The sequence below is a fragment of the Enterobacter sp. DC4 genome (genome assembly GCF_000568095.1).
GTDB classification, from domain to species: domain Bacteria; phylum Pseudomonadota; class Gammaproteobacteria; order Enterobacterales; family Enterobacteriaceae; genus Enterobacter; species Enterobacter pseudoroggenkampii.
This window is the reverse complement of record NZ_AZUB01000001.1, coordinates 228,916-344,258: the sequence shown is the minus strand read 5'-3', so window position 1 is coordinate 344,258 and position 115,343 is coordinate 228,916. Positions and strand designations below refer to the sequence as shown.

Genomic DNA, 115,343 nt, shown 5'->3' with positions numbered 1-115,343 from the left:
CTGTACGGGAACGGTTTGCACTGGAACAGTTTACCGTGGTTGTTCACGATATCACCTGCCTTGTACTTGCTGTTCGCGCTCCACACGGCGTAAGAGCCGGAAGTGCCTTCGTCCTGAGACGGTGCCGCTTTCGCCTTCACGTTCAGAAGGTAAGAGGTGGTGCTGCTCAGTTCGCCATCGCTAACGGTCAGACTCACTTCAATCTGCTGTGCCGTGGCGGATTCTGGCGCCCTGAAGGTCACAACCGCTTTGTCCTGACCGGTCACGGTCTGACCATCCTGTGAACGCCAGGTGTAGGTCAGCTTGTTACCGTCGGCGTCTGTGGAGCCTTCCGCGCTCAGAGAGACCTGCGCACCGGCTTCAACGGCGCCAATTGGACCCGCAATATGCGCGACCGGGGCGTGGTTCACCGCCACCGGCTCAGCCGGGGTTTCATCCGGCGTCGGCGCTGGCGCTGGAGCCGGCGTTTCATCTTCTATCGGCGCTGGCGTTACCGGGGTTTCGTCCGGGGTGGTGGCAGAGCCATCGTCATTCACGATGTTGACGTTAAAGAACTTCTGCACGCACTTGCTGTAGTCACCCTCTTTAAAGGCGCTGAACGGCGTCTGGTAGCCCACCAGCTGGCAGGAGTAGGTCTGGCCGGTTGGGGTATCCGCGCTCCATCCCCAGTCCTGTTCCCAGTAAATCTTCAGGGCACCGGCACCGCCTTCATCGAACTGCTTCATGTTAGCGCAACCCAGCACTTCGTTCGTCGGAACGGGCACTTTCAGATAGTTCGCGAACTCTTTGTAGTACTTGATACGGTTTTGCGACTGGGCAATTTCAGTCGGGCCGCCGCACTCTACGCCGCCGTTGATGATCTGGGTGGTCACGCCGAAGCCAGGGACCAGACCGTTGGCTTTATCGTGAGCGTTCGGCTGCCAGGTGCCGTCGATAACCTGCAGCATGCTTGGTTTTGGCGGCTGCGGGTAGGCGAAGAAGAAGATCGCGCTCGCCAGGTTCAGCCAGGTGTCCGCCACCAGCTCAGGTTTATCGAGCAGGGTACGCACGTCGCCGTACATCGCCTCAGAGAACGGACCGTAGTTGTAGTTGTAGGACAACTGCTTCGCACCGCGACCGAAGTAGCTCAGGAAGTCGCCGTCTTTATCTTTCCCGCATGGCCAGGTCTGCCCCTGCCAGACGTCAGGGTTACATTCGCCGTTATAACCGCCCTTCTGGCCTTCGCTCCAGCCCATTTCACGCACGTGAACCAGCGCCTGACGCCATTCGGCCTCAGGACGCCAGCTCTCGTGGCCGCCGGTTTCCTGGGCAAAGTGGGCAAACATGGTAGCCAGCTCTTTACGGCAGATGGCATCGCTGTCGCGACCGTCATTGTAGGTCTTACAGAGCGCCGGGAATTTACCTACCGCCTTCAGGAAGTTGCTGTAGGTGTACGCCTGCGCGCGCAGTGGGAAGAGATATTCCCAGTCGCTGGCCTTCACGATCCCTTCCACGCGCTTCACGTTTTCAGGGTTCGCCGCGCGGCCTGGCTCAATCATTTCTACCTGAGCGTTGTCCAGCGTCTGGATGGTCTCTTTCACCGAGGCCATCAGCGGGAAGCTGGTCAGTTCTTTTTCCTTCTTCGCCAGATCGCTGGCTTTCATGGTGTACGGCTCACTGGGGGTCGCTTGCAGCGAGGCAGCCTGCGCCATAAACGGGGCGACGCATGCGCCGGCAACGAGTACACTCAGTAACGTCCTTTTGTTCATTTCAGTATTCCTGTTAATAGAAGTTAAATTATAAAATCCCGGCTTATGTATTAATCCGTTAATAAATAAACCACAGACAGCTGTTTTCACTTTTCGAAGAACACCCTCGGGAATTCTTCAAAAATAAAAAACCTTAATAACGTGCCGCTAATTTCAGTTGCTGATATTTCGCCCAGACTTTATGGGCATATTTCATGCGTTGCGGATAATTCTCTTTTTTTAACCCGGCGTTATACGCGCCTACCGCCTCCCAGTTATAGCCATAAACCTTAATCATCCCGGACAGGATGGAAGCGCCGACCATGATGGAGGTACAGGGCTCGGTCATCAGCCGGTATTCATCGATCCCCCTGCTCTCAAGCTGCGCAAAATGGGAGCTGTTAATTTGCATTAGCCCAACATCACGGGTGCCGTCATGGTTTTGACCAACCGCGTACGGGTTCATGCCGGATTCAACGTTGGCGATGGCATATAATAAGTACGGATCGACATGATAATAATGCGCCGCTTTATCCCAACAGTTTGCCAGCGCGCTTTGGCTTATTATCAATAACAACAACATTGCCTTTTTCATGTTTACCTGCTGTAAGCGTCTGTGATTTCTCCTTAGCAACATCCTGTAAAATGAATTTTGAATCACTCACCCCCCCAAAAGGGGGGTGAGTGATTACTGGGCTATATTATTTGCAGTCTGTTGATGGGCCTTCTTTCACCCATACATCGCTCTTAGCCGGGTTATCACCGCGGGTCCACCATTTGGCACGGTAAACGTTGCCCTGGTAGGTTGTGGTTTCGCCGCCGTTGTAGACCAGGTCAGAACGCCAGTTCATCTTCACATTGCTGACCAGCTCCCAGGCATCCACACCGAAGCCAGGCTGGTTGCCCTGGGTCCAGTACTTCGCTTTCCACACCAGATGGTCGAAGCTTACGGTATCGCCATTGTTGTAAATTTTGCTGGCATCCCACGCGGCATATTTGCTGGCGTTAGCATCGACAGGCGCGTCGCAGCTACCGTTTGCAGTGCCTTCATCAGATGGCGGAGTCACCTCATCAGACGGAGGGGTAACCTCGTCAGCAGGTGGGGTCACGTCATCAGCCGGCGGCGTAACCTCAGCCGGTTTCGGATTCACGGTAACCTGCACGTTAGACTGCACGCTGGTTTTACCATCACCGACAACGACGCTCAGCGTGTAAGTAGACGTTGAAGTCACCTCTGGCGCAGTGATGGTCACGTTCGCGCTATCGGTTCCGGTTGCGTGCATATCCGCCGGAATGCTCCAGGCGTAGGTCAGCGCGTCGCCGTCAGGATCCGCCGCCTGCGCATGCAGAGCATAGGTTTCTCCCGCCTGCAGCGTTACCGCTTCCATCTGATTGACTACCGGCGCCTGGTTCGCTTTTGGCGCTTTGTTCACGACCTGCACATCAATTGCGTTGCTCAGGCCTTTCGCATCCGTTACCGTCAGGCGGAACGCCAGGGTCTGGTCGCTGGTCACGGCCGCAACGTTGAAGGTCGCTTTGGCTTTGGTGCTGTTGGTGAGGGTCACCGATGGACCAGAAATCTGGGTCCACTTGTAGGTGATAGCATCGCCATCCGGGTCGGTAGAGGCAGAGCCATCCAGCGTAACGGTTGCCGGGCCTGAGACGTTCTGATCGGAAGATGACGCGATTGGCGCATGGTTAGTTACCACCGGATCAACCGGGGTAGCGCTGCCCAGCAGGCTTTCGTTCATCGCGTTCAGGATATCGCCGTTGTCAGCATCAATAGACCAGGAGAACAGACCACCCAGTTTGTTGGCCAGGACGTATTTGCCTTTCGCGGCCGCGGAGCGGGCATCTTCATAGGAGATCAGATCGCCCGTTGATTTGTTGAAGACGTAAGGCGCTTCTGCAGTCGCGTCGTAGCCATACTCCCAACCTGGCTTGCCTTTGTACTCATTTACGATCTGGCGATAGTCGACAACACCCGGTTCCCAGGTGCCTTTCACCATACCGGTTGCAGTACCGGTGAATGGATTATCGCCGGTGTAGCCGTGCACACCGGTCCAGCCACGGCCATACATACCTGTACCCACGACGATCTTACCTGGCTGTACACCCTGCTGAAGCAGCGCATTCACGCCGTTTTCGGTGGTGTAGTTGGTATCTGGTCGCCATGACGGTGCACGCAGTGCGGCCTGGTGGCCCAGGTCGGTGTTGCTCCAGCCGCCGTAGAAGTCATAGCTCATCAGGAAGATGTGATCGAGATACTGCTGAGCGGTGGTGTAATCCACATCCTCAACTTTATCTTTACCGGCGCCAATGGCGCTGGTCAGCTCGTAGGAACGGCCCGTTTCGCTTGACAGTTCATTGAGCATCGCACGGAGATCGTGCATCAGCGCAGTGTAGGTCGCTTTATCCTGCTGCGGATTACCGAGGTTTTCATTCACACCGCCGCCGCCAGGGAATTCCCAGTCGATATCCACACCGTCAAAGAACTTCCAGGTTTGCAGGAAATCTTTTACAGACGATACAAAGCGAGCGCGGATCGCAGGATCGCCCATGTGGAAGAACGGATCGGACAAGGTCCAGCCACCGATGGATGGCAGGACTTTCAGGCCAGGATGCGCTTTTTTCAGCGCCATCAGCTGGCCGAAGTTCCCTTTGTAGGGGTCATCCCATCCAGACACGCCAGCCTGCGGTTTTTGCAGGGCTGCCCACGGATCGTGGATAGCCACGGTATAGTCCGGGCGGCCCGCACAATCACGCTGCAATACGGCGAAGCTGTTACCACCTTCAACGGTTTTCAGACCATCGTTGATGCCATCGCCACCGCAGATTGGAATAAAGCCGTACAGGATGTGGTTCAGGTTAGCGGCAGGGATTTTATCAACCGGGAAGTTACGGCCGTATACGCCCCACTCAGGGAAATAGGCCCCGACGACCTTATCGGTATGCTCAGAGAAGGTTTTATTGTTCTCTTTCATGGTTGTATTCAGCGGCAGCAGATGGCTGCCGTCGGTGTCCGCCACAATAATCAGCTTGCTGGCACTTTTGGTACAGCCGCTGGCGTTACACAACTCAACCTGTTCCTGGTAACGGCCACCTTTTTTCACTTTAAACGTCGCGGAGCCGGAAGCGCTACCGGCCCCGGTCCAGACAGGGGTGCCATCAAGCAGAACTTTTGCAGACGTTGGCGCAGCGCCACTCCAGACATTCCACTCAACTTTCACATCCACGCCATCTTTATGCACTTTGACAAGGCTGTTGTAGTCCTGAGCCGCCTGGTCTACCTCTGCCAGCGCAAATTTATCATTGCCGCTGCTGATAGTCGGTGTACCCGGTGCTGCTGCAAATGCGGAGCCGGATGCCGCCGCAATGAAGAGCGCCAGATATTTAGGCTTCATAAATTTCATTTTTATTTCCTGATAAATTTATTCGTGACGTTAATAATCCATGTCTTCCTTGAGAGCATGGAGTCTATTTGCATAATGCGTATTTAACTGACCTTACAACCGTGACAAGAAAATATTTTTCTGCGTTGTATTCCTCCATAAAAAGATACAAGCCAAAATTCCGTATAGCTTATATCCCTTACGATACACTGAGCGCAAAGAGACGTCCTGCTCTTACACCGTCGAAAAAATTGACAAAAAAACTTGACCGAAATATTTAAAATATGAAAGCAAACTGCTGCCCAATAAACACCACTATTCCAGCAAATGAGAGATAGGGTCCGAAAGCAATAATGAGGTTATTTTTATTTAAGATATTCAGGATGAAATAACCGACGATACCGCTTAAGGCGGCGACTAATACCAGCGTGGGTAACGCCTGCCAGCCGCACCAGGCCCCCAAAGCCGCCTGCAGTTTAAAATCGCCATAACCCAGCCCTTCCCGCCCGGTACAAAGCCGAAATGCCCAGTAGAGCAGCCAAAGAGAGAGATAACCTGCCACGGCGCCAAAAATCGCATCGCGTAGCGGCATCGTATGGTCAAACGTATGGAGCAACAGGCCAGCCCACAGGAGAGGCTGCGTCAGGCAATCCGGCAGCAGCTGATGCCGCCAGTCGATCAAGGCCAGAGGCAACAAGAACGCCGCCAGTGCCCACAGGGAGAACAAGGCCTGTACGTTTGGCATACACCAGGCGGTGACGCCAAAAAACAGCGCGGAAAAAAGTTCGATTAAAAATATCCTTAATGGGATACCCACGCCGCAGCGGCTACAACGTCCACGCAGGAGAAGCCAGCTGACCAGCGGAATATTCTCCCAGGTGGCCAGGGTGTGCTGACACGCCGGGCAGTGCGACTCCGGAAAGAGCAAATTGCCGCCCCCCTCTTCCCCCATCACCATGGCCGGTACGCGCTCGGCGACGACGCCAAGAAAGCTCCCCACAATGCCGCCCAGAATCGCACTCATCACCGGGAACCCCACCGGGTAAACCTCCCGCATCAGCGCGAAGGTGTTCATGCGGTTTTACTCCAGGTAAGCTGCACCTCGGCCTTCACGTCGCTGAGGCGATCGACCGGGGTGAGGTTCATTTTTTGCAGCCTGACGCCGGAGGTCTGGTTAATTTCCCGCAGCCAGTTCTTTAATTCGTAGACGTTTACGCGATTCACGACGAACGATAAGGTTTGTCCATCCTGACGCACATCCGTCAGGGGAAGATTAATTTCCTGTGCGCTACTCTCCACCACCGTGCGCGGATTATCCGTTTTGACCAACTGAACCTGGAGATGGTTTTTATCTATTTCACTGCGCATCCAGTTCAGCGTCTCTTTTTGTCTGCTCAGCGTGGCTTTACTGTTCAGAATCATATTATCCAGCGGGATCATGCCTGCGTAATAAACGGCCGCCCCCGCCAGGGCAACGGCACATATTTTTATAATGACTTTTTCCCTGGTGCTGTAATTCTGATAACGAGACTTAAGCTGCGCGATTCGCTCTTTCATTTATATTTCCCTGCGATCATGGCGGTATAAGGTGCAGCGGTAGAAACAGGCTGCAGGGTAAAATCAAAAATTTCCCCCGCCTGATCAACAAACGTCTGCAACGCGGTTTGGTTTTGCGCACTGACGCTCAGCGTCAGCGTGTTCTGTTGGGCGTCGTATTCCAGCAGATCGATTTCCATCGCCGGCACGGCCTGCCTGGCTTTCTCCAGCGCTTCAAGCTGCAAAAATACCCCTTTGGTCTGCTTTTTCATGTTTTGACCAAAGTGGTATTTGATGTTGGTCTGCTGGCGCATACTCGGAAAATGGTGCTGATAAACCTGAGCGATCTCCTGCTGTATAGCATTCTCCTGCTGCACCAGCATCCAGGCCATGGCGACGCGCGGGCCGAGCAACAGGCCGAGAGACAGCAGACCCGCTGCGGCCATCGCCGCTTTGATGCCTTTCTGGGCTTTACCCGAGCCAGCTTTCGCGCTGAATTCACCGTGCATAATATTCACGCGGCAGGTTTGCCACTGCGGCTGGATCAGTACCAGCGGATGCTGCCAGGGCTGCAGGAGGTCAACGTCAACTCCTTCAGGCTGCGCGCCGTAGCAGCACACCTCGCCCTCGCCCGCTTTTTGCATCAGCAGCGGCAGCAGGCTGGCCTCCATCTCCCCGGCGGTGTGGGGGGATAAACGCAGCCAGTAGCTTTCATCCTGCTTAACCAGCGTGCTTCCTCCCTCTGCTACCGGCAGCAGCCAGGCATCCGGCAACGCCTGGATCACCTTCATTCCGGCGGCCTGAAAACGGGTTAACCATCCGCGCAGCAGGTCGGCATCAATCGCCACCGCATCGACCTCGGCGCCCTTTTTGTTGAGCACCGTCCAGTGAAGATTATCCACGTCACCAATCAGCGTCTCTTCCGCCATCCACGAGAATGCCGTCGCCTGCGAGGCAACTTTTTTCGGCAGCGTAAAGTGGCGGAAGATCATGTTGCTGGCAGGCAGCAGTAGGCAAACGCGTGCCGCCAGAGGATGGTTAATCAGCGCATCCAGGCTCTCCAGCGTCTCAACCTGCTGGCAACCGGAGACACACCACATTATTTTCCCGCCCTCGCGGCTGTCGGGACGAACAAAAAGGACCTGTTTCATAGCGTTCTACTTTTCTTATTCAATCATTCGGTAACGGCGCTGCCACGTCACGATCTCACCGGCTTCGTTATTCACCTGAAGCTGGCTCACCACGCGAAGCGTTAATTCATCGGTATTGCCGGTATAATTGACGCGGAAATACCGGCTGTTAATGGAGAGATAGTCGGCCACCTGCGGAAGGTCGTCTTTTAACTGGGGGAAGGCCTGCTCCAGCGCTTTGCTGAAGGTTTCCATACTTTCCCAGCCGGTTTCAGGACGCGATTCAATCAGGCGAACGGCGTCATCTTCATTGAGTTTTCCCGGGAACACCGCGGCCAGTAAGGCGGCCTGCTCCGGTTTCAGGGTATTCACATCCACCTTGCTGGCGGCGTCCGGCAGCGCGCACAGCAGCTTGCTCACCTTCGGATAAGCGGCCGCCGGGAACGCGGGCAGCAGCGTGATCTCCGCAATGGTGCGCATCATCTGGTTCGCCGGTTGGCGAGCGGGCACCACGCCAGCCCAGGCATCGGTCTCTGCACCCTCTTTGGCCGTCGTCGTGTCGCCATCGAGATAGTCCACCAGCTGCAGATACACCTCTTCCGCATTGGTCTGGCTCAGGCCGCTCTGCGTCAGAAGCTGTTCAACAATCTGTTCTCTGCGGGGCTTTTCCGGCATCGCCGGGGCGTTTTGCCCCTGCGCAACTTTCTCGACCGCCAGCAGGTTGTTGACGTTAAAGCAGTCCTGCGCGTCTTCCACCTGGCCGACCACCGTGTAGTCTTCGCCCCGGGTTTCCAGCGGCTGATGCCAGTCGCCGTCGGGGGAGAGCGCTTTGCTTTCCCCGCTGGCGTCGGCCTGCAGCCGGTCCTTCGCCACCTTTTCCTGGGCCTGCATCGCCCAGCGCAGCTGCTGCTGGCTTACCTGGTAATGCGTTTTTTGCAGGTTGCGGCAGAACTGCTGGCTGATTTTGGCAGCCAGCGCCGACATCATCACCAGCAGGATCAGCACCACCAGCAGAGCTACGCCTTTCTGTTTACGCAATGCACTCATGATTTTGCTTCCGGTGGCGGTACGGGGGCGTTTTCAGGTGCAGCCGCTTCAGGCAGATCGCCCGGCGTCGTAAAGACCCAGCGCCAGGTATCGCCATTTTCCATGGTCAACGTCAGCTCCACGCCGTCCGGCAGATGCGACGGATCGCTCCAGCTTTTCTGCCAGCCCTGACGGTAAAAGCGCCACTCCAGCGATTTCACGTCGCTGACAATCGGCACCTCGTCGGGTTTCGCGTCCGCCGGGCCGTCAATCACCGGCCAGACGTCGCGATACAGACGCCCTTGTTCCAGCCGCCAGCGCACGCGCTCCAGCTGGACCGTGCCGCTCACGCCGTTCAGCGTGGTCAGCTCAAGCGCATCGTCCACCTGACGGAACAGATCCGGCTCGTTGCGCGGCGCGCGCGCCTGCAGCTGGTAGAAATCACGTTCCATCAGGTTCCATGCGCGCTGCAGCTGATTGAGCTTCGCCGCGCTGGCGTCGGTGGCCGAACTGGTGCGCATCGCCCCGTCCAGAATTTGCCAGGCCAGGGTGCTGATCACCGCAAAGATGGTCAGGGCAATCATGATCTCCAGCAGGGTAAAACCGCGCTGGCGTCGGGTTCTCTTCACTGGCTCTCTCCTGGCCCAACGATCTGCAGCGAAATAACCGGCTGGCTGTCGTCGCCTTCGGCATACACGCGAATCGCGTTAGCCCAGCCCTTGTCGGCGGTTTTGACCCGCTGCTTGCGCCAGTTCCAGCCGCGCCCGCCCATGATTTCCGTTCCCTGCTCCTCAGCATCCGGGAAGTCGGTTTTTGCGAGCTGCGCTTCCGCCAGCTGGTTCTCGGCCACCCAACTGGCCTGCAGCGTGTCGGCCAGCCCGTGGGTAAAACGCACGTTCAGGGAGACCGAGTTCATCAGCGCCAGCGCGGCGGTGGAGAAGATGACCAGCGCGACCATCACCTCCAGCAGCGTCATCCCGTTCTGCTTAACCTTGCCTTTAGTCATCGTTCTCTACCGATACCGGGGCCGCGCCCTGCGACACCACGCGGAAATGGTGCTGTTTGTTGTAGCTTTGCAGCGTCAGCGTAAAGCGGCCAATCTCGCCGTCCGGCAGAAAGAGGATCTGGGGATCGGCCTCGACGGTGGCCGCCAGGCGCTGGGGCGACAGCGATACATGCATCTCCTGCGGAAAATCGCCTTTGGTGGTAATTCGTCCGGCAGATAAAGGCACCCAGTGACGCACGCCATTTTTATCGTCTAGCGTGACCAGCTGATATTTATCGGTGGTGATTACCAGCCCGACGATATTTCCGTCCATCACCGCGCGGTCTGAACCATAATCAACGAGGGCTTTTAATTGCTGGCCAAATATATCCGCACCGCTGCGTGAGGGTATTGTTGATACCACCATCATGGCGCAACTGGCAAATATCACCAGCGCCAGAATAATTTCCAGCAACGTAAAGCCGCGTTGATTTTTCATTATTTCTCTTTCTTATCCAGAGACCAGTTCGTAATATCATCGGCGGTATTGGCTTCGCCGTCTGGACCGGCAGAAAGACGTCTACGGCGCCGTGCTCGCCCGGGCTGACGAGCAGATAATCGTTGCCCCACGGGTCCTGCGGCAGGCGGCGAATATAGCCGTCAGCGCGGTAGCCGTTCGGGATGGGCGCGATTTCAGGCTTGGTCACCAGCGCCTGCAGGCCCTGCTCGGTCGTCGGGTAGCGGTGGTTATCGAGCTTATACATATCCAGCGAGCCTTCGAGCGCGACAATATCGCTGGTCGCTTTTTGCGTATCCGCTTTTTCTTTATTGCCCATTAAGTTTGGTACCACCATACTCGCTAAAACGCCGAGAATAACGATCACCACCATTAATTCGAGCAAGGTGAAGCCCGCCTGGCGAGCCAGGTTTTTACGGTTTATAGCCATGATTTAACCTACCATATTATTAAGTTGCAGAAGCGGCTGTAATATTGACAGCACGATAAATAAAACAATCGTCGCCATGGAGACCACCAGCGCCGGTTCAAATACCGACAGCGTTAACGTAATTCGATGCTGTAATGCCGACTCCTGGTTTTCCGCCGCGCGGTCCATTAAATTGCCGAGCTCCCCGCTCTCTTCGCCGGAGGCAATCATGTACAGCATGGTCGGCGGGAATAATTTCGCCTGTTCAAGCGCGGCATATAAAGATGCCCCCTGGCGCACGGTATCGGCGGCCTGCTCCAGCACCTGCCGGGCGTAGAGGTTTTCGATACCGTCCATCGCGATATACATCCCTTCAAGCAGCGGCACGCTGCTGGCCTGCAGAATACTCAGGGTTCGGATATAGCGGGCGCTGTTGATGGCGCAGACCAGCTTTTTAATCGGCGAGCCGTTCACCAGCCAGCTGTGCCAGCGAAAGCGGTTTTTGGCATTTCTGAGCCAGGTCTTAAAGCCGATAAACCCACCGGCCAGGATCCCGACAATATAGATGCCGTACGCCTGCAGGAAATCGCTCACCGCGATCAGCGTGCGGGTGGTGATCGGCAGCTGCTGCTTCATGTGGGTGAACTGCTCGATCACCTGCGGGACCACCGCCACCAGCAGAATGCTGATCACAGCGATGGCTACCACCGTCAGGGTAATCGGGTAGACCATCGCCTGCGTCAGCTTGCTTTTCATCTTCTGACGCTGCTCGTTGTACTCCGCCAGCTTCTCCAGCACGTCGCCCAGGTGACCGGTCTTTTCACCGGCCATCACCAGGGTGCAGTAGAGCTTGTCGAAGGTGCGCGGGAACTGGCTGAAGGCGTCAAACAGCGTGTGCCCTTCCACCACCTTTTCGCGGATCTCCACCACCATCGCCGCCAGCTTTTTGTCTTCCGTCTGCTTCGAGATGGCTTTCAGCGCGCTTTCCAGCGGCAACGCGGCGTTGACCAGCGTGGAGAGCTGGCGGGTAAACATCGACAGCACCGGCGTGGAGAGCTTAGCCCCGGTCTTTGCTTTCCCGGACACCGCCGCCTCGCGGGTTTCGGTGATGCTGACGGGCATCAGCTTTTGTTCGCGAAGCCACTGGCGAACCTGCTTTTGCCCCTCGGCCTGCAGCGTACCGCGCCGGGTTTTGCCCGCCGCATCCGTCGCCGTCCAGGCGTAGAAGGCCATTATTCATCCCCCCCGCGCTCGGCGGTGACGCGCATCACCTCTTCCAGAGAGGTGATGCCGCTAATCACCTTCAGCAGCCCGTTTTCGCGCAGGCTATAGGCCTGCTTAAACAGCTGCGTTTCGATGGACATTTCGTCCTTATCTTCATGGATGGCGCGGCGCATGGTGCTGTCCACCACCAGAAATTCATGAATACCGGCACGACCCTGATAGCCGCTCTGGCGGCAGTGTTCACACCCCACCGCGCGGTAAATCGCTTTCGGCGGCGTATCCATGAAGCTGAACAGCGCCTTTTCATTGTCATCCAGCGGACTGGTGGTACGGCAGTGGCTACACAGCCGACGCACCAGACGCTGGGCAATGACACCGAGCAACGATGAACCGATTAAAAACGACTCCAGCCCCATATCCCGCAGGCGGGTAATCGCCCCGGCGGCGCTGTTGGTGTGCAGCGTAGACATGACCAGGTGACCGGTAAGCGAGGCCTGTACCGCAATTTGCGCGGTTTCGCCGTCGCGAATTTCCCCGATCATCACCACGTCCGGGTCCTGACGCAGAATGGCGCGCAGCCCGCGGGCAAAGGTCATGTCCACGCGCGGGTTAACCTGCGTCTGCCCCACCCCTTCCAGCTCGTATTCAATCGGGTCTTCAACGGTCAGGATGTTGCGCTCATGACCGTTCAACGCCGAGAGAATAGCGTACAGGGTGGTACTTTTACCGGAACCTGTCGGCCCGGTGACCAGGATAATGCCGTGCGGGCGGTCAATCAGCCCTTTTAACTTCTCCAGCTCTTCATCAATCAGGCCCAGCTTGTTGATGTCGGGCTTCAGGTTGCTTTTATCGAGCAGTCGCATGACTACGCGCTCGCCGTACTGGGACGGAATGGTCGAGACGCGCACGTCGATGGCCTTGCGGCCGATGCGCAGAGAGATACGGCCATCCTGCGGCAGGCGCTTCTCGGCGATGTCGAGTTTTGACATAACCTTGATGCGCGACACCAGCAGCGGTGCCAGCTTACGCGCCGGCTGCAGCACCGGGCGCAGCACGCCGTCAACGCGGAAGCGAATGCTCAGCGTGCGCTCGAAGGTTTCGATATGAATATCCGACGCACCGTCCTTCACCGCCTCGCCGAGAATGGCGTTGATCAGGCGGATCACCGGCGAGTTCTCGTCGTTATCAAGCAGGTCTTCGTTATCCGGGATCTCCTCGGTTAACGCCATCAGGTCGATATCCGCGTCCATATCATCCACCAACTGCTGCGAAACGCCGCTGCTCTGCTGCCAGATTTTGGCCAGCAGCTCGTCAAAGGCTTCAGATGTCAGGGTCACCGGGACGAACGCGCGTCCCAGCACCCGGCGCACCTCCAGGAGTGCTAACGCCGGGGTGTTATCACGGATATAGACGTCGTTGTTGTAAAACAGAACGCCGTTATCTTTTGCGTAGCTGCTGCTACACAGGGTTTTAGTCAGTTCGTCCACGGTGCCCTCGCCGCCTTAGTGTTTAAACGGATTGCGCGGTGTGCTGGCGCTGGTTTTTACCGGCGCGGCGCTGGCGTCGACGGGAAACGCGGGCAGTACCGCGTTATCCGTTGGTTCGATAATGCCGAGTTTTTTCTCTTCCACGCGCTGCTGCTGGCGGGCGCGGATCTGGTCATATTTCTCTTTCGACGCCGCGCTGTAGTTGTCGTCGTCGCGCAGCACGGTGGTATGGATAAACACCATCAGATTGCGTTTCGACGTATCCTGCGAGGTATAGCGGAACAGCTGGCCGACCAGCGGGATATCGCCCAGCAGCGGCACTTTGGAGACCGACTGTTTGGTGACGTTCTCCATCAGGCCGCCGAGCACCACCGTCTGGCCGCTGTGCACCATCACTTCGTTGTTGATGGTACGGGTGTTGAAGGTTGGGCCGAGGCTGGCGTCCTCCGTCGCGCTGTTGTCAACGCTGGAGACTTCCTGCTCAATCTTCAGGTGGATCATGTCGCCATCGTTGATTTGCGGCACAATTTTCAGCTTGGTCCCGACCGTCTTGCGCTCAACGGAGTTAAAGACGTTGTCGCCACTGGTGGTCTGGGAGCCGGAGAGCACCGGCACGTCCTGACCGACGTTGAACGACGCCTCTTTGTTATCCAGCGTGACCACGCTTGGCGTGGAGAGAATATCGTTTTTGCCGTCGGTGGAGAGCGCGGTCATCAGCGCGCCGAAATCGCCGTTAAAGAAGCCGGTCGCAAGGCCGGTGAAGCTCGCCCCCTTCATGGTGCCGTTTTTAATCTGGCTGATTGGCAGGCCGGTGGAGCCGAACTGCACGCCGCCGTGCTTGCTGGTCCACTGCACGCCGAGATCCAGGCCGTTACCGTCCTGCACTTCAGCAATGATCGCTTCCACCAGCACCTGTGGACGACGGATGTCGAGCTTGTCTATCACCTTCTCAAGGGAGTTCATCACGTTAGGCTGGGCGGTGATCACCAGCGAGTTGGTGGCCTCGTCGGCGGTAATGTTCAGATCGCTGGACGCGGTGGCGGTTTTCGCCTTCGGCGTACTGGCCTTGTCCTTCAGCTGTTCACCTATCCCGGTCAGAACCGGAACCACCTTCGTGGCGCTGGCATATTTGAGGTAGAAGACGCGGGTATTCCCCTCGTTGTTCTGCTCGCGGTCCAGCTGATGGATCAGAGAGCGGGTACGCATGCGCGCATCTTCCGAGCCGCTGATCACCAGGCTGTTGGTTTCGTCATCCGCCACCACTTTTGTGGCCAGCTGCGGCGCGTTCTGCCCCTTCTGCTCTTCGTTGTTGAGGTTGTTCAACATGTCGGAGAGCTCTTTGGCGGAGGCAAAGCGCAGCGGCACAATCTCGCGGCGCTGAATACCGTCTTTGTCCACGCGCTGAACCAGATCCACCAGGCGGTTCACCACCGAGGCTTTACCGGTCAACAGCAGCACGTTGGACGGCTCAAAGTGCACCACGTTGCCGATGCCGGTGGCATCGTTGAGCTGGCGCAGCAGCGGGGCAAGTTCACGTACCGGCACATTTTCCATGCGCACGACGCGGGTGATGATCTCATCACCTTTACCCGGGTTTTTGCTGTCTGCCAGCGGCGCGCCGGCGGTACGGGCCACGCTGGAACGCACTACTTTAATCATGCCGTTGTCCATCGGGATCACCGACAGGCCGTACAGATCCAGCACGCTCAGGAAGAACTGGTAATACTCATCTTCCGTCAGCACGTTGTAGGTTCGCACCGACACCGAGCCCTGCACGGACGGATCGACGAGTATGGTTTTATTCAGATTGCGGCCTACCGTATCGATAAACTCGCGGATATCGGTATTTTTAAAGCTCGCGCTAAAGTTGGCTGCAAGCAGCGAACTTGAATATAACGACAATGCGGTCAGCGCCACGCACGCCCAGGGAAATTTCTTCATGTCTGTACACTTGTTAATTGTTTAGAACATTAACCCGAATATTTTCAAGGTGAGCGTGACGTCTGACGACGACCTCCGCCTCTTTCATTTTCGACCAGTTGGCAATAATACTTTTTGCCTTTGCTTCATCGGTCATATCGACAGAATTCACTTTTACCGCCACATCACCTTTTACCAGCCCTGAATGGCTGTAGAAGGAAGAGGCATTCCTTGGATTAATGTTGTAGCCTTCCAGCTGGCCTTTTTCGATTAACGGCTTTAACACCAGATAATCATTCAGATGCACACTTTCCGCGCCTGCATCTTTCGTCGATTTGCTTACCGGGCCGCTGTCAACGCCGCCCTTAAAATAATCAGGTTTATTTAATGCCAGTACCTGCGTAGCACCTTCGTAATTAACCACCACATTGTCTTTGTTAATTTCCTGAATATAGGCATCGTTAAAACCGGTCAGCGGCTCGCCTTCACGGTAGCTCTTCTGACCACCCGGCGTTTTGATCACGGCGAAAGAAAGCCAGGCGTCATCGCTGCGCACAATACCTTCGATCTCCGCTGCCAGCGGGACTTTCACGGCGGCTGGCAGGTTGTCCTGACGCACGGCCGCCGTGAAAAGGGTGAATGTCTTTTTATCACGACGCGTTTTCAGCGACTGCGCATCAGCGTTAGCCAACTTATTCGTAACTTTTTTATAATCTTTAAACGTCAGATACCCTTGCTGGCCGCAAAAAATTAACAGCACAAACATAATGCAAGGCGTTACCCACCGTGACAGAAATGAGAACCTCATTTTTCATCTGGCCTTTAGCAAAGCGAAAATAAGCAGCGTCGCGCTGCGCCAATATGTGAGTAAAGCGTAATTTCCCGCTGTAAAAACGACCACTCACTTTGCCGCTAACTTTCATACAGAAAAATATTGACCGCATAAAATCCAGATGTTAGGCCTCACCGGCAGGATATTTTTACCCTGTGCGCAAATTGACCACCCTATAGCGTTGCTTTACTTTCTCGTCCTGTTGCTATTCCTAATCAGAGACGGTAAGTCGTTATGTATCAAAGCCACTTTAATTTTAAAAATCCGCCCTTTCGGAAAATAACCGGGTTATCCGGGGATTTTCTGGTGCCTTATCATCAGGACGTGTTCAACCTGCTGAAAGAGAAAACCCAACAGGCGGGGATTATTGGGCTCTTTGCTGACGATGCCCCGCTGCTGGGCCAGTTCAGCGACGCCCTGAAATCCGCTAATCCTGGCGTTTTTGCCATCAACGCGTTTCCAAAACTGAGTGCCAGTAGCCTGCTGTATAAACTCAACCCGGGAACGAAAGAGAGCAAAAACCGGCTTCAGGCGGTGGATACCATCCTGCACCAGTGGCAAGGGGGAAAAACCAGGACGAAAGTGCTGGTGATTAGCCACACCGAAGCCATGAAGGACACCTGTCAGGAGGTGCTGGCTATGCTGCTGACGCGCGCCCAGGAGCTGGGGTTTTGCCTCTCCATCGTGCTGATGGGCGCAGCGGGTCAGGAAGCCGTCCTGATGCAGCAGCCCGAGCTGCGTGAATATGCGCATACCCGTCACAGCCTGCGTCCTCTTACCTGTCGGGAATCTCTCCGCTACGTTGAGGCGCAGTGTGAAGAGCACGGGTGCGAGAGCTCACCGTTAACCCCGGCGCGCGTGCGCAAGATGCATATGCTGACCAGGGGGAATATCAGCAAGCTGAACGAGCTGGCCCACCTGTCGATGCTCGCCGCCTGGACCGAGCGTGCGGATCAGGTCAGCGCGCGTCATTTACGTCTGGCCTCCGGCGAGACGCTGCCTGCGAAAAAACACGGTAAGCGCCTGGCTACCGTCGGTTTATTCGCATCCGTGCTGTTTGCCGCCTGCGGCTGGTATTTGACCTCCTCGATCGGTGCAAAACTTCCGGTTCAGCTCCCGGTGCCTGCTAGCTGGAAACAGCAGACGCCACATGTTCAGGCCCCGGTGGTGCCGGTTATCGACAATGAAATGGTCAATCAGCCGGATGCCATGCATCAGCTCTATCTGATGTGGGGATATGACGCCTCAGCGGACGATGCCCTGTGTCAAAACGCCGCGAAGGTGAACCTGATGTGCAGGCAGGGTAACGCCTCACCGGACGCGCTGGCTCAGGAAGGGTATCCGTGGGTAAGTGAACTGAAAACCGGCAACCACCTCAATTATGCCGTGGTCGCCCGCGTCGGGGATAACTCACTCGATCTGCTGATGAACAACCGTACCTGGCAGGTAAGCCGCAGCTGGTTTAACCAGCATGCCACCGGCAACTTTACCCAATTGCACCGCCTGACGCCGGAAGGTAAAGACGTCATCAGCGCCGCCAGCGATGCGAAGGACATGGGTTGGCTTGACCAGCAGCTGAGCGTAGCCCTTAACCAGCCGGAAACTCATTCCCGGACCTGGACAACGGAGATGATGAAACGCACCCGCGAGTTCCAGCAAAAAATGCATCTGCATGTGGATGGCATTCCAGGGGAAGATACATTGATGCAGTTAATGCGTGAAACCCATTCCACGCCGAGCGTGCTGATCCAGACCACCCCGAAAATGCAGGAGAAGAAAGCCTGATGTCTACCCTCTGTCTTGCGGCCCAGCGCAGCTACGCTACCGGGGAGGCGGTCTGGTTTTCGTATCGCCTCCCCAGCCTGAGAAAAATCGTCGGCAACGCCTTTTTATGGATGTTGGGTCTGTGCGCCATGTTGACGGCGGGCGTGTACGCGCATACTTACTGGAATCTGCGTCATCCTGCGCCGGAACCGGTAACAAAAGCGAGCGTCGCGAAACCTGAAACGCAGCTTTCTGATATGCACTACGTGTATGTGAGCAAGCCGTTCCCGCATCCGCATCCGAAACCCGCACCGGTGCAAGCAGACATCCCTGCCATGCAGGATCTGCCGATTAACAGCGACGATGCCGACTGGCAGCAAGCGCCCGACGGTGCGGAACCGCACGATACGTCGCGGGATACGTTACCCGGCACCGAAGCGCATGATGTCGCGCCCGCCAGTACAGGCAGTGAGGATGCTTCTTTAACCGAGTTGTTTAAGCAGGCGTTAAAAGAACAGGAGCAAGATTATTCTCAAGGCAAAATTCCCGCGCCACCGGTGGATGAAACGCAGGATAATTCGCAGACGAGAGTGCAACATAACGTGGGATCCCGATCTCCTTTGAGTGAAAAAGGAGATCGGCTGGAATAGTTAGTATTTTTCAGGCAATGTGGTCAGATTAAGGAGTCGACCTTTTTCCACCACAATATATTGACCTTTTTTGAGATCAGAGAGGATTTTAATAATGGTACTGCGCGCCAGATTGGTATACTCCTGAATGTAATCATAAATATTAATATCACGCTGATGATGAACAATCAGCTCATTAATCTCGTATAAAAACTCGCGCACTACAGAATAAGCGCTGCGGGCAACCAGCACATCGTCACGTTTGCTCAGCATGCAGATGTACCAGGCCAGCACTTTGGTGAGTTCAGGCCATAAATTGTTATCGGTCATCAGCTGCGCGAAGACCTCTTTTTTGATTGAGCGCACCACAGTGTTAGCGCGAATGAGGCCGTACATATGGGTTGCGTTATAGTACATCGACGAGAGGCCAAAAATGCACTGGCCCGTTACCGTGAACATACACAGTTCGTCGGATTCGCGTCGGAATTCAACTTCACCGCTGACGATAATATGAATATATTGTGAATCGGACGTGGAGAGTTTCTGCCATTTCTTTAAGATCTTCTCTTCAAAACCTGATGTAGCAGAAATAATGGCTTCCATTTCATATTGCGGACGTAATTTTTTTGCATAGATGCTTAACATTGTTATACCCGATTTAAGATGTGAAATTTAAAAATGCAGGCATAGGGCAAAAAAGCCTTAAGCCCTGAATATGTTCCTGTGAAATTCTCAATGAGAGAAATAAAGAATAAATGCGATATATTTATTTGCTACATTAATTAGCAAGCTATGTGTCTATCTTAAATCCGGATAATTTTAAGTCAATTAACTAAAAATGAATTGAGTTTGTACTTAAGATTAATCTGAAGAAAATCAGAATGCGTTAAGGCATTCGGGGTAGTCCGAAGGATTACCCCTGCCCGTACTGCTCCAGAAGCGCTTCGGCAATGGCCATCGTTTCGACGTCCGCAATACCGTTCCACAGGTCAGGCCGGAAATGCATCTGGAACGCCGTGATGATGCGCTTTTGCTGCGCAGGGGTGCTGTCAACCGGCACCTCATAGCCATACCGCGCGAGGAGATCGAGTAATGCCCCGGTCTCCACCTGCTGATAGCGCGGACGCCCGTTAATATAGAACGCGACGCGCGCCGGATCGGGCCATGCGCCAATGCCCTGCTGAGCAAGCTGTCGCCACGGGAACAGCGGGCCAGGATCGTCTTTGCGCTGCGGCGCGATGTCCGAATGGGCCACCACGTTTTCAGGTTTGATGTTGTAGCGGGTAATAATATCTTTGGCGAGTGGCACCAGCGCCGCAATTTGCGCAGGCTCAAACGGGGTAAAGCGCTTAACGCCCGACGTTTTTTGCCAGCCGCGGTTCTCCAGCTCAATGCCGACAGACGTATCATTGATGCGGTTTGTGCCGCGCCAGAAGCTAATGCCCGCATGCCAGGCCAGTTCGCTCTCGGGCACCAGTTGCCAGATGCGCGGCTTACCGTCCGGTGCCGGGGGTTTAGCCGGGATCAAATAGTGAGAGCTGACGTTCTTATCCGTCAGCGTGGCCAGCGAGCTGTCAAAATCATCCGCGGTGTAGTGGATAACCAGCACCTTGATGCGCGGGTAAGCCGCCTGAGCCTGATGACGCGTATCCAGCTCGTAGGCACCTTTATCGATGATTCCCTTTTCCGCGGCACACCCTGCCAGCAGCAGCGCCAGCAGGATTGTGGCAAACGAACGCCTCATCGGAGGGTTTTCACCGCCGTACCGCTCACGCTCACCATCAGCATGCTGGCATCTTTCCCGACCGTTTCGTAGTCGATATCAATCCCGACGACCGCATCCGCGCCGAGGGCTTCCGCCTGCTCGCCAAGCTCTTTAAAGGCGATTTCGCGCGCTTTGCGCAGCTCTTTTTCGTATGCACCCGAGCGGCCACCCACGATATCGCGGATACCGGCAAAAAAGTCACGGAAGATATTGGCGCCGAGAATCGCTTCGCCGGTGACCACGCCGCAGTACTCGGTAATTGTCTGCCCTTCCAGGGTTGGCGTTGTTGAAAACTGCATGGTTTCTCTCCTTCTTTAGCGTTCAATGCCTTAGGCACAGCATTATCGGTTCGTTACGCTATGATTGAAAGGATAGTTAATAAATAAGGAAATCAACATGCGCTATTCTGCTTTAACACTTTTAGTGCCCTGCGCGCTGGTGCTCAGCGCCTGTACCACCACGGTCACGCCAGCCTTTAAGGATATCGGTACCCGCAGCGGCCCCTGCATAGAGGGCGGCCCGGACACCGTGGCGCAGCAGTTCTATGATTATCGCATTCAGCACCGCAGCAATGACCTCACCGGCCTGCGCCCGTATCTGAGCGATGGCCTGGCAAAACTGCTTAACGATGCCACCCGCGATCCACAGCATAACGCCCTGCTGAAATCCGATCCGTTCTCCAGCCGCACCACGCTACCGGACAGCGCCGAAGTGGCGAGCGCGTCAACCATCCCGAATACGGACGCCCGTAATATTCCGCTGCGCGTGAAGCTGACGCAGGGAACCCAAACCTGGCAGGATGAAGTGCTGATGATCCGTGAAGGTCAATGCTGGGCAGTGGACGACGTACGCTACGTGGGCGGCAGCGTTCATGCCCCGGCAGGCACGCTTCGCCAGTCGATTGAGAATCGCTAAATCCGCCGATATCCCCTGGTAACCCCCGTAAAATGTGCGGCATTTCTTGCGGAATGCCGACATTTATACTCGCCGACCTTGCCGTTCGCTATTTTGTGCTATGTTTAAGAGGAAATACGGGTTATATTTAACTTTTAACGCAGAAATATTGCATAACTATTCTGTCAACGGTACTATCTGCGGCCTCAATTGCTATAGATTGCCTGGATGAGTAAAGACTGCCCCGATGAGTATTAAACTAAACGGCATTAACTGCTTCTACGGCGCACACCAGGCGCTGTTTGACATCACGCTGAACTGCCCGGAAGGCGAAACGCTGGTTTTGCTTGGCCCAAGCGGTGCAGGCAAAAGCTCCCTTCTGCGTGTCCTTAATCTGCTTGAAATGCCCCGTTCAGGTACGCTGGCGATTGCCGGTAACCATTTTGATTTCGCGAAGACGCCGTCTGATAAAGCGATTCGTGAGCTGCGTCAAAACGTCGGCATGGTCTTCCAGCAATACAATCTATGGCCGCACCTGACCGTCCTGCAAAACCTGATTGAAGCCCCGTGCCGCGTGCTGGGGTTAAGCAAGGATCAGGCCATTGCGCGTGCCGAAAAGCTGCTGGACCGCCTGCGTCTTAAGCCCTATAGCGACCGCTATCCGCTGCATCTTTCTGGTGGTCAGCAGCAGCGTGTGGCCATTGCCCGTGCGCTGATGATGGAGCCTGCGGTGCTGCTGTTTGATGAACCCACCGCGGCGCTGGATCCGGAAATCACCGCCCAGATCGTGAGCATTATTCGCGAGCTGGCGGAAACCAACATTACGCAGGTCATCGTCACCCACGAAGTGGAAGTGGCGCGTAAAACCGCCAGCCGTGTGGTCTACATGGAAAACGGCTATATCGTTGAGCAAGGTGATGCGAGCTGCTTCGCGAACCCGCAAACCGATGCCTTCAAAAACTATTTATCTCATTGATTGTGTCAGGGGAAATATAATGAAAAAAGTATTACTTGCCGTGCTGCTTGCTGGCGTTACCCTTTCCGCTACCGCAGCCCAGACCATTCGTTTTGCCACGGAAGCCTCTTACCCTCCGTTTGAGTCCATCGACGCGGACAACAAAATTGTGGGCTTCGACGTGGACCTGGCTAACGCCCTGTGTAAAGAGATCGATGCGACCTGTACCTTCAGCAACCAGGCGTTTGACAGCCTGATCCCAAGCCTGAAGTTCCGCCGTATCGACGCCGTGATGGCCGGTATGGATATCACCCCGGAGCGTGAAAAGCAGGTGCTGTTCACCACCCCTTACTACGACAACTCCGCCCTGTTCATTGGTCAGAAAGGTAAATTCACCTCTGTCGATCAGCTGAAAGGCAAAAAAGTCGGCGTGCAGAACGGCACCACGCACCAGAAATTCATTACGGATAAGCATCCGGAAATCACCACCGTTCCGTATGACAGCTACCAGAACGCGAAGCTGGATCTGCAAAATGGCCGTATCGACGGCGTTTTCGGTGATACCGCGGTCGTGACCGAGTGGCTGAAAGCCAACGACAAGCTGGCGCCAGTGGGCGACAAAGTGACCGATAAGGATTACTTCGGTACCGGTCTGGGGATTGCCGTTCGTCAGGGCAACACTGAGCTGCAGCAGAAATTCAACGCTGCGCTGGAAAAAGTGAAGAAAGACGGCACCTACGAAACCATCTACAAAAAATGGTTCCAGAAGTAATTCCTGATGAATGAAATTTTTCCTTTAGCAAGCGCCGCCGGGATGACCGTCGGCCTTGCCGTTTGCGCACTGATTATCGGCCTCGTGCTGGCGATGTTCTTTGCGGTGTGGGAATCCGCGAAATGGTTCCCCGTCGCCTGGACAGGCTCCGCGCTGGTCACCGTGCTGCGTGGGCTACCGGAAATTCTGGTGGTCCTGTTTATCTATTTCGGTTCCTCACAGCTGCTGCTCACGTTGTCGGACGGCTTCACCCTTAATCTCGGCTTTGCGCAGATCCCGGTGCAGATGCAGATCGAAAACTTCGACGTCAGCCCGTTCCTGTGCGGCGTGATTGCCCTTTCACTGCTCTATTCCGCGTACGCGTCGCAAACCCTGCGCGGTGCGCTGAAAGCCGTGCCGCAGGGACAATGGGAGTCGGGTCAGGCGTTAGGGTTGTCGAAATCCGCCATCTTTTTCCGTCTGGTGATGCCGCAAATGTGGCGTCATGCCCTGCCGGGGCTCGGCAACCAGTGGCTGGTGCTGCTGAAAGATACCGCGCTGGTAAGCCTGATAAGCGTTAACGATTTGATGCTGCAAACCAAAAGCATCGCCACCCGTACCCAGGAGCCGTTTACCTGGTACATTGTGGCGGCAGCGATCTACCTGGTGATCACGTTGCTGAGTCAGTACATCCTCAAGCGTATTGACCTGCGTGCGACGCGCTTTGAACGGAGACCAGGCTGATGCTTGAATACTTCCCCGAGTTGATGAAAGGGCTGCACACCAGCCTGACGCTGACCGTGGCGTCCATTATCGTGGCGCTGGTCCTGGCCCTTATCTTCACCATCATCCTGACGCTGAAAACGCCGGTGCTGGTGTGGATTGTGCGCGGTTACATCACCCTGTTCACCGGTACGCCGCTACTGGTGCAGATCTTCCTGATTTACTACGGCCCGGGCCAGTTCCCGTCGCTGCAGGACTATCCGGTTATCTGGCATCTGCTCTCTGAGCCGTGGCTGTGTGCCCTGATTGCCCTTTCGCTGAACAGCGCGGCCTATACCACCCAGCTGTTCTACGGGGCGATCCGCGCCATTCCGGAAGGCCAGTGGCAGTCCTGCGGGGCGCTGGGCATGAGCAAGAAAGACACGCTGGCAATCCTGCTGCCGTACGCCTTTAAGCGCGCCCTCTCCTCCTATTCCAACGAAGTGGTGCTGGTGTTCAAAAGTACCTCGCTGGCCTACACCATCACCCTGATGGAAGTGATGGGTCACGGACAGCTGCTGTATGGACGCACCTATGACGTAATGGTGTTCGGCGCGGCGGGCGTGGTGTACCTGGTGGTGAACGGTCTGCTGACGCTGATGATGCGCCTGATCGAGCGTAAAGCGTTAGCGTTTGAGCGCAGAAATTAACCACGCGAATGCATAAAACGGTATTCATAAAGCGGGTAACCTGATGGGTTATCCGCTTTTTTTTGCGATAAAAATAATACTTAATCATTTTTATTGCATATAAATTCATTAACTGGCATTGTACATCCAGGCCGCAGACACGGCGCATCAATAAGACAGACGGGAGCATTACAATGAAAAAGTTAGTTCTGGCCGCATTACTCGCCACCTTCGCCGCTGGCGCATCCGCTGCGGATAAAATCAATTTCGGCGTCTCCGCCACCTATCCGCCGTTTGAATCGCTGGATGCCAGCAACCAGATCGTTGGTTTCGATATCGACCTGGCGAAAGCGCTGTGCAAACAAATGCAGGCCGACTGCACCTTTACCAACCATGCTTTCGACAGCCTGATCCCGTCGCTGAAGTTCAAAAAATACGATGCGGTGATCTCCGGGATGGACATCACGCCTGAGCGCAGCAAGCAGGTCGCGTTCACCGACCCGTACTACGCCAACTCGGCGGTGGTGATTGCGAAGAAAGGCGCTTATACCTCTTTCGATCAGCTGAAAGGCAAACGCATCGGGATGGAAAACGGCACCACGCATCAGAAATACCTGCAGGACAAACATCCGGAAGTGAAAACCGTGGCCTATGACAGCTACCAGAACGCGATTATCGACCTGAAAAATGGCCGTATCGACGGCGTCTTCGGCGACACCGCCGTGGTGAACGAATGGCTGAAAACCAACCCGCAGCTGGGCACCGCAACGGAAAAAGTGACCGATCCACAGTACTTCGGTACGGGCCTCGGCATCGCGGTACGTCCGGATAACAAAGCCCTGCTGGAAAAACTGAACGGCGCGCTGAAAGCGATTAAAGCGGACGGTACGTACCAGAAAATCAGCGAGCAGTGGTTCCCGCAGTAACCTTTTTTGCCGGGTGACCTGGCCTACGGGGGTGGTAGTCTGTAGGCCGGGTAAGGCGAAGCCGCCACCCGGCAATTTCTCAAAGCGGCACAAAGAACCTGAACCGTGCCCCGCTCACCGACTCCATCAGCCTGATCCCACCGCCGTGCAGCTCCAGCATCCGTTTCACGATTAACAGCCCCAACCCGCCGCGATTCTCCCGCGAGGCCTGGGTATTGAGCGCCGACGGCCGCTGGAACAGATCGTCGCGCAGCGAGGCATCCACGCCCGTTCCGTTGTCAGCCACTTCGACCTGCAGCCGTTCATTCTCCTGCCAGACCGCCAGACGAATTTCCCCGCCAGCTGGCGTATGGCGCATCGCGTTATCGAGCAGGTTGGTCACCACGCGTTCGATCATCGACACATCGGCGTTTATCAGCGGCAGCGGCCCCGGCACGTCAATATGCAGATTGACCTCTCGCGTGCGGGCGGTGAGCTCAAACTTCTGCGCCACGTCGGAAATCAGCTCTCCCATCGCGAACCGCTCGCGCTGGGGTTTAATACCGCCGTGTTCAAGGCGCGCCAGCTCAAACAGCTGCTGCGAAAGATGCCGGACTTTTTGCCCCTGACGCAGCGCGGTGGCGAGATACTGCTGGTGCTCCTGCGGTGTCAGAGTGGCGGATTTGAGCGACAGGGTTTCGAGATAGCCCAGCAGCGAGGTGAGCGGCGTGCGGAGATCGTGCGAAATATTGGCGATAAACTCCCGGCGCTGGCGATCGCTGTCGGCCAGCTGGTCCCACTGGCGGGTGATTTTGCGCGCCAGCTCGATAAAGCTGTTGCGTAGGATTGCCACTTCATCTTTTGCCGCCGCGTCTGGCGTCTGTGCCGCCAGCAGCCTGATTGCGCTCATGCTGTCCTGCTCCAGCCCAGCCACTTCCACCGTCAGCTGTTTGACCGGACGCGTAACCCAGTACCAGACAAGCAACCCTGCCAGCAGCCCAAACAGCGCGACCCACAGCAGTGACCACAGGACGGTACTCCACAGCGCCTTGTGCCAGGCCATTTCTGCCAGGGCGTTTGACTCCTCGCCCTGCAAGATAATGTACAGATAGCCTTTCAGCTCGCCGTCCTGCCGCAGCGGCGTGGCGCTAAAGACTTTTTGATTTTGACTGCGCGGATCGTCGCCCAGTACCGGCATGGCAGTGCCGCTCAGGAAGCTCTGCACCGGCGCCAGGTCGATTTTTTGCCGCTGAATATGGCCCGGCGGGGCAGCGTCGGCGAGGATATCGCCGTCCGGGGAGACAACGTAGAGCTCAACGCTCGGATTAAAGGTCATCAGCCGGCCAAACAGCGGTTTCAGCGCGCTGCGGTCGACCCGGCCCTGCGCGTCCAGAATCGGTTCGCGCTGGACGATCTGCTGCGCCAGCCCACCCGACAAACGCTGCACCATCGCGTTACCGTACTGCATGCTGCTGTAGAGCTGTACCGCGCAGGCGACGGTGGCGCAGAGCATCATCAACAGGATGAAGAGCAGCGTCAGGCGCTGGCTCAGGCTAAAGCGACGCATCATTCTGCGGCTCCGCAAATTTGTAGCCCTTGCCCCAGACGGTGCGAATGATCTCCGGCTCGGCGGCGTCCTTCTCAATCTTGATGCGCAGGCGGTTGATATGGGTGTTAACGGTGTGTTCGTAGCCCTCGTGCTGGTAGCCCCAGACCTGCTCCAGCAGCGCCAGACGGGAAAACACCTCGCCGGGATGACGGGCAAAGAAGTACAGCAGCTCGAACTCGCGCGGGGTGAGGTCCACCACCTGGCCGTGAAGCAGCACGCTGCGCGCCAGCGGATCGATGGTCAGTCCGTGGGCCTGAATGTGTCCGTCAGTTTGCGCCTGCCCCATCGCCTGCTGACGACGAAACAGCGCTTTGATGCGCGCAATCAGCTCCTGCACGGAGAACGGCTTAGCCAGATAGTCGTCGGCGCCGGTTTCCAGCCCGGTGATGCGGTCAGTTTCGCTGCTGCGGGCGCTGATGATGATCACCGGCAGGTAGCGCGTCATCTGACGGATGCGGCGGCAAATCTCCAGACCGTCAACGTTGGGAAGCATCAGGTCGAGGATCACCGCATCCCACGGCTGTTTTTCAAGACGCTGCAGGGCGTTGCCCCCGTCGGGCTCGTGGGTGATGGCGTAGCCTTCGTCTTCTAAATTGAGTTGCAGAAGCGCCGCGATATCGTGGTCGTCTTCCACCAGCAGGATCTGCTTCATGGGTAAGCCTTCAATCATTTCTTATGACGTAAGCTTACCTGATTTCGAGCGGGGGAAGAGTTCACATTTTGTTGAAGATTGTGCGGGGTTCATGCCGGGTGGCGGCTACGCCTTACCCGGCCTACGGGTTAACAACGTCAACACTTCATAATGCGCGGTATGCGGGAACATATCGAAAAGCTGAACGCGTTCAACGCGGTAGCCCGGCAGTTGAGCGATGTCTTTCGCCATAGTCTGTGCGTTGCAGCTGGAATAGATGATGTACTCCGGCGCCATCTGGCTCAGGTAGTCGCACAGCGCATTGCCGATGCCGCGGCGCGGCGGGTTGACCAGCACCAGCTCAGGCACGTTGCCCTGGCCGGTCGCGAACTGCGTGGAGTCCAGCGCCTGGAAGCGCAGGTTCGTTAACCCCAGTTCGGCGGCGGACTGTTTCGCGCAGGCAATCGCTTCGGCAGAGATCTCAATCCCGGTGAGCTGCATCTCCGGCGTCGCGCAGTGCAGGCCAAACCCGCCCACGCCGCAGAACAGATCCCACATGTGGTGAACGTTCAACGCACGAACCCAGTCGCGGGCGGTGGCGTACAGGCTGCTTGCCACGGTCGGGTTCGTCTGGAAGAAGCTTTGAGGGCGGATCCACAGCGGCACGCCGTTGAAGCTCTCCGCCAGCGCGTGCTGGTCGGTGAAGAAAATCTCTTTCTCCCCTTCCATGATCGCCATATGCACCGGCTGAATATTCGCCGTAATGACCTTTAGCTGCGGGAGCTGCGCCTGCAGCCACGGCAGCGCCGCGCGCAGCTGCGCCAGCTTGGTTTCAGAGCGCAGCACAAAGCGCAGCATCATGCCGCCGTCGATCTGGCTTTCGGTCAGCAGAAGGTACTTCAGCTCGCCGCGCTTGCGGGCCACGCTGTAGGGCGTTAACCCTGCCCGCGCGATAAACGGCTTAAGCGCCGCAAAGACCGGCTCAAAGGAGGCGGGATACAGCGGGCAGTCGGTTAAGTCTTCCGGCGTGCCGTCGCGGTGCAGCATCCCCAGCAGCGGTTTTTCAACGCTGCCGCTGACCACCATTTTGGCTTTATTACGGAAACCCTGCTCCGGGCCGCTGACGGGTGCGCACCATTCGCCCACCGCGTGCGCTGCCAGCAGCTGTTGCAGGTCGGCCATTTTGGCGGTGAGTTGTTGAGAGACCGGCTGTTCTATCCACTGACAGGAGCGGCAGCGTCCGGCGTCATAGAGTGCGCACTGCATATGAAAACCTTAAGAATCACGAGGGCTGCGATTATACACATTATTGCAGGCGGAAGAACCGCCGACTGGAAGCCGGAACGAAGAGTAGAAAGAGCACCAGCATGTCCGGCAGTTTTTGCATAAACAGCGCGCGCAGGATCTCGCGTTTGGATTCACCGGCAATGCTGAACAGCTCCGGGTAGCCATACCCCAGCGAGGCGGCCCACAGATAGCTCGCCGCGGTAATCTGCGTCAGCAGATAGACCCAGCGCGCCCAGTTGCGCCCTTTGACCAGCGAAAACGCGCAGTAGATCTCGATAAACACCAGCACCAGGCTGCTCAAAAAGACCAGCGTCAGATTCCACGTCTGCACGCTGCGGTGAATGAATTCACCGATGCCGCGCACACCCAGGGTATTCAGAATCATCAGCACGTCCAGGCAGCGGATCATAATAATGGCGAGCGCCGCCACCTGAACCAGTGCAGGTACGTTAGGACGCGCGTGCGTAATACGTGATTTTTTTAATAATCCCAATGTTTTACTTCCCTGAAAAACAGTGCCGCGTCATGCGCGGCACATCACAGGAAATTTTAAATCCTTCAGCCGCGTCTTGCACGCTGGATATCGCGCACGCGCTGTTTTTCCGCGCGCGCCATCAAATACCAGGCGATAAATCCGACAATTCCGACCACGCCGAGGATGATAGAGGCCAGGGCGTTGATCTCCGGGTTGACCCCCATACGCACGCTGGAGAAGACCAGCATCGGCAGCGTCGTCGCGCCCGGGCCGGAGACAAAGCTGGCGATAACCAGATCGTCCAGCGACAGCGTAAACGCCAGCAGCCAGCCGGAGATCACCGCCGGCATAATCATCGGCAGGGTGATGATGAAAAAGACCTTCAGCGGCGTCGCGCCAAGATCCATCGCCGCCTCTTCAATGGAGCGATCCAGCTCGCGCAGGCGCGAGGAGATCACCACCGCCACGTAGGCCGTACAGAAGGTGACATGCGCCAGCCAGATGGTGAGCATACCGCGATCCGCCGGCCAGCCGATGGCGTGCGCCAGGGCCACGAACAGCAGCAGCAGCGCGAGACCGGTGATCACGTCCGGCATGACCAGCGGCGCGGTGATCATAAAGGCGAAGCCGTTCGAGCCGCGAAAACGCCCGAAGCGCACCATCACCAGCGCGGCGATCGTGCCCAGCACCGAGGCCATTGTCGCTGCCAGCGCCGCAATGGTCAGGCTCAACCCCACCGCGCTCATCATCGCATCATCGTGGAACAGCTCGCTGTACCAGCGCGTCGACCAGCCTGCCCAGACCGTCACCAGTTTGGAGCTGTTAAACGAGTAGATCACCAGCATCAGCATCGGCGCATACAGGAAGGTAAAGCCGATGACCAGGATCGCAATTCGCCACGGGGAGCGCACTACCGGTAAGTTGTTCATCCGTGGTCTCCCATCTGTTTCTGCTGATGCTTGTGGAACCACATGATCGGCACGATCAGCAGCAGTAACATCACAATCGCTACCGCCGAGGCCACCGGCCAGTCGCGGTTATTGAAGAACTCCTGCCACAGCACGCGGCCAATCATGATGCTGTCAGGCCCGCCGAGCAGTTCCGGGATCACAAACTCCCCTACCGCCGGGATAAAGACCAGCATTGACCCGGCGATAATGCCGCCTTTGGTCAGCGGGACAATGACGCTGAAGAAGGTTTTTAACGGACGGGCGCCGAGATCGAGCGATGCTTCCACCAGCGAGTAGTCAATACGCGTCAGCGCCGTGTAGATCGGCAGCACCATAAACGGCAGGTAGGCGTACACAATGCCGATATAGACCGCGAGGTTGGTGTGCAGGATGGTCAGCGGCTGATCGATAACCCCCAGCCACATGAGAAAGTTATTCAGCACGCCGTTGTTTTTCAGGATCCCCATCCAGGCGTAAACGCGGATCAGGAACGAGGTCCACGACGGCAGGATCACCAGCAGCAGCAGGATGTTACGCGTCGACGGCTTGCTGTGCGCCACCGCCCACGCCAGCGGGTAGCCCATCACCAGACAGCAGAGCGTCGAGATCGCCGCCACCTGCAGCGACTGCAGATAGGCTTCGAAATAGAGCGGGTCGTCGGTGAGCTGCAGGAAGTTGCCGAGATTAAGCGTCAGCGTCAGCTGCCCGTCGGCCCAGTCCAGCAGGTTGGTATAGGGCGGTATCGCCCGCGCCATTTCCGCCAGGCTTATCTTGAAAACAATCAGGAAAGGCAGCAGGAACAGCAGGATCAGCCACACGTACGGCATGGCGATCACCAGCTTGCGGCCGTGTTTCATCTGCATGCGCGTCAGTAAACCGGCAATGGTGCCCGGCTTTTCTACGCGGGCTGGAGGTTCAAGTGTGCTCATGATCGCTCCTTATACCGTCAGCACGACGCAACTGTCAGCGTCCCAGCACAGGCGCACTTCGTCGCCCCAGGTCGGCTGCCCCTTGCGATAGCGATGTTCGTTCTGCAGCTGCGCGCTGAGCATCTGCCCACTTTTCAGGCGCACGTGGTAGATGGACAGATCGCCCAGATAGGCAATGTGCACCACTTCACCCACGGCAAAGTTATAGCCATCGGCGGGCGGATCCTCACAGAGCATGATTTTCTCCGGACGCAGCGCGACGTAGACCGGCACGTTATCCACCACCGAGTTATCAGGATCGACCTTAAGCGGATGCTGCAGCCCCGGCGATTCGATAACCAGGCCATCCTCCTGACGATCTTTCAGCAACCCTTCGAAGACGTTAACCGAGCCAATGAACTCCGCGCTGTAGCGGGTGGTCGGATGCTCATAAATCTCTTCCGGCTCGCCAATCTGCACGAACTTGCCGCGGTTCATGATCGCGATACGTCCAGCCATGGTCATGGCTTCTTCCTGGTCGTGGGTCACCATCACGCAGGTCACCCCCACGCGCTCGAGGATATCGACCACTTCGAGCTGCATACGGTCGCGCAGTTTTTTATCCAGCGCGCCCATCGGTTCATCGAGCAGCAGCAGTTTCGGGCGTTTTGCCAGGCTGCGGGCCAGGGCCACGCGCTGGCGCTGGCCGCCGGAGAGCTGGTGCGGCTTACGCTTCGCGAACTCCTGCATGTGCACCAGGCTCAGCATCTCGGCCACGCGCGCGGTAATTTCCGCTTTCGGCAGTTTGTCCTGCTTCAGGCCAAAGGCGATGTTCTGCTCCACCGTCATGTGCGGGAACAGCGCGTAAGACTGGAACATCATGTTGATCGGGCGCTGATACGGCGGCACGCTGGAGAGATCCACGCCATCAAGCATGATCTGCCCGGCAGTGGGCTGTTCAAAACCGGCCAGCATACGCAGCAGGGTCGATTTACCGCAGCCAGAGGCCCCCAGAAGGGCAAAAATTTCGCCTTTATAGATCGTCAGGCTGACGTCGTCCACGGCATGCTGGCCATCGAAAGATTTGGTGAGGTTACGTATTTCAAGCAGCGGGGTCAGCGCTTTACGGACTTTCGCCTGCGGGCGGGGGATCGCGTCATTCACGGGGTGTTCTCCGGTAGAGATCAAATCATGGTGCAGGCGCACCAGAACGGTGCGCCTGTTGCCGGGCGCGCTAACGCGTGCCCGGCCTGTGACTCACGGTAACTTATTTACCGCTTTTCACCTTGGTCCACGCGCGGGTACGCACGCGGTCGATTTTTGGATCCTGTACTTTCAGGGTGAAGAGCTTGGCGAACACATCCGCTGGCGGATAGATAGCCGGGTTATTGCGGATTTCTTCGCTCACCAGCGGCACGGAGGCCTTGTTACCGTTCGCGTAGTAAACGTGGTCGCTGATGTGGGCGATCACGTCAGGACGCATCAGGTAGTTGAGGAACTGATACGCTTCGTCTTTGTTTTTAGCGTCAGTCGGCATCGCGAAGACGTCAAAGAAGGCCAGCGCCCCCTCCTTCGGAATGAAGTAAGAGACGTTCACGCCGTTTTTCGCCTCTTTCGCGCGGTTAGCCGCCTGCCATACGTCCCCTGCCCAGCCGATCGCGACGCAGATGTCGCCGTTTGCCAGGTCGTTAATGTACTGGGACGAGTGGAAGTAACGAATGTTTGGACGCAGCTTCAGCAGCAGATCGGTCGCCGGACCGGTGTAATCATCGGCTTTACTGCTGTTCGGGTCTTTGCCCAGGTAGTTCAGCACGGTGGCGAAAATCTCTTCCGGCGCATCGAGGAAGGAGACGCCGCAGCTTTTCAGCTTCTCAAGGTTTTCCGGCTTCAGCACCACGTCCCAGCTGTCCAGCTTCACGTCCGGGCCCAGCACCGCTTTGACTTTATCAACGTTGTAGCCGATACCGGTAGTCGCCCACAGGTAAGGCATGGCGTATTTGTTGTCCGGGTCATGCTTAGCCACCAGCTTCAGCACTTCCGGATCGAGGTTTTTCCAGTTCGGTAACTTGCTCTTGTCCAGCGGCTGGAAGACGCCTGCCGTCAGCTGACGCTCCAGGAAGCTTGCGGAAGGCACCACGAGGTCAAACCCGGTGCTGCCCGCCATCAGTTTTCCTTCCAGCACTTCGTTGGAATCGAACACGTCATAGACCACTTTAATGCCGGTCTCTTTTTCAAAATTTGCCACCGTGTCCGGCGCAATATAGTCAGACCAGTTATAAACGTGCAGCGTTTTTTGTTCCGCAGCGAGCGTGCCGGCAGAGACGGCCATCAGAGCACCCGCAACCAGACCCGATAACCATTTTTTATTCAAGGCGATCATAGTGTTATTCCTTCTGAAAGCTCGTTAACAAACGAACTAAAACTGTGCAATCTGAAGATATGCAATAATCATGCATAGTTTGTCGCTCTGCTCAAAATAAAAAGAAACCTCTTTACCCGGCAGTTTCCGCTCGCTTTTTTAAGCATCGCAAGAATAACTGTAGCCCGTGTCCCCGGCTATAGCCCAGACGAAAAAACGCCTTTTATCAATTTTTTATGCAGGTTATGTCTACGTGATAAGCCGAAACGGCCTTCAGGGAGGTGAATAATTCTTTAAAGAAAGGTTAAAAGCAGCAGAAAAAATGGCCTTCTGCAGCCGCCATGGCAGCGACTGCGCAAAAGTCAGACAGGCTTAGTGAAGAAAATTGGGAGATGCATCATTATTCTCTGCATCATCTTCCGCGCTATACAGCAGATGGTGTGCATTGGCTTCCATCATCACCATCGAAATTTGCTCTTCGCTCAAGCGCATAAACCAGGCGAACTGCTTGAACGACAGCCCTGCCCCGGAGAATAAAGACTGGCAAACGACCAGTTTTGGCAGATTATCATCCTGTATGTCGAGAAATGCCTTCACCGTCAAAGAACTGGCATTGATGGCCGACAGGTCGGAGGCCAGCGCCAGCAGCGCGGACGGCTTCACTTCGGCCAGCGCGGAGAAAAGGATCACGTCGTTAATGAGATCGATTTTGGCATCGAAAATGCCGTCGAAATTCTGCATATGAGGCAGATGCAGCGCCTGGCAGGAATCGCATTCGAAGAACGTAATTCCGGCATCATCAAGCCATTGACGTAACGTATCCAGTGTAGGTACGACCTGTAAATCCATCGCGATGCAGCCTCTTTAATAAAAACTTCGCATAGGGTACTCAAAAAGCGCGCGGTAATCCATTTAACCACCCGTTTTCAGACAGTAACCCGGCGTGGCATGACGCTCGATCCATGAGATCATTTTACCCGCAATATCGACACCTGTGGTTTTTTCCACGCCTTCCAGCCCCGGCGAGGCGTTCACCTCCATCACCAGTGGCCCCCGCGTCGCCCGCAGCAGGTCTACACCCGCCACATCCAGCCCCAGGGTTTGCGCCGCTTTCACCGCAATTTCCCGCTCGCGGTCGCTGATATCGGCTACACGTGCGACGCCGCCGCGGTGAAGATTAGAGCGGAAATCGCCCTCTTTCGCCTGACGCTCAATGGCCGCTACCACCTCGTTTCCCACGACGAAGCAGCGGATGTCGCGCCCTTTGGCCTCTTCAATATACTCCTGCACCAGAATATGGGCATTCAGCCCGCGGAAGGCGTCAATCACGCTCTCCGCTGCCTGACGCGTCTCCGCCAGCACCACGCCAATGCCCTGAGTGCCTTCCACCAGCTTGATCACCAAAGGGGCGCCGCCCACCATGTCGATCAGATCGCTGGTGTCGTCCGGTGAATGGGCAATCCCCGTGACGGGGAGATCGATCCCCTGACGAGCAAGGAGCTGCAGCGAGCGCAGCTTGTCGCGGGCGCGGGAAATAGCAACGGATTCGTTGAGCGGATAGCTGCCCAGCATCTCGAACTGGCGCAGCGCGGCGGTGCCGTAGTAGGTAATCTGGGAGCCGATGCGGGGGATGACCGCATCAAAATGCGGCAGCTTGCGGCCTTTGTTGTGAATCGACGAGGCGGCCGGGTCGATGTTCATGTAGCAGGACATCGGGTCGAGGATCTCAACCTGATGCCCGCGTTTCGCCGCCGCTTCTCTCAGGCGCTTACATGAATAGAGCGTTCCATCCCGGGACAATATGGCAATTTTCACCCTGCACCTCTCTGAAGACATGGAAAAAGCCTGCGTATCATATACGCAGGCAGGCACAGGATAAATGGACTATCGCGTCGCCCAGCCCTGTTTGTGCAGATAATCAAGAATAAACGGGCGATTTTCTTTAATGATGGTACGACGAATATGGTCGGTCCAGGTATCACGACGGTTATTGCTGCCGCGCGTCATGTAGTAGTTCGCCAGCTCTTCATCGTATTGATTCAGGACATCCTGATCGACCGGCTGGTAGTGGTTTTCATGCACCAGCATCGCCGCAGGAATGCGCGGCTTCAGATCCGGGTTATCCGCCGGCCAGCCGAGGCACAGGCCAAACAGCGGCAGCACGTGTTTTGGCAGCTTCAGCAGCTCGGTCACGCTTTCGATGTTATTACGCAGGCCGCCGATGTAGACACCGCCTAACCCCATCGACTCCGCCGCCGTGAAGGCGTTTTGCGCCATCAGCGCGGTATCCACCACGCCCAGCAGCAGCTGTTCGGCCAGCCCCAGCTCGGCCTCAGGGCAGATCTGCAGATGACGGTTAAAGTCGGCGCAGAACACCCAGAACTCCGCTGCCTGCGCCACATGCTTCTGCCCGCCGGTCAGCGTCACCAGTTGCTCACGCATGGCCGGGTCGGTGATGCGGATAATGGAGGTGCACTGCAGGAAGCTCGAGCTCGAGGTCGCCCTGGCGCTGTCGATGATCGCGTTACGCTGCGCCTCGGTAATCGGCTCATCGGTGAAGTGGCGAATGGAACGGTGGGAACGGAGCAGGTCAATCGTGGGTGTCATCTTGTCTCTCTTTGTCGTGCTTAATACGTATTGCAGCCAGTATAGGCAATGATCTGCGCGATGTAATTGGCGAAACATAGCCTGACTGTATCAAAGCGACAGGCGAAACCTTCTTTAATGGCGGCAGGTTATCGGGCACTATATGTCCTATTCGCCGTCAGGCTTGTTTTTTGAGGAGAGAGAAATGTTTGCAGTAATTTTTGGTCGTCCAGGGTGCCCTTACTGTGTGCGCGCGAAAGAGCTGGCTGAGAAACTGACCGAAGAGCGCGATGACTTCAACTTCCGCTACGTGGATATCCACGCGGAAGGCATCACCAAAGCGGATCTCGAAAAAACCGTCGGCAAGCCGGTTGAAACCGTACCGCAGATCTTCCTCGATCAGAAACACATCGGCGGCTGCACTGACTTTGAAGCTTACGCCAAAGAGCATCTGGGCCTGTTTGCTGCCCAGTAATGAAATGAAAGGACGCCCTCACCGAGAGGGCGTTTTTATTTGTGGTGTCGTCGGTGCTGAAGCAGACTGCGCACAAATAAGTAGCAAAGCGCGCCAAGGGCGCACCAGAATACGGCGCTCATCAGCCATGCCAGCTCCTGCCAGAAACTCCGCGTTGATATATAGAGCAAGCGCATCAGCAGCAAACAGAGCGGCGCGGCCAGCATGGCGCCCAGCAGCGGCTTCACCACCTCCCCTTTACGGGAGAGAAAACTGGCAGCAGCCCCCGGCAGCGTAAAAAAGAGCAGCCCCAGCTCCGGATGACCCGACGCCCTGAATGCACCTTTCACGTTAAAAGCAAGCGACATGCATACGACCGTGAACAGCAAAAAGCAGCTGATCACCCCCGCCCAGTTTCGTTTAATGTTCAAACTATCCTCCTGACTTATCTCTATCAAATACACTTTCGTCGGGTAGACGCCCAGTCAGATAAAGCAATGCGGCAATCCTTGCCAAAGTACGCACAGGGTGATGCGATAATCAGTAGCTGTCAGTAGCTAATGCGATTAAACTACACGCCAGCTAATGTTTTAGGGAATAAAGCAGGAAACAGGGAGCGTTAACGCCTTTCCCTGACCCAGAAAACAGTAGCCCAAAAAGTCCTTTCATTCAACAACTTACTGGTAAACAAGAAGTTAGCCTCCGTGAATATAAACGTCGCAGACTTGTTAAATGGGAATTACATCCTGTTATTATTTGTGGTACTGGCGCTGGGCCTTTGCCTGGGTAAATTGCGCCTGGGTTCAGTTCAACTTGGTAATTCCATTGGCGTTTTAGTCGTCTCCTTATTATTAGGCCAGCAGCACTTCAGCATTAACACGGACGCGCTCAACTTAGGTTTTATGCTGTTTATTTTTTGTGTTGGCGTGGAAGCGGGACCGAACTTTTTTTCAATTTTCTTCCGCGACGGCAAAAATTATCTGATGCTGGCGCTGGTGATGGTCGGCAGCGCGCTGCTGATCGCGTTAGGGCTGGGTAAACTGTTTGGCTGGGATATCGGATTAACGGCCGGTATGCTGGCAGGCTCCATGACCTCCACCCCTGTACTGGTGGGTGCCGGTGATACCCTGCGCCATTCCGGCATGGCCGGCGCACAGCTTTCTACCGCCCTCGACCACCTGAGCCTGGGCTATGCCCTGACCTATCTGATTGGTCTGGTGAGCCTGATCGTTGGCGCACGCTACCTGCCAAAACTGCAGCATCAGGATCTGCAGACCAGCGCCCAGCAAATCGCCCGCGAACGCGGTCTGGATACCGATTCCAAACGTAAAGTCTATCTCCCGGTGATCCGCGCCTATCGCGTCGGGCCAGAGCTGGTGGCATGGGCTGACGGCAAAAATCTGCGCGAGCTGGGGATTTACCGCCAGACGGGCTGCTACATCGAACGTATCCGCCGCAACGGCATTCTGGCGAACCCGGACGGCGACGCGGTGCTGCAGATGGGTGACGACATCGCGCTGGTGGGTTACCCGGACGCCCACGCCCGTCTCGACCCGAGCTTCCGTAACGGTAAAGAGGTGTTCGACCGCGACCTGCTCGACATGCGTATCGTCACCGAAGAGATCGTGGTGAAAAACCATAACGCCGTTGGCCGCCGCCTGGCGCAGCTGAAGCTGACCGACCACGGCTGCTTCCTCAACCGCGTGATCCGCAGCCAGATTGAGATGCCTATCGACGACAACGTGGTGCTCAACAAAGGCGACGTGCTGCAGGTCAGCGGCGACGCCCGCCGCGTGAAAACCGTGGCCGACCGCATCGGCTTTATCTCGATTCACAGCCAGGTCACCGACCTGCTGGCCTTCTGCGCCTTCTTTATCGTTGGCCTGATGATCGGGATGATCACCTTCCAGTTCAGCAACTTTAGTTTCGGCATCGGTAACGCTGCCGGTCTGCTGTTCGCCGGGATCATGCTGGGCTTCCTGCGAGCCAACCACCCGACCTTCGGCTATATTCCGCAGGGCGCGCTGAACATGGTGAAAGAGTTCGGTCTGATGGTCTTTATGGCAGGCGTCGGCTTAAGCGCGGGCAGCGGGATTGGTCACAGCCTCGGTGCCGTCGGCTGGCAGATGTTGGTTTCCGGACTTATCGTCAGCCTGGTACCGGTCGTTATCTGTTTCCTGTTCGGTGCCTACGTGCTGCGCATGAACCGCGCCCTGCTCTTCGGGGCGATGATGGGGGCGCGTACCTGTGCTCCAGCGATGGAAATCATCAGCGACACCGCGCGCAGCAACATTCCGGCGCTGGGCTATGCGGGCACGTACGCTATCGCTAACGTGCTGCTGACGCTGGCGGGTACGCTGATTATCATCATCTGGCCAGGACTCGGATAACTCCTAAGAATGCGCGTGGCGGAAAATATTTTTGTTACGCGCAGAACTTTTTTATCAGGGGGCAGTCATAACTAGTGCCACTGCTTTTCTTTGATGTCCCCAATTTGTGGAGCCCATCAACCCCGCCGTTTTGGTTCAAGGTTGATGGGTTTTTTGTTGTCTGCTATTTTATCCCTTCCAAATCACTGACTTACTCAACCTACTTCACGCCATTGGCGACAAAATGGCGACAGAGAAAGCTCATTAACTATCTAAGGCTACAACTATGGCATCAGAAAGAAAATCCAGGTACGATTCAATCGAACTTTACGTTCCGGAAGACCTAAGGCAAAAATTCATAGATGGTTTTGAAGAGGTTGGTTTACATGCTGGAGTGGTGCATTGTTTCTCTGCCACACCATCATCAGTAAAAGACTTTCTTAGCGTACTATATGAACGTGGTAAAACTTATGCACCGTTAGTACTAAAGGCACTTGAAATGTTACAGAGAAAAAATAGCATTAAAATTGAGATTTGCTCAGAGCGCAGAATCATTGATTTAAAAGGAGTTTCAACTGAGGATGCTCTTGAAATTATCAAGGCGGCAAATGCAATTAAAGTTTCACATTCAGAGAATACCGAAGGGCAAAGTAACAAACCCGGTTTCATACATTCTAAAGAATAATAATTAATGATGTTGATACTAAAAAATTGCAGTCAATCACTATTATCTAAACTCCATTTAGCTTGCGCAATTTTACAGCACCTTTGAATATTTGATAGAGGAGATATCTAATGTTAAATGATAGCGCTAATCTTTCACTTACACGACCAATCAATAGGAAATTTTATAAATACCTTAACATGGAAAATTGTTTAAAAACTTTAAATAATGGCACGCTCTGGTATTCAAGACCGGAGAATTTCAACGATCCTTTTGACTGCTATCCCTATTTCCCATCCCAAGGAAAAGATAAACTTTTTAAAAGACTCAAGAACATCTATAAACTAGAACAAAAAGCGTCTAATAAGTTATTGCAAAGAAATTTTAACTTAATGAGTCAAACAGGTGTGGGTGGAATAACACATAGCCTAGTGTCAAATAACTTAACAGTCACATGTTTTAGTTTAGATCATTTATCCGCCCCTATGTGGGCACATTATGCAGATGAACATCAAGGCTTTGCAATTGAGTTTGAATATACATCAGAAATGATTGCACGAATTTCCAAGTCTGAAAATCCAATAATAATAGTTCCCTTTGATGTTAATTACACAGATATGCGACCTGCCTTATATGACAAACAAGGTAATATGAAAGGGTTAAATATTGCACTGTCTAAAAGCACACAATGGGCTTACGAACAAGAAGTAAGAGCACTAAGTAACCGTGAGGGTATTCATGAATTTTCTAGATTTCAAATCACTAAGGTTTTTGCGGGGGTAAGAGCCAATAACGAGAACAAAGCTAAGATAAAAGGTGCAATCATTGATATGAATAAAGAGATTAAATCACGATGCAAATTTGTCGAACTTGGCATGGCATTCGATAGCTACAAGTTCGTTGAGTTAAATTAATTTTGGATTTAATAGTAAGACATCCTTAAATGTTAATGTGAAACTCTTCGCAGATTGTTATGAAGTGGCTTCTATATGAAGCCTTCATCATTACTGACATAATAAAATTACAGAAAACCCTTTAGTCTATAGACTTTCATTTTAAATTCGTAAAACGACACTCCGTTTTCTCAATAAATTTGTATTCCCGAAAGTCTCGCGTGACAAGTACGGCATCTGAGTTTATTTGTAAGGCATGGTATTTCTCATTACACATAAGTGCATCCTTTTCACCATTAGCCACGGTCACACCAATAAAATACATCAATAACAATGCCGACATACCCCAAGTCAAATACACAAACTGTGTTAATACATTAAATTTATGAGCGACTTTTATCGACCCCGTAACTCTAGGTGGTTTCAAAGAAACATTAAACCTTCGCATATACCATTTTGTATTAACATCCTTTGGTACAATTGAAAACTCAGCCATAAATACAAAAAAGAACACAAACAATATGAATGATAACTTGGATAGAGTCGGATTATGGAATAAATCCATTAAAGCCAAAAGCATTGTAATGATAATCAGACTATTTCTTTTAAGGAAAAGCCTCCATGGTTCACTCAGCGTCACAGCATCACTCGGATCATTATTTATTTCACGTTCACCTATCGAAGTCAGCATGTCTATAAAAAATGACATTAATCCTAGAACCCCTAACAAAAAAAACCCAACCTTTATCATTGAGATTAATTGTATGTCAATAAATTCCTCAGGAATGTTTTTTGCTCTGAAGTAACCTAAAAAATATACGTATGTATATAAGTATGAACTTGCAGTAATTATTAAAACCAATAACCCATCTTTTATTTTCACTATGCCACCATTTTTCAATAAGCATGCACATTCAAAACGTGTGCATTTCAAGAATTTCAGTCAATTGTAAATTGGTATCAATCTGAAGGCCACGTCATCCTTGGTTTCATCGCAAAGGATCATAACACATAATCAATTAATCAGTCTTTTAGACTCGCGCATAAAAACAACAAAAACACATAAAATCATAAGGTTAATAAAAAACAGGACACAATCTTAATACATAAGAAATGGAAAACACTGAAATTCTTTTCAATCTTTTCAGTTCTGGTTTTACGCAAAGCCGCCAGCAATGGTGCGGTCTGGCTGTCTGGTTTGTAGAAAAATAAAACTGAAAAATTTTTATGATCCAAAAACCGCAGGCGGGTGCGGTGTAGTGCGATTTTTGTCTGCGAAAGATTTTTTTTGCCATGCTGTGACGCGCCAGCGCCCTGCTGAGGGTACGATCTTCTTTAAGTGGGGCGCTGACTGCCTGAAAGGCTGGAACACGCCAGAGTGCTACTGATTGCGCGTGGCAAAGTCTGTTTGTGAGGATAAGCGGCCATCTTTCAGCATTGCTTCAACGGTATCTTCCGGTAAACCAGTGAGTTCGATGTACGTCTCTTTTGAGATAGAAGGGACACCACGATATAAAGATGACTATGCGTTATGCCCACCTCGCGCCAGATCACCTTGAAACTGCGTTAAGGTTTAACCCCCTTGCTACAATGCACAATGGCGACAAAATGGCGGCAACGGTTGCCACTCCCTGACCTTTACTACCCCTAACTACTATTTTAACTTATTGATTTTAAAGTAAGTGATTGTTTTTTCTAACCCATTTATATAAATGGGTTTTTTGTTGTCTGAAAACTACCACTCTGTAAATTAATGCTTTATGCCTCCAGGTTCCCCTGCATAGCGACATCGTCGCGGCAGAACTTTTATATAGCCGCAACAGATAATAAAAAACCAGCCAGCGGCGGGTCTGTATCAGTCAGCTAATTGTTCCTGCAATTCTTTCGGATTTTGGAACGCGCCACTCAGTATTGAACTCATCGATTCGCACTTAAAGCTCCCGATAAATCGTATTTAGATTAAAAAATATCAGGTCATTATCCTAAAAATCCCCTGCTTTTCATAAACATGATCTGCTTTGAACTTCCATATTAGTTACAGGCATACGCTGGAGCGGATAGAAACGCTATGGAGGGGACAGGAATGCAGTTTTCAGGTTCAGTAATAGCAATACCGGTCTTAGGGAATGAAGCAAAAGATCGCACAATTGAACTGAAGTGCGAGGTCAGTAAGCATGTACCATTCTGAAGAGATCATCCGCCAGCTTCAGAGCCAAAAGATACTGGCAATGAAGCTGGACCAGGCGGTACGCGCGGTAGGTGAAGAAGTAAAGAGCCAGCTGAGTAATATAGGTGCCGGTGCCCAACGCCTGCTGTACTACACCTCCTGCTTTACTGATGAATATTACGATGTATGCACCCGACAAAACCTGGAGGACGCTCGCTTCCGAAAGGGCATATTCCATCTCGTTTCTCGCTGGAACATCGTCTTTGACCTAATCAACACGTACGTTGAGGGGCTGATTAAGGATTATTCCCCGGCAGAATTATCAGCGATACAGCATGCTCTAATGCGCGCTAACGTTTATATATCCACCAGCACGCTAACCTCGTATTCATTCTCTGCAGGCGTCGCATCGACTGTTTGCCTCTATGTGACCCTTCCACCCTCAGGGTTAAAAGTCGTTTCAGGATTAACGGGCGCGGCTATTGGCGGGCTGGGGGTATACGGGGTTGTGCAAAAAGCTGCTGACAGCGCTCATCGCCTGCAAGTGATGCATCCAGCCTACTATCAAGCGTTATACCTGCGAGAGCTGGAGATGATGTATTTCCTGGTGGAGCCTGCGTTTATGCGCGCAGGCGTGCTAACCCAACAGTGGACTGATAGTCAAAGCCCTTATGATGCTGCTGACACGATCCTGAAGCTCATGGGCAGGCACTAATGGGCTTTCTAAGACGCTGGCTCAAATCTCAGGCCCAGTTTTTCTTCTGGACTTATATACCCATCATCCTCGCGTTCATTTTTGGCTATGTCCTTGACGTTTACTTCCCTGAGGTTAGCCAGGGATTCATCCTCCTGTTTTACCTGGTCACACTGGGGCTGGCTTACTGGATATGGCATTGAGGACCATAAAAGCTTCACGTTTACTAATAAGGAAATGACATGTCTACACCCGCACATCTCTGGCTTGAGGACGAGAACGGCTCACCAATTGTTGGTAGCTGCATGATGCCCACCCGTAATGGCTCCATAGAACTGAAATCGTTCTCCCATGGCGTAACCATTCCGGTTGACCCAAGCTGGGGCAAGCTCACCGGCACGCGCGTCCATCGCCCTATTACGATAGTCAAAGAATTTGATCAGACTACCCCACTTCTTTACCGAGCCGTGTGCGAAGGGCGAGTGATGAAGAAGGGGATTATTAAGATGTACCGTATTCAGGAGTCCGGTATCGAGGCCGAATATTTCAATATCGTTATGGAAAACGTTAAGTTCACGACAGTGGCACCCTTCCTGACCCCTAACGGCATGAGCAGCACCCATCTTGAAACGCTCGAATTGCGTTATGAAGCCATCTCATGGAAGTACACGGAGGGGAATATCATTTACCGTGACACCTGGAACGATCGCTGTTGCGCCTGAGCGCAGAAGAGTGTTGAAAGTGAGCAGATAAAAAGAAACCGTTCCAGGGGACGGTTTCGTTCCCATGACTGTCAGGATTGCTCCGGGCAAGCCATAAAGACTATTTTGACCTTCTACAAGCCCTACATGAGTTTTTCTATCCTTCCTGCTTTTTCCTCTTCTCTCGCCAGCCATAAACACATATGATTTAATGCATATGATAAAAGACATTCAGGATGACCGAATGCTCCACCCGCTCCAGCTCTTCAAAACCCTCTCCGACGAAACGCGGCTCGCCATCGTCATGCTGCTCCGTGAAGCGGGCGAGCTGTGCGTCTGCGATCTCTGCGCCGCCACTGCCGAATCTCAGCCGAAGGTCTCCCGCCACATGGCCCTGCTGCGCGAGTCCGGGCTGGTGATCGACCGTCGCGAGGGCAAATGGGTCCATTACCGTCTCTCTCCCAACATGCCCGCGTGGGCGGCAGCCGTTATCGACACCAGCTGGAACTGCCTGCGGGAAGAGACGCGCATGAAGCTGAAAAACCGGCTTCCGGGTTTGTGCTAATCAAGACACATTCACAAAAACAGATATAACGGAGTAAATGATGTTTCTGGCAGGGGCAATTTTTCTGTTTACGCTGGTGCTGGTCATCTGGCAACCCAAAGGGCTCAGTATTGGTTGGAGCGCCACCATCGGTGCTGTGCTGGCGCTATTCAGCGGTGTGATCCACGTTAACGATATACCGGTCGTGTGGAATATCGTCTGGAACGCCACGGCAACGTTCATTGCCGTCATCATCATCAGCCTGCTTCTGGATGAGTCCGGCTTTTTTGAGTGGGCGGCGCTGCACGTCGCTCGCTGGGGGAACGGTCGCGGGCGATTGCTGTTTACTTATATTGTGCTGCTGGGTGCAGCCGTGGCGGCGCTGTTTGCCAATGACGGTGCGGCGCTGATCCTGACGCCTATCGTTATCGCCATGCTGCTGGCGCTGGGGTTCAGCAAGCAGGCCACGCTGGCGTTTGTAATGGCGGCAGGTTTTATCGCCGATACCGCCAGCCTGCCGCTGATTGTGTCCAACCTGGTCAACATCGTGTCGGCAGATTTCTTTAAGCTGGGGTTCAGCGAATATGCTTCGGTGATGATCCCGATAGATATCGCCGCGATTGCCGCAACGCTGGTGATGCTGCATCTCTTCTTCCGTAAGGAAATTCCGCCGGAATATGACCTGGCAAAACTCCGCGAGCCCGCGCGTGCCATTCACGATCTCCCCACGTTCAGAACGGGCTGGATCGTCCTGCTGCTTCTGCTCGTCGGTTTCTTCGTGCTGGAGCCTCTGGGTATTCCGGTCAGCGCCATCGCGACCGTCGGCGCCCTGATTTTATTCGCTGTCGCAAAACGCGGGCATGCGATAAACACCGGAAAAGTGCTGCGCGGCGCACCGTGGCAAATCGTTATCTTCTCGCTGGGGATGTATCTGGTGGTGTATGGCCTGCGCAATGCCGGGCTGACGGAATATCTCTCAGGCGTACTGAATAGCCTGGCCGGACACGGATTATGGGCCGCCACGCTGGGAACCGGGTTCATCACCGCGTTCCTGTCTTCCATAATGAACAATATGCCCACGGTGCTGATTGGCGCGCTCTCCATTGACGGCAGCACGGCAACTGGGTTGATCAAGGAGGCGATGATTTACGCCAACGTGATTGGCTGCGATCTGGGGCCGAAAATCACGCCTATCGGCAGCCTCGCCACCCTGCTCTGGCTCCACGTACTGGCGCAGAAAAACATGACGATCACCTGGGGTTACTATTTCCGGACGGGCATCATCATGACACTGCCGGTCCTGTTTGTGACGCTCGCCGCGCTGGCGCTACGTCTCTCCTTCACACTGTAATGAGCCACTGATATGAGCCACATCACCATTTATCACAACCCCGCCTGCGGCACCTCGCGCAACACGCTGGAGATGATCCGCAACAGCGGCACGGAGCCAGAGATTATCCTCTATCTGGAAACCCCGCCGTCGCGCGATAAGCTGACCGCCCTGATTGCCGAGATGGGCATTTCAGTGCGGGATCTGTTGCGTAAAAACGTGGAGCCCTATGAGCAGCTCGGACTTGCCGACGATAGCTTCACCGACGACCAGCTTATCGAGTTTATGCTGCAATATCCGATTCTGATTAACCGTCCGATCGTAGTCACGCCGCTGGGCACCCGCCTGTGCCGCCCGTCTGAAGTCGTTCTCGATATTCTGCCGGACGCGCAAAAAGGAGCGTTTACGAAAGAGGATGGCGAAGCCGTCGTAGACGCCAGCGGGAAAAAAATCTCGCCAAAGTAACCCATTGATAATGGCAAGGTAAGATCTGCCAACCGCATGCCCCACCCAATGGTTGAGTTGCATCCGCCGAAACCCGGCACATACTTTTGAGGGTTAAGTTTGGTGAGGGTATGCGGGTATGGGCTTTAAAAACAGAACCGCCGTCATCTTCGGCGGCAGCGGCGCTATCGGCAGCGCAACTGCGCACGCTCTGGCGCGTGAAGGAGCGGATGTATACCTCGCCGCGCGCGACCACGCCAGGCTGGAGCAGGTCGCCAGCCGTATTCGCGCAGCGGGCGGTTCTGCCAGCACGTTTATTTTCGATGCGCTTGAGGAGTCCTCTCAGCTCCCCGACCTTGCCCGCATTGATATCGTCGTCAACGCCACGGGCTTTATGCACGATCAGGGCAAACGTCTTGAGGCATTAACGCTCGGCGAATTCCGTCAGGGCTTCGACCCTTTCCTGACCGCGTACTTTAACATTGCGAAAGCCGTGTCATCCCGCATGGGCGGCGAGCATGGCGGGACCATAATTACCGTCGTCGCCCCCGCCGCAAACATGGCGATGGCGGGCCACCTCGGGCATATCGTCGGCTGCGCGGGAACGGAAGCCTTTACCCGGGCGCTTGCGGCTGAGTTGGGGACTCAAAATATTCGTGTGCTGTGTCTGCGTTCGCACGCGATAGCCGATGCGGTGCAGGCGGGTTCGTATGTGGGTGCCATTTTCGCCGCCAAGGCGCAGGCGATGGGGATAACGGTTGAGCAATTTCTCGGCGGTGCCGCGCAAAGTACCCTGACGCATCGCCTGCCGACGCTGGCACAGGTGGCAGATACAATTACGTTTCTGGCATCAGATGCAGCAGGTGCCATCACGGGAACTACCGTCAATATGACCGCGGGCGCAACCTAGCCTCTGCCCTCGCCCGCAATCCTCCCCACCATCGCCCGAATCTCCTCCCGGGTTAACGGCGTCCGGTCGGTGACATAGTGCAACGTCATCCCTTCGATAAACGCATCCAGCGCGCGGGTGGTGACCGGGTCGAACCACTGCTCCAGCGTGGTCTGGCTCATCTTCATCCAGTCCTGCATCACCGTTTTGAGCGCCGCGCTGCGGTGCATAAAGGCGTAGAGCTGGTACATCAGCGCCATGTTGTGCGGCGTGGTCACCTGCGAGCTGTGGATCAGCGTAGTGATGGATTCGCACGCCATCTCCGGCCCGGTGACGCCGGCAAAGAAATCCCGGTACTGCTGCGACATCTGTCGGGTAAACCACGTGAAGGCCTCCTCCAGCAGCGGCTCCATGCCGTCGAAATAGTAGGTCATCGCCCCCAGCGGCACGCCCGCACAGGTGGCGATTTTACGGTGCGTGACGGCGTGGATCCCGTGCTCGGCAATGGTATCGAGCGTTGCCTGCAGGATCTTCTCCCGGCGATGCGGATCGTTCGGTGGTCTGCTCATAAATTCCTCACGTGGTTTGTGTACAAATGTACACAAACTTGCTAGTGTTGTCGCTATTGTTGTACTTCTGGTGCTACCCCAATGACGCTGACCTCTCCCCGTAAAGCCCTGCAGCTCCGCCTGTGGGCGCTGTTTATGTTCTTCTTCATTCCCGGCCTGCTGATGGCCTCCTGGGCCACACGCACCCCCGCCATTCGCGATATTTTGTCCGTTTCTACCACTGAGATGGGTATCGTGCTGTTTGGCCTGTCGATAGGCTCCATGAGCGGCATTCTCTGCTCTGCCTGGCTGGTTAAGCGCTTCGGTACGCGGGCGGTGATCCGCACTACCATGTGCTTCGCGGTGTTCGGGATGATCGTGCTGAGCGTGGCGCTGTGGTTTGCCTCACCGGTGCTCTTCGCCCTGGGCCTGACGGTATTTGGCGGTAGCTTCGGTTCTGCAGAAGTTGCCATCAACGTTGAAGGGGCGGCGGTCGAACGTGAGATGAACAAAACCGTGCTGCCGATGATGCACGGCTTTTACAGCCTCGGCACGCTGGCCGGTGCCGGCGTGGGGATGGCGCTGACCGCCACCGGCGTGAGCGCCAATCTGCATATTCTGCTGGCGGCGCTGGTGTGCATTATTCCGATTCTGACCGGCATCCGGGCCATCCCGGACGGTAACGGCAAAAACTCCGCTGACGAACAGCACTCAGCCGAAAAAGGGCTGCCCTTCTACCGCGACTTCCAGCTGATGCTGATCGGCGTGGTGGTGCTGGCGATGGCGTTCGCGGAAGGATCTGCCAACGACTGGCTGCCGCTGCTGATGGTGGACGGCCACGGCTTTAGCCCTACCTCCGGCTCGCTGATCTACGCCGGGTTTACGCTGGGGATGACCGTCGGACGCTTCACCGGCGGCTGGTTTATCGACCGCTACAGTCGCGTGGCGGTAGTGCGCGCCAGCGCCCTGCTCGGCGGCCTGGGCATTGCGATGATCATCTTTGTCGATGTGGACTGGATTGCCGGCGTCTCGGTGATCCTCTGGGGGCTGGGCGCGTCCCTCGGCTTCCCGCTGACCATTTCAGCCGCCAGCGACACCGGCCCGGATGCCCCGACGCGCGTCAGCGTGGTGGCAACCACGGGCTACCTTGCCTTCCTGGTCGGGCCGCCGCTGCTCGGCTTCCTCGGTGAGCACTACGGACTGCGCAGCGCCATGCTGGTGGTGTTAGGGTTGGTCATCATCGCGGCGCTGGTGGCGCGCGCGGTGGCAAAGCCGGAAACGAAACAAACGACACTGGAGAAGGGATATGAGCGTTAAACTGATCGCCGTCGACATGGATGGTACTTTTCTGAGCGATGCCAAGACCTATAATCGCCCGCGCTTTCTGGCGCAGTACGCCCGCATGAAGGCGCAAGGCATTCGCTTTGTGGTCGCCAGCGGCAACCAGTACTACCAGTTAATCTCCTTTTTCCCGGAGATTGCGCATGAAATTGCGTTCGTCGCCGAGAACGGCGGCTGGGTCGTGAGCGAAGGAGAAGATGTCTTTAACGGTGAACTGTCGAGAGCCCATTTCGACACGGTCGCGAACGTGTTAAGCGACGTGCCGGGTATTGAGATCATCGCCTGCGGGAAGAGCAGCGCCTACACGCTGAAATGCTATGACGAGGGCTTTAAGCATATCGCGGCGAAGTACTACCACCGCCTCGAAATGGTCAGCGATTTCGACAACCTGAACGATATTTTCTTCAAGTTCGGACTCAACGTGTCTGACGATGAAATTCCGCGGATTCAGGCGCTGCTGCATGAAAAGCTGAGCGACATCATGGTGCCCGTCACCACCGGTCACGGCAGTATCGACCTGATCATCCCCGGCGTGCATAAAGCCAACGGTCTGCGGATCCTGCAACAGCGCTGGGGCATTGACGACAGCGACGTGGTGGCCTTCGGCGACAGCGGCAACGACGTGGAGATGCTGCGTCAGTCCGGGTTCAGCTTTGCGATGGCGAATGCCAGACCGCATATTAAAGCGGTGGCGCGTTTTGAAGCGCCGCACAATAACGATGAAGGCGTACTGGATGTGATTGATAAGGTGCTGGATGGGGAGGCGCCGTTTAATTGACCGCGTGCGGTCTGTTGGCTTTACCCTCTCCCACAGGGATAGAAATCCCCAGTCATTTTTTAACCGGAAGCGATGAATATAGGTTCAGGAAAATAAATGGCTTACAGCAACGCCCTGGTCCGGCTGTAAATCGCCGAAGCGTTTCCGTAAGGCCGGGGCGAGGCGCACGGATGCGCCGAGAGGGCGTAGCCTGCAGGGATGCAGGCTCATGCCCGACCCGATAGCCTGAAGGAATAAGCTGAGGGCACCGCGAAGCGGCGATTTACCGCCGGGAGCCCGGGTCGCCAGGGCGGCGGCGATTGAGCCGCCATGGCACGTTCACAGGTCGTGTCGTTAAAGAGTAGCAAGAAACATAAAGTGAACGGAATGACCACCAGAGCCGTATGTTCCCCCTCACCCCTGCCCTCTCCCTCAAGGGAGAGGGGGTCGCCCGTGCAGGCATTATTTTGTGAGGAACCCTCAGCCCACGAGGAGAGGGAATAAAGATCACGGCTGTAGGGCGTTCCCGACGCGTTTGTCCTTCAGGAACACCACCATCAGTCCAACCCACAGCACGCCGTTGGCGAGGTTAAACAGGCTGAACAGCCCGTTGCCGCCCATCGCGTAGGCATGCTTGCTCACCTCGATACCGACGGTAAAAATCAGCATCTGCAGCATCCCCATCGCCGCTGACACCGTGCCTTTACTCATCTCGCTGGCAAACAGCGTCAGGCGCACCAGCCCGGCGTTCGCCACGCCAATTCCGAAGGCGTAAATGCTCAGCCCTGCAGTCATCCATAGGTAAGCGTGGGATGACGCGACGGTCGCCACCGCTGCCAGAATCAGCCCTGCCGCAATCGGCCAGCCACCCATGATAATCAGTGAACGCACGGTGCGTCGTGACGTCAGACGTGCCAGCACCAGGTTGCCGATAATCAGCGCGCCAAAGATCGGCACCTGCAGCAGACCATACTCATAGCTGCTGAGCTTTTCACCGCTGATGATAATAACCGGAGACTGCGCGATCCACGCCAGCAGCGGCAGGCTAACGAACCCGGTCGCCAGCGCGCCCGCCACAAAGCGGCCATTCTTCAGCACTTCTTTGTAATCCCGACCCAGCTCTTTCAGCGAGAGTTTCTCGCCGATGCGGGTGGCCGTTTCCGGCATCGCACGGTGCAGGCCAAAGAACGCGAAGGCGGCGAGAAGCGCAAAGAGCACAAACATCCCTTCCCACGGCGCAACGTGCACCCACGCGGCCCCCACCAGCGGCCCGAGTAAGGGGGCGATCAGCGCCACGTTCGCCATCAGCGCGGTAATTTTGATGCACACCGCCTCTTCAAACGACTCCTGAATGGCGGCATACCCCACGGCGCCGATAAAGCACAGGCTCACCCCCTGCAGGAAGCGCAGCAGGGTAAATTGTTCAATGTTTTGCGCCAGCAGCGTGGCAAGACAGGTGACGATAAACCACACCACGCCCGTCAGCATCACCGGACGACGGCCAATACGATCCGACAGCGGACCTAACAGCCACTGCAAAAACATGCCGCCGGCCAGATAGGCGGTCATGGAGGTCGGTACCCACTCGATTCCCGCGTTGTACTGCGCCACTACGGCCAGCATACCGGGCTGGATCATATCGTTACCGATATAGGTAGAAAATTCGTAGAGCACCAGACACAGAGGGAAAAGCAACGCCTGACGACCCAGACGTGAACCAGAAGAAGAACGGTTTAACATGCAATCTCTTTATAATGACAAAATCGCGACGAGTTTAATGAAATGCCGCAGCCCGAGATAGTGATTTATCGAGGATAAACAGAAATAAAGCACATATCGTCTTCGTTTAAGGTTTCCTTAAGTTGACAGATTTATGATAGCCCCATTACTCGTCAACGACCCCAAATTATGGCACTCACTTCCAGCCGTTCAGAATTATCTAACTTACAGACAAATAAGACAAAACGACTTTACCGCTTGCCGGGCCGCTTTTATGGTTATCAGCTTTTCGTACTGGTCGTCCTTGCCGTGCTTTTCACGTGGTTATCACGCAATGAAGCGCTCGACAGATGGATCACTGGTTTTTGGTATGACGCGGCAACGCAGAGCTTTCCGCTGCAGAAAGATCATCTGCTGGATCTGCTGAACCACCGTCTGGCGAAGTACATTGCCATCGCCTTAGGTGCCGTGGCGCTGTTTTACGGCGCTTACAAGCGTAACGCAAGGCTGGTCACGGCGGCGCTGCTGATGGGCGTTGGTGCGCTGGTGGTAGGCGTGCTGAAAAGCGTGAGCCATCACAGCTGCCCATGGGATCTGGTGGAATATGGCGGTAAGGCTGTCTCTTATCCCCTGTTCAGCGCCGTCCCTGCTGACAGCGGTCCGGGGCGCTGCTTCCCCGGTGGTCATGCCTCCAGCGGCTTTATGGTGATGGGGCTGTTTTTTGCCTTCTGGCGCGAGCGTCCGCGTCTCGCCTGGTGCTTCGTCGCGCTGGGCGTGGTGTTAGGCCTGGTGATGGGCTACGGCCAGATCATGCGCGGGGCACATTTTTTCTCTCACAACCTGTGGGCTGGGTGGTGGGTCTGGTTTTCTCAGGTGGTGGTCTACGGCCTTGTTTCCACCCGGTTTGCTAAAGAGTGATAACGCTATGCTAGAGAATCTGAATTATCAGCTGTTTTATCTGATCAACGCCACCCCGGCCTCACCTGAGTGGATGATCGACTTTGCCACCTTCCTGGCAAAAGATCTGATCAGCATCGTGCCCGCGCTGGCCGCCATCCTCTGGCTGTGGGGACCTCGTAGCCAGGTGAAAGCGCACCGCCAGCTGGTGATCAAAGTGGCGATGGCGCTGGGCGTGAGCGTTCTGGTGAGCTTCGCACTGGGTCATGTGTTCCCGCACCCCCGTCCTTTTGTGGCTCACGTGGGCTATACCTTCCTGCACCACGCGCCGGATGACTCGTTCCCGAGCGATCACGGCACGGTGATCTTTACCTTCGCGCTGGCTTTCCTGTTCTGGCATCGCCTGTGGTCTGGTGCGGTCCTGATGGTGGCAGCCCTGGCAATCGCCTGGTCTCGCATTTACCTGGGCGTTCACTGGCCGCTGGATATGGTGGGCGGTTTCCTGGTCGGGCTGATTGGCTGCGTGAGCGCGGCTATCCTGTGGAGTCTCTTCGGTGAAGCGCTCTACCGCACGCTGTCTTCACTCTATCGTGCCATTTTCGCTATCCCGATCCGCAAAGGCTGGATACGTGACTAACCCCAACCTGACAGGTTACACTTGAACCCCCGCCCTGCGGGGGTTCACTTTTTTATCCCGAGGAACTATGGAAACACGTCGCGATGACCGCATTGCTCAGCTGCTACAGGCGCTGAAGCGCAGCGATAAGCTGCATCTTAAGGAAGCCGCCAACCTCCTCGGCGTCTCAGAGATGACCATTCGTCGGGATCTGAATAGCGAGAGCGCGCCCGTCGTGCTGCTGGGCGGGTATATTGTGCTTGAGCCGCGCAGCGCCAGCCATTATCTGATCAGCGACCAGAAGACGCGCCTGGTGGAAGAGAAACGCAAAGCCGCGCGGCTTGCGGCCTCACTGGTGCAGCCGCACCAGACGCTGTTTTTTGACTGCGGTACCACTACGCCGTGGATTATCGAGGCCATCGACAGCAGCATTCCGTTCACCGCCGTCTGCTACTCCCTGAACACCTTTCTGGCGCTTCAGGAGAAACCCGAGTGCCGGGTGATCCTCTGCGGCGGCGAGTTTCACGCCAGCAACGCCATCTTTAAGCCACTTAACCTGCAGGACACGCTCAGCAATCTCTGCCCGGATATCGCGTTTTATTCCGCCGCAGGCGTTAACGTGCGTCAGGGCGCGACCTGCTTTAATCTGGAAGAGCTGCCGGTGAAGCACTGGGCGTTGAGCGCCGCGCAGTACCATGTGCTGGTGGTCGATCACAGCAAGTTTGGTAAGGTGCGTTCGGCAAGAATGGGCGAGCTGGCGCAGTTCGATGCCATCATCAGCGACTGCCGCCCGGACGACGAGATCGTGGCCCACGCGAAGGCGCAGCAGGTGAAGTTGATGTATTAAACGGGGTGCGGTCTGATGCCCTCACCCCGGCCCTCTCCCTGTGGGAGAGGGAGAAAACGCATCGAGTTTAGCTAAACCAGCTGCCAAACCACCCGTGGAATTTCATCATCACGAAATCCCACATCCGGCTGAAGAAACCGCCCTCTTCCACCGCTTCCATCACAATCAGCGGACGCTGTTCAATCGACTTACCGTTGAGCTGGAAATCAATGGTTCCGACCACCTGGCCTTTTTTCAGCGGCGCGGTGAGCTGCGGGTCGGTCAGGGTGTAGCTGGCTTTCAGGTTTTTCAGCTGACCGCGCGGAATGGTCACCGAGCCCGCCTCACCCGCGCCCAGGTTCACTTCGCTCTTGTCACCAAACCAGACGCGCTGGCTGACGAACGTGGCATCCGGTTTAATCGGCGTCACGGTTTCATAGAAGCGGAAGCCCCAGGTAAGCAGTTTTTCTGACTCATTAAAGCGAATACGGTCGGTTTTGGTGCCCAGCACCACCGAAATCAGGCGCATGTCGCCCTGGGTCGCGGAGGCCACCAGGTTATATCCTGCACCCGCCGTGGTGCCGGTTTTCATCCCGTCCACATTGACATTGCTGCTCCACAGCAGGCGGTTGCGGTTCGGCTGGCGGATTTTGTTGAAGGTAAACTCTTTCTCTTTGTGGATCGCGTATTCATCCGGCACGTCGTGGATCAGCGCTTTCCCGAGCAGCGCCATGTCGCGCGCAGTACTGAACTGTCCCGGCGAATCCAGACCGTGAACCGTTTTAAAGGTCGTATTGGTCAGGCCCAGCTTTTGCGCGTAGCCATTCATCAAACCAATGAACGAATCCTGGCTGCCGGCAACGTAATCGGCCAGCGCGATGCACGCATCATTTCCCGACTGAATAATTACCCCTTTGTTCAGATCGGAAACGGAAACCTGATCGCCCGGCTTCAGGAACATCACCGATGACCCGCGCAGCGCCGGGTTGCCGGTCGCCCACGCGTCCTTACCGATGGTCACCATATCGTTCAGCTTAATCTTGCCCGCTTTTAACGCCTGGCCCACCACATAGCTGGTCATGATTTTGGTCAGGCTTGCCGGATCGAGTTTCTCATCCGCATTCCCTTCCGCCAGCACTTTACCGCTGGAATAATCCATCAGGATCCAGGCGCGCGCATCCACAGGCGGCGCTTCGGGCGCAGCCTGTTCAGCTGCGTAGAGCGTTGGTGCAAACAGGAAAAGAAGCGCAGAGCCGGTCGCCAGGCTGCGCAGAGAAGTCATTTTACGCGTCATAAATGCCACCCGAGTGTCCATTCAAAAATTACGTCACATCACCGTGTCGCAAGAAGCGATGAGTAATAGCGCACTAAAACCGTTAAAGAAACCCAACGAGGGTAAAGTTATTAAAGTTTATGCAATAACATTCAGATACGCTTTGATTAAGACGATTTTTTTGTCTTCTGTTGCGTAATTGTTAGGTTTATCTCACCATGGCGAAAGGCTGACTCGGATTCACATCTCATCGGGAGTAAATATGATTACGCTGTGGGGCAGGAATAATTCGACCAACGTTAAGAAAGTGCTCTGGACGCTTGAAGAGCTGGATTTACCGTTCAATCAAATCATGGCTGGCATGTCGTTCGGCGTAAACAAAGAGGCAGACTATCTGGCCATGAACCCGAACGGCCTGGTGCCGCTGCTGCGCGATGATGAAACAGACGCGACGCTATGGGAGTCCAACACCATTGTGCGTTACCTCGCCGCGCAGTACGGTCAGGGCCGCCTGTGGGTTGAAAACCCGGCCCGGCGCGCTCAGGGCGAAAAGTGGATGGACTGGGCAAACCAGACGTTATCCCCGACCCACCGCGTGATCCTGATGGGGCTTATCCGCACACCGGAAGCTGAACGCGACTATCCCGCAATTCACGCCGCGCAGGATGCCTGCGAAAATCTGTTTGCGATGATGGATGACGAGCTGGCGAAGCACGCCTGGTTCTCCGGCGAGGCGTTCGGCACAGGCGATATCGCCGTGGCGCCGTTCGTCTGGAACCTGACCAACATGGGTCTGAAGTGGACGCCGCGCCCTCACCTTGAGCGCTGGCTTAAACAGCTGAGCGATCGCCCGGCGTACCGCAACGTGGTGATGATCCCGGTCACCTGATTACGCTCCGGACGGGCTGACTTTCAACAGCTGCCCGTCCGTCTCGTCGGTCAGGACATACAGATACCCATCCGGCCCGACCCGCACATCGCGAATACGCTGGTCCCGGTCGCCCAGAATGCGCCCGTCCTCCGTCACCTTGTTTCCCTCCACGCTCAGCACGATCACGTCCTTCTCCTTCAGCGCCCCAATAAACAGCTTGTTTTTCCACTGCGGGAAAACGTCGCTGTTGTAGAACGCCATGCCGCTCACCGCGGGTGAGACTTTCCAGACGAACAGCGGCTTCTCTGTACCCTCAACGTGCTCGCCTTTGGCTTCCGGTATTTTCAGGCCGCTGTAGTTAATGCCGTGCGTCGCCAGCGGCCAGCCGTAGTTCTTACCCTTCTCCGGGATGTTGATCTCATCCCCGCCGCGCGGGCCGTGCTCGTTCAGCCAGAGCGTGTCGCTCCAGGGGTTCATCGCCATCCCCTGCGGGTTGCGAATGCCGTAAGACCAGATTTCGGGCCGCGCGCCGGGGGTATTCACAAAGGGGTTATCCGGCGGGACTTTCCCGTCTTCTGTGAGGCGCACCACTTTACCCTGCAATTTATCCAGATCCTGCGCCGTCGGACGCTGGTTGTTCTCGCCGAGTCCGATAAAGAGAGAACCTTTGCCGTCGAACACCAGCCGCCCACCAAAATGGTTCCCGGTGGAGAGTTTCGGCATCTGGCGGAACACCACCTGGAAGGCTTCAATGCGCGTAAGATCGTCGCTTAACCGGCCATAGCCCACCGCCGTTCCGGCTTTGCCATCACTCCCTGCTTCGGCGAAGCTCAGCCAGATGCGGCGCGATTTTTCAAAATCCGGGGCGAGGACCACGTCCAGCAGCCCTCCCTGACCGTTTGCCCAGACCTTCGGCACGCCGACAATCGGATCGGACAACCCTTTTCCGGCCTGCCAGCGTTTGAGCTGACCGTCCTTCAGGGTCACCAGCAGGCCTTTATTGTCCGGCAGAAACGCCAGAGACCAGGGGTGATCGAGTTTATTTTGCAGCACCTCGACCCTGACCGCCTCTGGCGCAGCAAGAAGCGAAAACGGAATGAATAACGCAGGCAGGAAAATCAGCGAGGATCGAGGCATAACGCGCTCCTTTATCGGCATATGGCATAAAGGTTAGCCACTGCATCCGGGCGCGTTACCACTTTTACAAAAGCTTAATCAGAAGGGGGAGTTGCCTCCCCCGGGATCAGTGCTGTTCAAGCTGTTTGTGCTCGTTCAGACACATGATGCATAGAGAGAGCGTTGTCAGGCAGTTTTCAAGCTTCTCCGCGTTTACGGCGATAAAGTTCGGGCAGTCGTGGCGTCCGTTCATCAGACACACCCCTGCAATGGAGAGCACCTCGGCGGCGCGGCGCAGCGCTATTTCTTCACTTTCGCCGCCGTTCGCCTTCAGGGTCGGTGCTTTTTCACGCATGAAATTACACAGTTCAAACAGGTTATCACGCAGATGTTCGCTTTCGCTGACTGACATATACCCTTTTGCCTTCCTCAACTGCAGGTACGCGGCCAGGTCGATTCGGGCGTTGATCAGCTTGTTCAGCAGATCGCGTTTAAGTCTGTCAACGGTCATGCTCTTTCCTCCTCTGTCAGCCATGGTGCATAGTCAGGATAAGTTCATTTTTTGTACAGTTTAATGCCTGGGATCAATTTTTATTAACTGATTAACATAATTTACAATGTTACAACCTCACGCGCAGCGAAGCGCGTTACGGGGAGCTATGCTACTTTTTTATTAGGCTGAATGGCTTGCAAAATCGCACTCGCAGAGGTGAGTATGGCAGCACTCCCGGTGTCTGAAAAAATATGTTCTCTCTCTAAGGTAGACCTGAATCTTCTCACCATCTTTTGCTTAATCTATAGCGTAGGAAGCATTTCTAAGGTTGCCGATATGCTGGACATATCCGCTTCTGCTGTCAGCCAGTCGCTGCGAAAACTGCGTGAAATGATGGGGGACAACCTCTTTGTCCGCAGCGGCAACATCCTGCTGCCGACGGTGTTTTCAGATGAGCTTTACGATAATACAATCTCGATAATCGATAAGCTCTCCACCCTTCTGCCTGACTCAGTCCCCTCACGTAAGAAGCGCGTGACGCTTTATACAGAATCCTTTATTTCTCCGCTGGTGGTACCGGAATTAACGGAAAAGCTCCTTGAAACGAATTCAGACATTAGTCTGCTGCATCGAACTGAAGACCTGAATGAACAAAAAACCACTGAACTGCTGAACATGCGTCAGGCTGATGTAGTGTTCTCTACGTTCTCAGTGGAAAACAGCAACATCCGATGTCAGAAGGTGTGCGATATAGACCTGGTGCTTGTCGCCGCGCAGGATAACCCGCTTTATGGCAGTACTATCGATGAAGAGCTGTTCAGAAATGCCAGCCTGGTGGGCTATAACACTAAAAACGAAAAAATTATTTATTACCGCAGCATCGCTGATAAAAAATTCCGCTCCAGCGAACGCTGTTTACTCACCACCTCGTTTGCTTCCATTCTGATTATTATCGCCAAAACTCCATGTCTGGGGATTATTCCCGAGCGCGCTTTTGCCACTTACTCAGAGATGTACAAGCTCAGACGAGTTGGCACCCCGTTCGCGTTACCGAAATTCAGCATTTACTCCTCATACCGAAAAGAGAGCAATAAATTGCTCTCTACTGTGCTGGATGATCTGCTGGTCCCGACAACTTAGCGGCGCGTTTCAGTTCTGATTTAATTTTTCGCGGATTTAGCCCTGTTGCGACAGCAATATCGGTTAGCTTGACGCCGTGCGCATAAAGGGTTTTAGCCATAGCGACTTTGGACTGGACATACATATCTTTCATTAAGGATCTCACAAGTCATGTTGACAGGGTGAAAGATATCTTTTGATGATTTTTTAGCCAATTAGCATCGCTTAAAGCCGGGATAAGTAATTCTAAACAGTGTTGCTAAGCAAAGCGGTTGATCCAAACCTGCTGAGATCGCCACAGACCTGTATAAATCCCCCGCGATACGCTGTAAAATCCCGCCCTGATAACTCCATAATTGATGAATTTTTAACCTATGAGCAATGTTACGCACCAGCCGAAAATCGGCTTCGTCTCCCTGGGCTGCCCGAAAAACCTGGTGGATTCAGAACGCATCCTGACCGAACTGCGCACCGAGGGCTATGACGTGGTGCCAAGCTACGACAACGCCGATATGGTGATCGTTAACACCTGCGGGTTTATCGACAGCGCGGTTCAGGAGTCACTGGAAGCCATCGGTGAAGCCCTGACGGAAAACGGCAAAGTGATCGTGACCGGCTGTCTGGGCGCGAAAGAAGACCAGATCCGCGAAGTGCACCCAAAGGTGCTTGAGATCACCGGCCCGCACAGCTACGAGCAGGTGCTGCAACATGTTCATCACTACGTGCCAAAACCCAAGCACAACCCGTTCCTGAGCCTCGTGCCGGAACAGGGCGTGAAGCTGACGCCGCGTCACTACGCGTACCTGAAAATTTCCGAAGGCTGCAACCATCGCTGCACCTTCTGCATCATCCCATCCATGCGTGGCGATCTGGTGAGCCGTCCCATTGGTGAAGTGCTGGCGGAAGCCAAACGTCTGGCCGATGCAGGCGTGAAGGAGCTGCTGGTCATCTCCCAGGACACCTCGGCCTACGGCGTGGACGTTAAACACCGCTCCGGTTTCCACAACGGCGAGCCGGTGAAAACCAGCATGGTGGGCCTGTGCGAGCAGCTGTCCAAACTCGGTATCTGGACGCGTCTGCACTACGTTTACCCGTACCCGCACGTTGACGACGTCATCCCGCTGATGGCGGAAGGCAAAATTCTGCCGTACCTGGATATCCCACTGCAGCACGCCAGCCCGCGCATTCTGAAGCTGATGAAGCGTCCTGGCTCCGTTGACCGCCAGCTGGCGCGCATCAAGCAGTGGCGCGAGATCTGCCCGGATCTGACCCTGCGCTCCACCTTCATCGTCGGCTTCCCGGGTGAAACCGAAGAAGACTTCCAGATGCTGCTCGACTTCCTGAAAGAAGCGCGTCTGGACCGCGTTGGCTGCTTCAAGTACAGCCCGGTAGAAGGCGCAACCGCCAACGAGCTGGCGGACCAGGTGCCGGAAGAGGTGAAAGAAGAGCGCTGGAACCGCTTCATGCAGCTGCAGCAGCAGATCTCTGCTGAACGTCTGCAGGAAAAAGTGGGCCGCGAGATTATGGTTATCATCGACGAAGTGGATGAAGAAGGCGCGATTGGCCGCAGCATGGCGGATGCCCCTGAAATCGACGGTGCGGTGTACCTGAACGGCGAAACCAGCGTTAAGCCGGGTGATATTATTCGCGTGAAGGTTGAAAACGCGGATGAGTATGACCTGTGGGGTAGCCGGGTTTAATCTCCCCCTCTGTAGTAGGCCGGGTAAGGCGTAGCCGCCACCCGGCACATTTCACAGCACTACCCCTTTATCCTCGGATCCAGCGCGTCGCGCAGCCCGTCACCCAGCAGATTAAACGCCAGCACGGTCAGGAAAATCGCCAGACTTGGGAAGATCGCCACGTGCGGCGCAATCACCATATCTGCCCTCGCCTCGTTCAGCATCGCGCCCCACTCCGGTGTCGGTGGCTGCGCCCCTAACCCCAGAAATGACAGGCTGGCCGCCGAGATAATCGACACGCCGATACGCATGGTGAAATAGACCACGATGGACGACACCGTTCCCGGCAGAATATGGCTGAAGAGAATGGTGGCGTCGCTGGCCCCCATACTGCGGGCCGACTCGATAAAGGTCTGTTGTTTCAGCACCAGCGTGTTGCCGCGCACAAGACGAGCAAACGCCGGAATCGAAAACACCGCGACCGCAATGATGACGTTTGCCATGCCGCTGCCCATGATCGCCACCACGGCAATTGCCAGCAAAATGCCGGGAAAAGCAAACAGCACGTCACAGATGCGCATGATGATGCGATCCCACCAGCCTTCGTAATACCCGGCAACGAGACCCAGCACGGTACCGATGGCCGCGCCGATCAGCACCGCGAACACCCCGGCGGCAAGCGAGATCTGCGCCCCCACCAGCACGCGGCTAAAGATATCGCGCCCGAGGGAGTCCACGCCGAACCAGTGCAGCATCGACGGTCCGTCGTTCAGACGGTCGTAGTCAAAATAGTTTTCCGCATCAAACGGCGCCACCCACGGCGCAATCACCGCCACCGCAATCAGCAGCAGCACAAACAGCCCCGCGGTCATCGCGACCGGCTGACGGCGAAAACGCCGCCAGAATTCAGACCACGGGGTGCGGACGTGGTCCGGTTTTAGCCCCGGCATCGCGTTTAAAACGGCCTGACGTCGCCAGTTCAACAATCGCATCTTACTTGTACCTGATGGCCGGGTTAATGGCGGCATAGAGCACGTCCACCACTAAGTTGATAAGAATAAACTCCAGCGAGAAAAGCAGGACTTCCGCCTGAATCACCGGGTAGTCGCGCATCTCGACGGAATCGACCAGCAGGCGTCCCAGCCCCGGCCAGTTGAAGACCTTTTCCACGACGATAGAGCCGCCCAGCAGGAAGCCAAACTGCAGTCCCATCATCGTCACCACCGGGATCATCGCATTGCGGAACCCGTGCTTGAGAATGACCCACTTCTCGCTGACCCCTTTCGCCCGCGCGGTGCGAATATAATCTTCGCTCAGTACGTCAACGAACGAGGCGCGGGTAAAGCGGGCCATCACCGCCGACACGGCAGCCCCCAGCGTCATGGAAGGCAGAATGTAATGCTTCCAGGTATCGGCCCCGACGGTCGGCAGCCAGCCCAGCTCGACGGAGAAGATCTGCATCAGCAGCATCCCCAGCGCGAACGCCGGGAAGGAGATGCCGGTCACCGCCAGCGCCATGCCGAGCTTGTCCGGCCAGCGGTTGCGCCAGACGGCCGCGACAATCCCGGCGCCCAGCCCAAACACGACCGCCCAGCTCATGCTGGCAATCGTTAACCAGAACGTCGGCATAAAGCGGCTGGCAATCTCCTCCGACACCGGACGGCGCGATACCATCGAGATACCAAAATCGCCCTGCAGAACGTTGCAAATATAATGGATGAACTGCATATACAGCGGCTGGTCGAGGCCAAGCTGCTTACGCACCAGCTCAATGACGGTGGCATCCGCTTCAGGCCCGGCAACCAGACGCGCCGGATCGCCCGGCAGCATATGGACAAACAGAAACACCAGGATCGCCACAATCAGCAGCGTCGGAATAAGCCCCAGCAGGCGTTTACACACATAATTCAGCATGAGGTTTATTTTAAATCCGCATCGTCAAAGCTAAAGCCCGTATCCGGCATAATGTAGAACCCGGTCAACGCTTTATTATGGGCTGACACCAGTTTCTCCACCACCAGCGGCACCCACGGCGACTCTTTCCAGATGATGTCCTGCGCGTCCTTGTAGAGACGCGCTTTCTCCTCCGGCTTGGTGGTTTTCAGGGCATCGGCCAGGTCTTTATCCACCTGCGGATTGCTGTAAAACGCGGTGTTGAACAGGGTTGGCGGCCAGTTCTGCGAGGCAAACAGCGGCGACAGCGCCCAGTCTGCTTCACCGGTCGAGGCCGACCAGCCGGTATAGAACATCCGCACGCCGCTCTCTTTCTGTCCTTTGCCCTCCACCTCTGCCGCACGCTGTCCGGCATCCATCGCGGTGACCTGCGCCTTGATGCCGACCTGCGCCAGCTGCTGCTGGGTAAACTGCAGCACCTTCTGAGCGGTACTGTGATTATGCGAGGACCACAGCGTAGTGCTGAAGCCGTTCGGGAAGCCCGCCTCTTTCAGCAGCTCGCGCGCTTTGGCCGGATCGTACGGCCACGGCTGATAGCTTTGCGCATAGGCGATAGCCGGCGGCAGCACGCCGGTGGCCGGAGTGGCATAGCCCGCAAAGGCGACCTTCACCAGCGCCTGACGGTTAATGGCGTAGTTGATGGCCTCACGCACCTTCGGGTTATCGAACGGCTTTTGCGTGACGTTCATGCTGATGTAACGCTGCATGATCGACGGGCTGGCGACCAGCTCCAGCTTGTTGTTTTTCTGCAGAATGGCGGCCTGCTCATACGGGATCGGGAAGGCAAACTGCGCCTCGCCGGTTTGCAGCATCGCCGCGCGGGTGTTGTTGTCCACCACCGGGCGCCAGGTGATGGTATCGAGCTTCGGCAGCCCCTGCTGCCAGTATCCGGCGAATTTCTTCACCTTCACAAAATCGGTCTGGTTCCAGGTGAGCAGCTCGTACGGACCGGTACCAACAGGATGGAAGCCGATCTCCTTGCCGTATTTCTTCAGCGCGGCAGGGGAAATCATCGCCGTTGCCGGATGCGCCAGAATATTGATAAACGCCGAGAACGGCTCTTTCAGGGTGATTTTTACCGTTGCCGCATCGACCACCTCGGTGCTGGCGATATTTTTATACAGGTTATAGCGCTTGAGGCTATTTTCCGGATTGCTGGCGCGATCGAGGTTAACCTTCACCGCCTCCGCATTGAAATCTGTCCCATCCTGGAACTTCACGCCGGTCCTGAGCTTGATGGTATACACCAGTCCGTCGTCGGACACGGTGTACCCCTCCGCCAACACGTTTTTGAGCTTCATCTCTTTATCCAGGCCAAACAGGCCCTGGTAGAACGATTTCGCCACCGCCTGAGAGAGCGTGTCGTTGGCGTCATACGGATCGAGCGTGGTGAAATTAGAGCCGACGGCAACCACCACATCTTTGGCAGCGAACGCGGGGGCAGCGGCCAGGGCTGCCGTCACGCTCGCGGCTAACAACCATCTACGCGCTACAAATGTAACCATTGTGTTCTCCTGCCTGTTGAAAGTTATAACCGCGAAAAGGCATTGTCCTGACGCGGGGGAGCAACGAAATGACCCGGACTGACCTCGCGCAGCGTCACGCGCTCCACGGCCTCGCCACGCTTACGAATATTGCTCGGCATTTCATCCTGCAGCAGCACGCGCTGGCCGTGACGATGCGCCGGATCGGCAACCGGGACCGCCGCGATGAGCTTGCGGGTGTACGGGTGCTGTGGGTTCTCAAACACCGCTCTTCGTGGTCCGATTTCCACAATTTGCCCCATAAACATCACCGCCACGCGATGGCTGATGCGCTCGACCACCGCCATGTCGTGCGAGATAAACAGGAAGGCGATGCCCATATCCCGCTGTAAATCCAGCAATAAGTTGATGATTTGCGCCCGGATAGAGACATCCAGCGCCGAGACGGACTCATCGGCAATCACCACTTTCGGGTTTAGCGCCAGCGCGCGGGCGATGCAGATACGCTGCCGCTGTCCGCCGGAAAACTCGTGCGGATAACGCCAGGCATGCTCCGGCTTCAGGCCGACGCGCTCCAGCAGCCAGGCCACGCGACGCTGTGCCGCTTCGCCGTCGAGCAGGTTATGTACCCGCAGCGGCTCCATGATCGAATACCCCACCGTATGGCGCGGATCGAGGGAGGCATAGGGATCCTGGAAAATAAACTGAATATCCCGCCGCACCGCCTGCAGCCTGCTGTCCGGAAGGGTATCAATGCGCTCACCGTTAAAGGTAATGCTGCCTTCCTGTGACTCCACCAGACGGAGCAACGCGCGTCCGGTGGTGGATTTACCGCAGCCGGACTCCCCCACCAGCGCCAGCGTTTCACCCGGCCAGAGATCGAAACTGACGTTTTCCACCGCGTGCACTTCGCGCTTCACCCGGTTCAGTACGCCGCTGCGCAGCGGAAAGCGGGTGACCAGATCGCGCACTTCCAGAATGGGCTTACCCGGCACCACGGTGTCCTGCTCGCGCTCATCCTCCTGCTGCTCAGACGCCTCGAGAGAAATCAGGGGGAAGCGGCGCGGCAAATCGCTACCGTTCATCGCCCCCAGACGCGGAACCGCCGCCAGCAGCGCTTTGGTGTAAGGATGCACGGGCGCGTGAAAAATCTGCTCAACCGTGCCGGTTTCCACCGCGCTGCCCTTATGCATCACCAGTACGCGATCGGCGATATCGGCGACCACGCCCATATCGTGGGTGATGAAAATCACCCCCATCTCCATCTCCTGCTGCAGGACTTTGATGAGCTGCAGGATCTGCGCCTGAATCGTCACGTCCAGCGCCGTCGTTGGTTCGTCGGCAATCAGCACTGCGGGACGGCAGGAGAGCGCCATGGCAATCATCACCCGCTGGCGCATGCCGCCGGAAAGCTGATGCGGATAGCGCCCCAGAATGGCCTGCGCCTCCGGAATGCGCACCAGCTCCAGCATCCGTCGGGCCTCTTTGAGCGCTTCATCGCCGCTCAACCCCTGATGCAGGCGGATGGACTCGGCAATTTGCTCCCCGACCGGGAACACCGGGTTCAGGGAGGTCATTGGCTCCTGGAAGATCATCGCAATATCCGCCCCGCGCACGCTCTGCATCTGCGAACCGCTTAGCTCATTTAAATCAATGACCTGACGATTGCGGCGGCGCAGGAGCATTTTCTCGCTGCTGATTTGCCCGCCCGTCTGTTCCAGCAGGCGCATTAGCGCCAGCGCGGTGACCGATTTCCCGGAGCCGGACTCGCCAACAATCGCCAGCGTCTCGCCGCGCCTGAGCGTGAACGATAAATTCTGTACTGCGGGGATGAACTGCCGCTCTTCCTGAAACGCAATATTGAGCTGATGGACAGCCAGCACTTCGCGGTTGTCCAGTTCTTCACTGTGCGGCACGCGCTGCCCCCTTATTCACGATAAATCCCCGTGCTCGGCTCATCGCCGGCATAGCCCCAGGCGCGATACATGCCTTCGCTGTTGAACGGCAGTGCCACGTTGCCCTCATGATCCACCGCAATGAGTCCGCCGACGCCGCCCAGGGCAGGCAGTTTTTCCATCACCACGCGCTCGCAGGCCTCGCTCAGGCTTAAACCGCCGTAATCCATCAGCGCGGTGATGTCGTAGGCCGCGAGGGCGCGGATAAACACTTCCCCGGTTCCGGTACACGATACCGCCGCCGTCGCGTTATTGGCATAGCAGCCGGCGCCCGGCAGCGGGCTGTCGCCGACGCGTCCGGGAAGCTTGTTGGTCATCCCGCCCGTTGACGTCGCCGCCGCGAGGTTCCCGGCTTTATCCAGCGCCACCGCGCCGACCGTGCCCATTTTGGTGGTTTCATCAAGCGGCGCACTGTGGTCAAGCTGCGTCATGCCCGCCGAACGGGCTTCCAGAAGCTGCTGATAGCGCGCTTCCGTGGAAAACAGATCCGGCGATACCGGCTCCATTCCGTGTTCGAAGGCAAACCTCTCCGCCCCCGCGCCCGTCAGCAGCACGTGCGGGCTCTCTTCCATCACCAGACGCGCGGCCAGCACCGGGTTACGCAGGTGGCTGACGCCTGCCACGGCCCCCGCTTTCAGGGTGACGCCGTCCATCACGCAGGCATCCAGCTCGTGCGTTTCATCCCGGGTAAAGACCGAACCGATCCCCGCATTAAATAACGGGCACTCTTCCAGCAGGCGCACCGCCTCGGTGACCACGTCCAGCGCGCTTTCGCCCGCTTCCAGCATTCTCTGGCCCGTTTCCACAATGGCGTACAGCGCGTCGATGTAACGTTTTTCCTGCTCAGGCGTGAGCTGTGCTCGGGTGATTGCCCCGGCCCCGCCATGAATTGCGATTACCGCCTTAACCATTCGCATCACCCGTTAGCCTGTTTTGCGGCTTTTTCTATAAATATCATTATCGTCGACGAAACTTCAGATGATTTTTGAATATAGAAAGACGTAACAGTGATGTAAAGCGTGCACCCTTCGGTCATACAGTTAGCCGCACTTTTCTGCCATAATGAGCGCTTTCGTTGTTACTCCGCAGGAGCCCACCATGGATTTTACCGCCGGACTGATGCCGCTTGAGACGGCACTCACGCAGATGCTTGACCGAGTTTCCCCGCTGCATGACGTTGAGACGCTGCCCCTCGTGCGCTGTTTTGGCCGTATTGCCGCGCGCGATATCGTCTCTCCGCTTAACGTGCCGGGGTTTGATAACTCCGCGATGGACGGTTACGCGGTACGCCTGGCGGATCTCCAGACGGGTAACGCCCTGCCGGTGGCGGGTAAAGCCTTTGCGGGTCAGCCGTTTAGCGGTGAATGGCCTGCGGGCACCTGCGTGCGCATTATGACCGGCGCACCGGTTCCGGCAGGCTGCGACGCCGTGGTGATGCAGGAAGAGACCGAACAGACCGACGACAGCGTGCGTTTTACCGCGAGCGTCAAAGCGGGCCAGAACATCCGCCGTACCGGCGAGGACATTACCCTCGGCGCGACGGTCTTTGCTGCCGGACAGAAGCTGACGGTGGCGGAGCTGCCGGTCCTGGCCTCGCTCGGTATCGCGGACATCGACGTTATCCGTAAAGTGCGCGTTGCCGTTTTCTCCACCGGCGACGAGCTACAGCTTCCGGGGCAGCCGCTGCAGGACGGCCAGATTTACGATACCAACCGCCTGGCGGTGCATCTGATGCTCGAACAGCTGGGCTGTGAGGTGATTAACCTCGGCATTATTCCTGACGATCCGGAAAAACTGCGCGCCGCGTTTATCGAGGCGGATAACGCAGCCGACGTGGTCATCAGCTCCGGCGGCGTCTCCGTGGGCGAAGCGGATTACACCAAAACCATCCTCGAAGAGCTGGGCGAGATCGCCTTCTGGAAGCTGGCGATCAAGCCGGGCAAACCGTTCGCGTTTGGCAAGCTCACGCACGGCTGGTTCTGTGGCCTGCCGGGTAACCCGGTCTCGGCGGCACTCACCTTCTACCAGCTGGTGATCCCGCTGCTGGCGAAGCTTTCCGGCAACAATGCTAACCCGCTGCCGGAACGCCAGCGCGTTCGTGCCGCCACGCGCCTGAAAAAATCACCGGGCCGCCTCGATTTCCAGCGCGGCATTCTGGCGCGTAACGCGGACGGCGAGCTCGAAGTGAGCACCACCGGGCACCAGGGCTCGCACATTTTCAGCTCCTTCAGCCAGGGCAACTGCTTTATCGTGCTGGAGCGCGAGCGCGGTAACGTGGAAGCAGGCGAGTGGGTTGAGGTCGAGCGTTTTAACCACCTGTTCGGAGGCTGACATGACGGTGGAGCTGAGCGACCCGGAGATGATGCGCTACAACCGCCAGATTGTGCTGCGCGGGTTTGACTTCGAGGGCCAGGAAGCGCTTAAGGCAGCCAGCGTGCTGGTTGTCGGTCTGGGCGGTCTGGGCTGCGCCGCCGCGCAGTATCTTGCGGCGGCGGGCGTGGGAAAAATGACGCTGCTGGATTTCGATACCGTATCGGTCTCGAACCTGCAACGCCAGACGCTGCACAGCGACGCGACGGTGGGCCAGCCGAAAGTAGACTCTGCCCGCACGGCGCTGACGCGCATCAACCCCCACGTTCAGTTCACCCTGATTGACGCAATGCTGGATGACGACGCGCTCTCCGCGCAGATTGCGCAGCACGACCTGGTGCTGGACTGCACGGATAACGTCGCCGTCCGTAACCAGCTGAACGCGGGCTGTTTTGCCCACAAAACCCCGCTGGTCTCCGGCGCGGCAATCCGCATGGAGGGGCAAATCAGCGTCTTCACGTACGCCGAGGGTGAACCCTGCTATCGCTGCCTGAGCCGTCTGTTTGGCGAGAATGCGCTGACCTGCGTTGAGGCGGGCGTGATGGCGCCGCTCGTCGGCGTGATTGGCTCATTGCAGGCAATGGAAGCGATCAAAGTGCTGGCGAACTACGGCACGCCCGCAGCGGGGAAAATCGTGATGTATGACGCGATGACCTGCCAGTTCCGCGAGATGAAGCTGATGCGTAACCCGGGGTGTGAGGTGTGTAGTCACTAAAAAGTCGGGTGGCGGCTTCGCCTTACCCGACCTACAACGGCTCGAACGTAGGCCGGGTAAGCGTCAGCGCCACCCGGCAACAGTATCAGATCGACGTCCTTCCAAACGCCCCCTTCCAGTCCTGCTCAAACTTCACGATCGCCGCATCCACTGCCGGAGAAGTAATAAACTGCTGCGCCACGTCCAGCGGCAGCGTGATGGACTCGCACCCTGCCAGCAGGCAGTTCAGCGCCTGACGCGGGGTTTTAAAGCTCGCGGCCAGCACTTTGGACTGCGGGGCGTGCAGCGTCAGCAGCTGCTGTAATTCCACCACGGTCTGGATCCCGTCCCCGCCCTGCGCGTCCACGCGGTTAACGTAAGGCGCCACATACTCGGCACCCGCCAGCGCGGAGAGCATCCCCTGCGCGGCGCCGTACACCGCCGTGCCCAGCGTCGGGATACCTTCAGCCTTCAGCATCTTGATTGCCGCCAGCCCCTCTGCGGTCACCGGCACTTTCACCACCAGATCGTTAATGATGGCGCGCAGCTTACGCGCGTCCTCCACCATCCCTTCGGCGGTGGTCGCCATCACCTGGGCGAACAGACGACCTTTGCCACCCAGCGCGTCGTGCAGCTCTGGCAGCAACACGTCCAGCGGCGTTTTACCTGCCGCCACAATGCTTGGGTTGGTGGTCACGCCCGCCAGCGGGAAGATACGCGCCAGCTTTTTGACTGCCGCAACGTCAGATGTGTCGAGATAAAGTTCCATGATGTCACCCTCAAAATTAGCCTGCACTTACCCTATCACGACAAAACCTGCTCAAGAGTTGACCTGCATCAAGATAACTTTCATTCGAAAGTCATTTAATCTTCATATGCAATATGAGAGGCGAAATCATGATCTTCAATATTCAGCGTTACTCTACCCACGATGGCCCCGGCATTCGAACCGTCGTGTTTCTGAAAGGCTGCTCGCTGGGCTGTCGCTGGTGCCAGAACCCGGAAAGCCGCTCCCGCAGCCGGGACGTGCTGTTTGATGCGCGCCTGTGTCTGGACGGCTGCGACCTGTGCCAGCAGGCGGCACCGGACTGTATCGAACGCGCGCTGAATGGCCTGGTCATCCACCGCGAAAAGCTCAATGAAGAGACGCTTAATGCCCTTACCGACTGCTGCCCGACGCAGGCGCTGACCGTCTGCGGTGAAGAGCAGCAGGTCGAGGAGATCATGGCGACCGTACTGCGCGATAAACCCTTCTACGACCGCAGCGGCGGCGGGATCACCCTCTCCGGCGGCGAACCGTTTATGAACCCGGAGCTGGCGCAGGCCCTGTTTAAAGCCAGCCATGACCAGGGGATCCACACCGCCGTCGAAACCTGCCTTCACGTGCCGTGGCACTATATCGAGCCGTCATTACCTTACGTCGATCTGTTCCTCGCCGACCTGAAGCACGTCGACGGTGACGTGTTCAAACAGTGGACGGACGGTTCGGCTAAGCGCATCCTGGAAAACCTGAAGCGCCTGGCCGCTGCCGGGAAAAAAATCAACATCCGCGTGCCGCTGATCCAGGGCTTCAACGCGGATGAAGCCTCCATCACCGCCATCACCAACTTCGCCGCCGATGAACTCGGCGTCGAGGATATTCATTTTCTGCCGTATCACACGCTGGGCATGAACAAATACACCCTGCTCGGCCAACCCTACTCTGCCCCTGACAAACCGCTGGATAACCCTGCCCTGCTGGACTTCGCGCAGCAGTACGCCTGCCAGAAAGGGTTAACCGCGACCTTACGAGGATAAACTTATGACAACCCTGAATCTCAATACCCTCAGCGAGCGCATTAAGGCGCACAAAACGGCGCTGGTGCATATCGTTAAGCCGCCGGTCTGTACCGAGCGTGCCCAGCATTACACCGAAATGTACCAGCAGCACATGGACAAGCCGATCCCGGTCCGTCGCGCTCTGGCGCTGGCGCATCACCTGGCTGAGCGTACCATCTGGATCAAACACGACGAGCTGATTATCGGTAACCAGGCCAGCGAAGTGCGCGCCGCACCGATTTTCCCGGAATACACCGTCTCCTGGATTGAGAAAGAGATCGATGACCTGGCGGATCGCCCGGGCGCGGGCTTTGCGGTGAGCGAAGAGAACAAGCGCGTCCTGCACGAGATCTGCCCGTGGTGGCGCGGCCAGACGGTGCAGGACCGCTGCTACGGCATGTTCACCGACGAGCAGAAAGGCCTGCTGGAAACCGGCATTATCAAAGCCGAAGGCAACATGACTTCCGGCGACGCGCACCTGGCGGTGAACTTCCCGCTGGTGCTGGAGAAAGGTCTCGACGGCCTGCGCGCCAAAGTGGCCGAGCGCCGCTCGCGCATCAACCTGACGGTGCTGGAAGACCTGCACGGCGATCAGTTCCTGAAGGCAATTGATATCGTGCTGGAAGCGGTGAGCCTGCACATCAAACGCTTCGCCGATCTGGCGCGCGAGATGGCCTCCACCGAAACCCGCGAAAGCCGCCGCGACGAGCTGCTGGCGATGGCGGAAAACTGCGACGTGATTGCTCACGAGCCGCCAAAAACCTTCTGGCAGGCGCTGCAGCTGTGCTACTTCATTCAGCTGATCCTGCAGATTGAGTCCAACGGCCACTCGGTCTCCTTCGCGCGTATGGACCAGTATCTCTATCCGTACTACCGCCGCGACGTGGAGCTGAACCAGAGCCTCGACCGCGAACACGCCATTGAACTGCTGCACAGCTGCTGGCTGAAGCTGCTGGAAGTGAACAAGATCCGCTCCGGCTCGCACTCCAAGGCTTCCGCCGGCAGCCCGCTGTACCAGAACGTCACCATCGGCGGCCAGAAGCTGGTCAACGGTGAGCCGATGGACGCGGTGAACCCGCTCTCGTACGCGATTCTGGAATCCTGCGGTCGTCTGCGCTCCACCCAGCCGAACCTGAGCGTGCGCTATCACGCGGGCATGAGCAACGACTTCCTCGACGCCTGCGTGCAGGTGATCCGCTGCGGGTTCGGGATGCCGGCGTTCAACAACGACGAAATCGTGATCCCGGAATTCATCAAGCTCGGCGTTGAGCGCGACGACGCCTACGACTACGCGGCCATCGGCTGCATCGAAACCGCGGTGGGCGGCAAGTGGGGCTATCGCTGCACCGGCATGAGCTTTATCAACTTCGCCCGCGTCATGCTGGCGGCGCTGGAAGGCGGGCGCGACGCCACCAGCGGCAAGGTGTTCCTGCCGCAGGAAAAAGCGCTCTCTGCCGGTAACTTTGACAATTTCGACGAGGTGATGGCGGCGTGGGATACCCAGATCCGCTACTACACCCGTAAATCCATCGAGATTGAGTACGTGGTGGACACCATGCTGGAGGAAAATGTCCACGATATTCTCTGCTCGGCGCTGGTGGACGACTGCATCGAGCGCGCGAAAAGCATCAAGCAGGGCGGCGCGAAGTATGACTGGGTCTCCGGTCTGCAGGTGGGCATCGCCAACCTCGGCAACAGCCTGGCGGCGGTGAAGAAGCTGGTGTTCGAGCAGGGCGTCATCGGTCAACAGCAGCTGGCGGCCGCCCTGGCGGATGACTTCGACGGGCTGACCCACGAGCAGCTGCGCCAGCGCCTGATCAATGGCGCGCCTAAGTACGGTAACGACGACGACAGCGTGGACATGCTGCTGACGCGCGCCTATCAGACCTATATTGAAGAGCTGAAGCAGTACCACAACCCGCGCTACGGCCGCGGCCCGATTGGCGGTAACTATTACGCGGGCACCTCTTCCATTTCCGCGAACGTGCCGTTTGGCGCGGCGACGATGGCGACGCCAGACGGACGTAAGGCGCACACCCCGCTGGCGGAAGGGGCAAGCCCGGCTTCCGGTACCGATCACCTCGGCCCGACGGCGGTGATCGGGTCGGTGGGTAAACTGCCTACCGAGGCGATTCTCGGCGGCGTGCTGCTGAACCAGAAGCTGAATCCGTCAACGCTGGAAAACGACAGCGATCGCCAGAAGCTGATGGTGCTGCTGCGCACCTTCTTCGAGGTGCACAAAGGCTGGCATATTCAGTACAACATCGTCTCGCGCGACACGCTGCTGGAGGCGAAGAAACATCCTGACCAGTATCGTGACCTGGTGGTGCGCGTCGCAGGCTACTCGGCGTTCTTCACCGCCCTGTCGCCGGATGCGCAGGATGATATTATTGCCCGTACTGAGCATACGCTGTAAAAAAACGCCCGGTGGCGCTGCGCTTACCGGGCCTACAGAGTCTCCCCGTAGGCCGGGTAAGGCGAAGCCGCCACCCGGCCTTCTGACTTTCATTCGAAATTAAATTTGTGCTCCCCGTCACCTTGTTATTAGAATGTTTCAAAACGCAGTGACCCAGGAGCACAGTATGACCGTTAAAGTTATCGTCACCGATATGGACGGAACTTTTCTTGATGATGCCAAGCAGTACGATCGTGACCGCTTCCAGGCACAGTTTGAGCAGCTTAAAGCCCGCGACATTGAATTCGTTGTCGCCAGCGGCAATCAGTATTACCAGCTCATCTCCTTCTTTCCGGAGCTGAAAGACAGGATCTCCTTCGTGGCGGAAAACGGCGCGCTGGTGTTCGATCGCGGGGAGCAAATTTTTCACGGCGAGCTGACCCGCCATGAATCGCAGATCGTCATTGGCGAACTGCTGAAAGATAAAGGGCTGAACTTCGTGGCCTGCGGGCTGGAGAGTGCCTACGTGAGCGACAAAGCTCCTGAAGCGTTCGTGGCGCTGATGTCAAAGCACTACCACCGCTTAAAGCGCATCAGCGATTACCGTGAAATTGACGACGTGCTGTTTAAGTTCTCCCTGAACCTGCCGGATAGCGATATCCCAAATCTGGTGGATAAGCTGCACGTCTCGCTGGACGGCATCATGAAGCCCGTCACCAGCGGCTTTGGTTTTGTGGATTTGATTATCCCCGGCCTGCATAAAGCCAACGGCATCAGCCGCCTGCTGAAACGCTGGAAAATCTCCCCGCAGGAGTGCGTCGGAATTGGCGACAGCGGCAACGATGCGGAAATGCTGAAGCTGGTGAAATATTCCTTTGCGATGGGCAACGCGGCAGAAAGCATTAAAGAAATCAGCCGCTACAGCACCGACGACAACAACCATCAGGGCGCGCTGAACGTCATTCAGGCCGTGCTCGACAGCCACTCCCCGTTCGACGTCTGATCCTCTCCTCGCCGGAGCCTTGCTCCGGCCTTTCACTCTTTTTCCGTCCTGTGGCTTGCGTCAAGTTTTTAAACTTGCATTAACTTAATTTTAACTTAAAGTATCACTTGTAGACACTTTTACTTTCGAATGAAAGATGCGAGGCAGTTATGACCTTTACCAGTGAAACCTTGCCGGCGGATCACAAAGCGGCAATCCGTCAGTTAAAACGTGAGCTGCGCGCGCAGATCGGCGACGTGCAGGCGGTATTCAACAAGCTCAGCGACAAAATTGCCACCCGCGTGGCGGAGATCAACGCCCTTAAAAACAAAGGCGAATCCGTCTGGCCGGAGATCCCGTTTGCCGATGTAAAAAACGGCACGATTACCGACGCGCAGCGCGACGCCGTTAAACGCCGCGGCTGTGCGGTGATTAAAGGTCATTTCCCGCGCGAGCAGGCGCTGGCATGGGATCAGTCGATGCTCGACTACCTCGATCTGAACAAGTTTGACGAGGTGTACAAAGGGCCGGGCGATAACTTCTTCGGCACCCTGACTGCTTCCCGTCCGGAGATTTACCCGATTTACTGGTCGCAGGCGCAGATGCAGGCGCGCCAGAGCGAAGAGATGGCGCAGGTGCAGTCGTTCCTGAACCGTTTATGGACATTCGAGAGTAACGGCAAACAGTGGTTTGACCCGGACGTGAGCGTGATTTATCCGGACCGTATCCGCCGCCGTCCGCCGGGTACCACCTCGAAAGGACTCGGCGCGCATACCGACTCCGGCGCGCTGGAGCGCTGGCTGTTGCCGGCTTATCAGCAGGTGTTCGCCCGCGTGTTTGACGGCAACGTCGAGAAATACGATCCGTGGAACGCCGCGCACCGTACCGAAGTGGAAGAGTACACCGTCGATAACACCACCAAATGCTCGGTATTCCGCACCTTCCAGGGCTGGACGGCGCTGTCGGACATGATCCCCGGACAGGGGCTGCTGCACGTGGTGCCCATCCCGGAAGCGATGGCGTACATTCTGCTGCGTCCGCTGCTGGACGACGTGCCGGAAGACGAGCTGTGCGGCGTTGCGCCGGGGCGCGTGCTGCCGGTTTCCGAGAAGTGGCACCCGCTGCTCATCGAGGCGCTGACCAGCATTCCGGCACTCGAGGCGGGTGATTCGGTGTGGTGGCACTGCGATGTGATCCACTCCGTCGCGCCGGTGGACAATCAGCAGGGTTGGGGCAACGTGATGTACATTCCCGCCGCACCGATGTGCGAGAAAAACCTCGCCTACGCGAAAAAGGTCAAGGAAGCGCTGGAAACCGGCGCGTCGCCAGGAGACTTCCCGCGTGAGGATTATGAAAAGAGCTGGCAGGACCGCTTTACCGTGAACGATCTCAACATCCACGGCAAGCGCGCGCTGGGCATGGTCTAACTGTCGTACAGCCCTTCCCGCTCCACGGCGGTGCGTCGTTTCCCCTGACGTATCCGCCGTACGGATCCCCGCACGGTCAGCGTGCCGTTAAGCAGCAACGTCCCCACCGGCGCGTCCGGGCGCATGAGCCGCTGCTGGAGCATATATACCGCTTCTGTTCCGAGCTCGTCGCGGGGAACGTGCACGGCCGTTAATGGAACATCCTGGATCGCCGCCAGGTTAAACCCGTCGATGCTCATCACCGACACGTCCTGCGGCACGCGCAGACCGTGGTTTTGTAATGCACTGATGGTGCCCGCCGCCATAAAGTCGCCGCCGACCAGAAACGCGGTAGGTAAATCTTTCCCCTGCACTTCGCTGAGCCAGCTGCTGACCGCCTGTTCCGTTTCGCGCGCGCTGAAGCTGGGCACCACCAGCAGATCGCGTTTATCGCTGAACGTCAGGTTATGGGACTGCCACGCGTCGCGGATCCCCGACAGGCGCAGCTCCATGGTGTAGCGACGCAGGCACAGCACGTTCATCACCTCACGGTGTCCCATCTCGAACAGGTATTCCGCCGCCCGCTCGCCAATGGCGCGGTGATCCGGCGCAACGGCAGGCAGACGCATGTGCCGGTCGCGGCAGTTAATCAGCATGCAGGGTTTACCCACATCTACCGCCAGATCGTGAATATGGGGATCGTCAATGCCGAGAAGGATTGCCGCCTGAGTATCCGGCTCATTCATGCGCGCCAGAAAAAGCTGGGCGTCGCTGTCGTTCTCTTCCAGCGCGCAGTAGCGCAGGCGCACATCATGGGATGCCAGGCCTTTACTCACGCTCTGGATCACGCGGTAGTAAAAGATGTCGGACCGCTCGTCGAAGGCGCGCTGGGGGGCAAAAACCACCAGGCTATTGAGCAGCAGCCGTCCCGCCGCCATGCCCTCCATCACCCCCAGCTCCCGCGCGCACGCCAGCACCTTTGCGCGCGCTTTTTCGCTGGTATTCGCTTTCCCCGCCAGCACCCGAGACACGGTGCTGATCGAGAGCTGCGTACGGGCGGCGATTTCGGTGATTTTTAGCCTTTTGTCCATTTTGTGATCTGGCTCCATTTGCGAAATGAAAAAATTTTCATAGCGTATCCGTCAGGCAATAACTGACATAAATGCCATCATGCCAGAGTGGTTGAGTCAGTTATGAGAAATTTTGCACAAAATCCACTATTGCCCACTCATTTTCTCCCTTAAGGTGAACTTGTCACACAACTTCCATACTAGTTGTATACCAACTTAAGCAGTTTAAACGGATAGAAATCAAAGGCATAAAAATCTGTGTGACACCTGAACCTCCGTCCCCTTACCGTCCGTCTTGTGGAGAGTAAAATGAGTCAGGACATCAATAACACCGTTGCGACAAGCAAAACCCGTCGCGTCATCAAGAACCTGCGCTGGTACGTGCTGGTGCTGTTCTTACTTGGCGTCACCGTTAACTACATCACCCGAAATTCGTTAGGCATTCTTGCCCCCGAGCTGAAAGAGAGCCTCGGGATCACCACCGAGCAGTACTCCTGGATCGTTGGCGCGTTCCAGATCGCCTACACCATTTTCCAGCCCCTCTGCGGCTGGCTGATTGACGTGATCGGCCTGAAGATTGGCTTTATGGTCTGCGCCGGGATCTGGGCGCTGATGTGTATTTTCCACGCGGGTGCCGGAAGCTGGCTGCACCTGGCGATCCTGCGCTTCTTTATGGGTGCCTCTGAGGCCGCCGCTACCCCGGCGAACGCCAAAACCATTGGCGAGTGGTTCCCGAAATCAGAACGACCTGTTGCCGCCGGCTGGGCGGGCGTGGGCTTCTCCATCGGCGCGATGCTGGCTCCGCCAATCATCTACTTTGCTCACGCCTCGTTTGGCTGGCAGGGGGCGTTTATGTTTACCGGCGTGCTGGCGCTGCTGTGGGTGATCCTGTGGTGGGCGTTCTACCATAACCCGGAGCAGCACCCGAACCTGAGCAAGGACGAGCTGGCGTTTATCAAGCAGGATAACGAACCGCCAGCCGTCAAACTGCCCTTCCTGACCGCGCTGAAAACCGTCTCGAAAAACAAACGCTTCTACGGTATCGCCATCCCGGCCTTTATGGCGGAACCCGCCTGGGCTGTGCTGAGCTTCTGGGTACCGCTGTACCTTGCCAAAGAGCACGGCATGGACCTGAAGCAGATTGCGATGTTTGCCTGGCTGCCGTTCCTCGCCGCCGACCTCGGCAGCGTGGCGAGCGGCTACCTGACGCGTCTGTACACCCGTCTGTTCGGCTGCTCCCGCGTTAACTCGGTCGTCGCCAGCTCCGTGACCGGCGCGTTCCTGATGATCTCGCTGGCCATCGTGGCCATTACCCGCGACCCGTATATCACCATCGTGCTGATCTCCATCGGCGGCTTCGGGCACCAGATCATCTCCTGCATGCTGAGCGCCCTGGTCGTGGAGTCGTTCGACAAAGGCCAGATGGCGACCGTCAACGGCATGCGCGGCTCGGCGGCGTGGATCGCCAGTTTCCTGTTCTCGCTGTTAATCGGTGTGACCGCCGACAAGATCGGCTTTAACCCGCTCTTTATCGCCATGGGCTTCTTTGACCTGATTGGCGCTGTCTTCCTGGTAGCATTTATTGCTGAACGTCGCGCCAAGCGCGCCTGATAGTGGATGTATTGCATATGAAAACCCTGAAAAACTGGACCGTTGATATACAGTCGGCAAACCATCTGGAACTGCTGGTCGATAACCAGCACCGCCTGTGCCTGTATGTGCTGGAAGAGAACCTTTTCCGCGTGCTGATTAAGCGCAAAGGCGAGCTGGCGCTGGACCGCACCTGGAGTATCGCTCCGGAAAAAGACGTGCCCTGGGAAGGCCGCCGTCGTGACGACATAAGCGGTTTCTCCTGCCCGGCCTGGAACCTGACTCAGCAGGGTGAGACGCTAACCGTGGCAACCGAACAGCTGCGCGTGACCGTCCACCAGCCGCTGTGGCTGGAGTGGCACTACCGCAATGAGGCGGGCGAATGGCTGCCGCTGGTCAATGACCGCCCCACCAGCGCCTACCTGCTGAACGCCCACGGCGACGGCGTGGCGCACTATCTGAGCCGCCGCAAGGACGAGCGTTTCTACGGACTGGGCGAGAAAGCGGGCGATCTGCAGCGCAACGGTAAACGCTATGAGATGCGCAACCTCGACGCAATGGGGTACAACGCGGCCAGCACCGACCCGCTCTACAAGCACATCCCGTTCACTATCACCCGCCGCGATGACGTGAGTTACGGCCTGTTCTACGACAACCTGAGCAGCTGCTGGCTGGATCTGGGTAACGAAATCGACAACTACCACACCGCCTATCGCCGCTGGCAGGCGGAAGCGGGCGATATCGACTACTACATCTTTACCGGCAAGCGCGTGCTGGACGTCACCAAGGCCTTTGTGCGCCTCACCGGGAAAACGCTGTTCGGACCGAAGTGGAGCCTGGGCTACAGCGGCTCGACCATGCACTACACCGACGCGCCGGACGCGCAAAACCAGCTGATGAACTTCATCCGACTGTGTGAAGAGCACGCCATCCCGTGCGACTCGTTCCAGCTCTCCTCCGGCTATACCTCCATCAACGGCAAGCGCTACGTCTTCAACTGGAACTATGACAAAGTGCCGCAGCCGAAGGTAATGAGCCAGGCGTTCCACGACGCGGGATTGAAGCTGGCCGCCAACATCAAGCCGTGCCTGCTGCAGGATCATCCTCGCTATAACGAAGTGGCGGAGAGCGGCCTGTTCATTCGCGATTCAGAAACCGATGCACCCGAACGTTCCAGCTTCTGGGATGACGAAGGCTCGCACCTCGACTTTACCAACCCGCAGACGGTGCAGTGGTGGCAGAACGGCGTCACCACGCAGCTGCTGGAGATGGGCATCGACTCCACCTGGAACGACAACAACGAATATGAAGTGTGGGACGGGGAAGCGCGCTGCTTTGGCTTCGGCAAGGAGATCGCCATCAAGCACATTCGCCCGGTGATGCCGCTGCTGATGATGCGCGCCTCGCTGGAAGCGCAGCAGCGCTTTGCGCCGGAAAAACGCCCGTATCTGATCTCCCGCTCCGGCTGCGCCGGGATGCAGCGCTACGTTCAGACCTGGAGCGGCGACAACCGCACCAGCTGGGACACGCTGCGCTATAACATCCGCATGGGGCTGGGCATGAGCCTGTCGGGGCTGTTCAACGTCGGCCATGACGTGGGCGGTTTCTCCGGCGACAAGCCGGACGCCGAGCTGTTCGTGCGCTGGGTGCAGAACGGCGTGATGCATCCGCGCTTTACCATTCACTCGTGGAACGACGATCGCACCGTGAACGAGCCGTGGATGTACCCGGGCGTCACCCCAGCCATTCGCGGCGCGGTTGAGCTGCGCTACCGCCTGCTGCCGTATCTCTACACCCTGCTCTGGCAGGCGCACGCCGACGATGAGCCGATGCTGCGTCCGACCTTCCTCGATCACGAGCACGATGCGCAGACCTTCGAAGAGTGCGACGACTTCCTGCTGGGCCGCGACCTGCTGGTCGCCAGCGTCGTCGAAGCCGGGCAGCGCGAGCGCCGGGTCTGGCTGCCGGATAACGAAATGGGCTGGTATGATTTTTACACCCACGCGTGGTATGCAGGCGGGCAATCCATCGTCCTCGATGCGCCGCTGGAAAAACTGCCGCTGCTGGTGCGCGCCGGAGCCGGTCTGCCGCTCAGCGAGCGCATCACGCATGTGAGTGCCGAAAAAGATACGACCCGCGAGCTGAAGTTGTTCCCGGTGAAAGGCGTCGGCACGACCTCCGGGCTGCTGTTTGAAGACGACGGTGAAAGCTGGGGTTATCAGAACGGCAATGCGCTGTGGGTGGAATGGGAAATGGTGTGCGACGGCGCAACTATCAACCTGAAGGTCAACGCGCGCGGGGATTATCGTCCGGCGTGGAAGGCGCTGAAGGTGTCGTTACCGGCGGGGGAAAAACGTACGCTGCGGGTGAAGGGGGTTGAAGGGAGTGAGTGGGTGCTCTGAACATTGCCGGGTGGCGGCTTCGCCTTACCCGGCCTACAAAGTCACCCGTAGGCCCGGTAAGCAAAGCGCCACCGGGCTTTTTTTTAGCCGTCGATACCTTTGCTGCGCAGGTAATCTTCGTAGTTACCAGTGAAGTCCACCACGCGCTCTGGCGTAATTTCGATCACGCGGGTCGCCAGCGAGCTGACAAACTCACGGTCGTGAGAGACGAAGATCAGGGTGCCCTGGTACATCTCCAACGCCATGTTCAGGGATTCGATAGATTCCATGTCCAGGTGGTTAGTCGGTTCGTCCATCACCAGGATGTTTGGTTTTTCCATCATCAGCTTGCCGAACAGCATGCGGCCTTTCTCACCACCGGAGAGCACTTTAGCCGGCTTTTTGATGTCGTCCTGGCTGAACAGCAGACGACCCAGAATGCTGCGCACCGCCTGCTCGTCGTCGCCTTCCTGCTTCCACTGGCTCATCCAGTCAAAGACGGTCAGGTCATTTTCGAATTCGTACTCATGGTCCTGCGCGTAGTAACCAATCTGCGCGTTTTCGGACCATTTCACGGTGCCGTTGTCCGGCTGCAGTTCGCCGACCAGGGTTTTCAGCATGGTGGATTTACCCACGCCGTTGGCGCCCAGAATGGCAATCTTCTCGCCCACTTCCAGCAGCAGGTTGAAGTTTTTAAACAGCGGGCCTTCATCGAAGCCTTTGGTAAGGGCTTCCACTTCCAGCGCGTTACGGAACAGCTTCTTGTCCTGCTCGAAGCGGATGAACGGGTTCTGACGGCTGGAGGCTTTAACCTCTTCCAGCTTGATTTTATCAATCTGACGCGCGCGCGAGGTTGCCTGACGCGATTTAGAGGCGTTGGCGCTGAAGCGGCTGACGAAGGACTGCAGGTCAGCAATCTGCGCTTTCTTCTTGGCGTTATCCGCCAGCAGACGCTCGCGCGCCTGGGTGGCCGCCGTCATGTACTCGTCGTAGTTGCCCGGATACACGCGCAGCTCGCCGTAGTCCAGATCCGCCATGTGGGTGCAGACCATGTTCAGGAAGTGACGGTCGTGCGAGATGATGATCATGGTGCTGTCGCGATCGTTAAGCGTCTGCTCCAGCCAGCGGATGGTGTCGATGTCCAGGTTGTTCGTCGGTTCGTCGAGCAGCAGGATGTCCGGGTTAGAGAACAGCGCCTGAGCCAGCAGCACACGCAGCTTCCAGCCAGGCGCGACTTCGCTCATCGGGCCGTAATGCTGTTCAACCGGAATGCCCACGCCCAGCAGCAGCTCGCCCGCGCGCGCTTCCGCAGAGTAACCGTCCATCTCGCCGTACTGCGTTTCCAGGTCGGCCACTTTATAGCCGTCTTCTTCGCTCATTTCGGCCAGCGCATAGATGCGATCGCGCTCCTGCTTCACTTCCCACAGCTCCGCGTGCCCCATGATCACGGTGTCGAGCACGGTGAACTCTTCGAAGGCGAACTGATCCTGACGCAGCTTACCGATGCGCTCGTTCGGATCGAGCGACACGTTGCCGAGGGTCGGCTCCAGATCGCCGCCGAGGATCTTCATAAAGGTGGATTTTCCGCTACCGTTGGCACCAATCAGGCCGTAACGGTTGCCGCCGCCAAATTTGACGGAAATGTTTTCGAACAGCGGCTTACTGCCAAACTGCATAGTGACGTTGCTGGTAACTAACACGGGGAGATTCCTGCGAAAAGTGTGATAAACACGGCATTATGCCACAATTCCGAATTGAGATCCCGCGTTGCAACCATCCACTAAACTTTAACAAAATCGAAAAAAATGTGATTTCGTACACATCTGAATTCCCTGTGAGCGGGAATGCACATATAATGCGCTCCCATCACAGATTCAGACTTATCAACTCATCGCCTGAATGGCTTAGATACCTCGCACAACATGAACATGAAATTAACAGCGCTTTTTGCGGCGGCGTTAGCCGTAGTAGGTTTTTGTAAGACCGCGTCTGCGGTGACGTATCCCCTGCCGACCGACGGAAGCCGTCTGGTGGGTCAAAACCAGGTGGTGACGGTTCCTGAAGGTAACTCTCAGCCGCTGGAGTATTTCGCTGCGCAGTACCAGCTGGGCCTGTCTAACATGCTGGAAGCGAACCCGGGCGTTGACCCGTACCTGCCGAAAGCAGGTACCGTGCTGAATATTCCTCAGCAGCTGATCCTGCCGGATACCGTTCATGAAGGTATCGTAATTAACAGCGCCGAAATGCGTCTGTATTACTACCCGAAAGGCACCAACACCGTGATCGTGCTGCCAATCGGTATCGGCCAGTTGGGTAAAGACACCCCGCTGAACTGGACCACCAAAGTTGAGCGTAAGAAAGCGGGCCCAACCTGGACGCCGACCGCCAAAATGCACGCAGAATACATCGCGGCGGGCGAACCGCTGCCAGCCGTTGTACCGGCAGGCCCGGATAACCCAATGGGTCTGTACGCGCTGTACATTGGTCGTCTGTATGCGATCCACGGCACCAACGCCAACTTCGGTATCGGCCTGCGCGTGAGCCACGGCTGCGTGCGCCTGCGTAACGACGACATCAAGTTCCTGTTCGAAAACGTGCCGGTCGGTACGCGCGTGCAGTTCATCAACGAACCGGTGAAAGCAACGTCTGAACCAGACGGCAGCCGCTACATCGAAGTGCACAACCCGCTGTCCACCAGCGAAGACCAGATCAACAACAACGAAGTCGTTCCTGTTACGCTGAACAGCGCGGTGCAGGCGGTGACGTCTCAGCCAGACGTCGAAACGGCGATTGTTGACCAGGCCGTGCAGAACCGCTCCGGTATGCCGGTGCGTTTGAACTGATAAAGAAGCATTAAAAAAGCGGGCCTCGTTGCCCGCTTTTTTTTACCCGTTATTCACGATCACGATCCCGCCGTGGTCGTAGCGATAGTGGCAGTGGGCATACTCCAGCGGCGTGCCATCCTCCAGATAAATCACCTGCTCCACCTCCAGCACCGGATCGGTTTCCTCGCAGACCAGATGCTCCCTGTCCAGCGCGCTGGGCTTAAGCGCACGCACCACCCGGTACGACCCCATAATTTTCAGCCCCAGCGTTTCCTGAACGTACTGGAACACTGAAGCTTCAAGATGGTTTTTCGTCAGGCCCGGAACCAGATTCATCGGCATCACCGTGGAATCCAGCGACATCGGTTCACCGTTCAGCAAACGGAGTCGAATAAAGTCATAGATCGGCGCATCGGCGTTAATCATCAGCGACGCCTGCTCTTTTTCATTCGGGAAGCGCAGCTCGAAATGCACCACCTGGCTCGTGACCGTGCCCAGATGTGCCCAGGTTTTGGTCGCGCCAAAGTAGTCGCTGCCGGAGAGATCCCACTGCGAGAGCTGGAGGAAGTTTTTACGGATGAACGTGCCCTGGCCCTGACGGGTATAGACCAGACCTTCGACGATCAGCTGGCGCATCGCCTGCTGAATGGTCATCCGACTGGAGCTGAACTCCGCCGCCAGCGCAAACTGGTCCGGCAGGGGTTCGTTGGCGGCGTACTGCTGGCTGATAATGCGTTTCTTAATTTCCCGCGCTATGGTGATGTACTTCGCCGCCATCGTCCTTCCTTTCTGTTAGTTTTCTATCCCGCTGTTTTTCAAGGCCACTCGCTCGGCAATTTTGAGGAAAGGCAGGTAGAAGAATACACCAAATACGATGATTGCCAACTGCACCACCACCGCCCGCCAGTCCCCCGCCGTGGCCAGCCAGGCGCTCAGGATCGGCGGCGTGGTCCACGGGATCATCACCACGCAGCGCGACATTAACCCCAGCGTGGTACAAAGCCAGGCGAAATAAATGCCGATGGCGGGCAGCAGCACGAATGGGATCATCAGCGGCAGGTTAAACACGATCGGCAGGCCAAAAATCACCGGCTCGTTGATATTAAACAGGCCCGGCGCCAGCGAGAGACGCGCCACCTGCTTCGCCGACTGCTGGCGCGAGAAAATAAATATCGCAATCAGTAGCGAGATCGTGCTGCCCGTGCCGCCTACCATGCCGAACGTCGGCACGAAGATATTGTTGATGATGTGCGGAATGGGCTGACCGTTGGCGAAGGCCAGCATGTTTTCGTTGGTATTGATCAGCAGGAACGGCTCCAGCACCACGCTGTTGACCACCGACTGATGAATACCGAGCGTGAACAGGAAGTTGCCGAAGCTGTAGATGAAAATCGTCCCCGGCAGGCTGGTGTTAATCAGCCGCAGCGGCTGCTGGATGAAGGTCGTAATGAGATGGATCAGGTCCGTATGCAGCACGTTTGCCAGCACCGCCGCCAGCACCGCAAACAGGGAGAGCGTGAGGATGGTCGGGATCAGCGCGGTAAAAGATTTGCTCACCGCCGGAGGCACGTTTTCCCCCAGCGAAATGTGCAGCGCCTTCAGGCGCGAAATAGCGATAAACACTTCCGTTGAGAGCAGCCCAATCAGCACCCCGGCGAAAATCCCGGTGGAGCCGATATTGGCGAACGTCAGCACCTGGGTGACGTTCACCGTGGTATCGCTGCCGACGGGCATAATCTGCAATCGCATCGGCATCATGATGATGAAGCTGCTGACGGCGATAACCACTGCCGAGACCGGATTGTCGAAATCTTTGTTGCGCGCCAGCGACCAGGCAATCATCGGCGCCAGCAGCAGCGCGGCAATGTTCAGCGTGCCGTTGATAATCGCCTCGCCCCACACTTTGAAGTGTGCCAGCGTATCGCCGTGAAAAATCCACGGAAACACCACGTTGTTCACCAGCACCGCCAGACCGGCGAGGATGAAAATCGGCATCACCGTGGCGAAGGCGTCGCGCAGGGAGCGCAGGTGCACCTGGTTTGCCAGGCGCGCCGAGAACTCGACAAATTTATCGACAAAGGACTGCATGTGCGGTGTGATTTTTGTTTCAGACATAGCGGAGTGTTCCCATCAATCAGTCACAAAAACGGCCCGGCAGCGTACGGCTTACATCTCGCGTCCGTTGGTATGGATAACCTGTTTTAACCACGCGTAGCTCTTCTTCGGAACGCGCTTCAGGTCTTTCAGGTCGTGGTTTTCCCGGTTGACATAGACCACGCCGTAGCGCTTACGCATGTCGCCCTGGGAGCTGAGAATGTCGATCAATCCCCAGCCGAGGTAGCCAATGACCTCTGCCCCGTCCTCGAACATCGCCGCTTTCATGGCCTCGATGTGCGCCCGGTGATAGTCGATGCGGTAGGTGTCCTCAATCGGGTTCACGCCGTCCCATGACTCAATCACCCCAATGCCGTTCTCGATCGGGAACACCGGCAGGCGCCAGTCGTTGGCGTAGCGGGTGATGATGGTGCGGAAGCCCAGCGGATCGATCTGCCAGTTCCACTCGGTGGACTTCAGGTACGGGTTATTTTTCTCGCCGTGCAGCAGGTAATAGTTCACCGGCGTGCCTTCCGGGATCGCATCGCTGTCCAGCGTTTTGCTGGCGTAATAGCTGAAGGCCATATAGTCGTTCTTTGTACGGGCGAACAGGGCCAGGTCCTCGGCGCGGTAGATATCACCAAAGCCCTCCTGTTCCACCACCGCCATCACCGCCGGGCTGTAGCCCAGCCCTGCGAAGACGCGCAGCAGGTTCTGGTTGAGAAACTCGTCATACTGCTGGGCGCAGAAGATATCGCGCGGTTTGCAGGTAGCCGGGTAGATCAGCTGGTGCGCCAGCATGCCGCCCATCAGCTGGCCCGGTTTAGTCTGGTGCAGGTATTCGGTCAGCGCCATGTGCGCCACCATCGTATGGTGCTGCAGCTCGTACAGCTCGCGCAGGGTTTTCTCGCCTTTCATATAGCCGGAAATACGGAACGCTTCCGGCATATGGAAGATGTTCTGCTCGTTGAAGGTCAACCAGTACTTCACGCGGTCGCCATAACAGTCGATCATCTTTTTGCCATATCGGATAAAGGCGTCCATTACGCGGCGGTCGTTGAAGCCGTTGTACTCCTGCGCCAGCGCCAGCGGCATATCGAAATGGTACAGGCAGATCATCGGCTCGATGCCGCGGGCGATCAGATCGTCAATAAAGCGGTCGTAAAATGCGATGCCTTCGTCGTTGAACGGGCCGTCACCCTGCGGGCAGACGCGGCTCCATGAGATCTGGAAGCGGTAGCAGTTCATGCCCAGATCCTGCATCAGATCGAAATCTTCCCGGTAGCGGTGGTAGGAGTCGGTCGCCACTTTCCAGTCGGACACGTTTTCCCCGGCTTCACGAATGTCATACACCGACATCCCCTTCCCGCCTTCGTTCCAGGCTCCTTCCGTCTGCATGCTGGAGACCGAGTTGCCCCATAAAAAGTTGGCCGGTAGCTGATGGTTCATGTTTTCTCCCTATATGACTAGTCATTTAAAATTTCATGTCTAGTCATATAGGCGATGATGAAAAGAGGATCAAAGAGGAGGATCGTTTTTTGTGAGCAAGGCGGGAAAAAAAGCCCCGGTAAGCGATGCACTCCCGGGGCAAGAAGGGTTACTGTTGCGCGAGCTGATTACGGCGATACTCTCCCTGACGCTCCAGCATCCAGCCAGGATATTCCCGCGGCAGCGCGCTGACCGCATCCAGCTGTTTAAGCTCGTCTTCGCTGAGAAGGATCCCGGTGGCGGCAATGTTGTCGTCCAGCTGTTCAACGCGTTTCGCGCCAATGATGACGCTGGTCACCGCTTTTTGATGTAGCAGCCACGCCAGCGCGATTTGCGCGACGGAGACGCCCTTGCTTTCGGCGATAGTGCGCATCACGTCCACGCAGTCGAAGGCGCGATCTTTATTCACCGGCGGGAAGTCAAACTCCAGACGACGACCACCGGCTTCGCTCTGCCCGTCGCGGCCATATTTTCCGCTCAGCAGGCCGCCCGCCAGCGGGCTCCAGACCATCAGCCCGACGCCTTCGCTCTGCATCATTGGCACCAGCTCACGCTCAAGATCGCGTCCGGCGATGGTGTAATACGCCTGCAGTGATGCGAAACGCGCCAGCCCGAGACGCTCGGAAATGCCCAGCGCTTTGGCAATCTGCCACGCCGCCCAGTTCGAGACGCCGATATAGCGCACGTGGCCGTGCTGCACCAGGTTATCCAGCGCATACAGCGTCTCCTCAATCGGCGTGGCCGGGTCGAAACCGTGAAGCTGATAGAGATCGATATGATCGAGCTGCAGGCGGCGCAGGCTCTCCTTCACGCTGCTGATGATGTGATAGCGCGAGCTGCCGCGCGAGTTCACCCCGGCGGTACCCGTTTCGCCGAATACCTTGGTGGCAACCACCACGTTCTCGCGCGGGACGTTGAGGTTTTTCAGCGCCTGCCCGAGGATCGTCTCCGAGCGCCCTTCCGAATAGACGTCAGCGGTATCGATGAAGTTAATGCCCGCATCCAGCGCGCGGCCCACCAGCTGCTCGGCTTCGTTTTGCTTAAGCTGGCCAATCTTGCCCCACATGCCGTCTTCACCACCGAAGGTCATGGTGCCGAGGCACAGTTCAGAAACAAACAGTCCGGTGTTGCCCAGTTTTTGATAACGCATAAGATAATCCTCGCATGTCGTTTAAGGGGTACCCGATAGTTATACCCGCCCCTCAGCGATCGCGAATGTGGCGTTCCTGTCCGTTTCTTGCCCAATCCTCTGAATATTTATCCGCGCGGGGCGTCGCCAAAGACGCTGTAGTCCGGTAATTGCACCTGCTGATACGGCTCCCAGCCGCCGCCGAGCGCCTTGTAGAGCGCCACCAGATCGAGCGCGCTCTGCACCTGCGCCTGCGCGCGCTGCTGCTGGGCCTGCGCCAGCTGTCGCTGGGCGTCCAGCACGTCAATGAAGCTGGCGATCCCCTGGCGGTAGCTGTCGCTTGCCAGGTCAAACGCGTTTTGCAGCGCATCGATCGTTTTCGCCAGCCCCGCTTCACGCTGCTGGTCGGTGCGATAGCTCACCAGCGCATTTTCGACATCGCCAAGCGCGGTGAGCACCGTCTGACGATAGTCCAGCACCGCCGCACCCTGCTGCGCGCGCGCCACCTTCACGCTGGAGACCAGTCGACCGCCCTGGAAGATGGGAATGGAGACCTGCGGGCCAAAGCTGTAGAAGTGGCTGCTCCAGTCGGTCAGCCAGTTGGTTTCGCTGTTGCGCAGGCCAAACTGCCCGGAGAGGGTAAAGCTCGGGAACAGCTCCGCCACAGAGACGCCGATTTGCGCCGTGGCGGCATGAAGGTTCGCCTCCGCTTCGCGCACGTCCGGACGGCGGCGCGCCAGCGTCGACGGAATGCCGGTCTGCACAATATCCGGCAGCGCGGGCATCGGCTGCACGCTCTGCAGTTCCGCATCCAGCGCCCCCGGCGGCTTACCGAGCAGGATCGCCAGGCCGTTCATCGCCTGCCGCTCCTGCGCCTGATATTGCGGAAGCTGTGCTTCAAGGTTGCCTAACTGCGCCCGGGCGTTTTCCACGTCCATCTGCGGCGACAGCCCGCCGCGCTGGCGGCTCTCGGTCAGATCCAGCGTCTGCTGCGCGCTCTCAATCTGGGTGTTCAGCGTGGCGATAATGCTCTGCGCCCCGCGCAGCTGGAGCCACGCGCGCGCCACTTCCGCCTCCAGCGACACCAGCGCGTCGTTACGCTGTTCGATAGCCGCTTTCTGCTGCGCTTCGGCGGCTTCCACCTGACGGCGCACCTTGCCCCACAGGTCGATTTCCCACTGGGCGTCGAAGCTGCCCTGGTAGAGGTTGATCGGCTGCGTCAGCGGTCCCAGCGCGCCCTTGAGAGCGGGATCGATGCTATCCACCTGGTCATATACGCCGTGGGATTTCAGCTCCCCTTCCAGCCCGAGCTGCTGGCGCGTCGCCTGCAGATTGCCGTTCACCGACGGATAAAACGCCCCGCCCGCCTGGTTAATCTGTTCACGCGCCCCGGCGATGCGCAGCACCGTCTGCTGCAGCGTCAGGTTCCCGGCGATGGCGCGTTCAACCAGGCTGTCGAGCTGCGGCGAGCCGAACGTTTTCCACCAGCGCGGATTGGTCGCGGCGGAGGTGGTTTGCGACTTCACCGAGCCGTCGCCTTTATCGTTCCAGTGCGTGACGGCAGGTGACGCGGGCTGCTGGTAGTCCGGCCCGACGGCGCAGCCTGCCAGCAGCATCATTATCATCAGGGGGTGTAAACGTCTGTGTATCATCAATGTGCTCCTGCACTCCCCTCGCTCTTAACCGGCGAGAGCAACAAACAAAACGGAATCAATAGCAAGGCCACCGCGCTCAGAATGGTGAAGACGTCGATGTAGGCCAGGAAGCGCGACTGCTCAATCATCGTCTGGTACATACGTCCGGTGGCGATGCCGGTGGGATCGCCCACCTGGGTGGTGAAGTTCTGGATCGCCTGCGCGCTTTCGCGTATCGCCTGCTGAAACTGCTCGTTAAACGGCGAGGCATGGTACGCAAGGTGCGCACTGTGCGCCTGCGAGCGCTCGGTAATCGCCGCCGTCGACAGCGAGATCCCGACCGAGCCCGCCACGTTGCGGAACATGGTGAACAGCGCCGCCGCATCGGCGTTCAGCCGCCTTGGTATTGAGATAAAGGCAATGGTAGTCAGCGGCACAAACAGGAACCCCAGCCCCAGCGACTGGGCGCTGCGGAACAACACCAGGGTTTCGAAGTCGATATCCGGGGTCAGCGTGCGCGACCAGAAGAACGACACCGCCAGGCAGGTAAAGCCAAAGGCGATAATCCAGCGCGTTTGCACCACCGGCATCAGCTTCAGCACCAGCGGAATGGTCAGCACAATCAGCACCGCTCCGGGCGACAGCACTAGCCCGGACCAGGTGGCGGTATAGCCCAGGTCCTGCTGCGCCAGCTGCGGGATCACCACCGAGCTGCCGTACAAAATCATCGCCATCCCCGCCATCAGCAGGCTGGAGATGGCAAAGTTGCGGTCCTTCATGCAGTGCAGATCCACCACCGGTTTTCTGGCATACATCAGCCAGTAAATCGCACCAATGATGCCGATCAGCGTTAATACCGCGAAAGTGCGGGTAAAGTTCGAGTTAAACCAGTCTTCGTCTTCTCCCCGGTCGAGCATCACCTGCAGACAGCCCAGTCCCAGGGCGATCAGGCCGATCCCCGTCCAGTCGATGGTCAGCTTCTCTTTAGACTTGCTCTCCCACGGCGGATCTTCCAGCAGCTGGTAGATCGCCAGCACCGTGACAATCCCCACCGGGATGTTGATAAAGAACACCCAGCGCCACGAGTAATTGTCGGTGATCCAGCCCCCCAGCGTCGGGCCGAGGACCGGCGCAACGATAATCGCGATGGACGAGAGCCCGAAGGCTTTGCCCCTGTCCTCCGGCTTGAAGTAGTCGAGCAGCACCGACTGCTGCGTCGGCTGCAGCCCGCCGCCAAAGAAGCCCTGCATCACGCGGAACAGGATGATCTGCCACAGCTCGGTGGCGATCCCGCACAGGAACGAGCAGACGGTGAACATGACGATGCAGATCAGGAAGAACTGCTTGCGGCCAAACACCCGGCTCAGAAACGCCGAGATGGGCAGCACGATGCCGTTCGCGACCAGATAGCTGGTTAACACCCATGTGGATTCGTCATAGCTGGACGAGAGCGAACCCGCCACGTGGGGCAGCGCCACGTTGACGATGGTGGTGTCCAGAATTTCCATAAACACCGCCAGGGTGACGACAATCGCCACCGCCCACGGGTTGCTGGCGGGCTTCCAGCTGTCGTGGCTGTGGTCCGTCATTCCACCGTCACCTTCGGCGCAACCGAGAGCCCCAGCGGCAGCGGTTTGTTCGGATCGAGCCCCTTATCAATCACGATTTTCACCGGCACGCGCTGCACAATTTTGACGAAGTTACCGGTGGCATTTTCTGCCGGGAAGGCCGAGAAGCGCGAGCCGCTGCCCTGCTGGATGCTGTCAACGTGGCCCTCGAGCGACATATCCGGCCACGCGTCGACGGACACGGTGACCTTATCGCCGGGCTTCATGCGCTCAAGCTGGGACTCTTTGAAGTTCGCCACCACCCACACGTTCGGCGAAACCAGGGAGAACAGCGCCGTTCCCGCCTGCACCAGCGTGCCGGGCTGCACGTTGCGTTTGGTGACAAACCCGTCGAACGGAGCGCGGACTTCGGTGTAAGAGAGGTTCAGATTGGCCGTTTCCAGCTGCGCTTTCGCCTGATCGACCTGACGCTGGCGCGCTTCAACGTTGGTTTCCTGCTGGCGGATTTGCAGCTGTACCTGCTCTGCCACCTCCAGCTGCGCCTGGGCGCTGGCCAGCCCCGCCTGCGCGCTGCGTAGCTGAGCGTTCGCGGAATCAATACTTTGCTGGGTGGTTGCCCGCGGGTCGACGCCGCGCTGGCGACGGTACTCCGCCTGCGCGTTCGCCAGATCGGCCTGCGCTTTCAGCACCTGCGCTTTGGCTTCGTCACGCTGGGCGGGATACTGCACTTTTGAAAGCGCCAGCTGCGCCTGAGCCTGATGCAGCTGCGCGATAGCCAGCCCAAGCTGGGCCTGGGCCTGATCGCGCTGGGCGGTGGTATCACGCGGATCGATGACCACCAGCAGATCGCCCTTTTTCACGCGCTGGTTATCACGCACGCGCAGCTCGGTGACGTAGCCCGCCGTTTTGGGGGCAATCGTCACCACGTCGCCGTCGGTAAAGGCGTCGTCGGTCGTCTCTTCGTTACGGGTTAAAAACCACCAGACCAGCGCCACGACGACCATCACCACCACGACAATGCCGAGGATAATTAACGGTTTTTTGCCCGGGCGCTTACGCGCATTATTGTTTTTGTCCTGCTCGTCAGCAGGCGGGTTTTGATCTTCAGCCATAGGTCAGCAACGGTCCTGTCAGTGAGCGGCATCACACTATGCCGTTCACTAAAGCTAGGACGTTGCTATACGTTTGCCAGGAAAAACTGACAAATTGCGCACTATATGAGAAGGAATAGTCCGAAACCGATCGCCGCGGCCCAAACCAGCATCGGAATCGACCAGACGTGGAAACGCCACCAGATACGACGGTCGTTGGCCATACGCAGGGCAATCAGGTTGGCCAGCGAGCCGGGCAACAGCCCAAACCCGCCGATATTCACCGCCCAGGCCAGGAGCGTATCCGGCGGAACGTAGTTGAGCAGCAGAATGGTGGAAGGCACGTTGCTGATAAACTGCGACAGGCCAATCGCCGTTAGCCACAATCCCGGCTGAGACAGCGTGCTGACGCTATGCAGCACGTTCTGCAGCACCGGAAGCTGGATGAGAAGATGCACATCAATAAACATCGCCATAAAGACCAGCAGCAGCGTCCAGTCCACGCTCACCAGCACGCGCCGCGCCAGAACGACAAACCCTGCGGCAACGAGCAGGACGCCCGCCAGCTCAACCTTCAGCTCCAGCGCAAACAGAAAGACAATGTATAACCCGAGACAGCTCCACACCAGACGCGGCTGCCACTGCGGGCCCGTGGTGCCGCTGTGGTACTGCAGTTTTTTATCCGGGAAGGCAAACCAGCAGACCGCCAGCAGGGACAGCATCATCACCAGCGCCAGCGGGGCCGTCTGCCAGGTAAAGGCGGCAAACGACAGGCCGGAACGGCCCCAGAGCAGGATATTTTGCGGGTTGCCGATAGGCGTCAACAGAGAACCGGCGTTAACGGCGAGCGCTTCAAAGATAATCAGACGACTGACCGGAATTTCACAGAGCTTACGCAGCGTGAGCGTGAGGGGCACGATGATAAACAGCGCCACATCGTTGGTCAGAAACGTCGACAGCACCGCGGCGGAGAACACCATAAACAGGGACAGCCTGCGTTCGGTGGCAAACCGGCGCACCATTTTACGTCCCAGAACGTCAAAATAGCCGCTCAGCTCGACCCCTTTGGTGAGCATCATCAGGCCGCTCAGGGTAATGATGGTGCGCCAGTCAATCGCGGCGGGCCAGGCGTGTGGGGCAAACGGCACAAAGAGGCTTAACGCTGCGCCAATGAGTAATAACAGATGGAAAAAACGATCGCGTGCCAGGGCCTGCAGTCCAGGGATTTTCATTCAGCGGAGGGACCATATTTAAGCGTAAATTCACGAAATTTCACCAGCGTCTCTTCGCTAACGTGGTGTTCCATTCCTTCCGCATCCCGGCGGGCGATCTCCGGGCTGACGCCCAGCACCAGTAAAAAATTCTCGACAAGCTGATGGCGCTCGCGGCTCTCCTGCGCGAGTTTCTCCCCCTCCGGCGTCAGAAAAACACCGCGCCAGGGGATCATTTCTATTAAGCCCACGGAGGCCAGGCGTTTTAACATTTTAGCGACAGTTGGCTGTGAAACCCCCAGCCTGGCGGCCATATCGACCTGGCGCGCTTCACCAACCTCACGGATCAGATCGGAAATGAGTTCAACATAATCATCAATCAGTTCACGCCGGTGCGCTTCACGGACCTGGCGAAAACCTTCGACATGTTCTTCAACATTCACCAGTTGCGTCGTTTTCCTCATTGTCGGATGACCTGCGCGACGGTTCATTGTACTTCCTCAGTGGGGTGACGCTTCCAGCGCCCGGTTTCGAGAGCGCACATTGTAAACCATAGCTCCGCAAGCACAAAAAATTAACGAAATAGCCATAGCTATACAATATAGCCTGTGCTATATCTGTATGTAATGCAGTCACCCTTCACGGATCGAAGGGATCAAAACTCAGGAGGTCTTATGAACGAATTCAAGAGGTGCATGACCGTGTTTACCCACTCTCCTTTTAAAGTGCGCTTAATGCTGTTGAACATGCTGTGCGATATGTTTAACAACAAACCGCATCAGGACGACAAACCTTCCCACTAAGCGGCGTTGCGGTACGCCGCTTCATTTTCCCGTCACAATCTCGCTCTAAACTGGCTTCCAGCCGCCTTATTCCCGATCTTTTTTACGGATTTGCAATCCCCTTCGCAAAACATCTGCTTAGCAACTGTTGATATTATTTAGCGCTCGCACTATCTTCTTGCAGCCCTGCACAATTTGCGGCTCGCTGAAGCGGACCCTCATTCCCTCTCCACGCACTGTCAGGCAGGTTATGACCCTTGACGCCAGGGTGAGCACATGGCGTTTTCATCCATGATAGTGACCTATGAATGTAACCCTGATAGATACCGTTGTGACCCGCAGCCGGGCCTTAAGCCCGTGGACGGGTTTTTACTTTTTGCAGTCTTTACTGATTAACTTTGCGCTGGGTTATCCCTTTAGTCTGCTCTACGCGGTGGCGTTCACCTGCGTTCTGCATTTGCTGTGGCGATCCGCACCGCGCGTGCAAAAAGCGTTAATCGGCATCTGTTCGCTGGTTGCTGCACTCTATTTCCCGTTTGGTCAGGCTTACGGAGCGCCAAACTTTAATACTCTGCTGGCGCTGCACTCGACCAATATGGAAGAGTCCACGGAGATCCTGACGATCTTCCCGTGGTACAGCTACGTAGTCGGGATCTTTATCTTCGCGCTGGGCGTTATCGCCATCCGCCGTCAGTCGGGCGAGAAAAAATCCTGGGGTAAGATCGAAATACTCTGTCTGGTGTTCAGCATTGCCGTGGCCTTTGTCGCTCCCATCCAGAATATTCCCTGGGACGGTAAGCTAAGGCTCAGCAATATCGGTTATCCGGTTTTCCGCTTCGTGAAAGACGTCGTTGTAAACAATAAAGAGGTTCTCGACGAACAGGCGCGCATGGCTGAGCTTTCCAATATGAAAGACACCTGGAACGTGCTGGCCGTTAAGCCGAAATATCACACCTATGTGGTGGTGATTGGCGAAAGCGCGCGTCGCGATGCGATGGGAGCGTTTGGCGGTCACTGGGATAACACACCGTTTGCCAGCTCAGTCAAAGGCACGCTGTTTACCGATTATGTCGCGGCCAGCGGCTCGACGCAGAAATCGCTCGGCCTGACCCTTAACCGGGTGGTGGATGGCAAACCGCAGTATCAGGATAATTTCGTCACCCTGGCAAACCGTGCGGGTTTTCAGACGTGGTGGTTCTCTAATCAGGGGCAAATTGGCGAATATGATACGGCCATCGCCAGTATCGCCAAACGCGCTGACGAAGTGCAGTTCCTGAAAAATGGCGACTTCGAAGCCGACAAAAACACCAAAGACGAAGCGCTGTTGAAAATGACGGCACAGGTCTTCGCCACCCCGCGCACCCAGCCTCAGCTGATCGTCCTGCACCTGATGGGGTCGCACCCGCAGGCCTGCGATCGGACCGGAGGGAAGTACGCGGAGTTTGTGCAGTCCAAAGAGACGTCCTGCTATCTCTACACCATGACGCAAACCGACGACCTGCTGAGCAAGCTGTACGATCAGCTACGCAATACGGGCGACAGCTTCTCCATGGTCTATTTCTCGGATCACGGGCTGGCGTTTAAAGAGCGTGGTAAAGAGGTGCAGTACCTGGCGCACGATGACAAGTTCCAGCAGAACTTCCAGGTGCCGTTTATGGTGCTGTCGAGTGATGATAAAACGCATCGCGTCATTAAAGCGCGTCGTTCAGCAAATGATTTCCTGCAGTTCTTCTCGCAGTGGACCGGGATTAAGGCTGAGCAGATAAAAAATGCTTACCCGTTTGTCTCTAACAAGAAAGCTTCCCCAGTGTACGTTACCAACTTCAAGTTACAGAAAGTTGACTACAACCATCTGGGTACGGATATTTTTGATATTAAGAGTAAGTAGCGGTCTGACGCCCTCACCCTGGTCCACGGGGGGAGGGATCCCCAGTATTTTTTTCCTTAAAGCGATGAACGTTGCTTTAGCAAAATTAATGACTTACAGCGACGCCCTGGTCCGGCTGTAAATCGCCGAAGCGTTTCCGTAAGGCCGGGGCGAGGCGCACGGATGCGCCGAGAGGGCGTGGCCTGCAGGGATGCAGGCTCATGCCCGACCCGATAGCCTGAAGGAATAAGCTGAGGGCACCGCGAAGCGGCGATTTACCGCCGGGAGCCCGGGTCGCCAGGGCGGCGGCGATTGAGCCGCCCTGGCACGTTCACAGGTCATGCTGTTACAGAGTAGCAATGAACATAAAGTGAACGGAATGACCACCTGAGCCGTATGTTCCCCCTCACCCCAGCCCTCTCCCTCAAGGGAGAGGGGGTCGTCCGTGCAGGCATTATTTTGTGGGGATTTCTCAGCCCACGGGGAGAGGGAACAAACACTCAAAACGGCAACCTGGGGTTGCCGTTTTGCTTTTACCTTCCAAAAAAAAATCCGCCACATTGGGCGGATTTTTTATTTAATCACCGAAGTGATTAGAAGCGGTAACCTACGCCAGCGATCCAGGTGCCAACGTCAACGTTGCGGATACGGCTCTGCTCATAGGAGAAGTCCAGAGCAACGTCCTGGATTGGGTTGAACTGCAGGCCTGCGCCATAGGAGAAGCCATAGTCGCTGTTGCTTGCAGTGCGGTTCAGACCCTGGTTTTCGGTCTGCTGGAATTTACCGTAGCCAACACCTACAACACCGTAGATGCTCGCCCAGTCATTCAGACGGTAAGCCGGGCCCGCGGTGATACCGTAGTACTGGCCTTTGTTGTATGCGCCGTTTTCAGAACGATCTTTCTCGGTGTAGGTGAAAGAACCGATCACGCCCAGTGGGTTGTTATCCTGCTCGTAGCGATACTTCAGGTTGAAACCGTTAGCTTTGTTCATCACGCCCTGATAGTCGCTCTGAGCGTAACCACCAGTAACAGTAGAAGTAGCAGCTACAGCGGTACCTGCGGAAACAGCCAGTACAGCGGCCAGTGCTGAAAGACATGCAATTTTTTTCATAACCACCTCAAATGTGATCCAAGTAAGTCCGTAAGTTTTAAATATATCAAAAAAATTTGCGAAACTCTTTGTGATTCGTGATGTCTAATGAAACCTTTCCTGTAACAGAACGTTTCCAGCGTCAGCTATCTCTTTCAAATCACATGCAATTTTCACTACTAAATGCGCATAGTGCGCGTCTGCGCAGTTACATTCATCCAGATTATTCCTAATCTGACAGGCGATAAATCCACCAGCGCTTAACCATTTTACGGATTTGACGTGGTTTTTTTTCAACAGCGCCTCAACCGTAGCCGCATATTTCCTTTACACTGCAACTTTTACCTCATTTGACATAAGCTGACAGGAGAAAGGATGCCTGGGTTATCCCGCACGTCGTCGGTCTGGTTGCCGGTCGCAGTCATACTCATTGCCATGTTGTCCATTCAAAGCGGTGCTTCGCTTGCAAAATCGCTTTTTCCGCTGGTCGGTGCGCCTGGGGTAACAGCCCTGCGTATCGTCCTGGGCACGGCGATACTGGTGGTTATTTTCAAACCCTGGCGTCTGCGATTCAAAAAGGAGCAGCGTTTACCGTTGCTGTTTTATGGACTCTCCCTGGGGGCAATGAACTACCTGTTCTACCTCTCTATTCAGACGATACCGCTGGGGATCGCCGTCGCGCTGGAGTTTACCGGCCCGCTGGCGGTGGCGCTTTTTTCCTCGCGACGTCCGGTCGATTTTATCTGGGTCGTGTTAGCCGTTCTGGGGTTGTGGTTCCTGCTGCCGCTGGGCAAGAGTGTTTCTGAGATTGATCTGACGGGCGCAGCGCTGGCGCTGGGTGCAGGCGCCTGCTGGGCCGTCTATATACTTACGGGCCAGCGTGCAGGAGAAGAGCACGGTCCGGCGACCGTCGCGTTGGGGTCACTGATCGCTGCTATCGTCTTTGTGCCCATCGGCATGGCGCAGGCGACCGAATCTATCTGGCAATGGTCCGTCATGCCCATCGGGCTGGCGGTCGCGATCCTCTCTACCGCACTTCCCTATTCTCTGGAGATGATTGCCCTGACGCGTCTGCCGACGCGCATATTTGGCACCCTGATGAGCATGGAGCCTGCGCTAGCCGCCATTTCCGGGATGGTGTTTCTCGGCGAAACCCTGACATTGACCCAGACGCTGGCGCTCTGCTCGATTATCGCGGCATCAATGGGCTCGACGCTCACCATGCGCCCTGAACCTAAAGTGGAGAAAGTGGATATCCGCTAAGCCCATATATTCTGCATGGCTTCCATGCCATGCAGAATAAAGGCCAGAAAGACTGTCGTTATAATTTTTTACACACTTTACCCTATTTTCAAAATATCCCTCTGGGTTTACATTCCCAGCCAGTAATTAAGATTGATCTGTATCAATTTTAAAATTTTAGATTAATTTCAATGAGTTAAATTCTCAACCTCCTTCTCGCTATTAAACCGATAGGCACAGCCAAACCGCAGGAAAAAAATCCGGTGCTATACTTAGTTCCGTAATTACCTGGGACATAAACATCAAGAGGATATGAGATTATGAGTACCGCTAAACTGGTGAAAACGAAAGCGTCTAATCTGCTTTATACCCGTAACGATGTATCGGACAGCGACAAAAAAGCAACCATTGAGTTGCTGAATCGCCAGGTGATCCAGTTCATCGATCTTTCGTTGATCACCAAACAGGCCCACTGGAATATGCGCGGTGCAAACTTTATTGCCGTTCATGAAATGCTGGATGGCTTCCGCACAGCACTGGTGACCCACCTCGACACGATGGCTGAACGTGCCGTTCAGCTAGGCGGCGTGGCGCTGGGTACCACGCAGGTGATCAACAGCAAAACGCCACTGAAGAGTTATCCGCTGGATATCCATACCGTTCAGGATCACCTGAAAGAGCTGGCGGACCGCTACGCGATTGTGGCAAACGATGTGCGCAAAGCGATTGGCGAAGCCAAAGACGAAGATACCGCAGACATCTTCACCGCCGCGTCCCGCGACCTGGATCAATTCCTGTGGTTTATCGAATCTAACATCGAATAATTCATACGAATTTTCTATCAAACCCTCGCCCTCCGGTGAGGGTTTTGCACATCTATGGTGCACAGTTTTTGTCTGCACACCTGCAAAAGTGAACGAAATGTAATAATCACCTCACACAACCGTTAACGGAAGATTGTTTTTTCGTCATAATTTACGCTAAATATCTCCCCGTCAGTTGAGCCAAACGAAGCGCACCAAAACAGTGCTCCACTTTGGTGCAATAAAACCTCATTGCCCCATTTAATGTGCAATGTATGACATCATCCCCTTTGCAAAACAATAGCTTGTAAAGTTGGCACGATTTTTTCATTGTGCCACCTGTTCTCGCAGGGGATCGCCCCGTGGATATAAAAGGAAATGCTATGAAGTCTGTATTAAAAGTTTCACTGGCTGCACTTACCCTGGCTTTTGCGGTGTCCTCTCAGGCTGCCGACAAACTGGTTGTGGCGACCGACACGGCGTTCGTTCCGTTTGAATTCAAACAGGGTGATAAATACGTTGGTTTTGATGTGGATCTGTGGGCCGCAGTCGCAAAAGAACTCAAACTGGATTACACCCTGAAGCCGATGGACTTCAGCGGCATCATCCCGGCATTGCAAACCAAGAACGTTGATCTGGCGCTGGCGGGCATCACCATTACCGATGAACGTAAAAAAGCGATCGACTTCTCTGACGGCTACTACAAAAGCGGCCTGCTGGTGATGGTCAAAGCTGATAATAACGACGTAAAAAGCGTGAAAGATCTCGACGGCAAAGTGGTGGCAGTGAAGAGCGGCACCGGTTCGGTTGATTACGCGAAAGCAAATATCAAAACCAAAGACCTGCGTCAGTTCCCGAACATCGACAACGCGTACATGGAACTCGGCACCAACCGTGCTGATGCGGTTCTGCACGACACGCCGAATATCCTGTACTTCATCAAAACCGCGGGCAACGGCAAGTTCAAGGCGGTTGGCGAGTCTCTGGAAGCCCAGCAGTACGGTATCGCGTTCCCGAAAGGCAGCGACGACCTGCGCACGAAAGTTAACGGCGCACTGAAAACGCTGAAAGAGAACGGCACCTATAACGAAATCTACAAAAAATGGTTCGGTACCGAGCCTAAATAATAAGACGTAACAATGATGTTCACTCGGGGGCGACCTTTCGCCCCTGCTATTTTTGAAACACGGTAACAGTAACAGGAAATTATCATGCAGTTTGACTGGAGCGCCATCTGGCCTGCCATTCCTATCTTGCTTGAAGGCGCTAAAATAACCCTGTGGATTTCGGTCCTGGGTCTGGTTGGTGGGTTGATTATCGGTCTTGTCGCCGGTTTCGCTCGCACCTACGGCGGCTGGATTGCAAACCACATCGCACTGGTTTTCATCGAAGTGATCCGCGGCACCCCAATTGTCGTACAGGTCATGTTCATCTACTTCGCCCTGCCAATGGCGTTCACCGACCTGCGCATCGATCCGTTCAGCGCAGCCGTCGTCACCATTATGATCAACTCAGGCGCTTACATTGCGGAAATCACCCGCGGTGCGGTGCTGTCGATTCATAAAGGTTTCAGTGAAGCCGGTCTGGCGCTAGGTCTTTCTCGTCGCGAAACGATCCGCCACGTTATTCTGCCGCTGGCGCTGCGTCGCATGCTGCCACCGCTCGGTAACCAGTGGATCATCAGCATTAAAGATACGTCGCTGTTCATTGTTATCGGCGTGGCCGAGTTGACCCGTCAGGGTCAGGAGATCATTGCTGGCAACTTCCGCGCGCTGGAAATCTGGAGTGCGGTAGCCGTTGTCTACCTGATCATTACTCTGGTTCTGAGCTTCGTTCTGCGTCGTCTTGAAAGAAGGATGAAAATCCTGTGATTGAATTTAAAAACGTTTCCAAGCACTTTGGCCCAACCCAGGTGCTGCACAATATTGATCTGAACATTAAACAGGGTGAAGTGGTGGTGATTATTGGGCCATCCGGCTCCGGTAAATCCACCCTGCTGCGCTGCATCAACAAGCTGGAAGAGATCACCAGCGGCGATCTTATCGTCGACGGTCTGAAGGTGAACGACCCGAAAGTGGATGACCGTCTGATTCGTCAGGAAGCGGGCATGGTGTTCCAGCAGTTCTACCTGTTCCCGCACCTGACGGCGCTGGAGAACGTGATGTTTGGCCCCCTGCGCGTGCGCGGCGCCAACAAAGCGGCGGCAGAAGCGCTGGCCAAAGATCTGCTGGCGAAAGTCGGCCTGGCTGAACGCGCGCACCACTACCCTTCTGAGCTGTCCGGTGGTCAACAGCAGCGCGTGGCGATTGCCCGCGCGCTGGCGGTCAAACCGAAAATGATGCTGTTTGATGAGCCTACGTCCGCACTCGACCCGGAGCTGCGTCACGAGGTGCTGAAAGTCATGCAGGATCTGGCGGAAGAAGGGATGACGATGGTTATCGTGACCCACGAAATCGGCTTTGCTGAGAAAGTGGCGTCCCGCCTGATCTTTATTGATAAAGGCCGTATCGCGGAAGACGGTAACCCGCAGGCGTTGATTGCGAACCCGCCGAGCCAGCGTTTGCAGGAGTTCCTGCAGCACGTCTCCTGATCGTTCGTTTCATACCTAAGCCGGGCTTGCCCGGCTTTTTTACGCCAGATTGTTCCCAAAAATCCCCCTCCGCCCCCCGACTTCTATACTTATCATTTTGTTCGACATTTTCACCGGAGGACGCCGTGCCGTGGATCCTGTTGCTGTTGATAAGCCTGTTTAGTGCGCCATCGTTCGCCGTCGCGATCCCCGGGGTGACCAGCGGAACAACCGCCAGCCAGCAAAATACGCCGCCACCGGAACCCGATGTCGAACAGAAAAAAGCCGCCTACAGCGCCCTCGCCGACGTCCTTGAGAACGACACCTCCCGACAGGAACTCATCAGCCAGCTGCGAAAAGTAGCCGCCACGCCGCCGCAGGAGCCGGTGCCTGTCATCACCCCTCCCCAGGTGGAAGAGCAAAAAACGGTACTGGAAAACGTCACCGACGTGAGCCGCCACTATGGGCAAGCGCTCTCCTCGCGCTTCGCTCAGCTCTACCGCAACCTGATTGGCTCGCCGCATAAGGCATTTAACCCGCAGACGTTTACCGCCGCCGCCACGCAGTTCCTGATGCTGGCGGGTGCGGTATTTCTTTTTTACTGGCTGGTGCGCCTGTGCGCATGGCCGCTGTACCGCAAAATGGGGCAATGGGGACGCAGGAAGAATCAGCAGAAAAGCAGCTGGCTGCACCTGCCGTTGATGATAGCCTCAGCGTTTATCATCGATTTACTGCTGCTTGCGTTGACGCTGTTCTTAGGCCAGATGTTGGCCGACAGGCTGAACGCGGGCAACAAAACCATCGCCTTCCAGCAGTCGCTTTTCCTGAACGCCTTTGCCCTGATTGAGTTCTTCAAGGCGCTGCTGCGGTTACTCTTTTGTCCGCACGTACCGGCGCTGCGTCCTTTCGCCATCCGGGATGAGAGTGCGAAGTACTGGGCGCTGCGTCTGAGCGTGCTCAGCGGGCTGATTGGCTACGGCCTGCTGGTTGCCGTGCCGATCATCTCCAACCAGGTGAACGTCCAGTTCGGGGCGCTGGCAAACGTCATTATCATGATCTGCATTACCGTCTGGTCGCTGTATCTGATCTTCCACAATAAAAAAACCATTACCCAAAGCCTGCTGAATCTGGCCGATCGCTCCCTTTCGTTCTTTAGCCTGTTTATCCGCGCGTTCGCCCTGGTGTGGCACTGGCTGGCGAGCGCTTACTTCATCGTACTGTGCTTCTTCTCGCTGTTTGACCCGGGCAATAGCCTGAAATTTATGATGGGGGCGACGTTCAAAAGCCTGGCCATTATCGGCATCGCGGCGTTTGTGTCGGGGCTGCTGTCGCGCTGGATCTCGAAAACCATCACCCTGTCGCCGCAGGTACAGCGTAATTACCCGGAGCTGCAAAAACGGGTGAACGGCTGGATGTCGGTATCGCTCAAAGTGGCGCGCATTCTCACCGTCTGCGTGGCGATTATGCTGCTTCTGAATGCGTGGAGCCTGTTTGATTTCTGGAACTGGCTGCACAACGGTACGGGTGAAAAAACGGTCGATATCCTGATTCGCATCGCGCTGATTTTGTTCTTCTCTGCCGTCGGCTGGACGCTGCTGGCGAGCCTTATCGAGAACCGCCTGGTATCGGATATTCACGGCCGTCCCCTGCCCAGCGCGCGGGCAAGAACGCTGTTAACCCTGTTCCGCAACGCGCTGGCGGTGATTATCAGCACCATCACCATCATGATTGTGCTGTCGGAAATCGGCGTGAATATCGCCCCGCTGCTGGCGGGTGCCGGTGCTCTGGGTCTTGCCATCTCCTTCGGTTCGCAAACGCTGGTGAAGGATATTATTACCGGCATCTTCATTCAGTTTGAAAACGGGATGAACACGGGCGATCTGGTGACCATCGGACCATTAACCGGCACCGTGGAGAGGATGTCCATCCGTTCGGTTGGCGTGCGTCAGGACACCGGGGCGTACCACATCATTCCCTGGTCTTCGATCACCACCTTCGCCAACTTTGTGCGCGGCATTGGTTCCGTGGTGGCGAACTACGATGTGGATCGCCACGAGGATGCCGATAAAGCGAAGCAGGCGCTGCGCGATGCGGTAGAAGAGCTGATGCAGATGGAAGATATTCGCGGGCTGGTGATTGGAGAGCCGTCATTCGCCGGCATCGTCGGACTGACGAATACGGCGTTTACCCTGCGCGTGTCGTTCACCACCCAGCCGCTGAAGCAGTGGACGGTGCGCTTTGCGCTCGACAGCATGGTGAAAAAACACTTTGATCTGGCGAACGTGCGGATGCCGGTCCAGACCTATCAGGTATTGCCGCCGCCCGCATCGCCGCTCCCTCCGCAGGAGCCGACGCTGTAGCCTGGTTGCCGGGTGGCGGCTTCGCCTTACCCGGCCTACGACGGAGTGCTATTTGCGACGTTTGTTATTGTCCATAAACGTCCAGGCAATAAAGCGGCTTTGCTTCTGGCCCTGCGCCATCTCTTTTTTCACCACTTTTACGGCGCCCGCTTCGGTCAGCGCGCGGTAGAGCGGTGGCAGGTTATCCCCGCGGGAGACCAGCGTCGTGAACCATTTCACCTGACGGCCAAACTGTTTGCTTTCCGCAATCATGCGCAGGATAAACGCCACTTCGCCCCCTTCACACCATAGCTCTTGCTGCTGACCGCCGAAGTTCAGCGCGGCGTCTTCAGCCTGACCCAGGTTGCGGCGCTTGCGCTCGCTGCCCGCGCGGGCCGATGCTGCCGAATCATGGAACGGCGGATTGCACATCGTGGCGTCATAGCTTTCGTTTTTGTGAATAATGCCGTTGAAGATCGACGCCGCCTCTTTCTGACGACGCAGGCGAATGGCACGGCTCAACCCAGGATTCGCGCTGATAATCGCCTGGGCGCTGGCAAAGGCCTCGTCACCGATTTCGCTTCCGGTAAAGCGCCACTGATATTCATGCGCGCCGATCAGCGGGTAAATCAGGTTCGCCCCGGTGCCAATATCCAGAATGGTGGCCTGCTGCGGAACAACGCCCTCATTGCTTTCGGCAAGAAGATCGGCAAGATGATGAACGTAATCCGCGCGGCCCGGCACAGGTGGACAGAGAAAGCCTTCCGGAATATCCCAGTGAGCCACACCGTAAAAATGCGCCAGTAGAGCTTTGTTCAACATTTTAACCGCCTGCGGGTCAGCAAAGTTGACCGAGGGCTCTCCCGCTGGGGTCTGAACCAGGTAGTCCTGCAGCGGCGGGCAGCTCAGGCATAACGCATTCATGTCGTAGCGGCTGCGGTGGCGATTTCGCGGGTGCAATCCCGGCTTTTGGGCAGTCATGGCATTCTCCTTTAAACAGCGGCGTAAGATACCCTTTGCTGGCCCAACGGTAAATCTTTCTCTGCGTCGCTCAAAAAACCGCCATAAATCAAACACCTTTATGTCTATGATCTGTCAGCGAATTGTCAATTTAAATCGTTCAAAAAATAAGCAGATCATCATCAAATATTTGCGCTAAGTCACACTCATCAGGCTTCTAAACTTAAAGGGAATCACCTGCTGTTTCCTCATGAGGTTGTGATTATGAAAAAGTATCTGACCCTTGCTATTATCGCTGGCGTCCTGGCAACCGCTTCATTCTCTGCCATGGCCGTTCAGTCGCTGACCCAGAGTACCGACACCAGCCAGCTCCGTCCCGCAGGCACCGTTTCAGTTAGCCGTGCCAGCAACCTTGACGATCTGCAAGATAAACTGGCTGAAAAAGCCCGCCAGGAAGGTGCAAAAGGATTCGTGGTGAACTCCGCAGGCGGAGATAACCATATGTACGGCACAGCGACCATTTATAAATAATCTGCTTTTTCCCCAGACTGCATCTGTCCACCGGATGCAGTTCTCTTCCCCCTCGCCTTGACTGTTCGTTTTTTAACCCAATATTAAAAGCAGGGCTGAAAACGATATCAGGAGGGCATAATGGCTTCCGGCTGGGCAAATGACGACGCTGTTAACGAACAGATCAACAGTACTATTGAAGATGCTGTTTCGCGCGCTCGCGGTGAAATTCCGCGCGGCGAAAGCTTAACGGAATGCGAAGAATGCGGAGAACCCATTCCGGAGGCGCGCCGGAAAGCCATCCCCGGCGTAAGGCTTTGCATTGCCTGCCAGCAGAATAAAGATTCAAAAAATTCATCACACTCAGGATATAATCGCAGAGGTTCGAAAGACAGCCAGTTACGTTGACTTTCCTTTACCTAAGCTAACCGCGCAGGCCCTTACCTTTACGCTCACGATTTTTAGCGAACCGCGTAGCAAAATGTGCCCTTCATCTTTCTTCTGTAAAGCGCTTCAACAAGAAGTGTAAATCGCCAATTTGAATTTATTAATATTCAATAAGTTATTTGTCATTCAATTTTTTTGAGCAACCACGTCAATTCTCTTCGATTTTATCCCTCGTAAAAAACCGTGATACTTATCACATCGACGGAACATCGTCCCCTTAACAAAAACATCTGCGAGAGATTAATTATGAAAACCATCAAATATGCTGTAGCTGCTGTTGCCCTGTCCGCTCTGTCTTTCGGCGCTTTCGCTGTAGAGCCAGTCTCTTCAACTCAGGCACAGAACATGAACAAAGTCGGTGTGGTGAGTGCTGATGGCGCGACCACGCTGGACGGTCTGGAAGCCAAACTGGCTGAGAAAGCTGCTGCTGCCGGTGCAAGCGGATACACCATTACCTCCGCTAACGGCAATAACAAGCTGAGCGGTACCGCGGTTATCTACAAATAATCGACTGAATGAATGCTGTCCCCTCGCCAAACCCTCTGGTGAGCTGCTCCAACCCTCATTGACCCTGTTGTTTGTTACCCTTGCTTGCCCGTCCGCCACTGGACGGGCTTTTTTTTTAGTTAAAAAGACTGCGCCACGCGTGCCAGCCCGGCTTCTACCGTGTCCACTTCACCGGTTGCCAGCAAACAGCAGGCCATCTGCAGCTTGATCGAATGCGGAACAGGAACTTTTCCGGCAAGGCTCTGCTCAATCCAGTGGGCTGTAGTATGGGGATCTTTTGCCTCAGGCAATATCACACCGCTATTTTCCTCTCCGCGTTCCAGAATGGCGCGCGTACCTGCAGAATCAATCAGCATCACCTGCGGGCAACGCTGTGGGTTCGCATAAACCTCACCTTCCGTGCCGTGCATCAGTAACGCCCTTCCACCAATAGCCGCAAAGAACTGACCCACACGCCCCACGTATTCCGGGTGCGAGACGCTGGAAAGACGAAGGGCGGCATCTTCGCCAAACGGTGTAGCCAGTTTCGCCAGCGTGTGCGCACTGTTGCGCACGCCCATGCGCCAGCGCATATCGAGCTGCTTTTCAAGCGGCGGGCAAAGTGTGCCAACCGGGATATAAACGGGCTGATGGCCATCCAGTTTCGCCTGCGCCTGGCCGGCATGACGCGTTGGCTCGATGCCCAGCATCCCGAAAATGGTTTCCGTCAGTACGCGAGTGGGGTCTTCACTAACCCCGTGCACCACCACCGGGAACCCCAGCTTGTGTAATAAAATAGCAAGAAGCGGGGTTAAATTTGCCTGCTTGCGCGCGCCGTTGTAGCTCGGGATCACGATCGGCATGGGCTTTGCCACAGGCGGCGTTAAGCGCAGCATTTGCGCCTGCATGGCTTCATAGAACCCGCGCATCTCCGCCTCACCCTCTCCTTTGATACGCAGCGCGATCAGAATGCCCCCCATTTCCAGGTCGGGGACGTCGCCCTCAAGCATGCGGGTGTAAAGTGCACGCGCGGTTTCATGGTCCAGATCGCGGGCATGATTTTTCCCACGCCCTACCTCTTTGATAATTTTGCGGTAATCCACGACTTCTCTCCTGACAGCATCATCTTGTTAACAATATAGCCCTGATGATTGCCCGGCCGTTAGTGTTTTATCCCCTAATCCAATGCTCTGTTTTAATGAAAAAAAATATATACAAGCATTTTTTCAATTATTTGTGATTTCTGCAGAAGATTCTTGGACATATATTTTTTGATTAAATAACCAGCGGAAAGTCTTCCAGGGTCAACGGTGAAAACGTCCAGGCAACGTTCGCACCAGTCACATATCAGGATTCACTATGAACAAGGTTGCTTTAGGTTTATTCATCGCCGCAGCGGTGGGATGTTCTGCATCCGCATTTGCGGCAACAAACGGTGAAGGGCAGATCAATTTCACCGGGGAAATTATTGATTCAGCGTGTCAGGTGGTTAATGGGTTAAGTAACCCGTTAAACGTCCAGTTAGGCAAAGTCTCTAAAACGGTATTTACCGGGGCAGGCTCTACCAGCACGTTAACGAAGTTCGATATTCAGTTAAAAGACTGTCCGGAAACCGTTACCTCTGCAGCGATTAACTTCGGCGGAACGCCGGATGCGAATAACAACGCAACGCTGGCATTAACGCCGGATGTGGATGCGGCAACGGGTGTCGCTATTCAGCTGGTTGACGCTTCTGAGCAGCCGGTGAGTCTGTACACCCCTTCTCAGCAATATCCGTTAGCCTCCGGTACAGCAGTTAACGACCTGATATTCGGCGCGCGTTATATTCAAACCGGGGCCGCGATTACCGCAGGGCCGGCTAACTCCGTTTCGACCTTCACCGTTATCTATAACTGATATTATCAATCCTGAGATATTAACGCGGTTATACGCGTTAATATCTCTTATCTTATTGAGAAATATTTATGCGCCACGGTTATTTACTGAGCACGCTTTTACTGGCGGCCACTACTGCACATGCAGGTGTCATTATTAATGGCACACGTCTGGTCTACCAGGGAGAGAAAAAGGAATCGTCTCTTGGTCTTTCAAACCCAGATGCAACGGATTATCTGGTACAGTCCTGGGTCGACTCTGGCGGTAAAAACCTGGCCAAAGCGCCGTTCCTGATCACCCCTCCTCTTTTCCGTCTGGATGCGAAAGAAGATAACGTTCTGCGCGTTGTACGTACGGGCGGAAATTTACCGGAAGACAGGGAATCTCTGTACTGGTTAAATATTAAAGCGATCCCTTCATCAAAGCACGTCGAAGGTGTGAATACGCTACAAATTGCCATTAATACGCGTATTAAATTGCTTTATCGCCCGTCAGCAGTAAAAGGCAGCCCAGAAGAGGTGGCCGATAAGCTTGAATGGCGCCGTGAAGGTAATGAACTGGTGGTGAATAACCCCACGCCTTTCTTTATGAACTTCCAGACCGTCACGCTGAACGGTCATAAAGTAACAAAAGCCACCTGGGCGGTCCCGAAAACGGAAACGCATTTTGCCTTGCCTGGCAATATCGGAGGCTCAACCGTCACGTATTCCATTATTACTGATTACGGCAGCATCAGCCATACCTGGTCGAAAGCCGTTCGTTAATACTATCCCCCGGTAATAAAATAATCATGTTCAGCCATAAAAAGCCGTTCACCTGCCGAATTTCATCACTGCTGGTCATTCTCTGTGGCCTGGCACTGGCGATCTTTGCGCAGCAGGTTATGGCTGATGATTATTTTAACCCCGCACTGCTGGATATTGATAATCCGCAACAGGGTAAGACCGATCTGTCGGTTTACGAAAAAGGGCCAGGGCAGGCACCGGGGAAATATCAGGTCGCTATTTTTATTAATAATAATAAAATTGATACCCGCGACGTCACGTTCACATTGCAAAAAGGTTCACACGGCAGCAGTTCACTTCAGCCCTGCTTTAGCCTGAATGATTTAAAAAGCCTTGGGATCAAAACCCAAAAATATCCGGCGCTGATGGCAAAAGGCCAGTGTGCCGATTTAACCGCCATCCCGGCAGCCTCCACGTCTTTTCACGTTCGCAATCAGCAGCTGCTGCTCAGTATCCCTCAACTGGCCCTGGGCCAGGTTCCACGCGGCTATATCGACCCGAAAGAATTCGACGAGGGGATCACCGCAGGTATTCTCAACTACAGCGCGACTGCCAGCCAGAGCCATGCGCGACAGTCGGGCGAGCAGAATAACAGCAGCCAGTACGTTAACCTGCGTCCCGGGTTTAACGTTGGCGCCTGGCGCGTACGCAACTACTCCACGTGGAATCGCAGCACCCAGGGCAAGGAAGAGCAGCAAAAATTCTCTTCCGTTTATACCTATGCCCAGCGCGATATCGTGGCGATGAAAAGCGATCTCACCGTTGGACAAAGCTCTTCGCCTTCTGATGTTTTTGACAGCGTACCCTACACCGGCGTGGAGCTTAAATCCGACAGCGACATGCTGCCGGACAGCGAAAAAGGCTATGCGCCCATCATTCGCGGCACCGCACACAGCAATGCGCTGGTGATGGTTCGCCAGAATGGCTACGTCATTTATCAGAACACGGTCGCCCCCGGCGCGTTTGAAATTAACGACCTTTACCCCACCGGCAGCAGCGGCGATCTGCAGGTCACCGTGAAAGAGACCGACGGCAGCGAAAGCCATTTCGTGGTGCCATATGCCTCCGTACCGGTACTGCAGCGCGAAAAAAACCTGCGCTACAGCGTGACCGCCGGGCGCTACCGTTCCTACGACAAAGACGTCGAGAAAACTCCGTTTGCCCAGGGCAGCGCGATTTACGGCCTCCCCTTTGGTTTTACCGCTTACGGCGGCATACAGCAGAGCAGCCACTATCAGTCCCAGGCGCTCGGCGCCGGGAAAAACATGGGCGATTTAGGAGCGTTCTCCATCGACGTCACCCGCGCAAAGGCCCTGCTGAAAAAGCAGCAGGCCAGCAAAGGCCAGTCCTGGCGCGTGCGCTACAGCAAAGATTTTGCCGGTTCAGGCACCAACTTCTCGCTCGCGGGATATCGCTACAACAGCAAAGGGTTTTACACCCTTGAAGACACCATGGAGTCATATACCCGCTCTGACGACTGGTCTGCCCCCCAGCAGCGCCGCGCCCGAACCGAGGCCACCATCGACCAGACGCTGCCCGAAGGCTGGGGGTCCGTCACCCTGAGCATGGTGAAAGAGACTTACTGGAGCCAGAACCAGGACATGACCTCCATGAGCGTCAGCTACAACAACAGCTGGCACGGGGTGAGCTACAGCCTGAGCTACAGCATGAACAAGAACACCCAGGACAACGATGAAAACGGCGACGAAGTGACGAACGACAACCAGTTCTCGCTGAGCGTTTCCGTGCCGCTGGACCACTGGATGCATAACACCTGGGCCACCTACAACCTGAACAATACCAAAGACGGTACCACGCAGAATATCGGCCTGAACGGCACGGCGCTGAAGGAAGACAACCTGAACTGGAATATTCAGGAAGGGCTGAGCAGTACCGGCAGCGGTAACTCCACCAGCATGAACGCCGATTACAAAGCGACCTATGGCGAAGTGAGCGCAGGCGTCAGTCAGGATAAATATCAGCAGACCGTGAACGTCGGTTTGCAGGGCGGCGTGGTTGCCCATGCGAACGGCATCACCCTGAGCCAGCCGCTCGGTGAGACCATCGCGCTGGTGAAGGCGCCGGGAACGCACGGGACGCATATCACCAACCAGACGGGCGTTGAGACCGATTTCCGCGGCTACACCGTCGTGCCATTCGTCACCGCGTATCGCCATAACACCATTGCGCTGGATACCGAAACGCTGCCGGATGATGCCGACGTGACGCACGCGGCGCAGGTCGTCACCCCAACGCGGGGAGCGGTGGTGCGCGCCAGCTTTAACACCCGCGTGGGCAATCGCGTGCTGATGACGCTCACGCACAACGGTAAACCGCTGCCCTTCGGCGCGACGGTGACCACTGAGGATAAGGACAGCGAATTTATCGTTGGCTCAGATGGCCAAACGTACCTCTCCGGCCTCCCCGCGCGCGGAAAACTCTCCGTTGCGTGGGGTGACAATGCCAGCGAACAATGCATCGCGCAGTACGCGCTGGCTGAAGAGAGAGATAAATCCGGCATTATTACCGCTGCCGCAACATGTCAGTAATGCACTGGTTGAGACGAAAGATGATGCAAATCGTTAAACAGAGTTTTTTATTGTTAGTGCTGGGAATATCCGCATTTTTCATGCCGCACGCGAAAGCGTCATGCACGTCACCGGATATGCCAAAGATGATTGATGTGGCCTCCATATCGGTACCCACCTCGCTGGCCGTTGGCGCGACCATTCCGGGTTCAGAGCAGACGGTGCACGTTGCCGGGAATTGCTCCAGTACCTACAGCCCGGGGATGGAAATAGTGGCTTGCTATTATGGTTCCGGTTCAGAAATACCGGGCCTGCCGGGCGTGTACGACTCTGGTGTCGCCGGGATTGGTATCGCCCTGATGAACGATCAGGGGCAACGCATCCAGGGGGCCGGTGGCGTCCACTGTGATTCCCGGAATACGCCGGTGGGGTATCTCTCTTCAGATGGACAGCTCTCGTTCAATTTTGACGTAACTCTGGAGCTGGTGAAAACTAGCTCCACGGTGTCCTCAGGTTCGCTTTCTCAGGCTCAGACGGAGTTTGGGCTTGGCGTTTACAATCAGGAGGGCATAGGCAGTCCGAACACCATTTCCTATTCGGGTAACGTCACGTTCAACGAAGTCACCTGCTCCGTTTCACCGAAAAGCCTTACCGTAACGCTGGGCGATTTCCCGGTCAGCGACTTCACCGGGACAGGGACCCTGACGTCGTCTCAGACGTTCGACGTTACCGTCAACTGCAACGACACCGTGCAGCCCGAAGTCATGGTTTCCAGCGCAAACGGTTATGAAACAGATTTTCCCGGCGTCATCAAATTCACTCAGGAGAACGGCGTGGCAACCGGTGTAGGGGTACGCATGTTGTTCGATGGCGAAGTCGCCGACTTTGATACCTACAAAAATACGGCAGCCATCGCACAAGCAAACGTTCCGCTGGCGATCCCGTTTGAGGTCGCATATCAACAAACGGCTGCCAGCGTCACCCCCGGCACAGCAAACAGCATTGCCACGATTACGTTGGGATATAAATGAAAAAAATCACCTTACTGCTACTGGCAGGCCTTCTCACGCAGGCTAATGCCGATGAGATCGCGATCCAGATGAGAGGCAATATCATCGCCAATACCTGCTCGGTAGACAGCGCCAGCCAGAATTTGACCGTTAACCTGGGACAAGCCGCCTCCAGCGATTTTAAGGATGTGGGGGATACCGGGGAGTGGAAGAATTTTGATCTTACGCTGTCCAAATGCCCGTCCACCACCACGCTCGCCACCGCGACCTTTAACGGCCAGGCAGACAGCACACACCCGACAAAATTTGCCAGCACGGGCAGCGCCGGCGGGCTGGCGCTGGAGCTGGCAGACCGCCTGGATCGCATTACGATTGCCCCGCAGGCGAGCTTCAGCGCCCTGGTTAATCAAAGCGATCATACCGTCGATTTCCCACTCGCCGCGCGCTACTACGCCACCTCCATGCCCGTCAGCGCGGGGACGTTCAGCAGCGTGGTGCAGGTGACCTTCACTTACCAGTAGGACCGCGCCCCTTAGCACGGAGGCTTTTCCTGCGCCCGGCGGTCAGTGTTGCCGGGCGTTTTTTTACCTCGGGCACTTCTGGCTGTTCAATCGGAAAGATCGGCAGCGCGTTCAGCAGCCGCTGGCCGTAGTTTTTGGTGAGCAGACGCTTGTCATAAATCACCACCTCCCCCCAGCAGCCGTGGCTACGAATCAGACGCCCCACCTGCTGAATCAGGTTAAACGACGCCGCAGGTAAACTCTGCACCTCAAACGGATAGCGATTGAGGCTTTTCAGCCATTCACCTTCGGTGATGACGACCGGGCTGTCGATGGGCGGGAAGGCAATTTTATGGATATGCACCTGCGTCAGGTAATCGCCCTTCAAATCCAGACCTTCCGCGAAGGATTGTAATCCCACCAGCACGCTGCGCTCGCCGTTATCGATACGTTTGCGGTGCGTTTCCACCAGCCGGTAGCGCGGCTGATCGCCCTGCACCAGCAGCAATAAACGCAGATCGGTGACGTGTTCCAGGAAGCGCTGCATCGCGCGCCCGCTGGCAAACAGCACCAGCATGCCGGGGTACTTTTTACTCTCGACCTGTTCGCGGAAGTAGGCCGCCATCTCCGCAATGTGCTGCTCCTCGTTGTCGATAAGCGGCTCGAATTTCATGCGCGGAATGACCAGCTTGCCCTGCTCGCAGTGGTTAAACGGCGAGTCCAGCGCCACGAAGCGGTCGCCCGCTTTCTCTTTAAGCCCGCTCATCTCCTGCAGCCTTGAGAAACTGTTCAGAGAACGCAGCGTGGCAGAGGTGACCACCACGTGCGGCACGCTGCGCCAGATCAGCTTTTCCAGCTGATCTGCCACACGGATGCCCACGCAGTGGAAGAACAGGTGCACCTGCCCGTCCCGCACTTCGCGGGTGGCCCATTTGGTGACCGGCGCGCCGGACGCCTGCGCCATCGAGGCGAGCCGCCAGAGCTTGCTCTGCGCTTCGAACATGCCCAGCGCGCGGTTCATCTGCAGCAGGATGCGGTGCAGACGCACCACGTCATGCGAGCCGGTTTTCTCGCTCAGATCGTTTAAGAACATCTCCGCCAGCCCGCGCAGCTTTTCCAGATGCTTCGCCAGCTGCTGGCAGATCTCCATTACCTCGTCCGGCAGCTCGCCCATCGCAAAGCGGTGTTCCGCCTCCTGAGTTGCAGGAAGATAAAGATTCAGGATGTTGTTGAGCGATGAGATCAGGCCGTAGACCTCTTCACAGTGGTCGCTCAGCCGCTCGGGTACCGCCAGCGGCGGCGTGGTTTTCGGGCGGAACTGCTCCATGCAGGTGGCGACAAGCTTACAGAACAGATCGAGCTGCAGGCGGAACCAGGGCGCGGTAATTTCCGCACTCATCTCCAGCGCGTCCCGCGCCACGTCCGGCAGATGGTGGCCCTCATCGAGCACCAGCAGCAGGTTTTTTGGCTCCGGCAGCACCGCTTCGCTCTCCAGCGCCGCCATCACCAGGGCGTGGTTAGCCACAACCACTTCCGCCTCCTGGATCTCACGCCGGGCGACAAAGAACGGGCACTCGCGGTAGTAGTGACAGTTACGGTTCAGGCAGCTGGCTTTGTCGGTGCTGAGCCTTCTCCATAAGTCGTCGCTGATGGCCTGGCTGGTGTGATCCCGCAGGCCGTCCCACTTATAGCCGTCGAGTTCGGCTTTGAGTTTTGCACACTGCTCTTGCTCGGCCTTATTGTTTGGCGTCAGCTCGTCATCCAGAAACGCGAGCAGATCCTGTTGATTCGGCTCGCTGCTGGCCAGCGCCGCCAGGTTACGCGGGCACACGTAACGCCCGCGCCCAAAGGCGGCCGTAAACCGCAGGTCGGGGATGATTTTGCGCAGCAGTGGCAGGTCTTTGCTGAAAATCTGATCCTGCAGCGCCACGTTGGCGGTACTGACCACCAGCGTTTTGTCCTC

Annotated in this window: 107 protein-coding genes and 2 pseudogenes (2 of these 109 only partly in view); 52 read left to right on the top strand and 57 right to left on the bottom strand. The window is 56.2% G+C overall.

Features of this window, described 5'->3' with window-relative positions; translation table 11 throughout:
* The 15 genes and pseudogenes from P349_RS22320 to gspC form a co-directional block, all read right to left on the bottom strand.
* Positions 1-1,748: the 5' portion of a glycoside hydrolase family 19 protein gene (locus P349_RS22320; protein ID WP_032649244.1), read on the bottom strand. Its footprint begins 79 nt before the window's first position; the window shows 1,748 of its 1,827 coding nt (coding positions 1-1,748); the start codon lies at positions 1,746-1,748; its stop codon lies off the left edge, out of view.
* 133 nt (positions 1,749-1,881) lie between these two features.
* Positions 1,882-2,322 carry a type III secretion system invasion protein IagB gene (gene iagB, locus P349_RS22325; RefSeq protein ID WP_032649246.1) on the bottom strand — a complete coding sequence of 147 codons (441 nt, stop codon included), beginning with the start codon at positions 2,320-2,322 and terminating at the stop codon, positions 1,882-1,884.
* A 106-nt stretch (positions 2,323-2,428) separates the two neighbouring features.
* Positions 2,429-5,140 (bottom strand): glycosyl hydrolase family 18 protein, encoded by a 2,712-nt coding sequence (locus tag P349_RS22330; RefSeq protein WP_032649248.1) that lies wholly within the window; start codon positions 5,138-5,140, stop codon positions 2,429-2,431.
* A gap of 256 nt (positions 5,141-5,396) precedes the next feature.
* A complete protein-coding gene (locus P349_RS22335; protein ID WP_032649251.1) occupies positions 5,397-6,194 on the bottom strand; it encodes a prepilin peptidase in 798 nt (265 codons plus the stop codon).
* Positions 6,191-6,676 carry a type II secretion system protein GspM gene (gene gspM, locus P349_RS22340; protein WP_032649253.1) on the bottom strand — a complete coding sequence of 162 codons (486 nt, stop codon included), beginning with the start codon at positions 6,674-6,676 and terminating at the stop codon, positions 6,191-6,193. The genes P349_RS22335 and gspM overlap by 4 nt, the downstream gene beginning before the upstream one ends.
* Entirely contained in the window at positions 6,673-7,806 is a 1,134-nt protein-coding gene (gene gspL / locus P349_RS22345) for a type II secretion system protein GspL (RefSeq protein WP_032649256.1), read from the bottom strand. The genes gspM and gspL overlap by 4 nt, the downstream gene beginning before the upstream one ends.
* A 15-nt stretch (positions 7,807-7,821) precedes the next feature.
* Complete coding sequence (gspK, locus tag P349_RS22350) at positions 7,822-8,832, bottom strand: type II secretion system minor pseudopilin GspK (RefSeq protein WP_032649258.1); 1,011 nt, start codon at positions 8,830-8,832, stop codon at positions 7,822-7,824.
* Entirely contained in the window at positions 8,829-9,440 is a 612-nt protein-coding gene (gspJ, locus tag P349_RS22355; protein ID WP_032649260.1) for a type II secretion system minor pseudopilin GspJ, read from the bottom strand. The genes gspK and gspJ overlap by 4 nt, the downstream gene beginning before the upstream one ends.
* A complete protein-coding gene (gspI, locus tag P349_RS22360) occupies positions 9,437-9,817 on the bottom strand; it encodes a type II secretion system minor pseudopilin GspI (RefSeq protein ID WP_032649263.1) in 381 nt (126 codons plus the stop codon). The genes gspJ and gspI overlap by 4 nt, the downstream gene beginning before the upstream one ends.
* Positions 9,810-10,295, bottom strand: a complete 486-nt coding sequence (gene gspH, locus P349_RS0124005) for a type II secretion system minor pseudopilin GspH (RefSeq protein WP_032649265.1) — start codon at positions 10,293-10,295, stop codon at positions 9,810-9,812. Before gspH ends, gspI begins: the two co-directional genes overlap by 8 nt.
* Positions 10,295-10,743, bottom strand: a pseudogene (gene gspG, locus P349_RS0124000) (type II secretion system major pseudopilin GspG). The gene gspH and the pseudogene gspG overlap by 1 nt, the downstream one beginning before the upstream one ends.
* A 3-nt stretch (positions 10,744-10,746) precedes the next feature.
* The gene (gspF, locus tag P349_RS22365; RefSeq protein WP_032649269.1) at positions 10,747-11,955 is read right to left on the bottom strand and encodes a type II secretion system inner membrane protein GspF; all 1,209 of its coding nucleotides are present in this window, start codon (positions 11,953-11,955) and stop codon (positions 10,747-10,749) included.
* A complete protein-coding gene (gene gspE, locus P349_RS22370; protein WP_032649271.1) occupies positions 11,955-13,433 on the bottom strand; it encodes a type II secretion system ATPase GspE in 1,479 nt (492 codons plus the stop codon). Before gspE ends, gspF begins: the two co-directional genes overlap by 1 nt.
* Positions 13,434-13,448: 15 nt before the next feature.
* Complete coding sequence (gspD, locus tag P349_RS22375; RefSeq protein WP_024907839.1) at positions 13,449-15,374, bottom strand: type II secretion system secretin GspD; 1,926 nt, start codon at positions 15,372-15,374, stop codon at positions 13,449-13,451.
* A gap of 13 nt (positions 15,375-15,387) precedes the next feature.
* Entirely contained in the window at positions 15,388-16,119 is a 732-nt protein-coding gene (gene gspC / locus P349_RS22380) for a type II secretion system protein GspC (protein WP_032649272.1), read from the bottom strand.
* A 300-nt stretch (positions 16,120-16,419) separates the two neighbouring features.
* Here gspC and P349_RS22385 point away from each other — a divergent pair, with 300 nt between their 5' ends.
* Both P349_RS22385 and P349_RS22390 read left to right on the top strand, forming a co-directional pair.
* Positions 16,420-17,970 carry an ExeA family protein gene (locus tag P349_RS22385; protein WP_032649275.1) on the top strand — a complete coding sequence of 517 codons (1,551 nt, stop codon included), beginning with the start codon at positions 16,420-16,422 and terminating at the stop codon, positions 17,968-17,970.
* Positions 17,970-18,599: a hypothetical protein gene (locus P349_RS22390; RefSeq protein ID WP_032649277.1), complete on the top strand. Its 630-nt coding sequence runs from the start codon at positions 17,970-17,972 to the stop codon at positions 18,597-18,599. The genes P349_RS22385 and P349_RS22390 overlap by 1 nt, the downstream gene beginning before the upstream one ends.
* On the opposite strand, the gene P349_RS22395 is transcribed toward P349_RS22390, so the two are convergent.
* From P349_RS22395 to P349_RS22405, 3 genes are all read right to left on the bottom strand, one after another.
* The gene (locus tag P349_RS22395; RefSeq protein ID WP_032649279.1) at positions 18,600-19,223 is read right to left on the bottom strand and encodes a helix-turn-helix domain-containing protein; all 624 of its coding nucleotides are present in this window, start codon (positions 19,221-19,223) and stop codon (positions 18,600-18,602) included.
* Between the two features lie 268 nt (positions 19,224-19,491).
* Positions 19,492-20,322, bottom strand: coding sequence for an N-acetylmuramoyl-L-alanine amidase (locus tag P349_RS22400; RefSeq protein WP_032649281.1), 831 nt, complete (start codon positions 20,320-20,322; stop codon positions 19,492-19,494).
* Positions 20,319-20,642, bottom strand: a complete 324-nt coding sequence (locus P349_RS22405) for a heavy metal-binding domain-containing protein (protein ID WP_023310944.1) — start codon at positions 20,640-20,642, stop codon at positions 20,319-20,321. The genes P349_RS22400 and P349_RS22405 overlap by 4 nt, the downstream gene beginning before the upstream one ends.
* Positions 20,643-20,739: 97 nt before the next feature.
* On the opposite strand from P349_RS22405, the gene P349_RS22410 reads away from it, so the two are divergent.
* From P349_RS22410 to artJ, 6 genes are all read left to right on the top strand, one after another.
* Positions 20,740-21,258, top strand: coding sequence for a lipoprotein (locus tag P349_RS22410; protein WP_023335076.1), 519 nt, complete (start codon positions 20,740-20,742; stop codon positions 21,256-21,258).
* Positions 21,259-21,484: 226 nt separating this feature from the next.
* Positions 21,485-22,213: an arginine ABC transporter ATP-binding protein ArtP gene (artP, locus tag P349_RS22415; protein ID WP_023310942.1), complete on the top strand. Its 729-nt coding sequence runs from the start codon at positions 21,485-21,487 to the stop codon at positions 22,211-22,213.
* 19 nt (positions 22,214-22,232) lie between these two features.
* Positions 22,233-22,964 carry an arginine ABC transporter substrate-binding protein ArtI gene (artI, locus tag P349_RS22420; protein ID WP_032649283.1) on the top strand — a complete coding sequence of 244 codons (732 nt, stop codon included), beginning with the start codon at positions 22,233-22,235 and terminating at the stop codon, positions 22,962-22,964.
* 6 nt (positions 22,965-22,970) lie between these two features.
* Positions 22,971-23,687 (top strand): arginine ABC transporter permease ArtQ, encoded by a 717-nt coding sequence (gene artQ / locus P349_RS22425; RefSeq protein WP_025756069.1) that lies wholly within the window; start codon positions 22,971-22,973, stop codon positions 23,685-23,687.
* The gene (gene artM / locus P349_RS22430) at positions 23,687-24,355 is read left to right on the top strand and encodes an arginine ABC transporter permease ArtM (RefSeq protein ID WP_032649287.1); all 669 of its coding nucleotides are present in this window, start codon (positions 23,687-23,689) and stop codon (positions 24,353-24,355) included. The genes artQ and artM overlap by 1 nt, the downstream gene beginning before the upstream one ends.
* Positions 24,356-24,528: 173 nt before the next feature.
* Positions 24,529-25,260, top strand: a complete 732-nt coding sequence (gene artJ, locus P349_RS22435) for an arginine ABC transporter substrate-binding protein ArtJ (protein WP_021240923.1) — start codon at positions 24,529-24,531, stop codon at positions 25,258-25,260.
* Positions 25,261-25,339: 79 nt separating this feature from the next.
* Here artJ and P349_RS22440 read toward each other — a convergent pair whose 3' ends face one another.
* From P349_RS22440 to nfsA, 11 genes are all read right to left on the bottom strand, one after another.
* Positions 25,340-26,809 (bottom strand): sensor histidine kinase, encoded by a 1,470-nt coding sequence (locus P349_RS22440; RefSeq protein ID WP_032649288.1) that lies wholly within the window; start codon positions 26,807-26,809, stop codon positions 25,340-25,342.
* On the bottom strand, positions 26,793-27,500 hold the full coding sequence (locus tag P349_RS22445; protein WP_032649292.1) for a response regulator transcription factor: 708 nt from the start codon (positions 27,498-27,500) through the stop codon (positions 26,793-26,795). The genes P349_RS22440 and P349_RS22445 overlap by 17 nt, the downstream gene beginning before the upstream one ends.
* Before the next feature lie 105 nt (positions 27,501-27,605).
* Positions 27,606-28,745 (bottom strand): 23S rRNA (uracil(747)-C(5))-methyltransferase RlmC, encoded by a 1,140-nt coding sequence (rlmC, locus tag P349_RS22450; protein ID WP_032649296.1) that lies wholly within the window; start codon positions 28,743-28,745, stop codon positions 27,606-27,608.
* 40 nt (positions 28,746-28,785) lie between these two features.
* A complete protein-coding gene (locus tag P349_RS22455; protein ID WP_024907853.1) occupies positions 28,786-29,259 on the bottom strand; it encodes a YbjO family protein in 474 nt (157 codons plus the stop codon).
* 65 nt (positions 29,260-29,324) lie between these two features.
* Positions 29,325-30,170 (bottom strand): putrescine ABC transporter permease PotI, encoded by an 846-nt coding sequence (gene potI / locus P349_RS22460; protein WP_023310934.1) that lies wholly within the window; start codon positions 30,168-30,170, stop codon positions 29,325-29,327.
* A complete protein-coding gene (gene potH, locus P349_RS22465; RefSeq protein ID WP_032649300.1) occupies positions 30,167-31,120 on the bottom strand; it encodes a putrescine ABC transporter permease PotH in 954 nt (317 codons plus the stop codon). Before potH ends, potI begins: the two co-directional genes overlap by 4 nt.
* Positions 31,121-31,129: 9 nt before the next feature.
* Positions 31,130-32,263 carry a putrescine ABC transporter ATP-binding subunit PotG gene (gene potG, locus P349_RS22470; RefSeq protein ID WP_024907855.1) on the bottom strand — a complete coding sequence of 378 codons (1,134 nt, stop codon included), beginning with the start codon at positions 32,261-32,263 and terminating at the stop codon, positions 31,130-31,132.
* Positions 32,264-32,366: 103 nt separating this feature from the next.
* The gene (potF, locus tag P349_RS22475; protein WP_024907856.1) at positions 32,367-33,479 is read right to left on the bottom strand and encodes a spermidine/putrescine ABC transporter substrate-binding protein PotF; all 1,113 of its coding nucleotides are present in this window, start codon (positions 33,477-33,479) and stop codon (positions 32,367-32,369) included.
* Positions 33,480-33,830: 351 nt separating this feature from the next.
* A complete protein-coding gene (locus P349_RS22480) occupies positions 33,831-34,307 on the bottom strand; it encodes a YbjN domain-containing protein (protein ID WP_003858385.1) in 477 nt (158 codons plus the stop codon).
* Between the two features lie 63 nt (positions 34,308-34,370).
* Positions 34,371-35,273, bottom strand: a complete 903-nt coding sequence (gene rimK / locus P349_RS22485; RefSeq protein ID WP_032649303.1) for a 30S ribosomal protein S6--L-glutamate ligase — start codon at positions 35,271-35,273, stop codon at positions 34,371-34,373.
* Between the two features lie 69 nt (positions 35,274-35,342).
* Complete coding sequence (gene nfsA, locus P349_RS22490; RefSeq protein WP_032649305.1) at positions 35,343-36,065, bottom strand: nitroreductase NfsA; 723 nt, start codon at positions 36,063-36,065, stop codon at positions 35,343-35,345.
* A gap of 184 nt (positions 36,066-36,249) precedes the next feature.
* Between nfsA and P349_RS22495 the strand changes: the two genes are divergently transcribed.
* Positions 36,250-36,519 (top strand): GrxA family glutaredoxin, encoded by a 270-nt coding sequence (locus P349_RS22495; RefSeq protein ID WP_006809455.1) that lies wholly within the window; start codon positions 36,250-36,252, stop codon positions 36,517-36,519.
* A 35-nt stretch (positions 36,520-36,554) separates the two neighbouring features.
* Here P349_RS22495 and P349_RS22500 read toward each other — a convergent pair whose 3' ends face one another.
* Positions 36,555-36,929 carry an inner membrane protein YbjM gene (locus tag P349_RS22500; protein WP_032649308.1) on the bottom strand — a complete coding sequence of 125 codons (375 nt, stop codon included), beginning with the start codon at positions 36,927-36,929 and terminating at the stop codon, positions 36,555-36,557.
* Positions 36,930-37,202: 273 nt separating this feature from the next.
* On the opposite strand from P349_RS22500, the gene P349_RS22505 reads away from it, so the two are divergent.
* From P349_RS22505 to P349_RS22515, 3 genes are all read left to right on the top strand, one after another.
* Positions 37,203-38,888: an aspartate:alanine antiporter gene (locus P349_RS22505; RefSeq protein WP_014169303.1), complete on the top strand. Its 1,686-nt coding sequence runs from the start codon at positions 37,203-37,205 to the stop codon at positions 38,886-38,888.
* A 265-nt stretch (positions 38,889-39,153) separates the two neighbouring features.
* Positions 39,154-39,552: a hypothetical protein gene (locus P349_RS26150; protein WP_152540078.1), complete on the top strand. Its 399-nt coding sequence runs from the start codon at positions 39,154-39,156 to the stop codon at positions 39,550-39,552.
* Between the two features lie 110 nt (positions 39,553-39,662).
* Positions 39,663-40,445, top strand: a complete 783-nt coding sequence (locus P349_RS22515; protein ID WP_032649311.1) for a DUF2971 domain-containing protein — start codon at positions 39,663-39,665, stop codon at positions 40,443-40,445.
* 136 nt (positions 40,446-40,581) lie between these two features.
* On the opposite strand, the gene P349_RS22520 is transcribed toward P349_RS22515, so the two are convergent.
* Positions 40,582-41,307 (bottom strand): hypothetical protein, encoded by a 726-nt coding sequence (locus tag P349_RS22520; protein WP_152540079.1) that lies wholly within the window; start codon positions 41,305-41,307, stop codon positions 40,582-40,584.
* Between the two features lie 617 nt (positions 41,308-41,924).
* Here P349_RS22520 and P349_RS26140 point away from each other — a divergent pair.
* From P349_RS26140 to P349_RS22555, 7 genes and pseudogenes are all read left to right on the top strand, one after another.
* A pseudogene (locus tag P349_RS26140) lies at positions 41,925-42,059 on the top strand (site-specific integrase); the annotation flags it as partial.
* 539 nt (positions 42,060-42,598) lie between these two features.
* Positions 42,599-43,306 (top strand): hypothetical protein, encoded by a 708-nt coding sequence (locus tag P349_RS22525; protein ID WP_032649319.1) that lies wholly within the window; start codon positions 42,599-42,601, stop codon positions 43,304-43,306.
* A 221-nt stretch (positions 43,307-43,527) separates the two neighbouring features.
* Positions 43,528-44,007, top strand: coding sequence for an Hcp family type VI secretion system effector (locus P349_RS22535; RefSeq protein WP_032649323.1), 480 nt, complete (start codon positions 43,528-43,530; stop codon positions 44,005-44,007).
* Between the two features lie 223 nt (positions 44,008-44,230).
* On the top strand, positions 44,231-44,551 hold the full coding sequence (locus P349_RS22540; RefSeq protein ID WP_032649325.1) for a metalloregulator ArsR/SmtB family transcription factor: 321 nt from the start codon (positions 44,231-44,233) through the stop codon (positions 44,549-44,551).
* A 40-nt stretch (positions 44,552-44,591) separates the two neighbouring features.
* Positions 44,592-45,881, top strand: a complete 1,290-nt coding sequence (locus tag P349_RS22545) for an arsenic transporter (RefSeq protein ID WP_032649328.1) — start codon at positions 44,592-44,594, stop codon at positions 45,879-45,881.
* 12 nt (positions 45,882-45,893) lie between these two features.
* Positions 45,894-46,325, top strand: coding sequence for a glutaredoxin-dependent arsenate reductase (gene arsC / locus P349_RS22550; protein ID WP_032649330.1), 432 nt, complete (start codon positions 45,894-45,896; stop codon positions 46,323-46,325).
* Between the two features lie 118 nt (positions 46,326-46,443).
* Positions 46,444-47,214, top strand: a complete 771-nt coding sequence (locus P349_RS22555) for an SDR family NAD(P)-dependent oxidoreductase (protein ID WP_032649332.1) — start codon at positions 46,444-46,446, stop codon at positions 47,212-47,214.
* Here the strand turns inward: P349_RS22555 and P349_RS22560 are convergent.
* Entirely contained in the window at positions 47,211-47,762 is a 552-nt protein-coding gene (locus P349_RS22560) for a TetR/AcrR family transcriptional regulator (RefSeq protein ID WP_032649334.1), read from the bottom strand. The two genes, P349_RS22555 and P349_RS22560, sit on opposite strands and share 4 nt — an antisense overlap.
* A gap of 81 nt (positions 47,763-47,843) precedes the next feature.
* Between P349_RS22560 and P349_RS22565 the strand changes: the two genes are divergently transcribed.
* Positions 47,844-49,058: an MFS transporter gene (locus P349_RS22565; RefSeq protein ID WP_032649336.1), complete on the top strand. Its 1,215-nt coding sequence runs from the start codon at positions 47,844-47,846 to the stop codon at positions 49,056-49,058.
* Entirely contained in the window at positions 49,048-49,860 is an 813-nt protein-coding gene (locus P349_RS22570; protein ID WP_032649339.1) for a Cof-type HAD-IIB family hydrolase, read from the top strand. The genes P349_RS22565 and P349_RS22570 overlap by 11 nt, the downstream gene beginning before the upstream one ends.
* A 486-nt stretch (positions 49,861-50,346) precedes the next feature.
* Here P349_RS22570 and P349_RS22575 read toward each other — a convergent pair whose 3' ends face one another.
* Complete coding sequence (locus P349_RS22575; RefSeq protein ID WP_032649341.1) at positions 50,347-51,579, bottom strand: MFS transporter; 1,233 nt, start codon at positions 51,577-51,579, stop codon at positions 50,347-50,349.
* 168 nt (positions 51,580-51,747) lie between these two features.
* Here P349_RS22575 and P349_RS22580 point away from each other — a divergent pair, with 168 nt between their 5' ends.
* The 3 genes from P349_RS22580 to deoR all read left to right on the top strand — a co-directional run bounded on the left by P349_RS22580 (position 51,748) and on the right by deoR (position 53,918).
* Positions 51,748-52,476: a phosphatase PAP2 family protein gene (locus P349_RS22580; RefSeq protein WP_032649342.1), complete on the top strand. Its 729-nt coding sequence runs from the start codon at positions 51,748-51,750 to the stop codon at positions 52,474-52,476.
* A gap of 7 nt (positions 52,477-52,483) precedes the next feature.
* Entirely contained in the window at positions 52,484-53,092 is a 609-nt protein-coding gene (gene ybjG, locus P349_RS22585; RefSeq protein ID WP_032649343.1) for an undecaprenyl-diphosphate phosphatase, read from the top strand.
* A 67-nt stretch (positions 53,093-53,159) separates the two neighbouring features.
* Entirely contained in the window at positions 53,160-53,918 is a 759-nt protein-coding gene (gene deoR / locus P349_RS22590) for a DNA-binding transcriptional repressor DeoR (protein WP_024908676.1), read from the top strand.
* 67 nt (positions 53,919-53,985) lie between these two features.
* On the opposite strand, the gene dacC is transcribed toward deoR, so the two are convergent.
* Positions 53,986-55,191 carry a serine-type D-Ala-D-Ala carboxypeptidase gene (gene dacC, locus P349_RS22595; protein WP_032645372.1) on the bottom strand — a complete coding sequence of 402 codons (1,206 nt, stop codon included), beginning with the start codon at positions 55,189-55,191 and terminating at the stop codon, positions 53,986-53,988.
* A gap of 241 nt (positions 55,192-55,432) precedes the next feature.
* Between dacC and P349_RS22600 the strand changes: the two genes are divergently transcribed.
* Positions 55,433-56,059 carry a glutathione S-transferase family protein gene (locus P349_RS22600; protein WP_024908678.1) on the top strand — a complete coding sequence of 209 codons (627 nt, stop codon included), beginning with the start codon at positions 55,433-55,435 and terminating at the stop codon, positions 56,057-56,059.
* Here P349_RS22600 and P349_RS22605 read toward each other — a convergent pair whose 3' ends face one another.
* A complete protein-coding gene (locus tag P349_RS22605; RefSeq protein WP_032649345.1) occupies positions 56,060-57,178 on the bottom strand; it encodes a PQQ-dependent sugar dehydrogenase in 1,119 nt (372 codons plus the stop codon).
* A gap of 106 nt (positions 57,179-57,284) precedes the next feature.
* Positions 57,285-57,668: a biofilm formation regulator BssR gene (bssR, locus tag P349_RS22610; protein WP_024908680.1), complete on the bottom strand. Its 384-nt coding sequence runs from the start codon at positions 57,666-57,668 to the stop codon at positions 57,285-57,287.
* A 204-nt stretch (positions 57,669-57,872) separates the two neighbouring features.
* Between bssR and P349_RS22615 the strand changes: the two genes are divergently transcribed.
* Complete coding sequence (locus P349_RS22615) at positions 57,873-58,790, top strand: LysR family transcriptional regulator (RefSeq protein ID WP_032649348.1); 918 nt, start codon at positions 57,873-57,875, stop codon at positions 58,788-58,790.
* 353 nt (positions 58,791-59,143) lie between these two features.
* The gene (gene rimO / locus P349_RS22620) at positions 59,144-60,469 is read left to right on the top strand and encodes a 30S ribosomal protein S12 methylthiotransferase RimO (protein WP_023335043.1); all 1,326 of its coding nucleotides are present in this window, start codon (positions 59,144-59,146) and stop codon (positions 60,467-60,469) included.
* 59 nt (positions 60,470-60,528) lie between these two features.
* On the opposite strand, the gene gsiD is transcribed toward rimO, so the two are convergent.
* The 5 genes from gsiD to iaaA are packed head-to-tail and all read right to left on the bottom strand — an operon-like array spanning position 60,529 to position 66,751.
* Positions 60,529-61,440 carry a glutathione ABC transporter permease GsiD gene (gene gsiD / locus P349_RS22625; RefSeq protein WP_024908682.1) on the bottom strand — a complete coding sequence of 304 codons (912 nt, stop codon included), beginning with the start codon at positions 61,438-61,440 and terminating at the stop codon, positions 60,529-60,531.
* 1 nt (position 61,441) lies between these two features.
* Positions 61,442-62,362, bottom strand: coding sequence for a glutathione ABC transporter permease GsiC (gene gsiC, locus P349_RS22630; RefSeq protein ID WP_032649351.1), 921 nt, complete (start codon positions 62,360-62,362; stop codon positions 61,442-61,444).
* A 5-nt stretch (positions 62,363-62,367) separates the two neighbouring features.
* On the bottom strand, positions 62,368-63,906 hold the full coding sequence (gene gsiB / locus P349_RS22635) for a glutathione ABC transporter substrate-binding protein GsiB (RefSeq protein ID WP_032649353.1): 1,539 nt from the start codon (positions 63,904-63,906) through the stop codon (positions 62,368-62,370).
* A 23-nt stretch (positions 63,907-63,929) separates the two neighbouring features.
* A complete protein-coding gene (gene gsiA / locus P349_RS22640) occupies positions 63,930-65,801 on the bottom strand; it encodes a glutathione ABC transporter ATP-binding protein GsiA (RefSeq protein WP_032649356.1) in 1,872 nt (623 codons plus the stop codon).
* 11 nt (positions 65,802-65,812) lie between these two features.
* On the bottom strand, positions 65,813-66,751 hold the full coding sequence (iaaA, locus tag P349_RS22645; protein WP_032649358.1) for a beta-aspartyl-peptidase: 939 nt from the start codon (positions 66,749-66,751) through the stop codon (positions 65,813-65,815).
* A 187-nt stretch (positions 66,752-66,938) separates the two neighbouring features.
* Here iaaA and moeA point away from each other — a divergent pair, with 187 nt between their 5' ends.
* Positions 66,939-68,171, top strand: a complete 1,233-nt coding sequence (moeA, locus tag P349_RS22650) for a molybdopterin molybdotransferase MoeA (protein ID WP_032649362.1) — start codon at positions 66,939-66,941, stop codon at positions 68,169-68,171.
* A 1-nt stretch (position 68,172) separates the two neighbouring features.
* Complete coding sequence (gene moeB / locus P349_RS22655) at positions 68,173-68,925, top strand: molybdopterin-synthase adenylyltransferase MoeB (RefSeq protein ID WP_032649365.1); 753 nt, start codon at positions 68,173-68,175, stop codon at positions 68,923-68,925.
* Between the two features lie 85 nt (positions 68,926-69,010).
* Here moeB and fsa read toward each other — a convergent pair whose 3' ends face one another.
* The gene (gene fsa, locus P349_RS22660) at positions 69,011-69,673 is read right to left on the bottom strand and encodes a fructose-6-phosphate aldolase (RefSeq protein ID WP_032649367.1); all 663 of its coding nucleotides are present in this window, start codon (positions 69,671-69,673) and stop codon (positions 69,011-69,013) included.
* Between the two features lie 128 nt (positions 69,674-69,801).
* Between fsa and P349_RS22665 the strand changes: the two genes are divergently transcribed.
* From P349_RS22665 to P349_RS22680, 4 genes are all read left to right on the top strand, one after another.
* Positions 69,802-70,701, top strand: coding sequence for a glycyl-radical enzyme activating protein (locus P349_RS22665; protein ID WP_032649369.1), 900 nt, complete (start codon positions 69,802-69,804; stop codon positions 70,699-70,701).
* A 4-nt stretch (positions 70,702-70,705) separates the two neighbouring features.
* Positions 70,706-73,138, top strand: coding sequence for a formate C-acetyltransferase/glycerol dehydratase family glycyl radical enzyme (locus tag P349_RS22670; RefSeq protein WP_032649372.1), 2,433 nt, complete (start codon positions 70,706-70,708; stop codon positions 73,136-73,138).
* Positions 73,139-73,304: 166 nt separating this feature from the next.
* A complete protein-coding gene (locus tag P349_RS22675; protein ID WP_032649374.1) occupies positions 73,305-74,120 on the top strand; it encodes a Cof-type HAD-IIB family hydrolase in 816 nt (271 codons plus the stop codon).
* Between the two features lie 149 nt (positions 74,121-74,269).
* Positions 74,270-75,526: a DUF1479 domain-containing protein gene (locus P349_RS22680; RefSeq protein ID WP_032649376.1), complete on the top strand. Its 1,257-nt coding sequence runs from the start codon at positions 74,270-74,272 to the stop codon at positions 75,524-75,526.
* On the opposite strand, the gene P349_RS22685 is transcribed toward P349_RS22680, so the two are convergent.
* Positions 75,523-76,596, bottom strand: a complete 1,074-nt coding sequence (locus P349_RS22685) for a LacI family DNA-binding transcriptional regulator (RefSeq protein ID WP_032649378.1) — start codon at positions 76,594-76,596, stop codon at positions 75,523-75,525. The two genes, P349_RS22680 and P349_RS22685, sit on opposite strands and share 4 nt — an antisense overlap.
* Positions 76,597-76,884: 288 nt before the next feature.
* Between P349_RS22685 and P349_RS22690 the strand changes: the two genes are divergently transcribed.
* Entirely contained in the window at positions 76,885-78,186 is a 1,302-nt protein-coding gene (locus P349_RS22690) for an MFS transporter (RefSeq protein ID WP_024908695.1), read from the top strand.
* A 17-nt stretch (positions 78,187-78,203) separates the two neighbouring features.
* Positions 78,204-80,567, top strand: a complete 2,364-nt coding sequence (locus P349_RS22695) for a glycoside hydrolase family 31 protein (RefSeq protein WP_032649381.1) — start codon at positions 78,204-78,206, stop codon at positions 80,565-80,567.
* Positions 80,568-80,650: 83 nt separating this feature from the next.
* Here the strand turns inward: P349_RS22695 and P349_RS22700 are convergent, their stop codons facing one another.
* Positions 80,651-82,246, bottom strand: a complete 1,596-nt coding sequence (locus tag P349_RS22700) for an ABC-F family ATPase (protein ID WP_008501187.1) — start codon at positions 82,244-82,246, stop codon at positions 80,651-80,653.
* 222 nt (positions 82,247-82,468) lie between these two features.
* On the opposite strand from P349_RS22700, the gene ldtB reads away from it, so the two are divergent.
* The gene (ldtB, locus tag P349_RS22705; protein ID WP_032649383.1) at positions 82,469-83,389 is read left to right on the top strand and encodes a L,D-transpeptidase; all 921 of its coding nucleotides are present in this window, start codon (positions 82,469-82,471) and stop codon (positions 83,387-83,389) included.
* 42 nt (positions 83,390-83,431) lie between these two features.
* On the opposite strand, the gene P349_RS22710 is transcribed toward ldtB, so the two are convergent.
* The 9 genes from P349_RS22710 to mntR all read right to left on the bottom strand — a co-directional run bounded on the left by P349_RS22710 (position 83,432) and on the right by mntR (position 94,077).
* Positions 83,432-84,148, bottom strand: coding sequence for a GntR family transcriptional regulator (locus tag P349_RS22710; RefSeq protein ID WP_024908700.1), 717 nt, complete (start codon positions 84,146-84,148; stop codon positions 83,432-83,434).
* Positions 84,149-84,163: 15 nt separating this feature from the next.
* Entirely contained in the window at positions 84,164-85,486 is a 1,323-nt protein-coding gene (locus P349_RS22715) for a PTS sugar transporter subunit IIC (RefSeq protein ID WP_032649384.1), read from the bottom strand.
* Positions 85,487-85,537: 51 nt separating this feature from the next.
* The gene (locus tag P349_RS22720) at positions 85,538-86,914 is read right to left on the bottom strand and encodes a glycoside hydrolase family 1 protein (RefSeq protein ID WP_032649386.1); all 1,377 of its coding nucleotides are present in this window, start codon (positions 86,912-86,914) and stop codon (positions 85,538-85,540) included.
* A 148-nt stretch (positions 86,915-87,062) separates the two neighbouring features.
* Positions 87,063-88,103 carry an aldo/keto reductase gene (locus P349_RS22725; RefSeq protein ID WP_032649388.1) on the bottom strand — a complete coding sequence of 347 codons (1,041 nt, stop codon included), beginning with the start codon at positions 88,101-88,103 and terminating at the stop codon, positions 87,063-87,065.
* A 107-nt stretch (positions 88,104-88,210) separates the two neighbouring features.
* Complete coding sequence (locus P349_RS22730; protein WP_032649390.1) at positions 88,211-89,734, bottom strand: efflux transporter outer membrane subunit; 1,524 nt, start codon at positions 89,732-89,734, stop codon at positions 88,211-88,213.
* On the bottom strand, positions 89,734-91,305 hold the full coding sequence (locus tag P349_RS22735; protein ID WP_032649392.1) for a DHA2 family efflux MFS transporter permease subunit: 1,572 nt from the start codon (positions 91,303-91,305) through the stop codon (positions 89,734-89,736). The genes P349_RS22730 and P349_RS22735 overlap by 1 nt, the downstream gene beginning before the upstream one ends.
* The gene (locus P349_RS22740; RefSeq protein WP_032649395.1) at positions 91,302-92,396 is read right to left on the bottom strand and encodes an HlyD family secretion protein; all 1,095 of its coding nucleotides are present in this window, start codon (positions 92,394-92,396) and stop codon (positions 91,302-91,304) included. Before P349_RS22740 ends, P349_RS22735 begins: the two co-directional genes overlap by 4 nt.
* A 101-nt stretch (positions 92,397-92,497) precedes the next feature.
* Positions 92,498-93,607 (bottom strand): anion transporter, encoded by a 1,110-nt coding sequence (locus tag P349_RS22745; protein WP_032649398.1) that lies wholly within the window; start codon positions 93,605-93,607, stop codon positions 92,498-92,500.
* The gene (mntR, locus tag P349_RS22750) at positions 93,604-94,077 is read right to left on the bottom strand and encodes a manganese-binding transcriptional regulator MntR (protein WP_023310887.1); all 474 of its coding nucleotides are present in this window, start codon (positions 94,075-94,077) and stop codon (positions 93,604-93,606) included. The genes P349_RS22745 and mntR overlap by 4 nt, the downstream gene beginning before the upstream one ends.
* A gap of 183 nt (positions 94,078-94,260) precedes the next feature.
* Between mntR and mntS the strand changes: the two genes are divergently transcribed.
* Both mntS and P349_RS22760 read left to right on the top strand, forming a co-directional pair.
* Complete coding sequence (gene mntS / locus P349_RS22755) at positions 94,261-94,389, top strand: manganase accumulation protein MntS (RefSeq protein WP_014831181.1); 129 nt, start codon at positions 94,261-94,263, stop codon at positions 94,387-94,389.
* Positions 94,390-94,672: 283 nt separating this feature from the next.
* Positions 94,673-96,256 (top strand): phosphoethanolamine transferase, encoded by a 1,584-nt coding sequence (locus P349_RS22760; protein WP_032649400.1) that lies wholly within the window; start codon positions 94,673-94,675, stop codon positions 96,254-96,256.
* 572 nt (positions 96,257-96,828) lie between these two features.
* Here the strand turns inward: P349_RS22760 and ompX are convergent.
* Positions 96,829-97,347, bottom strand: a complete 519-nt coding sequence (ompX, locus tag P349_RS22765; RefSeq protein ID WP_024908709.1) for an outer membrane protein OmpX — start codon at positions 97,345-97,347, stop codon at positions 96,829-96,831.
* Between the two features lie 354 nt (positions 97,348-97,701).
* Here ompX and rhtA point away from each other — a divergent pair, with 354 nt between their 5' ends.
* From rhtA to ybiO, 6 genes are all read left to right on the top strand, one after another.
* A complete protein-coding gene (gene rhtA, locus P349_RS22770) occupies positions 97,702-98,589 on the top strand; it encodes a threonine/homoserine exporter RhtA (protein WP_024908710.1) in 888 nt (295 codons plus the stop codon).
* A gap of 299 nt (positions 98,590-98,888) precedes the next feature.
* Positions 98,889-99,392 (top strand): DNA starvation/stationary phase protection protein Dps, encoded by a 504-nt coding sequence (gene dps, locus P349_RS22775; RefSeq protein WP_010428924.1) that lies wholly within the window; start codon positions 98,889-98,891, stop codon positions 99,390-99,392.
* Positions 99,393-99,754: 362 nt separating this feature from the next.
* Positions 99,755-100,498 (top strand): glutamine ABC transporter substrate-binding protein GlnH, encoded by a 744-nt coding sequence (gene glnH / locus P349_RS22780; protein WP_023310880.1) that lies wholly within the window; start codon positions 99,755-99,757, stop codon positions 100,496-100,498.
* 84 nt (positions 100,499-100,582) lie between these two features.
* Complete coding sequence (glnP, locus tag P349_RS22785; protein WP_032649402.1) at positions 100,583-101,242, top strand: glutamine ABC transporter permease GlnP; 660 nt, start codon at positions 100,583-100,585, stop codon at positions 101,240-101,242.
* Positions 101,239-101,961 carry a glutamine ABC transporter ATP-binding protein GlnQ gene (gene glnQ / locus P349_RS22790; RefSeq protein ID WP_032649405.1) on the top strand — a complete coding sequence of 241 codons (723 nt, stop codon included), beginning with the start codon at positions 101,239-101,241 and terminating at the stop codon, positions 101,959-101,961. Before glnP ends, glnQ begins: the two co-directional genes overlap by 4 nt.
* A 125-nt stretch (positions 101,962-102,086) precedes the next feature.
* Positions 102,087-104,300 carry a mechanosensitive channel protein gene (gene ybiO / locus P349_RS22795; RefSeq protein ID WP_032649407.1) on the top strand — a complete coding sequence of 738 codons (2,214 nt, stop codon included), beginning with the start codon at positions 102,087-102,089 and terminating at the stop codon, positions 104,298-104,300.
* A gap of 48 nt (positions 104,301-104,348) precedes the next feature.
* Here ybiO and rlmF read toward each other — a convergent pair whose 3' ends face one another.
* Positions 104,349-105,260, bottom strand: coding sequence for a 23S rRNA (adenine(1618)-N(6))-methyltransferase RlmF (gene rlmF / locus P349_RS22800; protein ID WP_032649409.1), 912 nt, complete (start codon positions 105,258-105,260; stop codon positions 104,349-104,351).
* A 243-nt stretch (positions 105,261-105,503) separates the two neighbouring features.
* Here rlmF and mcbA point away from each other — a divergent pair, with 243 nt between their 5' ends.
* From mcbA to ybiJ, 3 genes are all read left to right on the top strand, one after another.
* Complete coding sequence (gene mcbA, locus P349_RS22805) at positions 105,504-105,770, top strand: DUF1471 family periplasmic protein McbA (RefSeq protein ID WP_032649414.1); 267 nt, start codon at positions 105,504-105,506, stop codon at positions 105,768-105,770.
* A gap of 120 nt (positions 105,771-105,890) precedes the next feature.
* Positions 105,891-106,157 carry a DksA/TraR family C4-type zinc finger protein gene (locus P349_RS22810; RefSeq protein ID WP_032649416.1) on the top strand — a complete coding sequence of 89 codons (267 nt, stop codon included), beginning with the start codon at positions 105,891-105,893 and terminating at the stop codon, positions 106,155-106,157.
* Positions 106,158-106,442: 285 nt separating this feature from the next.
* On the top strand, positions 106,443-106,703 hold the full coding sequence (gene ybiJ, locus P349_RS22815) for a DUF1471 family protein YbiJ (RefSeq protein WP_023310874.1): 261 nt from the start codon (positions 106,443-106,445) through the stop codon (positions 106,701-106,703).
* A gap of 119 nt (positions 106,704-106,822) precedes the next feature.
* On the opposite strand, the gene ybiB is transcribed toward ybiJ, so the two are convergent.
* A complete protein-coding gene (ybiB, locus tag P349_RS22820; protein WP_032649418.1) occupies positions 106,823-107,785 on the bottom strand; it encodes a DNA-binding protein YbiB in 963 nt (320 codons plus the stop codon).
* 256 nt (positions 107,786-108,041) lie between these two features.
* Between ybiB and P349_RS22825 the strand changes: the two genes are divergently transcribed.
* The 5 genes from P349_RS22825 (at position 108,042) to P349_RS22845 (ending at position 113,401) form a co-directional block, all read left to right on the top strand.
* On the top strand, positions 108,042-108,578 hold the full coding sequence (locus tag P349_RS22825; protein ID WP_024908718.1) for a fimbrial protein: 537 nt from the start codon (positions 108,042-108,044) through the stop codon (positions 108,576-108,578).
* A gap of 68 nt (positions 108,579-108,646) precedes the next feature.
* Positions 108,647-109,321 (top strand): fimbrial biogenesis chaperone, encoded by a 675-nt coding sequence (locus P349_RS22830; protein ID WP_032649420.1) that lies wholly within the window; start codon positions 108,647-108,649, stop codon positions 109,319-109,321.
* A gap of 26 nt (positions 109,322-109,347) precedes the next feature.
* Positions 109,348-111,891 (top strand): fimbria/pilus outer membrane usher protein, encoded by a 2,544-nt coding sequence (locus tag P349_RS22835; protein WP_152540080.1) that lies wholly within the window; start codon positions 109,348-109,350, stop codon positions 111,889-111,891.
* Between the two features lie 23 nt (positions 111,892-111,914).
* On the top strand, positions 111,915-112,901 hold the full coding sequence (locus tag P349_RS22840; protein ID WP_032649691.1) for a fimbrial protein: 987 nt from the start codon (positions 111,915-111,917) through the stop codon (positions 112,899-112,901).
* The gene (locus tag P349_RS22845) at positions 112,898-113,401 is read left to right on the top strand and encodes a fimbrial protein (RefSeq protein WP_032649422.1); all 504 of its coding nucleotides are present in this window, start codon (positions 112,898-112,900) and stop codon (positions 113,399-113,401) included. The genes P349_RS22840 and P349_RS22845 overlap by 4 nt, the downstream gene beginning before the upstream one ends.
* On the opposite strand, the gene dinG is transcribed toward P349_RS22845, so the two are convergent.
* Positions 113,388-115,343, bottom strand: partial view of an ATP-dependent DNA helicase DinG gene (gene dinG / locus P349_RS22850; RefSeq protein ID WP_032649424.1) — the 3' portion only. It continues 222 nt past the right edge of the window; 1,956 of the gene's 2,178 nt are visible here — the last part of the coding sequence; its start codon lies beyond the right edge, outside the window; the stop codon is at positions 113,388-113,390. The genes P349_RS22845 and dinG overlap by 14 nt on opposite strands.

Bases quoted from the DNA above. Each gene is read 5' to 3' on its own strand.
- iagB (WP_032649246.1), bottom strand. From the start codon at position 2,322: ATGAAAAAGGCAATGTTGTTGTTATTGATAATAAGCCAAAGCGCGCTG.
- P349_RS22330 (WP_032649248.1), bottom strand. From the start codon at position 5,140: ATGAAATTTATGAAGCCTAAATATCTGGCGCTCTTCATTGCGGCGGCA.
- P349_RS22335 (WP_032649251.1), bottom strand. From the start codon at position 6,194: ATGAACACCTTCGCGCTGATGCGGGAGGTTTACCCGGTGGGGTTCCCG.
- gspM (WP_032649253.1), bottom strand. From the start codon at position 6,676: ATGAAAGAGCGAATCGCGCAGCTTAAGTCTCGTTATCAGAATTACAGC.
- gspL (WP_032649256.1), bottom strand. From the start codon at position 7,806: ATGAAACAGGTCCTTTTTGTTCGTCCCGACAGCCGCGAGGGCGGGAAA.
- gspK (WP_032649258.1), bottom strand. From the start codon at position 8,832: ATGAGTGCATTGCGTAAACAGAAAGGCGTAGCTCTGCTGGTGGTGCTG.
- gspI (WP_032649263.1), bottom strand. From the start codon at position 9,817: ATGACTAAAGGCAAGGTTAAGCAGAACGGGATGACGCTGCTGGAGGTG.
- gspH (WP_032649265.1), bottom strand. From the start codon at position 10,295: ATGAAAAATCAACGCGGCTTTACGTTGCTGGAAATTATTCTGGCGCTG.
- gspF (WP_032649269.1), bottom strand. From the start codon at position 11,955: ATGGCCTTCTACGCCTGGACGGCGACGGATGCGGCGGGCAAAACCCGG.
- gspD (WP_024907839.1), bottom strand. From the start codon at position 15,374: ATGAAGAAATTTCCCTGGGCGTGCGTGGCGCTGACCGCATTGTCGTTA.
- gspC (WP_032649272.1), bottom strand. From the start codon at position 16,119: ATGTTTGTGCTGTTAATTTTTTGCGGCCAGCAAGGGTATCTGACGTTT.
- P349_RS22385 (WP_032649275.1), top strand. From the start codon at position 16,420: ATGTATCAAAGCCACTTTAATTTTAAAAATCCGCCCTTTCGGAAAATA.
- P349_RS22390 (WP_032649277.1), top strand. From the start codon at position 17,970: ATGTCTACCCTCTGTCTTGCGGCCCAGCGCAGCTACGCTACCGGGGAG.
- P349_RS22395 (WP_032649279.1), bottom strand. From the start codon at position 19,223: ATGTTAAGCATCTATGCAAAAAAATTACGTCCGCAATATGAAATGGAA.
- P349_RS22400 (WP_032649281.1), bottom strand. From the start codon at position 20,322: ATGAGGCGTTCGTTTGCCACAATCCTGCTGGCGCTGCTGCTGGCAGGG.
- P349_RS22405 (WP_023310944.1), bottom strand. From the start codon at position 20,642: ATGCAGTTTTCAACAACGCCAACCCTGGAAGGGCAGACAATTACCGAG.
- P349_RS22410 (WP_023335076.1), top strand. From the start codon at position 20,740: ATGCGCTATTCTGCTTTAACACTTTTAGTGCCCTGCGCGCTGGTGCTC.
- artP (WP_023310942.1), top strand. From the start codon at position 21,485: ATGAGTATTAAACTAAACGGCATTAACTGCTTCTACGGCGCACACCAG.
- artI (WP_032649283.1), top strand. From the start codon at position 22,233: ATGAAAAAAGTATTACTTGCCGTGCTGCTTGCTGGCGTTACCCTTTCC.
- artQ (WP_025756069.1), top strand. From the start codon at position 22,971: ATGAATGAAATTTTTCCTTTAGCAAGCGCCGCCGGGATGACCGTCGGC.
- artM (WP_032649287.1), top strand. From the start codon at position 23,687: ATGCTTGAATACTTCCCCGAGTTGATGAAAGGGCTGCACACCAGCCTG.
- artJ (WP_021240923.1), top strand. From the start codon at position 24,529: ATGAAAAAGTTAGTTCTGGCCGCATTACTCGCCACCTTCGCCGCTGGC.
- P349_RS22440 (WP_032649288.1), bottom strand. From the start codon at position 26,809: ATGATGCGTCGCTTTAGCCTGAGCCAGCGCCTGACGCTGCTCTTCATC.
- P349_RS22445 (WP_032649292.1), bottom strand. From the start codon at position 27,500: ATGAAGCAGATCCTGCTGGTGGAAGACGACCACGATATCGCGGCGCTT.
- rlmC (WP_032649296.1), bottom strand. From the start codon at position 28,745: ATGCAGTGCGCACTCTATGACGCCGGACGCTGCCGCTCCTGTCAGTGG.
- potI (WP_023310934.1), bottom strand. From the start codon at position 30,170: ATGAACAACTTACCGGTAGTGCGCTCCCCGTGGCGAATTGCGATCCTG.
- potH (WP_032649300.1), bottom strand. From the start codon at position 31,120: ATGAGCACACTTGAACCTCCAGCCCGCGTAGAAAAGCCGGGCACCATT.
- potF (WP_024907856.1), bottom strand. From the start codon at position 33,479: ATGATCGCCTTGAATAAAAAATGGTTATCGGGTCTGGTTGCGGGTGCT.
- P349_RS22480 (WP_003858385.1), bottom strand. From the start codon at position 34,307: ATGGATTTACAGGTCGTACCTACACTGGATACGTTACGTCAATGGCTT.
- nfsA (WP_032649305.1), bottom strand. From the start codon at position 36,065: ATGACACCCACGATTGACCTGCTCCGTTCCCACCGTTCCATTCGCCAC.
- P349_RS22495 (WP_006809455.1), top strand. From the start codon at position 36,250: ATGTTTGCAGTAATTTTTGGTCGTCCAGGGTGCCCTTACTGTGTGCGC.
- P349_RS26150 (WP_152540078.1), top strand. From the start codon at position 39,154: ATGGCATCAGAAAGAAAATCCAGGTACGATTCAATCGAACTTTACGTT.
- P349_RS22515 (WP_032649311.1), top strand. From the start codon at position 39,663: ATGTTAAATGATAGCGCTAATCTTTCACTTACACGACCAATCAATAGG.
- P349_RS22525 (WP_032649319.1), top strand. From the start codon at position 42,599: ATGTACCATTCTGAAGAGATCATCCGCCAGCTTCAGAGCCAAAAGATA.
- P349_RS22535 (WP_032649323.1), top strand. From the start codon at position 43,528: ATGTCTACACCCGCACATCTCTGGCTTGAGGACGAGAACGGCTCACCA.
- P349_RS22540 (WP_032649325.1), top strand. From the start codon at position 44,231: ATGCTCCACCCGCTCCAGCTCTTCAAAACCCTCTCCGACGAAACGCGG.
- P349_RS22545 (WP_032649328.1), top strand. From the start codon at position 44,592: ATGTTTCTGGCAGGGGCAATTTTTCTGTTTACGCTGGTGCTGGTCATC.
- arsC (WP_032649330.1), top strand. From the start codon at position 45,894: ATGAGCCACATCACCATTTATCACAACCCCGCCTGCGGCACCTCGCGC.
- P349_RS22555 (WP_032649332.1), top strand. From the start codon at position 46,444: ATGGGCTTTAAAAACAGAACCGCCGTCATCTTCGGCGGCAGCGGCGCT.
- P349_RS22560 (WP_032649334.1), bottom strand. From the start codon at position 47,762: ATGAGCAGACCACCGAACGATCCGCATCGCCGGGAGAAGATCCTGCAG.
- P349_RS22565 (WP_032649336.1), top strand. From the start codon at position 47,844: ATGACGCTGACCTCTCCCCGTAAAGCCCTGCAGCTCCGCCTGTGGGCG.
- P349_RS22570 (WP_032649339.1), top strand. From the start codon at position 49,048: ATGAGCGTTAAACTGATCGCCGTCGACATGGATGGTACTTTTCTGAGC.
- P349_RS22575 (WP_032649341.1), bottom strand. From the start codon at position 51,579: ATGTTAAACCGTTCTTCTTCTGGTTCACGTCTGGGTCGTCAGGCGTTG.
- P349_RS22580 (WP_032649342.1), top strand. From the start codon at position 51,748: ATGGCACTCACTTCCAGCCGTTCAGAATTATCTAACTTACAGACAAAT.
- ybjG (WP_032649343.1), top strand. From the start codon at position 52,484: ATGCTAGAGAATCTGAATTATCAGCTGTTTTATCTGATCAACGCCACC.
- deoR (WP_024908676.1), top strand. From the start codon at position 53,160: ATGGAAACACGTCGCGATGACCGCATTGCTCAGCTGCTACAGGCGCTG.
- dacC (WP_032645372.1), bottom strand. From the start codon at position 55,191: ATGACGCGTAAAATGACTTCTCTGCGCAGCCTGGCGACCGGCTCTGCG.
- P349_RS22600 (WP_024908678.1), top strand. From the start codon at position 55,433: ATGATTACGCTGTGGGGCAGGAATAATTCGACCAACGTTAAGAAAGTG.
- P349_RS22605 (WP_032649345.1), bottom strand. From the start codon at position 57,178: ATGCCTCGATCCTCGCTGATTTTCCTGCCTGCGTTATTCATTCCGTTT.
- bssR (WP_024908680.1), bottom strand. From the start codon at position 57,668: ATGACCGTTGACAGACTTAAACGCGATCTGCTGAACAAGCTGATCAAC.
- P349_RS22615 (WP_032649348.1), top strand. From the start codon at position 57,873: ATGGCAGCACTCCCGGTGTCTGAAAAAATATGTTCTCTCTCTAAGGTA.
- rimO (WP_023335043.1), top strand. From the start codon at position 59,144: ATGAGCAATGTTACGCACCAGCCGAAAATCGGCTTCGTCTCCCTGGGC.
- gsiD (WP_024908682.1), bottom strand. From the start codon at position 61,440: ATGCGATTGTTGAACTGGCGACGTCAGGCCGTTTTAAACGCGATGCCG.
- gsiC (WP_032649351.1), bottom strand. From the start codon at position 62,362: ATGCTGAATTATGTGTGTAAACGCCTGCTGGGGCTTATTCCGACGCTG.
- gsiB (WP_032649353.1), bottom strand. From the start codon at position 63,906: ATGGTTACATTTGTAGCGCGTAGATGGTTGTTAGCCGCGAGCGTGACG.
- iaaA (WP_032649358.1), bottom strand. From the start codon at position 66,751: ATGGTTAAGGCGGTAATCGCAATTCATGGCGGGGCCGGGGCAATCACC.
- moeA (WP_032649362.1), top strand. From the start codon at position 66,939: ATGGATTTTACCGCCGGACTGATGCCGCTTGAGACGGCACTCACGCAG.
- moeB (WP_032649365.1), top strand. From the start codon at position 68,173: ATGACGGTGGAGCTGAGCGACCCGGAGATGATGCGCTACAACCGCCAG.
- fsa (WP_032649367.1), bottom strand. From the start codon at position 69,673: ATGGAACTTTATCTCGACACATCTGACGTTGCGGCAGTCAAAAAGCTG.
- P349_RS22665 (WP_032649369.1), top strand. From the start codon at position 69,802: ATGATCTTCAATATTCAGCGTTACTCTACCCACGATGGCCCCGGCATT.
- P349_RS22670 (WP_032649372.1), top strand. From the start codon at position 70,706: ATGACAACCCTGAATCTCAATACCCTCAGCGAGCGCATTAAGGCGCAC.
- P349_RS22675 (WP_032649374.1), top strand. From the start codon at position 73,305: ATGACCGTTAAAGTTATCGTCACCGATATGGACGGAACTTTTCTTGAT.
- P349_RS22680 (WP_032649376.1), top strand. From the start codon at position 74,270: ATGACCTTTACCAGTGAAACCTTGCCGGCGGATCACAAAGCGGCAATC.
- P349_RS22685 (WP_032649378.1), bottom strand. From the start codon at position 76,596: ATGGACAAAAGGCTAAAAATCACCGAAATCGCCGCCCGTACGCAGCTC.
- P349_RS22690 (WP_024908695.1), top strand. From the start codon at position 76,885: ATGAGTCAGGACATCAATAACACCGTTGCGACAAGCAAAACCCGTCGC.
- P349_RS22695 (WP_032649381.1), top strand. From the start codon at position 78,204: ATGAAAACCCTGAAAAACTGGACCGTTGATATACAGTCGGCAAACCAT.
- ldtB (WP_032649383.1), top strand. From the start codon at position 82,469: ATGAACATGAAATTAACAGCGCTTTTTGCGGCGGCGTTAGCCGTAGTA.
- P349_RS22710 (WP_024908700.1), bottom strand. From the start codon at position 84,148: ATGGCGGCGAAGTACATCACCATAGCGCGGGAAATTAAGAAACGCATT.
- P349_RS22715 (WP_032649384.1), bottom strand. From the start codon at position 85,486: ATGTCTGAAACAAAAATCACACCGCACATGCAGTCCTTTGTCGATAAA.
- P349_RS22720 (WP_032649386.1), bottom strand. From the start codon at position 86,914: ATGAACCATCAGCTACCGGCCAACTTTTTATGGGGCAACTCGGTCTCC.
- P349_RS22725 (WP_032649388.1), bottom strand. From the start codon at position 88,103: ATGCGTTATCAAAAACTGGGCAACACCGGACTGTTTGTTTCTGAACTG.
- P349_RS22730 (WP_032649390.1), bottom strand. From the start codon at position 89,734: ATGATACACAGACGTTTACACCCCCTGATGATAATGATGCTGCTGGCA.
- P349_RS22735 (WP_032649392.1), bottom strand. From the start codon at position 91,305: ATGACGGACCACAGCCACGACAGCTGGAAGCCCGCCAGCAACCCGTGG.
- P349_RS22740 (WP_032649395.1), bottom strand. From the start codon at position 92,396: ATGGCTGAAGATCAAAACCCGCCTGCTGACGAGCAGGACAAAAACAAT.
- P349_RS22745 (WP_032649398.1), bottom strand. From the start codon at position 93,607: ATGAAAATCCCTGGACTGCAGGCCCTGGCACGCGATCGTTTTTTCCAT.
- mntR (WP_023310887.1), bottom strand. From the start codon at position 94,077: ATGAACCGTCGCGCAGGTCATCCGACAATGAGGAAAACGACGCAACTG.
- mntS (WP_014831181.1), top strand. From the start codon at position 94,261: ATGAACGAATTCAAGAGGTGCATGACCGTGTTTACCCACTCTCCTTTT.
- P349_RS22760 (WP_032649400.1), top strand. From the start codon at position 94,673: ATGAATGTAACCCTGATAGATACCGTTGTGACCCGCAGCCGGGCCTTA.
- ompX (WP_024908709.1), bottom strand. From the start codon at position 97,347: ATGAAAAAAATTGCATGTCTTTCAGCACTGGCCGCTGTACTGGCTGTT.
- rhtA (WP_024908710.1), top strand. From the start codon at position 97,702: ATGCCTGGGTTATCCCGCACGTCGTCGGTCTGGTTGCCGGTCGCAGTC.
- dps (WP_010428924.1), top strand. From the start codon at position 98,889: ATGAGTACCGCTAAACTGGTGAAAACGAAAGCGTCTAATCTGCTTTAT.
- glnH (WP_023310880.1), top strand. From the start codon at position 99,755: ATGAAGTCTGTATTAAAAGTTTCACTGGCTGCACTTACCCTGGCTTTT.
- glnP (WP_032649402.1), top strand. From the start codon at position 100,583: ATGCAGTTTGACTGGAGCGCCATCTGGCCTGCCATTCCTATCTTGCTT.
- rlmF (WP_032649409.1), bottom strand. From the start codon at position 105,260: ATGACTGCCCAAAAGCCGGGATTGCACCCGCGAAATCGCCACCGCAGC.
- mcbA (WP_032649414.1), top strand. From the start codon at position 105,504: ATGAAAAAGTATCTGACCCTTGCTATTATCGCTGGCGTCCTGGCAACC.
- P349_RS22810 (WP_032649416.1), top strand. From the start codon at position 105,891: ATGGCTTCCGGCTGGGCAAATGACGACGCTGTTAACGAACAGATCAAC.
- ybiJ (WP_023310874.1), top strand. From the start codon at position 106,443: ATGAAAACCATCAAATATGCTGTAGCTGCTGTTGCCCTGTCCGCTCTG.
- P349_RS22825 (WP_024908718.1), top strand. From the start codon at position 108,042: ATGAACAAGGTTGCTTTAGGTTTATTCATCGCCGCAGCGGTGGGATGT.
- P349_RS22830 (WP_032649420.1), top strand. From the start codon at position 108,647: ATGCGCCACGGTTATTTACTGAGCACGCTTTTACTGGCGGCCACTACT.
- P349_RS22835 (WP_152540080.1), top strand. From the start codon at position 109,348: ATGTTCAGCCATAAAAAGCCGTTCACCTGCCGAATTTCATCACTGCTG.
- P349_RS22840 (WP_032649691.1), top strand. From the start codon at position 111,915: ATGCAAATCGTTAAACAGAGTTTTTTATTGTTAGTGCTGGGAATATCC.
- P349_RS22845 (WP_032649422.1), top strand. From the start codon at position 112,898: ATGAAAAAAATCACCTTACTGCTACTGGCAGGCCTTCTCACGCAGGCT.